Origin of the sequence: Bradyrhizobium sp. HKCCYLS3070, assembly GCF_051167575.1 — a bacterium.
GTDB lineage: Bacteria > Pseudomonadota > Alphaproteobacteria > Rhizobiales > Xanthobacteraceae > Bradyrhizobium.
In genome coordinates, this window is sequence record NZ_JBNPTI010000004.1 from 399340 (window position 1) to 514682 (window position 115343).

97 protein-coding genes (1 of these 97 running past the window's edge) are annotated in these 115343 nt (G+C 66.5%); 51 read left to right on the forward strand and 46 right to left on the reverse strand.

Translation table 11 applies throughout. The annotated features are described in order from the left end of the window. Positions 1-83: 83 nt before the first annotated feature. On the reverse strand, positions 84-842 hold the full coding sequence (locus ACQR03_RS16910; RefSeq protein WP_315825931.1) for an SDR family NAD(P)-dependent oxidoreductase: 759 nt from the start codon (positions 840-842) through the stop codon (positions 84-86). Positions 843-924: 82 nt separating this feature from the next. After that, complete coding sequence (locus ACQR03_RS16915) at positions 925-1584, reverse strand: TetR family transcriptional regulator (RefSeq protein WP_315825930.1); 660 nt, start codon at positions 1582-1584, stop codon at positions 925-927. 138 nt (positions 1585-1722) lie between these two features. Between ACQR03_RS16915 and ACQR03_RS16920 the strand changes: the two genes are divergently transcribed. The 4 genes from ACQR03_RS16920 to ACQR03_RS16935 all read left to right on the forward strand — a co-directional run bounded on the left by ACQR03_RS16920 (position 1723) and on the right by ACQR03_RS16935 (position 6408). Then, positions 1723-2895 (forward strand): acetyl-CoA C-acetyltransferase, encoded by a 1173-nt coding sequence (locus ACQR03_RS16920; protein WP_315825929.1) that lies wholly within the window; start codon positions 1723-1725, stop codon positions 2893-2895. 169 nt (positions 2896-3064) lie between these two features. Beyond that, positions 3065-4603, forward strand: a complete 1539-nt coding sequence (locus ACQR03_RS16925; protein ID WP_316172694.1) for an acyl-CoA synthetase — start codon at positions 3065-3067, stop codon at positions 4601-4603. Between the two features lie 252 nt (positions 4604-4855). Continuing rightward, on the forward strand, positions 4856-5926 hold the full coding sequence (locus ACQR03_RS16930; RefSeq protein WP_315714359.1) for an alpha/beta fold hydrolase: 1071 nt from the start codon (positions 4856-4858) through the stop codon (positions 5924-5926). A gap of 95 nt (positions 5927-6021) precedes the next feature. Continuing rightward, entirely contained in the window at positions 6022-6408 is a 387-nt protein-coding gene (locus tag ACQR03_RS16935; protein WP_434841746.1) for a hypothetical protein, read from the forward strand. 73 nt (positions 6409-6481) lie between these two features. On the opposite strand, the gene ACQR03_RS16940 is transcribed toward ACQR03_RS16935, so the two are convergent. Then, on the reverse strand, positions 6482-7204 hold the full coding sequence (locus ACQR03_RS16940; protein ID WP_315713730.1) for a hypothetical protein: 723 nt from the start codon (positions 7202-7204) through the stop codon (positions 6482-6484). Between the two features lie 202 nt (positions 7205-7406). On the opposite strand from ACQR03_RS16940, the gene mbfA reads away from it, so the two are divergent. The 3 genes from mbfA (at position 7407) to ACQR03_RS16955 (ending at position 10535) form a co-directional block, all read left to right on the forward strand. Next, positions 7407-8378, forward strand: coding sequence for an iron exporter MbfA (gene mbfA / locus ACQR03_RS16945; RefSeq protein ID WP_315713729.1), 972 nt, complete (start codon positions 7407-7409; stop codon positions 8376-8378). A 78-nt stretch (positions 8379-8456) separates the two neighbouring features. Beyond that, positions 8457-8987 carry a cytochrome b gene (locus tag ACQR03_RS16950; protein WP_316167340.1) on the forward strand — a complete coding sequence of 177 codons (531 nt, stop codon included), beginning with the start codon at positions 8457-8459 and terminating at the stop codon, positions 8985-8987. A 78-nt stretch (positions 8988-9065) separates the two neighbouring features. Then, positions 9066-10535: an amidase gene (locus ACQR03_RS16955; RefSeq protein ID WP_434841747.1), complete on the forward strand. Its 1470-nt coding sequence runs from the start codon at positions 9066-9068 to the stop codon at positions 10533-10535. Between the two features lie 188 nt (positions 10536-10723). On the opposite strand, the gene ACQR03_RS16960 is transcribed toward ACQR03_RS16955, so the two are convergent. Together ACQR03_RS16960 and ACQR03_RS16965 are read right to left on the reverse strand one after the other, a co-directional pair. Next, positions 10724-11812: a Zn-dependent alcohol dehydrogenase gene (locus tag ACQR03_RS16960; protein ID WP_316172696.1), complete on the reverse strand. Its 1089-nt coding sequence runs from the start codon at positions 11810-11812 to the stop codon at positions 10724-10726. Positions 11813-11853: 41 nt separating this feature from the next. Beyond that, complete coding sequence (locus ACQR03_RS16965; protein WP_316172697.1) at positions 11854-13638, reverse strand: acyl-CoA dehydrogenase family protein; 1785 nt, start codon at positions 13636-13638, stop codon at positions 11854-11856. Positions 13639-13748: 110 nt separating this feature from the next. Between ACQR03_RS16965 and ACQR03_RS16970 the strand changes: the two genes are divergently transcribed. Both ACQR03_RS16970 and ACQR03_RS16975 read left to right on the forward strand, forming a co-directional pair. Beyond that, positions 13749-14768, forward strand: a complete 1020-nt coding sequence (locus ACQR03_RS16970; protein WP_316172698.1) for a glutathione S-transferase family protein — start codon at positions 13749-13751, stop codon at positions 14766-14768. Between the two features lie 95 nt (positions 14769-14863). Then, on the forward strand, positions 14864-15565 hold the full coding sequence (locus tag ACQR03_RS16975) for an SDR family NAD(P)-dependent oxidoreductase (RefSeq protein WP_315713724.1): 702 nt from the start codon (positions 14864-14866) through the stop codon (positions 15563-15565). Positions 15566-15815: 250 nt separating this feature from the next. Here the strand turns inward: ACQR03_RS16975 and ACQR03_RS16980 are convergent, their stop codons facing one another. Further along, entirely contained in the window at positions 15816-16436 is a 621-nt protein-coding gene (locus ACQR03_RS16980) for a GNAT family N-acetyltransferase (RefSeq protein ID WP_316172699.1), read from the reverse strand. 77 nt (positions 16437-16513) lie between these two features. Continuing rightward, on the reverse strand, positions 16514-16717 hold the full coding sequence (locus tag ACQR03_RS16985; RefSeq protein ID WP_315713722.1) for a DUF1127 domain-containing protein: 204 nt from the start codon (positions 16715-16717) through the stop codon (positions 16514-16516). 114 nt (positions 16718-16831) lie between these two features. Here ACQR03_RS16985 and ACQR03_RS16990 point away from each other — a divergent pair, with 114 nt between their 5' ends. From ACQR03_RS16990 to ACQR03_RS17000, 3 genes are all read left to right on the forward strand, one after another. Continuing rightward, positions 16832-17752: a transcriptional regulator GcvA gene (locus tag ACQR03_RS16990; protein WP_316172700.1), complete on the forward strand. Its 921-nt coding sequence runs from the start codon at positions 16832-16834 to the stop codon at positions 17750-17752. A 120-nt stretch (positions 17753-17872) separates the two neighbouring features. Then, positions 17873-19183, forward strand: a complete 1311-nt coding sequence (locus ACQR03_RS16995; protein ID WP_315713720.1) for an MFS transporter — start codon at positions 17873-17875, stop codon at positions 19181-19183. Positions 19184-19292: 109 nt separating this feature from the next. Continuing rightward, complete coding sequence (locus ACQR03_RS17000) at positions 19293-19775, forward strand: CinA family protein (protein WP_315713719.1); 483 nt, start codon at positions 19293-19295, stop codon at positions 19773-19775. A 214-nt stretch (positions 19776-19989) separates the two neighbouring features. On the opposite strand, the gene ACQR03_RS17005 is transcribed toward ACQR03_RS17000, so the two are convergent. The 10 genes from ACQR03_RS17005 to ACQR03_RS17050 form a co-directional block, all read right to left on the reverse strand. Next, entirely contained in the window at positions 19990-21330 is a 1341-nt protein-coding gene (locus ACQR03_RS17005) for an HlyD family type I secretion periplasmic adaptor subunit (RefSeq protein WP_315825922.1), read from the reverse strand. Then, positions 21327-23069 (reverse strand): type I secretion system permease/ATPase, encoded by a 1743-nt coding sequence (locus ACQR03_RS17010; RefSeq protein WP_316172701.1) that lies wholly within the window; start codon positions 23067-23069, stop codon positions 21327-21329. The genes ACQR03_RS17005 and ACQR03_RS17010 overlap by 4 nt, the downstream gene beginning before the upstream one ends. A gap of 194 nt (positions 23070-23263) precedes the next feature. Then, positions 23264-23533, reverse strand: coding sequence for a GlsB/YeaQ/YmgE family stress response membrane protein (locus tag ACQR03_RS17015; RefSeq protein WP_315713716.1), 270 nt, complete (start codon positions 23531-23533; stop codon positions 23264-23266). Positions 23534-23657: 124 nt separating this feature from the next. Further along, positions 23658-24641, reverse strand: a complete 984-nt coding sequence (locus ACQR03_RS17020) for an ABC transporter ATP-binding protein (RefSeq protein WP_316172702.1) — start codon at positions 24639-24641, stop codon at positions 23658-23660. Between the two features lie 254 nt (positions 24642-24895). Then, positions 24896-26308, reverse strand: coding sequence for an amidase (locus ACQR03_RS17025; RefSeq protein ID WP_316172703.1), 1413 nt, complete (start codon positions 26306-26308; stop codon positions 24896-24898). Continuing rightward, complete coding sequence (locus ACQR03_RS17030; RefSeq protein WP_009026147.1) at positions 26305-26502, reverse strand: hypothetical protein; 198 nt, start codon at positions 26500-26502, stop codon at positions 26305-26307. Before ACQR03_RS17030 ends, ACQR03_RS17025 begins: the two co-directional genes overlap by 4 nt. A 28-nt stretch (positions 26503-26530) precedes the next feature. Then, on the reverse strand, positions 26531-27580 hold the full coding sequence (locus ACQR03_RS17035) for an ABC transporter ATP-binding protein (protein WP_315825918.1): 1050 nt from the start codon (positions 27578-27580) through the stop codon (positions 26531-26533). Positions 27581-27585: 5 nt separating this feature from the next. Further along, entirely contained in the window at positions 27586-28488 is a 903-nt protein-coding gene (locus ACQR03_RS17040; protein WP_316172704.1) for an ABC transporter permease, read from the reverse strand. 2 nt (positions 28489-28490) lie between these two features. Continuing rightward, positions 28491-29444: an ABC transporter permease gene (locus ACQR03_RS17045; protein WP_315713711.1), complete on the reverse strand. Its 954-nt coding sequence runs from the start codon at positions 29442-29444 to the stop codon at positions 28491-28493. A 230-nt stretch (positions 29445-29674) separates the two neighbouring features. Next, the gene (locus tag ACQR03_RS17050; RefSeq protein WP_409977920.1) at positions 29675-31321 is read right to left on the reverse strand and encodes an ABC transporter substrate-binding protein; all 1647 of its coding nucleotides are present in this window, start codon (positions 31319-31321) and stop codon (positions 29675-29677) included. A 218-nt stretch (positions 31322-31539) separates the two neighbouring features. Between ACQR03_RS17050 and ACQR03_RS17055 the strand changes: the two genes are divergently transcribed. Continuing rightward, positions 31540-33135: an ABC transporter substrate-binding protein gene (locus ACQR03_RS17055; RefSeq protein WP_315713710.1), complete on the forward strand. Its 1596-nt coding sequence runs from the start codon at positions 31540-31542 to the stop codon at positions 33133-33135. A gap of 85 nt (positions 33136-33220) precedes the next feature. On the opposite strand, the gene ACQR03_RS17060 is transcribed toward ACQR03_RS17055, so the two are convergent. From ACQR03_RS17060 to ACQR03_RS17070, 3 genes are all read right to left on the reverse strand, one after another. Further along, positions 33221-34252, reverse strand: coding sequence for a hypothetical protein (locus ACQR03_RS17060; RefSeq protein WP_316172706.1), 1032 nt, complete (start codon positions 34250-34252; stop codon positions 33221-33223). A 519-nt stretch (positions 34253-34771) separates the two neighbouring features. Continuing rightward, the gene (locus tag ACQR03_RS17065) at positions 34772-36997 is read right to left on the reverse strand and encodes a CHASE2 domain-containing protein (RefSeq protein ID WP_316172707.1); all 2226 of its coding nucleotides are present in this window, start codon (positions 36995-36997) and stop codon (positions 34772-34774) included. Between the two features lie 108 nt (positions 36998-37105). Next, complete coding sequence (locus ACQR03_RS17070) at positions 37106-43402, reverse strand: Npun_F0296 family exosortase-dependent surface protein (protein ID WP_434841748.1); 6297 nt, start codon at positions 43400-43402, stop codon at positions 37106-37108. 606 nt (positions 43403-44008) lie between these two features. On the opposite strand from ACQR03_RS17070, the gene ACQR03_RS17075 reads away from it, so the two are divergent. From ACQR03_RS17075 to ACQR03_RS17085, 3 genes are all read left to right on the forward strand, one after another. Continuing rightward, positions 44009-44770 carry a transglutaminase-like cysteine peptidase gene (locus tag ACQR03_RS17075; RefSeq protein WP_434841749.1) on the forward strand — a complete coding sequence of 254 codons (762 nt, stop codon included), beginning with the start codon at positions 44009-44011 and terminating at the stop codon, positions 44768-44770. Between the two features lie 196 nt (positions 44771-44966). Next, positions 44967-45716 carry an ABC transporter ATP-binding protein gene (locus ACQR03_RS17080; RefSeq protein ID WP_315812507.1) on the forward strand — a complete coding sequence of 250 codons (750 nt, stop codon included), beginning with the start codon at positions 44967-44969 and terminating at the stop codon, positions 45714-45716. Continuing rightward, positions 45713-47239, forward strand: a complete 1527-nt coding sequence (locus tag ACQR03_RS17085; protein WP_434841750.1) for a permease — start codon at positions 45713-45715, stop codon at positions 47237-47239. Before ACQR03_RS17080 ends, ACQR03_RS17085 begins: the two co-directional genes overlap by 4 nt. Positions 47240-47244: 5 nt before the next feature. Here ACQR03_RS17085 and ACQR03_RS17090 read toward each other — a convergent pair whose 3' ends face one another. Beyond that, on the reverse strand, positions 47245-48150 hold the full coding sequence (locus tag ACQR03_RS17090; RefSeq protein WP_316193489.1) for an alpha/beta fold hydrolase: 906 nt from the start codon (positions 48148-48150) through the stop codon (positions 47245-47247). 110 nt (positions 48151-48260) lie between these two features. Here ACQR03_RS17090 and ACQR03_RS17095 point away from each other — a divergent pair, with 110 nt between their 5' ends. Further along, on the forward strand, positions 48261-49079 hold the full coding sequence (locus tag ACQR03_RS17095) for an MBL fold metallo-hydrolase (RefSeq protein ID WP_315713702.1): 819 nt from the start codon (positions 48261-48263) through the stop codon (positions 49077-49079). On the opposite strand, the gene ACQR03_RS17100 is transcribed toward ACQR03_RS17095, so the two are convergent. Continuing rightward, positions 49076-49528 carry a cupin domain-containing protein gene (locus ACQR03_RS17100; RefSeq protein WP_434841751.1) on the reverse strand — a complete coding sequence of 151 codons (453 nt, stop codon included), beginning with the start codon at positions 49526-49528 and terminating at the stop codon, positions 49076-49078. The two genes, ACQR03_RS17095 and ACQR03_RS17100, sit on opposite strands and share 4 nt — an antisense overlap. 327 nt (positions 49529-49855) lie before the next feature. On the opposite strand from ACQR03_RS17100, the gene ACQR03_RS17105 reads away from it, so the two are divergent. After that, entirely contained in the window at positions 49856-50320 is a 465-nt protein-coding gene (locus tag ACQR03_RS17105) for a DUF4399 domain-containing protein (RefSeq protein ID WP_315754975.1), read from the forward strand. Between the two features lie 87 nt (positions 50321-50407). Here ACQR03_RS17105 and ACQR03_RS17110 read toward each other — a convergent pair whose 3' ends face one another. Beyond that, complete coding sequence (locus tag ACQR03_RS17110; protein ID WP_434841752.1) at positions 50408-51664, reverse strand: aminopeptidase; 1257 nt, start codon at positions 51662-51664, stop codon at positions 50408-50410. A 1082-nt stretch (positions 51665-52746) separates the two neighbouring features. Further along, positions 52747-53142, reverse strand: a complete 396-nt coding sequence (locus ACQR03_RS17115) for a GFA family protein (protein WP_434841753.1) — start codon at positions 53140-53142, stop codon at positions 52747-52749. A gap of 347 nt (positions 53143-53489) precedes the next feature. Between ACQR03_RS17115 and ACQR03_RS17120 the strand changes: the two genes are divergently transcribed. Beyond that, positions 53490-54056, forward strand: a complete 567-nt coding sequence (locus tag ACQR03_RS17120; protein ID WP_315825903.1) for a hypothetical protein — start codon at positions 53490-53492, stop codon at positions 54054-54056. 59 nt (positions 54057-54115) lie between these two features. On the opposite strand, the gene ACQR03_RS17125 is transcribed toward ACQR03_RS17120, so the two are convergent. Genes ACQR03_RS17125 through ACQR03_RS17145 form a run of 5 tightly spaced genes read right to left on the reverse strand, consistent with a single transcriptional unit; the run spans position 54116 to position 60617 of the window. Next, positions 54116-57289 carry an efflux RND transporter permease subunit gene (locus ACQR03_RS17125; protein WP_434841754.1) on the reverse strand — a complete coding sequence of 1058 codons (3174 nt, stop codon included), beginning with the start codon at positions 57287-57289 and terminating at the stop codon, positions 54116-54118. Continuing rightward, entirely contained in the window at positions 57282-58265 is a 984-nt protein-coding gene (gene ihpB / locus ACQR03_RS17130) for a divalent metal ion exporter adaptor subunit IhpB (RefSeq protein ID WP_434841755.1), read from the reverse strand. The genes ACQR03_RS17125 and ihpB overlap by 8 nt, the downstream gene beginning before the upstream one ends. Then, positions 58262-59530: a divalent metal ion exporter subunit IhpA gene (gene ihpA / locus ACQR03_RS17135; protein WP_434841756.1), complete on the reverse strand. Its 1269-nt coding sequence runs from the start codon at positions 59528-59530 to the stop codon at positions 58262-58264. The genes ihpB and ihpA overlap by 4 nt, the downstream gene beginning before the upstream one ends. A gap of 58 nt (positions 59531-59588) precedes the next feature. Beyond that, positions 59589-60008, reverse strand: coding sequence for a hypothetical protein (locus ACQR03_RS17140; RefSeq protein ID WP_434841757.1), 420 nt, complete (start codon positions 60006-60008; stop codon positions 59589-59591). 21 nt (positions 60009-60029) lie between these two features. Continuing rightward, the gene (locus ACQR03_RS17145) at positions 60030-60617 is read right to left on the reverse strand and encodes a LysE family transporter (RefSeq protein ID WP_434841758.1); all 588 of its coding nucleotides are present in this window, start codon (positions 60615-60617) and stop codon (positions 60030-60032) included. Positions 60618-60899: 282 nt separating this feature from the next. Between ACQR03_RS17145 and ACQR03_RS17150 the strand changes: the two genes are divergently transcribed. The 8 genes from ACQR03_RS17150 (at position 60900) to ACQR03_RS17185 (ending at position 68092) form a co-directional block, all read left to right on the forward strand. Then, on the forward strand, positions 60900-62375 hold the full coding sequence (locus ACQR03_RS17150) for an amidase (RefSeq protein ID WP_434841759.1): 1476 nt from the start codon (positions 60900-60902) through the stop codon (positions 62373-62375). Positions 62376-62580: 205 nt separating this feature from the next. Then, complete coding sequence (locus ACQR03_RS17155) at positions 62581-62760, forward strand: DUF2256 domain-containing protein (RefSeq protein ID WP_315713691.1); 180 nt, start codon at positions 62581-62583, stop codon at positions 62758-62760. A 4-nt stretch (positions 62761-62764) separates the two neighbouring features. After that, complete coding sequence (locus tag ACQR03_RS17160) at positions 62765-63217, forward strand: DUF3429 domain-containing protein (protein WP_434841760.1); 453 nt, start codon at positions 62765-62767, stop codon at positions 63215-63217. 65 nt (positions 63218-63282) lie between these two features. Then, complete coding sequence (locus ACQR03_RS17165; RefSeq protein WP_434841761.1) at positions 63283-64032, forward strand: aspartate/glutamate racemase family protein; 750 nt, start codon at positions 63283-63285, stop codon at positions 64030-64032. 216 nt (positions 64033-64248) lie between these two features. After that, on the forward strand, positions 64249-65334 hold the full coding sequence (locus ACQR03_RS17170; protein ID WP_315825895.1) for an ABC transporter ATP-binding protein: 1086 nt from the start codon (positions 64249-64251) through the stop codon (positions 65332-65334). A 25-nt stretch (positions 65335-65359) separates the two neighbouring features. After that, positions 65360-66406: an ABC transporter substrate-binding protein gene (locus ACQR03_RS17175; protein WP_316201532.1), complete on the forward strand. Its 1047-nt coding sequence runs from the start codon at positions 65360-65362 to the stop codon at positions 66404-66406. A gap of 4 nt (positions 66407-66410) precedes the next feature. After that, entirely contained in the window at positions 66411-67280 is an 870-nt protein-coding gene (locus tag ACQR03_RS17180; protein WP_315713686.1) for an ABC transporter permease, read from the forward strand. After that, positions 67277-68092 (forward strand): ABC transporter permease, encoded by an 816-nt coding sequence (locus ACQR03_RS17185; protein ID WP_315713685.1) that lies wholly within the window; start codon positions 67277-67279, stop codon positions 68090-68092. Before ACQR03_RS17180 ends, ACQR03_RS17185 begins: the two co-directional genes overlap by 4 nt. 198 nt (positions 68093-68290) lie before the next feature. On the opposite strand, the gene ACQR03_RS17190 is transcribed toward ACQR03_RS17185, so the two are convergent. Next, entirely contained in the window at positions 68291-68632 is a 342-nt protein-coding gene (locus ACQR03_RS17190) for a hydroxyisourate hydrolase (RefSeq protein ID WP_316172716.1), read from the reverse strand. Between the two features lie 29 nt (positions 68633-68661). On the opposite strand from ACQR03_RS17190, the gene ACQR03_RS17195 reads away from it, so the two are divergent. Both ACQR03_RS17195 and ACQR03_RS17200 read left to right on the forward strand, forming a co-directional pair. Further along, entirely contained in the window at positions 68662-69855 is a 1194-nt protein-coding gene (locus tag ACQR03_RS17195; protein ID WP_316172717.1) for an MFS transporter, read from the forward strand. Then, positions 69842-71194: an amidase gene (locus ACQR03_RS17200; protein WP_434841762.1), complete on the forward strand. Its 1353-nt coding sequence runs from the start codon at positions 69842-69844 to the stop codon at positions 71192-71194. Before ACQR03_RS17195 ends, ACQR03_RS17200 begins: the two co-directional genes overlap by 14 nt. On the opposite strand, the gene puuE is transcribed toward ACQR03_RS17200, so the two are convergent. From puuE to ACQR03_RS17215, 3 genes are all read right to left on the reverse strand, one after another. Then, a complete protein-coding gene (puuE, locus tag ACQR03_RS17205) occupies positions 71185-72612 on the reverse strand; it encodes an allantoinase PuuE (protein WP_316172719.1) in 1428 nt (475 codons plus the stop codon). The two genes, ACQR03_RS17200 and puuE, sit on opposite strands and share 10 nt — an antisense overlap. Before the next feature lie 5 nt (positions 72613-72617). Beyond that, positions 72618-72974, reverse strand: coding sequence for a hydroxyisourate hydrolase (gene uraH / locus ACQR03_RS17210; RefSeq protein ID WP_315713680.1), 357 nt, complete (start codon positions 72972-72974; stop codon positions 72618-72620). 81 nt (positions 72975-73055) lie between these two features. Continuing rightward, the gene (locus tag ACQR03_RS17215) at positions 73056-73961 is read right to left on the reverse strand and encodes a LysR family transcriptional regulator (protein ID WP_315752165.1); all 906 of its coding nucleotides are present in this window, start codon (positions 73959-73961) and stop codon (positions 73056-73058) included. A gap of 131 nt (positions 73962-74092) precedes the next feature. Between ACQR03_RS17215 and ACQR03_RS17220 the strand changes: the two genes are divergently transcribed. The 3 genes from ACQR03_RS17220 (at position 74093) to ACQR03_RS17230 (ending at position 76979) form a co-directional block, all read left to right on the forward strand. Continuing rightward, positions 74093-75031: a ring-cleaving dioxygenase gene (locus ACQR03_RS17220; protein ID WP_316172720.1), complete on the forward strand. Its 939-nt coding sequence runs from the start codon at positions 74093-74095 to the stop codon at positions 75029-75031. Beyond that, positions 75028-75660 (forward strand): alpha/beta hydrolase, encoded by a 633-nt coding sequence (locus tag ACQR03_RS17225; RefSeq protein ID WP_316172721.1) that lies wholly within the window; start codon positions 75028-75030, stop codon positions 75658-75660. Before ACQR03_RS17220 ends, ACQR03_RS17225 begins: the two co-directional genes overlap by 4 nt. Positions 75661-75773: 113 nt before the next feature. Next, entirely contained in the window at positions 75774-76979 is a 1206-nt protein-coding gene (locus ACQR03_RS17230) for an amidohydrolase family protein (protein ID WP_316172722.1), read from the forward strand. A 7-nt stretch (positions 76980-76986) separates the two neighbouring features. On the opposite strand, the gene ACQR03_RS17235 is transcribed toward ACQR03_RS17230, so the two are convergent. The 4 genes from ACQR03_RS17235 to ACQR03_RS17250 form a co-directional block, all read right to left on the reverse strand. Then, on the reverse strand, positions 76987-78219 hold the full coding sequence (locus tag ACQR03_RS17235; protein ID WP_316172723.1) for a carboxylate-amine ligase: 1233 nt from the start codon (positions 78217-78219) through the stop codon (positions 76987-76989). Between the two features lie 20 nt (positions 78220-78239). Next, positions 78240-80015, reverse strand: coding sequence for an N-acetylglutaminylglutamine amidotransferase (locus tag ACQR03_RS17240; RefSeq protein WP_316172724.1), 1776 nt, complete (start codon positions 80013-80015; stop codon positions 78240-78242). Positions 80016-80041: 26 nt separating this feature from the next. Beyond that, positions 80042-80869, reverse strand: a complete 828-nt coding sequence (locus ACQR03_RS17245) for a class II glutamine amidotransferase (protein WP_316195708.1) — start codon at positions 80867-80869, stop codon at positions 80042-80044. Between the two features lie 359 nt (positions 80870-81228). Beyond that, positions 81229-82110, reverse strand: a complete 882-nt coding sequence (locus ACQR03_RS17250; protein WP_315752172.1) for a LysR family transcriptional regulator — start codon at positions 82108-82110, stop codon at positions 81229-81231. A 110-nt stretch (positions 82111-82220) separates the two neighbouring features. Here ACQR03_RS17250 and ACQR03_RS17255 point away from each other — a divergent pair, with 110 nt between their 5' ends. Continuing rightward, positions 82221-82631 (forward strand): CidA/LrgA family protein, encoded by a 411-nt coding sequence (locus ACQR03_RS17255; RefSeq protein WP_434841763.1) that lies wholly within the window; start codon positions 82221-82223, stop codon positions 82629-82631. After that, positions 82606-83316: an LrgB family protein gene (locus ACQR03_RS17260; protein WP_315825887.1), complete on the forward strand. Its 711-nt coding sequence runs from the start codon at positions 82606-82608 to the stop codon at positions 83314-83316. Before ACQR03_RS17255 ends, ACQR03_RS17260 begins: the two co-directional genes overlap by 26 nt. Positions 83317-83321: 5 nt before the next feature. Here ACQR03_RS17260 and ACQR03_RS17265 read toward each other — a convergent pair whose 3' ends face one another. The 4 genes from ACQR03_RS17265 to ACQR03_RS17280 form a co-directional block, all read right to left on the reverse strand. After that, entirely contained in the window at positions 83322-84152 is an 831-nt protein-coding gene (locus tag ACQR03_RS17265) for a type 1 glutamine amidotransferase (RefSeq protein ID WP_434841764.1), read from the reverse strand. A 23-nt stretch (positions 84153-84175) separates the two neighbouring features. Then, complete coding sequence (locus ACQR03_RS17270; RefSeq protein WP_434841783.1) at positions 84176-85006, reverse strand: hypothetical protein; 831 nt, start codon at positions 85004-85006, stop codon at positions 84176-84178. 131 nt (positions 85007-85137) lie between these two features. Then, positions 85138-85602, reverse strand: coding sequence for a hypothetical protein (locus ACQR03_RS17275; protein ID WP_434841765.1), 465 nt, complete (start codon positions 85600-85602; stop codon positions 85138-85140). A 146-nt stretch (positions 85603-85748) separates the two neighbouring features. Then, on the reverse strand, positions 85749-86441 hold the full coding sequence (locus ACQR03_RS17280) for an HAD family hydrolase (RefSeq protein WP_316167295.1): 693 nt from the start codon (positions 86439-86441) through the stop codon (positions 85749-85751). A gap of 106 nt (positions 86442-86547) precedes the next feature. Here ACQR03_RS17280 and ACQR03_RS17285 point away from each other — a divergent pair, with 106 nt between their 5' ends. The 5 genes from ACQR03_RS17285 to ACQR03_RS17305 all read left to right on the forward strand — a co-directional run bounded on the left by ACQR03_RS17285 (position 86548) and on the right by ACQR03_RS17305 (position 94386). Further along, on the forward strand, positions 86548-87234 hold the full coding sequence (locus ACQR03_RS17285; RefSeq protein WP_434841766.1) for a hypothetical protein: 687 nt from the start codon (positions 86548-86550) through the stop codon (positions 87232-87234). A gap of 132 nt (positions 87235-87366) precedes the next feature. Continuing rightward, positions 87367-89391 carry a YgiQ family radical SAM protein gene (locus ACQR03_RS17290; RefSeq protein WP_434841767.1) on the forward strand — a complete coding sequence of 675 codons (2025 nt, stop codon included), beginning with the start codon at positions 87367-87369 and terminating at the stop codon, positions 89389-89391. A 1042-nt stretch (positions 89392-90433) separates the two neighbouring features. Continuing rightward, complete coding sequence (locus ACQR03_RS17295) at positions 90434-92500, forward strand: acyltransferase family protein (protein WP_434841768.1); 2067 nt, start codon at positions 90434-90436, stop codon at positions 92498-92500. Between the two features lie 444 nt (positions 92501-92944). After that, complete coding sequence (locus ACQR03_RS17300; protein ID WP_434841769.1) at positions 92945-94132, forward strand: TCR/Tet family MFS transporter; 1188 nt, start codon at positions 92945-92947, stop codon at positions 94130-94132. A gap of 38 nt (positions 94133-94170) precedes the next feature. Continuing rightward, positions 94171-94386: a hypothetical protein gene (locus ACQR03_RS17305; RefSeq protein WP_434841770.1), complete on the forward strand. Its 216-nt coding sequence runs from the start codon at positions 94171-94173 to the stop codon at positions 94384-94386. 246 nt (positions 94387-94632) lie between these two features. Here ACQR03_RS17305 and ACQR03_RS17310 read toward each other — a convergent pair whose 3' ends face one another. Together ACQR03_RS17310 and ACQR03_RS17315 are read right to left on the reverse strand one after the other, a co-directional pair. After that, the gene (locus ACQR03_RS17310; protein ID WP_434841771.1) at positions 94633-95073 is read right to left on the reverse strand and encodes a hypothetical protein; all 441 of its coding nucleotides are present in this window, start codon (positions 95071-95073) and stop codon (positions 94633-94635) included. 758 nt (positions 95074-95831) lie between these two features. After that, complete coding sequence (locus ACQR03_RS17315; RefSeq protein ID WP_316172735.1) at positions 95832-97073, reverse strand: NF038122 family metalloprotease; 1242 nt, start codon at positions 97071-97073, stop codon at positions 95832-95834. A 252-nt stretch (positions 97074-97325) separates the two neighbouring features. Between ACQR03_RS17315 and ACQR03_RS17320 the strand changes: the two genes are divergently transcribed. Together ACQR03_RS17320 and ACQR03_RS17325 are read left to right on the forward strand one after the other, a co-directional pair. Further along, complete coding sequence (locus ACQR03_RS17320; RefSeq protein WP_315715410.1) at positions 97326-98276, forward strand: aldo/keto reductase; 951 nt, start codon at positions 97326-97328, stop codon at positions 98274-98276. Positions 98277-98616: 340 nt separating this feature from the next. Next, a complete protein-coding gene (locus ACQR03_RS17325; protein ID WP_409999215.1) occupies positions 98617-99729 on the forward strand; it encodes a TAXI family TRAP transporter solute-binding subunit in 1113 nt (370 codons plus the stop codon). A 31-nt stretch (positions 99730-99760) separates the two neighbouring features. Here ACQR03_RS17325 and ACQR03_RS17330 read toward each other — a convergent pair whose 3' ends face one another. Together ACQR03_RS17330 and ACQR03_RS17335 are read right to left on the reverse strand one after the other, a co-directional pair. Next, on the reverse strand, positions 99761-101209 hold the full coding sequence (locus ACQR03_RS17330) for a sensor histidine kinase (protein ID WP_316172737.1): 1449 nt from the start codon (positions 101207-101209) through the stop codon (positions 99761-99763). Further along, positions 101206-101877 carry a response regulator transcription factor gene (locus ACQR03_RS17335; protein WP_315715407.1) on the reverse strand — a complete coding sequence of 224 codons (672 nt, stop codon included), beginning with the start codon at positions 101875-101877 and terminating at the stop codon, positions 101206-101208. Before ACQR03_RS17335 ends, ACQR03_RS17330 begins: the two co-directional genes overlap by 4 nt. 413 nt (positions 101878-102290) lie before the next feature. Here ACQR03_RS17335 and ACQR03_RS17340 point away from each other — a divergent pair, with 413 nt between their 5' ends. Beyond that, the gene (locus ACQR03_RS17340) at positions 102291-103844 is read left to right on the forward strand and encodes a glycosyltransferase family 39 protein (protein ID WP_434841772.1); all 1554 of its coding nucleotides are present in this window, start codon (positions 102291-102293) and stop codon (positions 103842-103844) included. Between the two features lie 102 nt (positions 103845-103946). Here ACQR03_RS17340 and ACQR03_RS17345 read toward each other — a convergent pair whose 3' ends face one another. Beyond that, positions 103947-104270, reverse strand: a complete 324-nt coding sequence (locus tag ACQR03_RS17345; protein ID WP_315715405.1) for a hypothetical protein — start codon at positions 104268-104270, stop codon at positions 103947-103949. Positions 104271-105155: 885 nt separating this feature from the next. Here ACQR03_RS17345 and ACQR03_RS17350 point away from each other — a divergent pair. The 9 genes from ACQR03_RS17350 to ACQR03_RS17390 form a co-directional block, all read left to right on the forward strand. Further along, on the forward strand, positions 105156-106586 hold the full coding sequence (locus ACQR03_RS17350) for an SWIM zinc finger family protein (RefSeq protein WP_434841773.1): 1431 nt from the start codon (positions 105156-105158) through the stop codon (positions 106584-106586). Positions 106587-106588: 2 nt separating this feature from the next. Continuing rightward, positions 106589-107983, forward strand: coding sequence for a DUF5691 domain-containing protein (locus ACQR03_RS17355; RefSeq protein WP_315825875.1), 1395 nt, complete (start codon positions 106589-106591; stop codon positions 107981-107983). Positions 107984-108012: 29 nt separating this feature from the next. Then, a complete protein-coding gene (locus tag ACQR03_RS17360) occupies positions 108013-109116 on the forward strand; it encodes an ATP-binding protein (RefSeq protein ID WP_315825874.1) in 1104 nt (367 codons plus the stop codon). Position 109117: 1 nt separating this feature from the next. Beyond that, positions 109118-111499 carry a DUF5682 family protein gene (locus tag ACQR03_RS17365; RefSeq protein ID WP_434841774.1) on the forward strand — a complete coding sequence of 794 codons (2382 nt, stop codon included), beginning with the start codon at positions 109118-109120 and terminating at the stop codon, positions 111497-111499. Continuing rightward, complete coding sequence (locus tag ACQR03_RS17370; protein WP_315752196.1) at positions 111496-112686, forward strand: vWA domain-containing protein; 1191 nt, start codon at positions 111496-111498, stop codon at positions 112684-112686. Before ACQR03_RS17365 ends, ACQR03_RS17370 begins: the two co-directional genes overlap by 4 nt. Beyond that, positions 112687-113769 (forward strand): M48 family metalloprotease, encoded by a 1083-nt coding sequence (locus ACQR03_RS17375; RefSeq protein WP_434841775.1) that lies wholly within the window; start codon positions 112687-112689, stop codon positions 113767-113769. A 93-nt stretch (positions 113770-113862) separates the two neighbouring features. Beyond that, the gene (locus tag ACQR03_RS17380) at positions 113863-114417 is read left to right on the forward strand and encodes a glycine-rich domain-containing protein (RefSeq protein WP_315752198.1); all 555 of its coding nucleotides are present in this window, start codon (positions 113863-113865) and stop codon (positions 114415-114417) included. A gap of 2 nt (positions 114418-114419) precedes the next feature. Next, positions 114420-115253 (forward strand): TIGR04222 domain-containing membrane protein, encoded by an 834-nt coding sequence (locus ACQR03_RS17385; RefSeq protein ID WP_434841776.1) that lies wholly within the window; start codon positions 114420-114422, stop codon positions 115251-115253. A gap of 64 nt (positions 115254-115317) precedes the next feature. Then, a protein-coding gene (locus ACQR03_RS17390) for an NAD(+)--dinitrogen-reductase ADP-D-ribosyltransferase (protein ID WP_316172746.1) crosses the window boundary here: on the forward strand, positions 115318-115343 show its start. Its footprint extends 799 nt past the window's final position; 26 of the gene's 825 nt are visible here — the first part of the coding sequence; its start codon is at positions 115318-115320; the stop codon falls past the right edge of the window.

Below are 115343 nucleotides of genomic sequence, written 5' to 3' on the forward strand. Positions count from 1 at the left end.
GTGCGGCGTCTGCCAGTCTGCCTATCACAGACGCCGCGGAGTATGGGTCCCCGCGTTCGCGGGGACGACGGCGGAGGTTGCCGTCAGCGCGGGGCCATGCGGATGGCGCCGTCGAGGCGGATGGTTTCGCCGTTCAGCATCGGGTTCTCGACGATGTGGACGGCGAGGTTACCGTACTCGGAGGCGTCGCCGAGCCGGGCCGGATGCGGCACCTGGGCGCCCAGGCTCTTGCGCGCTTCTTCGTTCAGTCCCATCAGCAGCGGTGTCAGGAACAGGCCGGGCGCGATGGTGTTGACGCGGATTTTCTGGCTGGCGAGATCGCGCGCAGCGGGCAGGGTCAGGCCGACGACGCCGCCCTTCGAGGCCGAATAGGCGATCTGGCCGATCTGGCCTTCATAGGCCGCGACGCTGGCGGTGTTGATGATGACGCCACGCTCCTCGCCGACCGGCTCGGCGGTGACGAGGCGCTCGGCAAACAGCCGCAGCACGTTGAAGGTGCCGATCAGGTTGACGTTGATGATGCGCGCGAACTTGGCGAGCGGATAGACGCCGTCCTTGCCGACGATGCGCTGCGAGCCGCCGATGCCGGCGCAATTCACCAGCACGCGGGCGATGCCGTGGGCCGCCTCGGCCTTGGCGAGGCCGGCCTTGACCTGATCCTCATTGGTGACGTCGGCATGCAGCGCGACGCCCTTGATCTCGGCGGCGATCTTCTCGGCGTTTTCCAGGCTCTGATCGAGCACGGCCACCTTGGCCCCCTTGGCCGCCATGGCGCGCGCCGTAGCTGCGCCGAGACCCGAGCCACCGCCGGTGATGAGAACGGCAACGTTGTTCAACTGCATGTCAGGTTTCCTCCCTAGACGTTTTTGCTTGCGAATAGCGAATAGGGAGTAGCGAATAGAGGCTTCCCCCATTCGCGACTCCCTATTCGCCACTCGCCCGTTTCAATATTCCACCGCAGATCAGCGCCTCCATATGGGCGATGTACTGACGGCAGACATCATCGGTGACCGGGCCGACGCCGATCGCGCGCGACATCGCGTGGCGGCCGAAGAACAGGTGATCGCAGGCGCCGATCAGGCTGGTGTAGAACAGCACCGGATCGACGGCGCGAAACTCGCCCCTGGCGACGCCCTCCTCGATGAGCCGGCGATGGAAATCGAGCAGCGGCGCCACGAAGAACTTCGACACTTCGTCGGCCGCCTCCGCGCTGCTCTCATGCAGCAGATAATGGATCAGCCGGTTCATGTAGGGAAACCGGTGATAGGCGCGGATGATGCCGCTGATGTGCAGCTTCAGCTTCGCCGTCGGCGGCAGCGGCTGCGCCAGGAGATATTCGAGATTGGCCACCTCGGTCGCCGCGTCGCGGGCGAGCAGCGCCAGCAGCAGGCCGTCCTTGTTGCCGAAATGATATTTCACCAGCGCTGCATTAGAGCCGGACTTCTGCGCGATGTCGCTGAGCGAGATTTCGATCGAGGACCTCGCGATCATCAGCTCGCTGGCGGCGTCCAGCAGCTTCTCCGCCGTCGCATTCCGCCCCGCGGGAAGTTTCTCTGGCACGCTGTTGTGAAGCTGAGGTCCCAAGACATGTCTCGCGCTTGATCGAGGCAGATAAGCCGAAGCCGGAGTTGATCTCAAGAGTTAATTGATCGATTGACTAACGCTCGATCGGGCATTTAAATCGCCGCCAATCACGAACACCAAGTCTAGGGAGGATACGTCATGGCGGAAGCCTACATCGTCGCGGCCGCACGCACGGCCGGCGGCCGCAAGGGAGGACGGCTGGCCGGCTGGCATCCGGCCGACCTCGCGGCGAAGGTGCTGGACGCGCTGGTCGATCGCTCCGGCGCCGCGCCGGACCAGGTCGAGGACGTGATCATGGGCTGCGTGATGCAAACCGGCGAGCAATCGAACAACATCGCGCGCAATGCGGTGATGGCCTCGAAGCTGCCGGAGAGCGTGCCGGGCACCTCGATCGACCGGCAGTGCGGCTCGTCGCAGCAGGCGCTGCATTTCGCCGCGCAGGCAGTGATGTCGGGCGCGATGGATGTCGTGATCGCCGCCGGCGTGGAGTCGATGACCCGGGTGCCGATGGGTCTCTCCTCCACGCTTCCGGCGAAGAACGGCTTCGGGCACTACAAGAGCCCTGGCATCGAGAGCCGCTATCCGAACATCCAGTTCAGCCAGTTCACCGGCGCGGAAATGATGGCGGAGAAGTACGGTCTCTCCAAGGATGAACTCGACGAATATGCCTATAACAGCCATCAGCGCGCGATTGCCGCCACGCAGGCAGGCCACTTCAAGGACGAGATCATCCCGCTCGAGATCACCCGTGCCGACGGCTCGACCGACACCCACCACATCGACGAGGGCATCCGCTTCGACGTCAGCCTCGACGGCATCAAGAGCGTCAAGCTGATCGCCGAGAACGGCAAGCTGACGGCGGCCACGGCCAGCCAGATCTGCGACGGCGCGTCCGGCGTCATGGTCGTCAACGAGCGCGGCCTGAAGTCGCTCGGCGTCAAGCCGCTGGCCCGCGTCCATCACATGACCATGATGGGCGGCGACCCCGTCATCATGCTGGAGGCGCCGCTCCCGGCGACGCAGCGCGCGCTGCAGAAGGCCGGCATGTCGATCGACGAGATCGATCTCTATGAGGTCAACGAGGCGTTCGCTTCCGTGCCGACCGCCTGGCTGAAGACCATCGGCGCCGATCCGAACCGCCTCAACGTCAATGGCGGCGCGATCGCGCTCGGCCATCCGCTCGGCGGCTCCGGCACCAAGCTGATGACCACGCTGCTGCATGCGCTGAAGGCCCGCAACAAGCGCTATGGGTTGCAGACGATGTGCGAAGGCGGCGGCATGGCGAATGTGACGATCGTGGAGCGGCTGTAGATCGCGCAACAACAACGGTGTCGTCCCCGCGAACGCGGGGACCCATAACCACCGCGCTACGTTTTGCGCGAGCTGTTGCGGCAGCTCGTTATCACCACAGGATCCTGTGGTTATGGGTCCCGGCGCGAGGCCGGGACGACACCTTGTTCCTGATCAGCGGTGAGCTCTCATGACCCACCCCTCCATTCACGCCCGCAGCCATCCCGACAAGATCGCCTATCAGATGGCCGGCACCGGCAAGGCCATCACCTATCGCGAGCTCGACGAGCTCTCGAACCAGGGCGCTCATCTATTCCGTGCGCTGGGGCTCAAGGCCGGCGACCATATCGCCTTCCTGATGGAGAATCGGCTGGCGTTCATGGAAATCGCCTGGGCGGCGCAGCGCTCCGGCCTGTACTACACCGCGATCAGCCGCTATCTCACCAAGGACGAGATCGCCTACATCATCAGGGATTGCGGCGCCAAGGTCTTCATCACCTCGCCGAAATGCGCCGAGCAGGTGCGCGATCTCGCGACGGCCAAGGACGGCCCGCTGTTCTTCATGATCGACGAGCCCGAGCCCGGCTTCCGCTCCTGGGACAAGGAGGCCGGCGCCCAGCCCAAGACGCCGATCGCCGATCAGGTCGCCGGCTACGACATGCTGTATTCGTCGGGCACCACCGGACGGCCGAAGGGCATCAAGAAGGATTTCGAAGGCAATCCGATCGATCAGCCGAACCAGTTCCTGCGCGTGCTGTGCGCCGACATGTGCGGCATGAATGCCGAGAGCACCTATCTGTCGCCGGCGCCGCTCTATCATGCAGCTCCCTTGCGCTTCAACATGATGGTATCAGTGCTCGGCGGCACCTCGATCATCATGGAGCATTTCGACGCCGAAGACTTCCTGAAGCTGGTCGAGAAGTACAAGGTCACGCAGTCGCAGCTTGTGCCGACCATGTTCGTGCGCATGCTGAAACTGCCGGAGGACGTGCGCAAGCGCTACGACGTGTCGACCCTGAAGGGCGCGATCCATGCCGCTGCGCCCTGCCCGGTCGACGTCAAGGCCAGGATGATCGAGTGGTGGGGTCCGATCCTGATCGAGTATTATGCCGGCTCCGAAGGCAACGGCGTCACCGTCTGCACCTCGAAGCAGTGGCTGGAGCATCGTGGCAGCGTCGGACGCGCCGTTGTCGGCAAGATCAAGATCCTCGGCGAGAATGACGAGGAGCTGCCGACCGGCGAGATCGGCACGGTGTATTTCGCCGACGCGCCGGTGTTCTCCTATCACAACGATCCGGAGAAGACGAAGCGGGCCTACAACGACAAGGGCTGGTCGACGCTCGGCGACGTCGGCTATCTCGATGCCGACGGCTTCCTCTATCTGACCGACCGCAAGTCCTACATGATCATCTCCGGCGGCGTGAACATCTACCCGCAGGAGACCGAGGACGTCCTCATCACGCATCCCGACGTCGCCGATGTCGCCGTGTTCGGCGTGCCGAACGAGGAGATGGGCGAGGAGGTCAAGGCGGTGGTGCAGCCGCACGACATGGCGCGCGCCGGCAAGGCGTTCGAGGAGCAATTGATCCTGTTCTGCCGCCAGCATCTGTCGCCGATCAAGTGCCCACGCTCGATCGATTTCGAGCCGGAGCTTCCGCGTACGCCGACCGGCAAGCTGGTCAAGCGCCACCTGCGCGAACGCTACTGGCCGAAGAAGGGCGCGGCCTAGCTCCAATAACGGTAGCTGTCGTCCCGGCCTTGCGCCGGGACCCATAGCCACCGCAGCCGATGATGCGAAGGGTATAAGCTCCAGCTTGGCGCCACATGAGCGCCTGTGGTTATGGATCCCGGCTCGCGCTCGCTTCGCTCGCTTGGCCGGGACGACGCGAGGAGAGTGCACGCCATGTCCCAGTCCTTTCCCCCGCTTCCCCTCCCACCCACGATCCGGTCCCGCTTCGTCGACGGCATCAACGGCCTGCGCATGCACGTGCTCGAAGCTGGCTTCGAGACGCCCGGCCGTCCCTGTGTGCTGCTGCTACACGGCTTTCCCGAGCTGGCCTATAGCTGGCGCAAGGTGATGCCGGCGCTGGCCGCCGCCGGCTACCACGTGCTGGCGCCGGACCAGCGCGGCTATGGCCGCACCACAGGGTGGAGCGCCGACTATGACGGTGATCTCGCGCCGTTTCGCTTCACCAATCTGGTGCGCGATGCGCTCGGCGTGGTCTATGCATTCGGCCATCGCCATGTCGCGTCTGTCGTCGGCCACGACTTCGGCAGCCCCGTCGCGGCGTGGTGCGCGGTGATCCGCCCCGATGTCTTTCGATCGGTCGTGATGATGAGCGCACCGTTCCCGGGGCCACCCGCAGCACCGTTCGACATCGCCAGCCATCCCCTCGCGGCGCAGGAGGATCCCGTGCATCGCGAACTGGCTGCGCTGCCGCGTCCGCGCAAGCACTATCAATGGTACTACGCGACGCGGCAGGCCAATGCGGACATGCATCATCCCCCGCAGGGGCTGCATGAATTCCTGCGCGCCTATTACCATCACAAGAGCGCAGACTGGGCGGCCAACGCCCCTTCTCCTCTGCAGGCCTGGGACGCGGCCGAACTCGCCAAGCTACCGACCTACTACGTCATGGACCTCGACAAGACGATGGCCGAGACCGTCGCCGAGGAGATGCCGGATGCGGCGGCGATCGCGGCGAATCGCTGGCTGCCGGACCATGAGCTCGCGGTCTATACCGCCGAATATGAACGAAACGGCTTCCAGGGCGGGCTGCAATGGTACCGCTGCGGCACGTCTGGTCTATTCGACGCTGAATTGCAGACCTGGTCGGATCTCACGATCGACGTTCCGTCCGCATTCATCTCCGGCCTGCAAGACTGGGGCATCTACCAACGGCCCGGTGTGTTCGAAGCGATGCAGTCCCGAGTGTGCACCAACATGATCCTGTGCGAGCTGATCGATCGCGCCGGACATTGGGTGCAGCAGGAGCAACATGAACGAGTCAATGAGCTCCTGTTCACGTTCCTGAACAAATCGACAGCCTGATTTCGGACGCCGTTCCGACGTATTAGGCGAATCGAGGAACGAACATTCGGGGTTGACGTTTTTGCATCCGGGCAATGCGCATCAGGAGAAGATTTATGGATAAGAAGATCGCAGGCTTGTTGGGCGCGGTCGCCGCTGTCGGCGCGCTCGGCACGGCGCAGACGTCAGCGGCTCCGGCCCCGAGCGACGTGCTGAAGGCCAACTCCTACGCCGATCTGCTCGAGCCGATCCCGAATGCGGCCAAGGTGCTGCAGGCGCTCGACGAGCAGGCGCCGCCGGAGGCCGAACCGAAGGTGCAGCTGGCGCAGTGGTACCATCACCACCACCATCATCACCACCATCACCATGGCTACTGGCGCGGCTATGGCTACGGTCCTGGCTATGGGTACGGCTACGGCCCCCGGGTCTATGTGGTGCCGCGCCGGTACTACCATCACCACCACCATCATCACCATCACCACTGGTACTACGATCGCTACTGATCGTTGAGAGGTGAAAGCTCAGGGGGCGCCGACCGTGAGGTCGGCGCTCTTTCGTTTGAGGAAGACGGAAGCGTCAGGACTTGCGCGCCTTGTCCTTCGCCGCGCGATGCAGGTGGCGGTAGGTGCCGTCGAACACCGTGTCGGTGCTCGACACCCATTCGGTCTCCTTGGCGAGCACCGGACGGCTGGCGTGGATGCGGCGCGACTGCAACTCGCGCTCGGCCGCCTCGTCCGGAGTCATGGGCTCGACCGTGAAGTTTGCCTCCTCCGGAATCACGATCACCTGAGCGAACGGCTCGCCCGGACGGAAGATATGCGTCCGCCCTTCCGCGGGCGCCTTGAACACGCAGAAGAACAGCATCGGCCAGAAATTGCGCACCAACGCCGGCACCGCGATCGGGCAGGTATCGCTGCGGTCGGTATAGAAGCGCGGATGCGGCTCGGTCCGGATCGCGAAGCCGTTGGGCACCTTGAGATCGAGCAGGATCTGGTAGGTGTAGAAGGCATCGCCAAAATTGCGGAACGGCGGCCATTGCAGGCTCGGGCTCGGCGGCTCGCCCCAGTCGCCGGACAGCTCCAGCTTGCCGTCGCGCGTGGTGACGTGCAGCTCGAAGTCGTACGGATAAAATAGCTCGATGCCATATTGCGCACCTTCCGAGAATGGTACGCAATGCCAGACCTGCTCATGCGAGCCATTCGCTCGTGGCTGGCGTTCGCCTGCCCAGCCCGGGATATCCATCCGGGTGCGGCGCGGCGCCAACCCTGGATCGTTGAGCCGATATTTGACGCTATCCATGAGAACTCCTTAGGTGGCTGAGCGGAACGCGAACGACGGACTATCCTCGCAGTTCCATGACTGGAGCTTGAATGCGCTGTCACCAAAGGGTTTCGCGACCAATCAGCGGCCGGAGTTTGACCGCGGTGCGGCAAATCCATATAGACTTTAGAAACGTTCTAAACACTCGAATGTTGAGAGCGAGAGATCCGGGGACCTTGGAATGAAGAACTTCGCCGACCTCACCGAGCGCGAGATCCTGGCAATCGCGATCTCGGCCGAAGAGGAAGACGGCCGTATCTATATGAGCTTCGCGGAGGATCTGGCGGAACGTTATCCGGATTCAGCCAAGCTGTTCGAGCAGATGGCCGAGGAGGAGAAGGGCCACCGCCACATGCTGCTCGAACTCTATGAGGAGCGCTTCGGCAAGAACCTGCCGCCGATCCGGCGCGAGAACGTCAAGGGCTTCATGCAGCGCCGGCCGATCTGGCTGACCAAGAACCTGTCGCTCGACGCCATCCGCCGCGAGGTCGGCACGATGGAGTTCGAGGCCGAGCGCTTCTACGCCAAGGCGGCCGAGCAGGCCAAGGACGTCGGCGTGCGCCGGCTGCTCGGCGATCTCGCCGAGGCCGAGAAGGGCCACGAGAAGGTTGCGGCGAAACTGACCGACAAGATCCTCAGTCCGGATGTCCGGCACAAGGAGGACGAGACGCGGCGGCGCGTGTTCGTGCTGCAATATGTCCAGCCCGGTCTCGCCGGCCTGATGGACGGCTCGGTCTCGACGCTGGCGCCGCTGTTCGCCGCCGCCTTCGCCACGCATCAGAATTTCCAGACTTTCCTGGTCGGTCTGGCCGCTTCGATCGGCGCCGGCATCAGCATGGGCTTCGCCGAGGCGCTGTCCGACGACGGCTCGCTGACGGGCCGCGGCTCGCCGTGGCTGCGCGGCGCCGTGTGCGGCGCGATGACGACGCTCGGCGGACTGGGGCACACGATGCCCTATCTCGTCCCCGACTCCTGGACCAACGCGTTCTGGATCGCGACCGCGATCGCGAGCCTCGTCGTGTTCTTCGAGCTGTGGGCGATCGCCTACATCCGCGCGCGCTATATGGACACGCCGTTCCTGCAGGCGGTGTTCCAGATCGTGCTCGGCGGCATCATCGTGCTCGGCGTCGGAATTCTCATAGGAGCGGCCTAGCATCCGCACCCCGGCGTCTTGCCAACCGCTCAGCCGCGAGGCTGATGGCGCCGGACCGATCACAACGGAAAACTCGTCATGACGCCACGCCTGCATTACGGCACGCCCGCGAAGATCCTGCACTGGCTGGTGGTGGCGCTGCTCGCCATCCAGTATCCGATCGGCTGGCTGATGCCGGACCTGCATGCCAATACCCCCCCCGGCGCGCCGATGATCCTGCACATTTCATTCGGCCTCACCATTCTGGCATTGATCGCCGTGCGCTTCGTCTGGCGGCTCACCCATCCGGTCGCACCGGAGAGCTCGCTGCCGCCCTGGCAGCGGCTGAGCTCGGAGGTCGTGCACTGGATGCTCTATGTGATGGTGCTGGCGAGCACCATCACCGGCTGGCTGTTCGCCTCCTTCCGCGGCTGGAGCGTATCGTTCTTCTACCTGTTTCCATTGCCGATGCTGGCCGCGCGCAACCCGGCCGGTAACCGCGCCATCGACGGGCTGCACCAGGCCTCCGAATGGCTGCTGCTGATCCTGATCGTCGTTCACGTCGCCGCCGCACTCGCGCACGTCTTCATCTATCGCGACCGTGTCATGCAGCGGATGCTGCCGGGCTAGAATCCGCAATTTTGGTCAAGCGATCGCCATCCGCATCGGTTAGGACTCCCGGCAAACATCTCACCGGGAGGATCGACCTTGGCCGCACCGCAATGGACGTTCGCAACCGCCGTCGACACGGCGAAGGCGTTGGCAGATCGTGAGATCTCGTCGGTCGAGCTGACCAAGCTCGCCATCGACCGCATCGAACGTCATGACCCCGAGATCAACGCCGTCTGCGTGCGCGATTTCGAGCGCGCGCTCGCTGCCGCCGACGCCGCCGACGCCGCGCTGGCGCGCGGCGAACGGCGGCCCCTGCTCGGCCTTCCGCTCACGGTGAAGGAATCCTACAACGTCGCCGGCCTGCCGACGACCTGGGGTTTTCCGCAGCACAGGGATTTCATCGCGGCCGAGGATGCGCTGACGGTGACGCGCGTGAAGGATGCCGGCGGCATCGTGCTCGGCAAGACCAACGTGCCGCTCGGGCTCGGCGACTGGCAGAGCTACAACGACATCTACGGCACCACCAACAATCCCTACGATCTCGGCCGCACGCCGGGCGGTTCGTCAGGCGGATCGGCCGCGGCCCTCGCGGCGGGCTACGGCTCGCTGTCGCTCGGCTCCGATATCGGCGGCTCGCTCCGGGTGCCGGCGTTTCATTGCGGCGTCACCGCGCACAAGCCGAGCTACGGCCTGGTGGCCTCGCGCGGCCATACGCCGCCGCCGTTTCAGCCGCTGCCGGGCGAGGCCGACCTCGCCGTCGTCGGCCCGATGGCGCGCTCGGCCGCCGATCTGTCGCTGCTGCTCGATGTGATCGCAGGCCCCGACCCGCTCGAGGCCGGCAAGGCATATCGCCTCGACCTGCCGCCGCCGCGCCACGGTCGCCTGCAGGATTTCCGCGTGCTGGTGGTCGCGAGCGATCCGCTGCTGCCGACCGACAGCGCCGTGCGCGGCGCGATCGAGCGGCTGACGGCCGACCTCGCACGGGTCGGCGTGAGCGTCACGACGGACAGCCCGCTGCTGCCGGACTTCGCCGCATCGAGCCGGCTCTACATGCGCATGCTGCTCGGCTTCATCGGCGCCACCATGCCGGCGGAGGTCCACGCCGGCGCCAGTCACGCGGCCGCGCAATTGCCGAAGGAGGCAGCGAGCCTCGCGGCCGAGCGGCTGCGCGGCATCGCGCTCAGCCATCGCGACTGGGTGCAGGCCGGCGGGGCGCGGGCGCGGCTGCGCGCGCAATGGCGAACGCTGTTCGAGCAATTCGATGCCGTGATCTGCCCGATCATGCCAACGCCGGCCTATCCGCACGACCATTCGCCCGACCAGGAGCAGCGCCGCATCAGCATCGACGGCGTCGAGCATTGCTACACCGATCAGCTCGCCTGGCCGGGCATCGCCACCTTGCCCGGACTGCCCGCCACCGCGATTCCGCTTGGACTCGCCGACGGCCTGCCGGTCGGGGTGCAGATCGTCGGCCCGTTCCTCGAGGACCGCACGCCGCTCAAGCTCGCCGACCTGATCGAGCGCGAATTCGGCGGCTTCGTCCCGCCGCCGCGGTTCGCGAACTAGTTCGCGATCGGGCTTATTCAACAACGCCTCGCCAAATTCCGCCGTCGTCCTACATCGTCATGGCCGGGCTTGACCCGGCCATCCATCTTGCAGAGAGGCTGGATGCCCGGGTCAGGCCCGGGCATGACGGGTAACTAATAGGCAGACCCGCCGAACCTCATCACCTGCCTCACACCCGACCACCCACCTCACGCATCGAACATGATCACGCTGCGCAGCGTCTTGCCTGCCTTCATGTTGGCAAAGCCCTCGTTGATCTCCGACAGCTTCAGCTTGGTGGAGATCCAGTCCTCCAGATGCAGCTTGCCGCGCAGATAGAACTCGACGAGGCGGGGCATGTCGACGCGGAAGTGGTTCGAGCCCATCGACGAGCCCTGGATGCGGCGCTCGCGCAGGAAGTCGAAGCCGTGCAGCTCGATCTTCTGGCCGAACGGGATCATGCCGACGATGGTCGCGGTGCCGCCCGGCGCCAGCATCGCGAACGCCTGCTCGGCGGTCTCCTTGCGCCCGAGCACCTCGAAGGCGTGGTGCACGCCGCCCTTGGTGAGCTCGCGCACCTGGGCCACGACGTCGCCCTCAGTGGGATTGATGATGTCAGTCGCGCCCAGTTTCGTCGCAAGCTGCAGCTTGGCCGGATTGGTGTCGATGGCGATGATGCGGCCCGCGCCCGCGATCTCGGCGCCGTTGATCGCAGCCATGCCGACGCCGCCGCAGCCGATCACGGCCACCGTCTCGCCGGCCTGCACCCGCGCCGTGTTGACGACCGCGCCATAGCCGGTGATGACGCCGCAGCCGATCAGCGCCGCGAGATCGAGCGGCATGTCCGGGCGGATCTTCACGATCGCGTTCTCGTGCACCAGCATCTGCTCGGCGAAGGACGAGAGGTTGAGGAACTGGTGCAGCTTCTCGCTTCGTCCCCATGACAGCCGGTTGGAGGCGCCGGGCGGCATCTTCACCGTCGTATCGGTGCACAACACCGGGCGGCCCGTGGTGCAGTTGTCGCAGGTGCCGCAGAACACGGACAAGCACGTGACGACGTGATCGCCCGGCTTCACATAGGTCACGTCGGCGCCGACCTGCTCGACGATCCCAGCCGATTCATGGCCGAGCACGGCGGGCAGCGGATGCGGATACAGGCCTTCGATGAAGTGCAGGTCGGAATGGCAGAGACCGGCAACCGCCGTGCGGATCAGCACTTCCCGCGGCCCCGGCTTGGGCACACTGATGTCCTCGATCACCAGCGGCTTGTTGACCTCCATCAGCACGGCGGCTTTCATTGGCGTTCTCCCGATCTTGTTTGTTGTTGGTCGCGGCAAGCCTACGCCGCTGACAGCAGTTCGCCAACCTCCTCCATGTCAGCGGTACGTTCGCCGAGCAGCAGTGTCGCGATGGCATCATCCATCCTATTTTCCGCGAGCCGGAACGGATCGGACGGCGTCAGCCGGTGCGCGACGATGAGCTTCGCCAGCAACAGCCTGCGCGCGTCGCCGCGCATCGCGTGGATGCGCCCGCTTTCCCAAGTCGTCGAGACGGCGCTTGCCACGTGATACAGCAGGCTGGTGGCGCGGCGCGCTTCGGACTCGTTGTCGGCGCGTCCCGCGACCTCGCGCGCAAAGCCCACGGCACGATCCACGAGTCGATGCAGCTGATCGCGCCAGGCCTGCGGCACGACGGCGCTGTCGTCGAGCCGCGCATGCAGGTCGGCTGCCAGCGCGGCCTCCGCACCGTGCCGGCCCACGGCGCGCTTCAGCGCATCGAGCGCGACGATGTTGCCGGTGCCTTCCCAGATCGAGCCGAGATGGGCGTCGCGCAGCAGCCGCGCGGTCACGAACTCCTCGACATAGCCGATCCCGCCGCGCATCTCCAACGCATCGCCGCAGACCTTGCGCGCGTCGCGCGTGGCGCGGAATTTCAATGTCGGCGTCAGAATGCGCAGCAGCGCCGCGGCATCCTGGCTGCCGGCCTCGGCACGGTCGAGCGCGTCGGCGGTGAGGAAGCTCAGCGACAGCGCCTGCTCGGTCGCGAGCAGGATCTTCAGCAGTTGCCGCCGGCCGAGCGGCAGGTCGACGATGCGTTTTCCGAACACCACGCGGTTGCGCGCGACCGTAATTGCGTCGTGCCAGGCCCGCCGCATCAGCGCCGTCGACTTGACGCCGTTGGAGAGACGCGACGAGTTGACCATCTCGGCCATCTGCACGAAGCCGCGATCGAGCCTCCCGACCGCATAGGCGACGGCGCCCTCCAGCTTGATCTCGCCCGAGGCCATCGAGCGCGTTCCGAGCTTGTCCTTCAGGCGCACGATCCGATAGTGGTTCTGGCTGCCGTCATCGAGGAAGCGCGGCATCAGGAACAGGCCGACGCCGCGCGTTCCCGCTTCGGCACCTTGCGGCCGCGCCAACAGCATCACGACTTTCGCATCGGCATTGGAGCAGAACCATTTCTCGCCATGCAGGCGCCAATGGTCGCCCTCCGGGACGGCGACCGTCGTCAACGTGCCGACATCGGAGCCGCCCTCCTTCTCGGTCATGAACTGGCCGCCCTGGGTCAGCTTTCTCATGTCGGTCTGCGTCAGGCCATCGAGGTACTTGGCCTTGAGCCCGTCGCTGCCGAAGCTCGCCAGCAGCTTGGCGCATCCGTCGGTGACGTTGATCGGACAGCCCAGCCCGAACTCCGCCTGGTTGAACAGGAAGGTGAAGGCGTGCTTGGCCGTGACCGGATACTTGGTCGGCCAGCCGAGAATGCCCTTCCGGATCGACATCGCGTGAATGCCGAACTCGCCAAAGGCGGCGCGCTCGAGCTCGCGATAGGCCGGATGGTACTCGACCCACTGCACGTCGCGGCCGAAGCGGTCGCGCTGGTGCAGCACAGGGCCATGGCGGTCAGCCAAGCGGGCGCATTCGTCGAGATAGGAGCCGGCGAGCTCGCCGAGACGGTCGAGATGCGGCACGAGGTGCCGAAACAGCGCTTCGGGCAGATGGATGCGCAGGAGATCGGCGAGCGCGGGGTCGGCGCGATAGAAGTTCAGCCCGGTGGTATCGGGCGCCAGCAGCTCCGGCCTTGCGCCGCCGGTCATCACGTCATCGCGCCTCAGGAACTGATGCATGATCGTTAAGCCCTCGTTCGTTTCCGCAAGTCTCTGATGGACTCTTCGACAGGTTGCGCCTGATCGGATACACAACAGGCAGCGGCGTGCGCCGAACCGGGAGCAGATCCATGACCAATCAGCCGACGGAGGTTTATCGCATCTTCGGGGCGGAGATGTCGCCCTATTCGGTCAAGGTGCGATCGTATCTGCGTTACAAGGGCATCCCGCATCACTGGATATTGCGCAATGCGGAAAGCGAGGCGGAGTTCGCGCGGCACGCCAAGCTGCCGATCATTCCGCTGGTGGTCGCCCCCGACGAGGTGCCGATGCAGGACTCGACGCCGATCATCGACGCACTGGAGCTCGACTTTCCGCAACCCACGATTCATCCCGGCGACGCGCTGACGAGCTTCATCTCGGCCTTGATCGAGGAGTTCGGGGACGAGTGGGGCAACAAGTGGATGTTCCATTATCGCTGGGCGCGCGATCTCGACCAGCGCGCCTCGGCCGGACGCATCGCCCGCATCCGCACCCCCAGGGCGGACGAGGCCGAGTTGGGCGAGCTGGCCGAGAAGATCCGCGCGCGCATGGTCGAGCGGCTGTGGTATGTCGGCTCCAACGAGATCAACGCGCCGCAGATCGAGCAGGGCTTTGCCGAAATGCTCGACCTGCTCGAACGGCATCTCTCGGTCAGGCCATATCTGTTCGGCCACCGTCCGGCCTACGGCGATTTCGGACTGTGGGGCCAGCTCTACGAGCTGTGGACCGATCCGACGGCCGGCGCCCTGATCGAAGGCCGCGCGCCGCATGTGCTGGCCTGGATCCACCGCATGCTATGGCCGCGCGCCGAAGGTGAGTTCGAGCTGTGGCCGGAACTATCACTGACCTTGATGCCGATCCTGACCCGCCAGGTCGGCGCGCTGTTCATGCCATGGACGCTCGCCAACGAGCAGGCGCTGGCCGAGAACCGCAGCGTCTTCCGCGTCCAGTTCGGCGACTTCACATGGATGCAGAAGCCGCAGAAATATCACGCGCGCTCGCTGGCGATGCTCCGCGGCAAATACGCTTTCCTGCACGATCGCAGCCGGCTCGATGTCGTGCTGGAGGAGATCGGCTGCCTCGCTGGATTGCAGCCGCGTCCCACCTGAGGACGCGCGGCAAAAATGTGGGGACGAGCCGTAGGAAGTCGGCCGCCGGTGCACTAGCTTGATGTCTGCGGACGCTTTGGCCCAAGGACATGCCCATGGACATCCCTGCCTACAAGATCGCCCTCATCGTCGGTGCCGGCGAGGGGCTCTCGGCCTCGCTGGCGAGGCTGTTCGCGCGCGAGAAGATCCGCGTGGCGCTTGCCGCCCGCAAGATCGAGAAGCTCGGCGCGCTCTGCAACGAAACCGGCGCCCGCGCCTACCCCTGCGATGCGACCAATCCGGAGGAGGTCGAGCGGCTGTTCGGCATCGTCGAGCGCGAGATCGGCGCGCCTGATCTCGTGGTCTACAATGCCAGCGCGCGGGCGCGCGGAGCGCTCACCGATCTCGTGCCGGCCGACGTGCAGCAGTCGATTGCCGTCAGCGCCTTCGGCGGCTTCCTGGTGGCGCAGCAGGCGGCACAGCGCATGCTGCCGAACAAGCACGGCGCCATCCTGTTCACCGGCGCCTCCGCCAGCGTGAAGGGCTACGCCCAGTCGGCGCCGTTCGCGATGGGCAAGTTCGCGCTGCGCGGCCTCGCCCAGAGCATGGCGCGCGAACTGTCGCCGCAGGGCATCCACGTCGCGCATTTCGTCATCGACGGCGCGATCAAGAGCGCAGAGCGTCAGGAAGCCGCGGAGCGCCCGAATTCGATGCTCGATCCGGATGCCATCGCCGCAAGTTATTGGAGCGTGCTGCAGCAGCCACGGAGTGCCTGGAGCTGGGAGATGGAGCTGCGGCCGTGGGTGGAGACGTTTTGAGAAGTTGATGTTCCGTATGACGTGGGCAAAGACGCACCACGATCACCGTCATTGCGAGCGAAGCGAAGAATCCAGGGCGGAGCAAGGACTCTGGATTGCTTCGCTTGCGCTCGCAATGACGCGGATCGGTGGTCGCCTCATAGCAACTGTGATCGCCCGGCTCGACCGGGCGATCCAGTACACGCAACTGACAGCTGGTGACACGGTGAGGCCGCGGCGTACGGGATGCCCCGCCTTCGCAGGCATGACGTCATTTGATCTCGGACGTGGCGACTTGCGGCGCGCGACCGACCACGCGCAAATCTGGCCCCACTGAATGAGTCACCACTCCGCTTAGACCCTTCTCGAACCGCACCAGGGTCCAATCGTCCGCATGCGGCTTGATCGTGAAACCGGCCTTGCGGGCCAATGCAATCATTACGTCGTTGGTACGCAGCGCATCGCCCGAGAGGGTCACGCCACCCAACGCGAGCGCGCGTCCTTCCAGATTCGCGATGAGCGCCGGGCCGATGCCGTGGCCTTGCCAGCGGTCATGGACCGACAGGCCAAACTCGACACGACCGACGCCGCGATCGAATGCGTAGCGCGCCTCGGCCACGATGGCTTCGACACCTTCATGGTCCATCGTCGCGATCAGGCTGTAGCGGTCGTTGCGGCCGAGCGCGACGAAATCCTCGAGCACCGCCTTTGGCAGCTCGTTGAGTGCGCCGAGGAAACGCTTGTGGCGCGAGCGTTGGCTCAAGGACCGGACATAGCTCTGCAGCGCCTCGGCGTCGTCAGATGTGACGAAGCGCAGGCGCACCTCCTCGCCACGCCGCGTGTGAATGATGTTGGAGCCGGCAGCGAGATCGGCAATGGCGGGCGTCGGCATGCGCGGCTCCAACCGGGAAGCTTGCCGGCGCCCTCCTTTGCGGAGCGGCACCGGCGCGGCGGGATGAGTAAGGGGGATCAACCCCGCCAGAACGGCTTGTCGATCTCGGCGGCGATATCGCTGCGGGACAGACCGAGGTCGTGCAGGTCGCGCTCCGACCATTGCGCCAGCTCGTGCCGCGTGCGGTAGCGGAAGCGCCAGGCGGCGAGCAGCTCCACGACGCCGGACCAGAACCCCGGGCCATGATGTTTCGTCATTGACGAGGAGACGTAGATGGACATGAAGGCCTCCTGAAAATTCCTTGAGGCTGCAATATCGAGCGCTTGCGCTTCATCCACAAACGACATTTACTACCGTTTCGGATGAAATAACGTCATGAACCGGGGAGGCCGTGAATGGCCCGACTGCCGTCGCTGAATGGATTGCGGGCGTTCGAGGCTGCGGCGCGGCATCTGAGCTTCACCCGCGCGGCCTCCGAGCTGAACGTGACGCAGACCGCAATCAGCCATCAGATCAAGCGCTTGGAGGACGAGCTCGGGCTGCGCCTCTTCGTCCGCCAGAACCGTAGCCTGGCGCTGACGCCGCAGGCCCGCGACTATCTCCCGCTGGTGCGCGCCGCGTTCGACGATCTCCGGCTGGCAACGGAACGGCTGGTCCGCAAGGACAACGCCAAGGTGCTGACGGTTTCCACCATCGCCTCGCTGGCCGCCAAATGGCTGCTGCCGCGGCTGACGGCCTTTCAGGAGGCCCATCCCGGCATCGACGTGCGGATCACGACGTCGACCGGCCTGGTCGATTTTCGCAAGGACGACGTCGACGCCGCGATCCGCTATGGCCGTGGCCATTGGCCGGGCGTGCGGGCGGAGTGGCTGATGGCCGACGAGCTGTTTCCGGTGTGCAGCCCGGCGCTGCTGCAGGGCGACAAGCCACTACGCTGTCCGGAGGACCTCGCACATCACACGCTGCTGCAGGTCAGCGGCGGCTATGACGACGACTGGCGGCTATGGCTGACCGCGGCGGGTCTGCCGGTGGAGATGTCGAGGCAGGGTCGGCTGAGCTTCGACCTGTCGCTGATGACCGTTCAGGCCGCGATCGACGGGCTCGGCGTCGCGATCGGGCGTACGGCCTACGTCCAGGACGACATCGCCAAGGGCCGGCTGGTGGTGCCGTTCAAGATGACGCTGCCGAGCGATGCCGGGTTCTATCTGGTGACGCCGGAGGGCCGGACCGATCCGCCGAAGCTGAAGGCGTTCCGGCAATGGCTGAAGGGTGCAATGCAGCAGAAGTCGGCCGCCGGCAATTCTGTTCAGGCCTAGGGCGCCTTGAGCGCAAAGCTATTGGCCGCCAGGGCTTGGCGTGGCAGATTGTCGCACCTTTCCCCTCGGCCGGCGTAGAAATCCTCCGCACGAGCCTCTCGACGGTAGGAGTTTCCCCGCGTGTCCTCAACGTCAATCCCGCAGCCGGCTACGATCCATTCGCGCATCGGCGCGATCCTGCGCGCCACCAGCGGCAATTTCCTCGAGCAGTTCGACTTCTTCCTGTTCGGCTTCTACGCCCCGATCATCGCCAAGGCGTTCTTCCCATCGGAGAACGAGACTGCATCTCTGCTCAATGCCTATGGCGTGTTCTGGCTCGGCGCCCTGATGCGACCGGTCGGCGCCATCGTGCTCGGCGCCTATGTCGACAAGATCGGCCGGCGCCAGGGCCTGATCGTGACGCTCGGCATCATGGCGATCGGCACGATCGTCATCGCATTCTGCCCGACCTATGCGACGATCGGCATCGCGGCCCCGATCATCGTGCTGCTCGGGCGGCTGTTGCAGGGCTTCTCGGCCGGTGTCGAGCTCGGCGGCGTGTCGGTCTATCTGTCCGAGATCTCCACGCCCGGCAATCGCGGCCTCTACACCTCGTTCCAGTCGTCCAGCCAGCAGGTCGCGATCTTCGTCGCGTCGGTCATCGGCTACGTGCTCAACCAGGCCATGCCGGCGGACATGGTGGCCGCCTGGGGCTGGCGCATTCCCTTCTTCATCGGCTGCCTGATCATTCCGCTGATCTTTTTCCTGCGCCGCACGCTGGAGGAGACGCCGGCCTTCCTCGCGATGAAGAAGCACCCGACCGCGCGCGAAGTATTCGCCTCGGCGCTGGAGAACTGGCGCATCGTGATCCTCGGCATGATGATCGCGGTGCTGACCACGACGATGTTCTACTTCATCACCGTCTACGGTCCCGGTTTCGGCAAGGAACTGAAGCTGTCGGCGGCGGATTCACTGCTCGTCACTTTGCTGGTCGCCGTGACCAACTTCTTATGGAATCCGGTCGGCGGCGCGGTGTCGGATCGGATCGGACGCAAGCCGGTGCTGGTGACCATCGCGGCTCTGGCGTTGCTGACCGCCTATCCCGCCTTGCACTGGCTCGCGGCGGCGCCGAGCTTCGGCAAGCTGCTCGCGGTCGAAATGCTGTTCTCCTTCTATTTCGGCGTCTATAGCGGCACCATGCTGGGCTGCCTGGTCGAGATCGTGCCTGCGCATGTCCGCACCACCTGCTTCTCGATCGCCTTTGCGCTGGCGGCTGGGCTGTTCGGCACCGCGACGCCGGCGGTATCGACCTGGCTCATCAACAAGACCGGCGACAAGGCCTCGCCCGGCTACTGGCTGATGTGCGCCGCCGTGCTCGGTATCATCGCAGCGATGACCGTCTATCGCGGCGGCCGCCAGGCCGTCGCGGCGCGCGAGCCGATCATTGCGTGATCGCTGCGAGGGGCAGCGCCTTCCTTGGCGCGCGCTTTCGGCGCATGATGGTGGGGAATGAACAGCAGCCGGCAGCGGCGGGTGTCGACGCTGCCGAAGGATGACCGCCATGCAGCACCTCATCGCTGTCGCCGAGAAGGTCGCGGCGCGGCTGATCGCCAAAAAGCAGACCATTGCCGTTGCGGAATCCTCCGCCGGCGGCCTGATCGCGGCGGCGCTGCTCGCGGTGCCCGGCGCATCCGCCTATTTCCTCGGCGGCGCCGTGGTCTATACGCGCGACGCCCGCCGCGTGCTGATGGACATTCCGGACGAGGCGATGAAGGGCATCCGCTCGGCGTCGGAGCCTTATGCGGAGCTGCTGGCGCGGCAGATCAGGACGCGCTTTGCGACTGATTGGGGAGTGTCGGAGACCGGTGCCGCGGGTCCTGCCGGCAATCGCTATGGCGACGCGGCGGGACATGCGTGCTTCGCTGTTGCGGGGCCCGCGACCGCAGTCGTCACTCTGGAGAGCGGCCACAGCGACCGTTTTGCCAACATGCAGCTGTTCGCGAAGAGCGCGCTGGAGCTGTTACTCAAGAAACTCGACGAATAAACCGCTGTCGTCCCGGGCAAGCCCGATGACGCGCAGCGTCGGCGGGCGCCGACCCGGGACCCAAACTCCGCAGCAGAAATGGGGCGCGACGCGAGACGTCACGAGCATCTCGCGCCACGACTGCTCCCTGTGGTTATGGATCCCCGCGTTCGCGGGGATGACAGCGAGATTGGAGCGCTGCCCGCGGTCTCCGCAGGGACGGCAGCCGGGCCCCTCACTTCTCCCGGAACGCACGCATCAGCTGGTCGTGCAGCGGCTTCATCAGGTAGGAAATGACAGTGCGGTCGCCGGTCTGCACGAATGCCTCGACCGGCATGCCCGGAATCAGCTTGACGTCGCCGAGCCTCGCGATCTCCTCGGGCGGCATCGAGACGCGGATGGTGTAATAGCTCTGGCCGGTGCGCTGGTCGGTGGTGACGTCGGGCGAGACGCGGCTGACGACGCCGTTCAGCTCCGGCGTGGTGCGCTGGTTGAAGGCGGACAGCCGCAGCAACGTCTTCTGGCCAACCTGCAGCTTGTCGATGTCCTGCGGATTGACCTTGGCCTCGACCTGGAGATCGTCGCTCTGCGGCACGATCAGCATGATGGTGTCGCCGGCGGTGATGACGCCGCCGACGGTATGGACGCTCGACTGCAGCACCATGCCGTCCTGCGGCGCGCGGATGTCGACGCGGCGAAGCTGGTCCTCGGCGGTGACCTTGCGCTCGACGAACTCGCCGATCTTGTCGGTGGTCTCGCGCAGATCCTTGGACACCTCGCTGACCATGTCCTTGTCGACCTGGATGATCTGCAGCTCGGTCTCGCTGATCTTGCCCTTGGCCTGGGCACGCGCGGCGATGAATTGCGCGCGCTCGCCGTTGAGGCGGGCGGCGTCGCGCTCCAAGGTGGTCAGGCGCGACAGCTGCACCAGATGCTGCTCATAGAGCTGGCGCACGCCGTCGAGCTCCTTCTGGACCAGCGCGATCTCCTGGTCCTTGGCGCTGACCTGCGCCGCGAGTCCCTCGATCTCCTCGTTCAGTTGGGTGACACGCTCGCGCAATTGCGCTTTCTGGCCGATCCGGCCGTTGACACGGACCTCGAACAGCTTGGTCTCGCTCGCCGTCAGGCTCTTGACCTCGGGATCGCTGATGCGCTGCAGTAACTGCGGCGGAAACAGGATCTTGGCCCAGCCGCGCTGCTCGGCCTCCAGCCGGGCGGCGCGCGCCTGCAGCGCATCGAGGTTCTTGGTGACGATGGCGAGACTTGCCTTGGTCACGGTGTCGTCGAGCCGCACCACGATGTCGCCGGACTTGACGACGTCGCCGTCGCGCGCCCGAAGCTCGCCGACCACGCCGCCGGTCGGATGCTGCACCTTCTTGACGTTGGATTCGACCACGATCTGGCCGGGCGCGATCAACGCGCCGGAAATCTGCTGCGTCGCGGCCCAGCCGCCAAGCCCGCCGGCGACCGCAACGACGACGCCCATGCCGATCAGCAGGTGGCGGCGGATCGACTCGCGCACGCTCTCCGTCTTGCGGCCGCCAGGAAGTGGACCGGCAACGACCTGACTGCTCATGGCTTTGCCACTCCGGCTTCCGAGACGATCTTGATCGGCGACGGCGCACGCGGCTGCAGCACCTGCGCCAGCACCGTCTCCTTCGGACCGAACGCCTGGGCACGGCCGTCCTTCATGACCAGCACCTGGTCGACCGCCTCGATGCCGATCGGCCGGTGCGCGACGACGACCACGATCGCGCCGCGCGCCCGCGCTGAGCGCACCGCGCGTGACAGCGCCTCGTCGCCTTCGGTATCGAGATTGGAGTTGGGCTCGTCGAGCACGATCAGGAACGGATTGCCATAGAGCGCGCGCGCCAGCGCCACGCGCTGCGCCTGGCCTGCCGACAGCGCGGCACCCTGCTCGCCGATCTCTGTGTCATAGCCGTCGCGCATCTTGATGATCATGTCGTGCACGCCGGCTTCCTTGGCGGCGGCGATGATGCCGTCGGCGGAGGCCTGCGGATCGAAACGGCAGATGTTCTGCGCGACGGAGCCTGCGAACAATTCGACATCCTGCGGCAGATAGCCGATGTGACGGCCGAGCTCGTCCGTCGACCATTGGTCGAGCGCCGCACCATCGAGCCGGACATGGCCGCGCACCGGACGCCAGACACCGACCAGCGCCCGCACCAGCGACGACTTGCCCGACGCGCTCGGACCGATGATGCCGAGGCCATTGCCGGCCGACAACGCGAAGCTCACGTCCTGCACGATCGCCTTCTGGTCCCCCGGCGCGACGATCGAGATGGCCTCGACCGAGAGCTTGCCGACCGGCGGCTGCAGCAGGGTCGGCGCCGGTCGCTGCGGCATCGTCTGCAACAGATGGCTGAGACGGCGCCAGCTCTGGCGCGCGGCAACGAAGCTCTTCCAATGTGCGATCGCGAGATCGACGGGCGCCAGCGCCCGCGCGCTCAGGATCGAGCCGGCGATGATGATGCCCGCGGTCGCCTCCTGATGGATCACGAGATAGGCGCCGACCGCGAGCACCGCGGACTGCAGCATCATGCGCAGCACCTTGGCGATGGCGCCGAGGCCGCCGGCGACGTCGCTGGCGCGCTGGTTGCCGGCGAGATATTTTTCGTTGGTCTCGCTCCAGCGCGACAGCATGCGCCCGGTCATGCCCATCGCGACCAGGACCTCGGCGTTGCGGCGACTTGAGGTGGCGAGATCGTTGCGGCGGGCGGCGAGCCCCATCGCCTCCTTGGCCGGCGTGCGGGTGAGGAATTCGGTGATCAGCGTCAGGGCGACGAGGATGATGGCGCCGGCCAGCGCGGTAACGCCGAGCATCACGTGAAAAGCGAAGCAGATCGCCAGATACAGCGGCAGCCACGGCAGATCGAAGAACGCGCCCGGCCCCTGGCTGCCGAGAAAGCTCCTGATGTTATCGAGGTCGCGCAGCGGCTGCAGGCCCTCGTTGCGGCCGCCGGCGGACAGCGGCAGCCGCACCACGGTGTCGAACACCCGCGCGTTCAGGCTCTCGTCCAGCGCGGTGCCGATCCGCCCGAGAATGCGGCTACGGATCATGTCGAGCGCGCCCTGGGCGGCGTAAAGCCCCGCGGCGATGATGATCAGGCCGATCAGCGTCGGCACGGACCGGCTCGGCAGCACCCGATCGTAGACCTCGAGCATGAAGATCGAGCCGGTGAGATACAGCAGGTTGATGATGCAGCTCATCACCCCGACGCCGATGAAGGCGCTACGGCAACCGCGCAAGGCATCGCTGAGCTCGGATTGCCTCACGTGAGGTGCAGCCGCCATCACCACCATCTCTTCAATTGATCAAATGAGCTACGTGGCCGCCGACCAAAAGCACAAACTGGCGGCAAACAAGGCGAAATATACTGATTCCCGCGGTGAGCGTCCAACGATGCTCACTTTAGCGTAAATTAGCTATGTGCTGGGGTATGTCGCGTGGCGCGGTGCAAACGTTCAGCCACGCCGGATCGCAAGTCCTAGAGCCGCCCGCCGGTCCGCACCAGCCGCACCACCAGCAGGAGAATGATGGCGCCGAGCGCGGAATAGACGATTTCCGACACGAGGCCGGTGCCGATCCGGACGCCAAGCCGCGGGAAGATCAGGCTTGCGACCAAGGCGCCGAGCACGCCGATCACGATGTCGCCGACCAGCCCGAAGCCGGTGCCGCGGACGATCTTGCCGGCCAGCCAGCCTGCAACCAGGCCAACGAACAGAATGACCAGGATACCTTCGTTCGATACGTGCATGGCGTGTCCTCATCCAGCGCGGACGATCGGTCCCACGCGTGGCAGCACCTTAGCGAGGCCGTTGCGACGCTTCGACACGCGATGGACGGTTTCGGCCGGTGAGGAGCGCGTTTCGGGCGAACCGTTACGTTGCCGCCACACTTGCCGGCGCCTCGGCCAGGACGCAGCGCGCCAGCCGCTGTGGTCCGAGCGCAATGTTCGGCGGCATCGCCTCCGAGCAGCGCGGCTGCGCCAGGCCGCAGCGCGGTGCGAACGAGCAGCTCCGCGGCGCCCGGTCGAGCGAGGGTGGCGTGCCCGGAATGGTCTGCAGCCGCTCGCCGCGCCTGGCACCATGGATCGTCGAAGCCAGCAGGCCGCGCGCATAGGGGTGCACGGGTTGGCGCACGATTTCGCGCAAGCTGCCCTGCTCCACGATCTCTCCGGCATACATCACGGCGAGGCGGTCGCAGATCTCGATCGCGACGCCGATGTCGTGGGTGACGAAGATGACGGACATGCCGAACTCGCGCTGCAGTTCGCGCAACAGCAGCAGGATCTGGATCTGGACGGTGGCGTCGAGTGCGGTGGTCGGCTCGTCGGCCAGCAGCACTTTCGGCCGGCACGCCAGCGCCAGCGCGATCATCGCGCGCTGGCGCATGCCGCCGGACATCTCGTGCGGATAGGACTCCAGGCGACGCTTCGCCGAGGGAATCCTGACGACGTCGAGCATCTCCAGCGCCCGCGCCTGCGCTTCCGCAAAACTCCTGCCCTCGTGCCGCATGACGGTCTCGGCGATCTGCCGGCCGATGGTGTAGACCGGATCGAGCGCAAGCCCCGGCTCCTGGAAGATCATCGACACGGAGCGGCCGCGAAACTGCGACAGCTCGTCGTCGTTCATCGCCAGCACGTCGCGGCCCAGCACCTTGACACTGCCGGAGATCTGCGTCCGCTTGTTCGGCAACAGCCGCATCAGCGCCCGCATGGTCACGCTCTTGCCCGAGCCGGACTCGCCGAGCAGGCCGAGCACCTCGCCATCGCCGAGCGACAGGCTGACATCGTTCACCGCATGCACGGTGCGCTCGCCGGTGAAGCGGATGGTGAGATTGTCGATCTCGACGAGGTTGGTCATGGGGAGGCTATCTCACCTTGCCGTCAGGAACACCGTGGCCAATTGCGAAGTGAGCTGCGACCCTCCCCTGGAGGGGGAGGGTCGGCTCGCATGAAGCGCAGCGGAATGCGAGACGGGGTGGGGTGACAGCCCCTCCATGGACTTGCTTCCAAGGGGAGAGACCGTCACCCCACCCCGATTGCGCATGAGATGCGCAATCGACCCTCCCCCTCCAGGGGAGGGTGAGACCGTCGGACGGTATGCACAGGTCTCCCTCATGGCAGCGTCGGCACCCTGGCGTGGAAATCAGTCGCGCGCTGGAAGGCGGCGCCGATGGTCAGAATCGTAGCCTCATCGAAGGAGCGGCCGATCAGTTGCATGCCGACAGGAAGCCCCGTCGACGTGAAGCCGGTCGGGATCGCCAGCGACGGCAGGCCGAGATAGTTCACCGGGCGGGTGAAGCGGGTGATGCGCTGGATCACAGCTTCCGCACCCGGCGCGCCGCCGACATCGCTCTCGGCGATCGAGGGCGTCACCAGCGGCGACACCGGCGCGATCACGGCATCGACGCCAGAGGTTGCCGCGACATGCGCCGCCAGCGCCGCACCGCGCCAACGCAGCGCTTCGAGATAGGCGACGCCGGAGACGGCCAGAGCGTTCTGCAGCCGCATCAGCACCTGCGGGCCATAGTCCTGCGGACGCTCGATCATCCAGCGCTTGTGGAAGGCGGCCGCCTCGACCGCTAGCACGAGCTGGCAGGCTGCGGTGAGCTGGCGCTGATCCGGCAGCTCGACCTGAACCACATCGGCGCCCTCGGTCTTCAGCACCGCGATCGTCGCATCGAGACAGCGCGCCACCTCAGGATCGAGGTCGTCGACATAGAACGCCTTGGGCACGCCGATCCTGAGACCCTTGATCGAGGCCTGGGTGGCGGCGACATAGTCCGGCACGGGTGCCGCGCTGGCGGTAGGATCCTCGGAATCGGGACCAGCCATCAGCCCAAGGATCAGCGCACAATCCTCCGCGGTCTGCGCCAGCGGCCCGACCGTGTCGAGCGACTGCGACAGCGGCATCGCACCGGCGCGGCTGACGCGGCCCCAGGTCACCTTCAGGCCGGTGACGCCGCAGAAATTCGCGGGCATGCGGATCGAGCCGCCGGTATCGGAGCCGAGTGCCGCGAAGGTCAGGCGCGCGCCGACCGCCGAGCCGGAGCCGGACGACGAGCCACCGGTGACGTAGCCGAGCTTCCAGGGATTGTGCACCGGACCGTAATGCGCGTTGTGCCCGGTCGGGCCGTAGGCGAATTCGGCCATCTGCAGGGTGCCGAGCCGGATCGAACCGGCATCCTTCAGCCGCTGCAGCGCGGTCGAGGTCGTCGTTGCGACGAAGTCGCGCCGAATCAGCGAGCCGCAGGTCGAGATGTGGCCGGCCTCGTAATACATGTCCTTGTGCGCAAGCGGAACGCCGTGCAGCGGGCCCTTGGGGCCGTCCTTGGCGAGCGCTTCATCGGCCTCGGCGGCGGCCTTCAGCGCCGGCTCGGATTCGATCGCCATGAAGGCGTTCAGCTTCGGCTGCCACTGCGCGATGCGATGCAGGCAGGAGCGCGTCACCTCGACCGAAGAGAGCTTCCTGTCCGCAATCGCCTTCGCGACGTCGGTCAGGGTCATCAAGGCAGGTTCGGTGCTCATCGGCCCACCTTCAGCGTCTGCGCCAGGACGTAGCTCGCCGGCTCCAGGTCGAATGGGAGTGTACCGGCAACCGCGGCGAAGTTGTCGAAGGCCGGTCCGATCGAGTCGGCGATGCGGGTGGCAACCTCCTTGTCGACCGGCAGGCCGGAGGCCTCCGCGATGGCACTGACTTGCTGGGGCGTGGGTCTGGTCATTCCGCTTCTCACTGCTGGTGTCTGCCCGTCAGGCGGCCGGCGCCCGGCTGTGTCCCGAGCCTGGGATCGCCATGTGGCAGGCGGCCTGATGGCCCATTGTATCCAGCTCCGTCAATCTTGGCGCGACATTCGCGCATGGCGCCTCGGCAAATGGACAGCGGGTGTGGAAGCGGCAGCCGGCGGGCGGATCGATCGGGTTGGGTGGATCCCCAGACAGCGGCGGCTCCTCCGTGCGCCTGTCGGGATCGGAGGACGGCATCGCCGCCAGCAGCGCCCGTGTATAGGGATGCGCCGGCCTGGCCCAGACCTCCTCGACCGGACCGAGCTCGACGACCTCGCCGAGATACATCACCAGCACGCGGTCGGAGATGTAGTTGATGACGTTGAGGTCGTGGCTGATGAATAGATACGTCAGGCCGAACTCGCGCTTCAGGTCCATCAGCAGGTTCAGCACCTGCGCCTCGACCGACTTGTCGAGTGCCGACACCGCCTCGTCGAGGATCACCAGCCGCGGCGACAGCGCGAGCGCGCGGGCGATGTTGACGCGCTGGCGCTGGCCACCGGAGATCTCGTGCGGATAACGGTTGGCGAAGGTTTCGGGCCTCAGGCCGACCTTGCCGAGCAGCTCGCGCGCCAGCGCACGCGCCGCAGTGTCGGTCATGCCGTGCACCTTCGGCCCGAATGCAATCGACTCCTCGATCGTCAGCCGCGGATTGAGCGAGGCATAGGAGTCCTGGAACACCATCTGCATGCCGCGCCTGAGCTCGCGCAACGACATCTCGTGGCCGACCTGCCGGCCGTCGAAGATGATCTCGCCGGCATCGCGGTCCATCAGATGCATCAGGAGCCGCGCCGTGGTGGACTTGCCGCAGCCGGACTCGCCGACGATGCCGACCGTCTCGCCCTTGCCGATGACGAACGAGACGTCGTCGACGGCGCGCACCGTCTTGCGCGCGCCGAACAGGCCGCCACGGACCGGGAAGTGTTTCGTCAGGCCATCGACCCGCAGCAGCGGCTGCGCCTTGCCGCCGAGGTCCTCGATCGGCTGCAGTCCGGTGACTTCCGATGCTTCATTCATGCCTCTCAGCTCCGGATGTCCATCGCGCTACGCAGGCCGTCGCTGAGCAGGTTGAAGCAGATGGAGACAGCGAAGATCATCACGCCCGGCAGCGCCGCCACCCAGGGACTGACGTAGATCGCCGTACGCAAGGTGTTCAGCATCAAGCCCCATTCCGGCTCCGGCGGCTTGGTGCCGAGACCAAGGAACGAAAGACCGGCCGCGAGGATCATCGATACCGAGATCAGGCCGGTGGCGTAGACGAAGATCGGCCCCAGCACGTTGCCAAGCATGTGCGCGCGCATGATCGTGAACGCGTTCGCGCCCGAGGCGCGCGCGGCCTCGACGAAATCGCGATTGCGCACGCCCGTCGTGACGCTCTCGGCGACGCGGGTGATCTGCGGCACGAACACGATGGTCAAGGAGACGATGGAGTTGGTGATCCCGGCGCCGAGCGCGCCCGAGATCGCGATCGCCAGCAGCACCGAGGGGAAGGCGTAGAACACGTCGATGGTGCGCATGATCGCGGTGTTGACCCAGCCGCCGACATAGCCGGCGACGAGGCCGAGCATCGTGCCGATGCCGAAGGCGAGGATCACGGGCGAGATGCCGATCAGCAGCGACAGCCGGCCGCCATAGATCAGCCGCGCCAGCATGTCGCGTCCCAGCTCGTCGGTGCCGAGCGGATAGTTCGGCGTGCCGATGTGGCGCAGGCGCCGAATCATCGAGCCCTGATAGGGATCCGCGAGATGCAGATAGGGCGCGAGCAGCGCGGAGAGAAAGATCAGCAGCAGGATCGCGACGCAGACCATGCTGAGCTTGTCGCGGACGATCCGGCGACCGACGGTCGCCCAATAGCCGCGTGCGTTCGCGATCGGCGCGGCCTGCGGCGAGGCGTCGTTGAGGGCGCCGGGGGTACTGACGCTCATCGTTAGCCTCGCTTGATGCGCGGATCGATCGCGGCCTGCGCGATGTCGACCACGAGATTGAGGATGACGAAGAACATCGCCAGCACCAGGATCGTGCCCTGCAAGAGCGGCAGGTCACGCTGGAAGATCGCCGAGTTCAACAGCAGACCCGAGCCGGGCCACGAGAACACAGTCTCGATCAGGATCGATCCGCCCAGCATGTAGCCGAGCTGCAGGCCCATGACCGCCAGGGCGGTCGGCGCGGCATTCTTCAGCACGTGGCGGAACACCTGGGTTTCGCGCAGGCCCTTCGCGCGCAGCGCCTCGACGAAATCCTGGCTGAGGATGTCGCCGGTCAGCGCGCGCACGGTGCGCGTGATGATGCCCATCGGAATCACCGAGGTGGTGATCGCGGGCAGGACCAGGAAGCGGATATGGGCCCAGTCCCACGACCATGCGCCCGAGCCGGACGGACCGGCGCCAACCGCAGGCAGCCAGTTCAGCTCGACCGAGAAGATGATGACGAGCACCATGCCGAGCCAATAGTGCGGCAGCGATACGCCGGCGATCGCAATGGACGTCGCCACCTTGTCGATCCAGCTGTCGCGGAAATAGCCGGCGACGAGGCCGAAGAACAGGCCGAGCGAGAATCCGATGATGGCGGCTGCGATCGCCAGGGTCACGGTGTTGGAGACTGCGCGCAGCACCTCGGCGAGCACGGGACGGCCGGTGGCGATCGAGCTGCCGAGATCGCCATTGACGGCGCGCCACAACCACAGCCCGAACTGCACCGGCAGCGGCTTGTCGAAGCCATAGGCCACGCGCAGCTGCTGTGCCAGCTCCTGCGACGCGTCGGCCGGCAGCACCGCAACGAGCGGATCACCCGGCGTGATGTGAACGAGCATGAAGCAGACGAGCGCGACGCCGATGATGATCGGGATCGCATAGACCATCCGCCTGGCAGCATAAGAGAGCACGAGTCACCTTCATAAGCCTCTCCTCATCGGCGGAGAGTCGCGAGATACAAGCGGCACCAAGAAAGCTCCCCTCCCCCTTGCGGGGAGGGGTGGGGGGTGGGGGTCCACACAAAAACTGCCGCCGGAGTACCCCCCTCCCCACCCCTCCCCCACAAGGGGGGAGGGAGCGCAGCGGGGCAAGCGGCGAGATCAGCCTGCGAACGTGGACAAATACTCCACCACGCGAACGGCTACTCCACCGAGATCGGCGAGAAGTCGATGAACCAGCTCTTCGGCTGCACCACGCCCTTCACCTTCGGGCTCATCGCGCGCGGGCCGACGTCGTGCGCCACGTAGAGGAACGCCGCGTCATCGACCGACGCCGCATGCAGCTCCGCCAGCGCCTTGTCGCGCTCGGCCGGATCGAAAGTCTGGCGCGCCTTCTTCACCAGCTCATCGAACTTCGGGTTGTTGATGAAACCCCAGTTGTTGGAGACCGGCGGCGCCATCGAGGACTGCAGGAAGCGCACCAGCGCAAAGAAGGGGTCCATCGCCGCGTAGGTGACGTTGGTGGCGTTGGCGCCGTTGGCGGACGGATCCTTGGCGCCGCGACGCCAGTTGGTGAACAGCGTGTTCCACTCGATGACGTCGAGCTTGACGTCGAAATAGCACTCGGCCAGTGCCTGCTGCAGATATTCGTTCATCGGCAGCGGCTGCATCTGGCCCGAGCCCGACGCCGACGTCTGCGTCTTGACCTCGAGCTTCTTGTTCGGGCCGTAGCCGGCCTCCTGCATCAGCTTCTGCGCGGCCGCCTTGTCGTACTTGATCTCGAAGGTGACGTTGCCGCGCCAGGGATGGCCCTTCTCGAAGGTTCCGGTCGCCGGCACCATCAGTCCGGCAAGCAGGCCGTCGCGCAGGCCCTCGCGATCGATGCAGAGATTGGCAGCCTTGCGAACGCGGATGTCGTTCCACGGCGAGCCTTCGACGCGCGAGAACTGCCAGGGCCAGACATGCGGCTGCTCGTTGGCGTAGAGCTTGAAGCCGCGCTGCTTGATCTCCGGCAGCGCATCCGGCGCCGGCGCCTCGACCCAGTCGACCTGTCCGGACAGCAGCGCCGCGGTGCGCGCGTTCGCCTCGGGCATCGGCAGCAGGATCATCTTGTCGGCCTTGGGCACACGCGCCTTGTCCCAATAGGCATCGTTCTTGACCAGCTCCAGCCGCTCGCGCGGCGTGAACTTCGCCATCTTCCACGGACCGGTGCCCGAGGCATCCTTGGCGAAGGCGGCCCAGGCGGCTTGCGACTTCGCCTTGTCGTCGGCGCCGGTCGCGGACTCATAGAGTTTCTGCCACTTCGTCGGGCTCGCCATGAACAGATTGGTGAGGTTGATCGGCAGGAAGCTGTCCGGCTCCTTCGTCGTCAGTTCGACGGTGAGATCGTCGATCTTGCGCGCCGATGCCAGCGTCGGCATGCGCGAGGCGGTGACGCCGACCTGGCTCGGATCGAACTGCGGCGCGTCCTGCTTCAGCACCTTCTCGACGTTCCACACCACGGCGTCGGCATTGAACGGCGCGCCGTCATGGAAGGTGACGCCGGGACGCAGCTTGAACGTCCACTTGGTCTTGTCGGCATCGTCGACCTTCCACTCGGTGGCGAGGCCGGGAATGACGACGCTCGGCTTGTCCGCCGACGACAGGTCCCACATCGTCAGCGCGTCGTACATCGTGAGGCCGGTGAAGCGGTTGCCCTCGAAGCCCTGATCGGGCTGGCCGAGCGTGCGCGGAATGTCTGCGGCAGTCATGCCGATGCGCAATACGGTTTCCGCGCCCGCCTGCGCCGGCAGCACGAGGATGGCAGCGCTGGTCATCATGGCGGCCGCAACGGCCACGCGCGTCGTCATTGACGTAGCAATACGCAAAAGCACGATCAAGGTCTCCGATCCGCTGGCTAAACTCTGGGCAGCATTATGCAACGCCTATGCCAGCGGTGCTCCCGATCTCGTGCCTGCGACGCGAGGTCACAACCGTTTGTGCTCGAACGATCCGGTCAGAGGCTTGGCACCCCGATTGCAGGTCTTGCGCGTCGAATTTGATCCGGTTTCAACGGAGCTTCATCTTCATGCGTATCCGATTCTCATTACTCGCCACTGCGCTCGCGCTCAGTCTTTCCGCGGTCGCGGCGCGGGCCGAAACGGTTCTGCGCTACGGCATCTCGATGGCGGACATTCCGCTGACGACGGGCCAGCCCGATCGCGGCGCCGGCGCCTATCAGTTTACCGGCTACACGATCTATGATCCGCTGGTGGCCTGGGACATGAGCATCGCCGACAGACCGGGCAAGCTCATTCCCGGCCTCGCCACCGAATGGAAGATCGACGAGGCCGACAAGACCAAATGGCGCTTCACCCTGCGCAAGGGGGTCAAGTTCCACGATGGCAGCGACTTCAATGCCGATGCGGTGATCTGGAATCTGGACAAGGTGCTCAACGATAAGGCACCGCAGTTCGACAAGCGGCAGAGCGCGCAGGTCAAAACACGCCTTCCCTCAGTCGCGAGCTACGCCAAGATCGACGACTCCACGATCGAGATCACCACCAAGACGGTCGACTCCTTCTTCCCCTATCAGATGCTGTGGTTCCTGATTTCGAGCCCGGCGCAGTACGAGAAGCTCGGCAAGGATTGGGACAAGTTCGCCAGTCAGCCCTCCGGCACGGGACCATTCAAGCTGACCAGACTGGTGCCGCGCGAGCTCGCGGAGCTCACCAAGAATTCCGAATATTGGAACAAGGACCGGCTGCCGAAGACGGACAAGCTCGTGCTCGTGCCGATGCCGGAAGCGCTGACCCGCACCAACGCGCTGCTCGCCGGCCAGGTCGATCTGATCGAGACGCCGGCGCCGGACGCCGTGCCGCAGCTCAAGGCGGCCGGCATGAAGCTCGTCGACAACGTCACACCGCATGTCTGGAACTATCATCTCAGCGTGCTGCCGGGCTCGCCCTGGACCGACATCCGCCTGCGCAAGGCGCTCAATCTCGCGATCAATCGCGACGAAGTGGTCGGGCTGATGAACGGCCTCGCCAAGCCCGCCAAGGGCCAGGTCGACCCGTCGAGCCCGTGGTTCGGCAAGCCGAGCTTCGAGCTGAAATACGATCTCGCCACCGCCAAGAAGCTGGTCGAGGAAGCCGGCTATTCGCCAGCCAAGCCGCTGAAGACGACCTTCATCATCGCGCAGGGCGGCACCGGCCAGATGCTGTCGCTGCCGATGAACGAATATCTGCAGCAGAGCTTCAAGGAGATCGGCATCGACATCGACTTCAAGGTCGTCGAGTTGGAGACGCTGTACACGCATTGGCGCAAGGGCGCCGCCGACGAGATGAACGCCGGCATCACCGCCAACAACATCGCCTATGTCACATCGGACCCGCTCTACGCGATCGTCCGCTTCTTCGCCTCCGACCAGATCGCGCCCGTTGGCGTCAACTGGGGCGGCTACAAGAATCCCAAGGTCGATGCGCTGATTGCTGAAGCCAAGCAGACGTTCGATCCGGCCAAGCAGGACGAGTTGATCGCGCAGGCGCATGCGGCTGTGGTCGACGATGCGGTGCTGGTCTGGGTCGTGCACGACACCAACCCGCACGCGCTATCGCCGAAGGTCAAGAAGTTCGTGCAGGCGCAACACTGGTTCCAGGACCTGACGACGATCGGGGCGGAATAACTGACCGGGCCGGCTGCCGTCGCGCTCGCAAAGAAAGAAGCCCGGCGTTTTGCCGGGCTTCCTCTTCAGCACGATAGCCAGTATTTCATTTCCCGAAGGCGCCCGAGTCAAACTTGTAGGAGGCCTGGAGAAAGCCGCCGTACCGCTCGTAGCTGAAGGTCGTGGGCGACCCCGGGACTCCAGGAAATTGGGTGGTCCCACTGGTCGTCCGGGCGTACCAATAGCGGCCACCGACGCCGACGCTGAAATTTCTCGTCACGTCGTATGACACAATGCCCTCGAGCTGGTAGCCCCAGCCATTTCCAGATTGCGGAAGCGGATTGATGTCGGGCCGCAGCCAGTGATTGTCGAATCCGCTCAGCCGGACATAGGGCAGAACGGCGCCATCGAGGGTGACGTTCCAGTTCTGGGCGAGCTTGAAGACACCGTTCAACCCCACGCGGAGCGAATCCCAGTTCTCGGTCTTGCTGAGCACCAGCACGCCCCCCGCAACAGGATCGAGACCACAGATAAACGGATTGGTCGCGACCTGGGTACATCCGTATGCGTTCACGGTTTCGTAGAAATGATTGTAGCCGACGAAGCCGCCGACCTTGAACGCCGTCCCCCTCCAGAAATTGTAGCCGGCGTCGATCGTGCCGTACCAAAGCCTGCCGCTGTTCACGCTGCTGTCCGTATTCGAGTACGGAATGACGGCCGGCGGGAAGTCTTCGTCGTTGAGCCTGCCGCTGAAGATGTTGCCACCGCCCGCAAAGCCCTTGGCGAAGAAACCCAGACTGTGATCGGCCCTGGCGAACCCCTCGCCGGCATGGCTGTTGAGATTCTTGTAGGTCAGCAGAGAATTGGTTTGGCCAGCGACGAAAGGATCGCCCAACGTGTAGCGGGTGCGGCCCGAACTGTAGAAATAGCGGGCGCCGACCTCGAACTCCCACAGCGAGACCGGCGGAGGCGGCGCCTTGACCGGGAGATCCGCGGCCGACACCGCGCCGGCCCCGAGCACACAAGCCACAGCAGCAATGAGGCTGCCCGCAACTGGTAGAGTGAAACGCTTGATCGCACCCCGTGCCGGCCTGCCTTGCGTCAAACCGGCCGCACTCCCGTCCTCAGAAGACTGCATCGATGCCCCCCATCTACAGCACTTTCTATCTTGAGTAGAAACATGCTACAAGCACGCGCAGTTTCGTGCAATCGGCGCCACATGACACAAGTTGCTTCTTATCCCGCTGTTGCAACCTCGCAACAAACGCGATGCGCTCGACGCCTGCTCGATTGCGCTATCCTTGTACCCGTCCCGCAGACTGGAGCGCGCTATCGTTCGGTCAAGCTCGTCATCCTGTCGCTCGCATTCATCGGCAAGCTCGCGGCGGTGGACGCCCAGACATCATCCAATGGGCCTGGAACCCCCTTCATCCCATCGTCATCGAAGCACGATGCGGGCAAGCTGCCGCGTGCCAAGCGAAGCCTCCCGCCACGGCACTCCACCCGCCCCGTCCCCGGCACGGAAGAGCGCAGCAAGCGTTGCCCGCCCTATTCGGCTTATGTGGTCTGCAAATGATGAGCATACTCATCGCGCGGGCACCGGACCTTGCCAACGAGGCCGCCGCGACATGATGCGACCTCGGGAACGGAGCACCGGCTACTTCGTCAGCAGTGCGTACGCCCCGTTCCAATCCTCGGGCGGCGGATTGACCTGGTAGTTGCGGATGCGTGCGTCGTAGAGATCATAAAGCTTGGCCAAGTCTTGTCCCTGGTCGCTCTTGCGGCCGCGCTCGATCGCGGCCAGCGCCCCTTCCCAATCGCGGCTGCGATAGCTCGCCAGCATCTCGATGGTGAGGTTGCGGAGCAACTGGAAGCGCTCGGAGTACATCACGTCCTCGCGGCCGGCGATGGCGTAGATCACCTCCGGTTCGGTCTTACCCTTGACCATGATGAAGTCGAGCTCGAGAATCGCGAGCCGGTCCTTCACGGCCATCGCAGTCGCCGAGCCGACGATGATCGGAAAGCCGTACTCCTTGGTCTGGCCCTCCAGGCGCGACGCGAGGTTGACGCTGTCGCCAAGCGCCGAATAGTTGAACTTCAGGTCGGAGCCCATGTTGCCGACCACGCCGATGCCGGTGTTGAGGCCGATGCCGACCTTGAGCGGAATGTAGACGTGGCCGCCATGCTCGGCCTCCTGCTCGCGTTCGCCGTTCACCTGATCGATCCGCTCGAGCATGTCGAGCGCCGCCTCGCAGGCATTGATCTGATGATCCTTGTCGGCGAGCGGCGCGTTCCAGAACGCCATGATGGCGTCGCCCATGTATTTGTCGACATAGCCCTTGCGGGCGATGATGGCGTTGGTCAGCGGCGTGAGGAAGCGGTTCATCAGCTGCGTCAAGCCCTGCGGATCGTGCTTGTAGCTCTCCGAGATCGTGGTGAAGCCGCGCACGTCCGAGAACATCACCGTGATCTCGCGCTCCTCGCCGCCCAGCGTCGGCGGCGATTGGGCAAGCTGCTCGACCAGCACCGGCGACAGATATTGCCCGAACACCGAGCGCATCTGCCGGCGCTGATTCTGCTCGCGGACGAAATTGGCGAAGATCAGCGTCAGATAGATCGCCGTCGTCGACAGCATCGGATAGGTGAAGTCGATCAGGAGCCGGTGCTGGGTGTAGAAGTACCAAGACAGGCCAAGCAGCGCGCTCGCGAACACCGCTCCCACGATCACCAGCGTAATGGCGCCGAGCTGCGGAGCGAAGACGATGACGAGCAGCCCTAGCAGGAGCGCGCCAAAGAACTCGACCACGACGCCCCAATAAGGCCGCGCCAGGATCGACCCGGTGAGCACCGACTCCAGCACCTGGGCGTGCACCTCGACGCCCGGCATCGCCGAATAGACAGGTGTTGTCTTGATGTCATTCAGGCCAATCGCGGATGGCCCGATCAGGATCAGCTTCCTCGCGATCTTCTCCGGTGGTACGCGGCCCTCGAGCACGTCGATGGCGGAGACATAGATGGATGGGTCATGATTGGCGTAATGGACCCAGATCTTGCCGTTGCCGTCAGTCGGAATGTGAACGCTGCCCAGCCCGATGCTGGTGATACCGCCTGGATCGGCCTTGACCAGAACAGTGCCGGACCCGGTCAGGACCCGCAGCATTTCGAAGCTCAGCGCCAGCATCTTGATGTCCTGGGCTCGCATGACCATGGGCACCCGGCGGACGATGCCGTCACGCTCCGGCTCGATCGTGAACAGGCCCCGGCCGGCCGCCGCATGCTCGATCAGCGGCACGTTGCGCAACAGCCCCGGGAACGGCTCCATGAAGGGGATGGGCTCCCCTACCATCGCAAATCCGGTCTCCGGCAGCGTCTTGTCGGGTTCGGCCCGCACGTCGCGGCTCGCCGTCTCGCCGAGGACGACGCGCGACCGGCGCAGGGAATCGGCGAGCACCTGATCGTTCGACGGCAGCGCCCTCAGCTTTTCGCGCGTCGCTTCGTCGAGGCTGGGAAAGGTCTCAGCTGCAATCGCGGGATTCAGCCGGTCCGGCTCGGCGAACACGACGTCGAAGGCGATGACAAGCGCGCCGAGCTGCGTCAGTTTGTCGACGATCTCGGCGATCCGCGTCCGCGGCCATGGCCACTGACCGAGCTTGGGGTCGGCGACACTCTTCTCATCGATGTCGACGATGGTGACCGGGCGCATCGTCTTGACCCGGGGGCTGAACGCCTGGAAGTTGTCGAAGGCGCGGAGGCGTAGCTCCTGCATCGGCGCGGGATCGGCAGCGCGCAGCGCCGCGAAGGCGACCAGCAGCAGCAGGCACATCAGGCGCGCAAAGCCGAACTTGCGTGCGAACCATCGAGGAACTGCTCTCAATCGCTTCATGCAGCATCCGATATCACGCCGAGGCGGGCGATCCGAGGCGTCTGATCGTCTCCAAAGAGCGCTCGGCTTGGCAACGCCGGCGCCCGCATCGCAGACGGACGTGCGGGCTCAGACGAGGTGGAAACCGTCGTGATGCGCCTTGAATTGATCCAACGTCACCCCCTTGAGCGTGAGCGTATCATGCACCGCATCGGTGATGACGGTGTCGTGGCCGCCATTGGCCGACTGCGCGGCAGCGACCACCGCTTCGACGCTGGCAAACAGCGAACGATCGAGCTCGACGATGTCCTTGTTGAGATCGAAATCGCCGATCGTGGCGCTGCCGAAATGCGGGTTGAAGACGAAGGTGTCGTTGCCGTCCTTGCCGAAGATCGTCACGCCGCCGCCGACATTGACGAAATTGTCGTTCTGGTCCGTGCCGTTGATCGTCGATGCGCCGTTGCCGGCCAACGTGACGGTCAGCGCCTTGGTCGCAGTTCCGCCTCGGCCGTCGCTGACGTCCGCCTGATAGGTCACGGTCAGCGTGTCACCGGGATTGAGAAAATCCAGGTTCACATCGGCCGGATGATATGTCCAGTGCAGCACCTCGGAGCCGCCATCGGATATCGCGCGGTCGAAGGTGATCGCGTGGGCATCGGCCAGCGCCTGGACATGGGCGTTCGAGGGCAGGCTCGGCAAGCCATTGTATTTGATCACGCCGTTCTGGACCACCGAAGCGGTCAGCGTGTCGCCGACATCCCTGTCGAGCACCGTCAAGGTGCCGGACATGCCGCTCGTCAATTTCACCGGCTGATCGGCGATGAAGCCGGCCGAAACATTGTCGAGCTCGAACGCATTCTGGCTGCTGGCGAGCACCACCTTGTTGAACGGCGACAGGCCGAGAAACTCGACATAGCCGTTCGAGGCCAGCGACGCCTGCCCGCCATTGGCGAGCAGCGGCGCGACGTCGCTGCCCGTGTAGGACGCCACCAGCTTGTTGCCGTTGTAGAAGGAGATGCTGTTGTAGCTGTCGACCGAGCCCCAATACAGCCCGAAGCTGTTCTTGACGCTGTCGAAGGTGATGGTCTCCTGCGCGTGGCTGCCGACGCTGAGATAGTTGGTCTTGTCGGCGCCGTCGGCCATGTAGGGCGCCGCCGACACCGGGGAGGAGCCGTGCACGATTCCCGCATTGCCGCTGGCCGTGAAGGTTGCGTGCAGCGCCTCGCTGTAGAAGCTGCCGTGACCGCGCCCGTTGTCGGAGATCGAGCCCTCCGACACGCGATCGAACGTCTCGGTCGGCATGCCCTCGGCATTGGTCTTGGCGGTGCTCGCCAGCACGGTCGCCCGCTCGGCCAGGACGACGGTCTGCACGGTCGGATTGGTCTCGCCGGTGATGACGGGCGCGTCCTCGGCGCCATTGACCGTGATGGTCACGGGCACGTTCTGAACGCCGCCGTGGCCGTCGGCGATCTCGATTGTGTAGGTCAGCGTCACGTGCTGGCCGGCTCCGAGATAGTCGAACGCCTTGTCGCTGGCAGCGAAGCTCCAGGCCTGCGATCCCGCACCGTTGCCGGACTCGGTGAGCGCACCGAGTGACAGCCAGCTCTTGAGCACGGTCATGTCCGACGGCAAGCCGCCGTCGTTGCCCGAGGTCGCGACGTCGCCGATCACCTTCAGGACATGCGTGTCGGTGACATCCGCGTCCGTGAAGGTGATGGTGCCGCTCGCGGTGTCGGGCAGATCCGAGCCGGACTTGGCCGCACGCTCGGCGACGTCGGCCGCCTGCGCATCGCTCGTCACGACCGGCAGATCGTTGGTGCCAGTGATGGTGATCACAATGTCCGAGGCCACCATACGGCCCTGGTGATCATCGACCTGAACCGTGGTGGTCACCATAACGGTCTGGCCGGCGCCGAGAAAATCCAGCTTCCCGTCCGCAATGGCATAGGTCCAGTCGATCTTGCCATTGTTGGCGTTGCCGCCCTGGCTGAGCTGCAGGGCGTGTTCGAGCGCAGCGATCTGATCCGAGTTCAGCTGATTCGACAGATCGGTCTGCTGGTCAGACGCAGTCCAGGTCACGCTTTGCGTACCGATCGATGCGGTCGGCCGATCGGTCAGGTCGACATCGGCGAAATGAATGCTTCCGCTGGCGCTCTGCGGATCGGACGCGCCCGTCTGCGCTGCCGCTTCCGTGATCGCACCCGGCCGGCCGGCATCTGTGATCACCGGCGCAGTGTCATCAGCGATCAGGGTGATCAGAGTGCCACCATTCGCGTCTTTGCTACCGGCGAAATGCAAGTCGCTGAAATCGCCGACAAGTGTGAGGGCGATGCTGTGCCCTTGGCCATCGACGACGGTAAGCACGCCCGTGTCCGAATCGTAGGTCGCCGTCGTCGCCGCGCTCCACTTGATCGTCTGCAGGTCGATCTTGTCGTCAACGCCGAGGCCCGCGAGTTTGGCGGAGAAGCTGGCGTCGTCGATGACGATCTCACTGCTTCCCTTGCCGCTGAAGTCGATCGTCTGTTCGATATGGCCGTCAATCTTCAGGATGGCGTCGGCATCGACCTTGATCTGGCCGGAGCCTTGGACATCGCCAGTGATCTCGAACGTACCGGCCGTGATCTCGATCGTGCCGTCGTTGTAGATCGTTCCGCTGAGGCCGCTCGTGCCGCTCGCCGTGATCGTGCCATGGACATGCAGCTCACCATCGCCGCTCACCTTGGTGTCGGCGAGATCGAGGTAGGCGCCGAGATCGACGGTGAAGACGTGGAGATTCTCGACGTCTACCCCGCTCAGCGTCACGTGACCGGCGATCTCCAGCGTGCCCGCGATCTGGATCTTCAAGGTGCCGCCGGTGAGCGTCGTGCTCCCGTCGAGCACCAGCGTCGACGGGACCGGCGTCTCACCATCCTCATCGATGATGATCTGACCGTCCGTGTTATCGATGGTGACATTGTCGAACGTGGTCGCCGCCGCGGTCTCGACATGCACGATGCCGTGGTTGACGAGATCGCCGCCGGTGATCGTGCTGCTCTCGATCACTAGCAGCGCGCCGTCGTCCACCTGGACTGTGCCGGAATTGTCGACGGTGACACCGGCCAGGGTCGCGGTCTCGTCTGCAGCAACCTCGAGCGTCGAGCCGTCGCCGATCGTGATGTCGACATCGGTCAACGACGCGCCGCCCTGAACGGTCAGGATCGCCGTCATTTCCGCAAGCGGACCGGTCTCGCCGATCAGCAGCTCTCCGCCAGCGACGGCGCTGCCGTCGATCGTGCTGTCGCCGTCGACGGAGATCGTCCCATCGCTGGTGATAGCGCCGCCGGCGATGCTCGTGCCGCTCAGAGAGAGAGCACCAGCCAGCGCAATGGTGATCGCGGCGGCGTTCGCATTCGTGATCGTCTCGTCCTCGAACGCATTGCCGCTGCCGGACACGGCGATCGTGTCGAAATTGTCGAGCGTCCCGCCGATCAGCGCGGCGTGGCCGATCAGGGCCACCGCTCCGCCGGACTCGTTGATCAGCGTGCCGCCGCTGACGCGCGCCTGTGACAGGGTCAGCGTTCCGGCGTCTTCGACCGTGATCGTACCGTCGGTATTGTCGATGCTGGTGTCGTTGGCGAGCGCAAGCGCGCCACCCGCCTTGATGTCGATCAGGCCGACGTTCGTGACGATCTCGTTCGAGATGGCATTTCCGGCGCCAGACACGTCGACCGCGCCGAAATTGGTCAGCTGGCCATTGCTGATGTCGGCTCCGCCTTTCAGGACGAGCAGACCGTTGGCCTGCGGCGGCGTTTGCCCGTCGTTCTCCAGCGTGCCAAAATTCTGAACGATCGGCATTCCCTGGATCAGGATGGTGCCGCCATCGATGCTGCCACCCTCCAGGGTCAGCGTCGCGCCCAGGTCGACCTGGATGAGGCCGGAGCTGTCCTCATCGGCGTTCGCAACGTCACCATGCACGGTCAGCGTACCGCCGGACAGCTCGATCGTTCCGGTGTTGAAGATGCCGGCGTTCGCCCCGAACACGCCGCCGCCAGCCAGCAGCACGGTGCCGGCATTGTGGAACTCGCTTTGTTCGAGGATCTGCGCGGAGCCGCCGACGGTGATCGTCGCACCCGAGAAGTTGTAGATGAGCGAGTCGGCCTTGGCCGTCAGCGCGCCGCTGATCGTCAGCGTGCCGTTATTGTCGAGCTCCGGAACGGCGCCGCCGCCGAAATCATTCAGCGTGACCGATTTGGCGTAGGCGTAGGCGTTGTCGTCGACCGTCACCGGAAAGGCCGGCGTCAGGCCGTGCAGCTGATCGGTGATGATGATGACGTCATCATCGGCGGTCGGAGCCAGACCGGTTGCCCAGTTCGCGCCGTCGCTCCACAGATGAACCTGCCCCCCGCTGCTCTCGCCAGGCTGCGTCGTGGCGATCCAGACCACCGCCGGATCGTCGGTGCCGGTGATCGTCACCGTGACCGTCTGCGTCGATGTCGCGCCTTGCGAGTCCGTCACGGTCACGGTGTAGGTGAGCGTCAGCGTCTGGCCTGCGGGAATGAAATCCGCGACATAGACCGGCAGGTTGGCGAAGCTCCAATTGATCTTGCCGGTGCCGCTTCCGGTGCTGTCGGAGGCCAGAGACGCAGTCAGGGCCTGTTCGAACAGCGCGAACGGGGCCGGCGGAATGCTGCCGCCGCCCTCCAAAACCGCGCTGGTCAGCTTCGCCGAGACGGTATGGCTGTCCGTGAGATCAACGTCCGTGAAGGTCAGCGTGCCTGAGGTCGGATCGTCCGATGTCAGCGGGCCGCCGGGCACGCTGGTGCCGCCCTCGAACGCGATGGTCTGGACGCTCGCGACGATCTCGGGCTTGTCGTTGGTCCCCGTCACGGTGATCGTGATCGGGACCAGAGCGAATTCGTTGGACGGCGCAAAGTTGTTGTCGACGCGGACGATGTAAGTCAGCGTCAGCGTTTCACCTGCCGCCAAAAAATCGAAATACTTGTCGGGAACGCTGTAGGTCAGCGTCGCCGTGCCGAAATTCTTGTTGTTCGGATCGGGCGTGACCGTGATCTTCACCGCGGTCGCCAGGACGTCCTGCAATTGTAGGGCATTCAACGAGGCCGTGACGTCGGCCTGCTGCGCGCTCTTATAGGCGTAGGAACTGAAACTGACGGACACCGTCGGCCGGTCGATGCCATTGACGTCGACGAAATTGACGCGACTGAGCACGGCGTCGAGATCGGCGCCGTTCCCGGTCTGACCGGCGCGCTCCATAATTCCGAAAGCCGTCATCAGCCGGCCGCCGGTATCGAGAATCCTGACTTCCGGCGGACCCGGGATGTGCGACAGCTGCTCGCCGGTCTGGCCAGTCCCGGTCGTCGCGCCGGTGTCGTCGACCACGCGGATGATCGGCGTCGCGCTGGTGCCATTGGGCAAGGTCAGCGGCGTCAGCGTCTGCGGCACCCCGATGTCGGTGAAATGGGTCGTCGACTTCGGATTGCTGTTGTCGGTGAACTTCAGCGTGAAGACGTCATTGATGAGCTTCTGGATGTCCGGCGTGAGCGGGACAGCGCTCTGATTCACGATTCCGTTGCTGATCTGGATCTGCTGTCCGGCCTGATTCACCACAGCGATCGGCTGCAGCGTCGTCTTGTCGAACAGGACGTAGGAGCCGGTGTGGCCATCGGGCTCGACCAGCACCTGGAACTTGGCATCGGGCAGACTGCCCTGCCCCGGCACCGTGAAGTCGATCTCGACCAGCACGGCCGTGCCGCGAATGCCCATGGTCGCCACGGGCGTGTCGACCTTCATGTCGCCGTGCTTGGCGGTCTCGCCGGCCACGAACGAGATCGTGCCGGCGACGAGGCTGATCAGCGAGGAATTGTTCGACCCGTTGGGGTCGTACACCATTTCATTCAGCACCATCCGCGCATTGGACGACAGGCCGAACACGGTGCCGTCGATGAAGGTGATGCCGAGCGTCGAATCCGAGCCGGACTGGACGACATCGCCCTTCTCGACGTTGTCGCCGTTGTGAAGGAGGATCGAAACGCCGTTGCGGATGACCGTCGCGGTGCCCTGCAGCTTGGTCACATGGCCGATGACCTTGCTCACGCTCGCGGCCGCCCCGGCCTGGCTGACCTGCACCGCGCCGGAGAGCGCGTTGACGAGGTCGCCGGTCAGATGCGCGCCGTCCGGCGAGGCCAGCGGCGCGCGTTTCTCGCCCTTGAAATAGTCCGGCAGCACCATCTCGCGTCCGTCGGACGACAGGATCAGGTCGAGACCAGACCGCTTGAAATCGGCATTGAACAGAAAATGCGCGTCCGGAACGACGATCGCGTCGGTCGGCGCATGGGCATGCGGCGTCTCCAGCCGCACGTGACCGTGCGAAGAGGCGCCCCGGCCTTCGGAGAAAAGCGCGGCGTCAGAATTGCCAGCGTAATTCAAGGGGCCACCGACTATGGTTAATGAATACATAAGAATGAGTGTTCAAGGCGTGCATATCACTGGCAAGTGTCTGGCGGAACCACCTTCAGCTTGTGCTTCAGATGGCCAAAAACAGCAGCTTCCGCGGGATCGCTACGATGTTGTCGAGTTTCTGCCCTCTTTAAAGCTAGCCCGGGCTGAGACTTGCTAAGTCAAAATTCACCTCTCTTCAGAAAACAAAAGTAATTCCAAGTATTCATAGGCCATCCAATACCTTTGCCGACATCAACATCCGCACCGGCTTACCCCTGACAACGGATTTCAAGTGGAGGACTGCGGGTAGGAGAACAAGAATCGACGAATTGCATCAATTTGGCAGGAGCTGCGGCTGAGGTCGAAGCACAACTTCACCGCGAACCCTCCAGACCTTCGCGACCATCGTTCAGCTTTCGCTAGGATTTGTCGCATCGGAGCAACACAACGTTCAGCGTAAATCCTGCGATTTGGTCGCCGGATTGCCGGTTTTAAGCAGAGGCCAAGCCTCCGCACCCATGCTGACCCCCAACAAGCATCCGGTTCCGTCAGGCGCTGCGTCGCGCCGGCCGAGATCCGGGCACGGGGCGTCACATGAACTTTCTCGCGTTGATGCGCGCATCGCTGGCGGCCGCGGCCGCCAGCGCCGCCATATGGATCGGCGGCCCAGCGGGCGCCGGTCCTGTCGCGCAGCCATTGGGGTTCGCAACCGCCATCGAGGATACGGCCGAGCCATTCGGCCTGCCGCGGGTCGGCCTGGAAGCAGGCCCGTTGCGCGACAAGTGGTTGGCGCTCGCGCGCAAGCTCGAAGACGAGCGCGTGCAGCTTGCGCTGTGCGATGGCGACCGCGAGCGCTGCGTCTCCCCTGCCGCCCTCAGCCTGCTGGCGATCGTCGATCAGGGCCGTCTCCGGGCGGGACGGGCAAGGCTCGGCGAGATCAATCGGGCGGTCAATCTGGCCATCCGGCCGGCCAGTGATCTCGCTCAATATGGCCAGGTGGACGTGTGGGCCTCCCCTCTCGCTACCTTCGAACGCCGTGCCGGCGATTGTGAGGACTACGCGATCGCCAAGCTCGTCGCGCTTCGGATGGCCGGCGTTGCCATCGACGATCTGCGGATCGTGATCCTGCACGATGTCGTCCGGGACGAGGATCACGCCGTCGCGGCGGCGCGCCTCGACGGGCATTGGCTGATGCTCGACAATCAGCGCATGGCGATGATCCAGGACAGCGATGCGCGGCAGGTGCGGCCGTTGTTCGTGATCGACGAGACCGGCATCTCCCGGTATCAGGCCTTGCCCCTGATGGCGGAGGTCCGGGCGCTGTCGCCTGAGGGGACGGCTTCCGTGAACTATTGACGATCGCGCATCGTTGCCGCGTGCCCACAACTTGAGACGTGGCCGGGAGTTCACGGGACGAGGACGGCAGGAATGCGGCCAGTGCGCCGACGGAACCGGCCGGCACCGAAGGACACGATGCGGCGGCTCGTTCACCGCGCCGCAACGAGTTGCATCCACATTGCAGACGCGAACCGAACGAGGCGATAGTGCCGTCATGACCCCAGGCAGCCCCGCCCTCGCCGTGCGAGGACTGACGAAATGTTTCGAGCGGCCGGCGGTCGATGCGCTCGACCTCGTGGTGCGCTCGGGTGAATTCTATGCACTGGTCGGCCCGAACGGCGCCGGCAAGACGACGACGCTGCGCATGGTCGCGGGCCTGCTGCGGCCGGATGCCGGGCGGATCGAGATCTTCGGCATCGATGCGCTGCGCGACCCGATCGCGGCCAAGCAGGTGATGGCCTGGGTCTCCGACGAGCCCATGATCTACGACAAGCTCACGCCGCTCGAATATCTCGAGTTCGTCGCCGGACTGTGGGGCATCGATCCGGCGACCTCGAGTAACGCGGCAACCGAACTTCTGGTCTCGCTCGGGCTGGAGCCGCATCTGCACGAGCGCTGCGAAGGCTTTTCCAAGGGCATGCGCCAGAAGGTCGCGCTCGCCGGCGCGCTGATCCACGACCCGCGGCTGATCATCCTGGACGAACCTCTGACGGGCCTGGACGCGGTGTCGGCGCGGCACGTCAAGGGCCTGCTCGCCGAGCGCGTCCGCCGCGGCGGCACGGTGATCATGACCACGCACATTCTCGAAGTCGCCGAGCGCATGGCCGACCGGATCGGCGTGATCGCCGCCGGGCGCGTCGTCGCCGAAGGCACTCTGGCCGAGCTGCGCCAGCAGAACGGACGCACCGACACCAGCCTGGAGGAGTTGTTCATCGCGCTGGTCGACGTCGAGTCCGCGGCATGACGCGGGCGACGACGCTCGCCTGGTTCGCCCGTCACGAGCTCCGGCTCGCCTGGCGGGAATGGCTCGGCATGATCACGGCCGGCAGGCGCCGCCGCACGCGGGCCGCCATCATCGGTCTCGTGCTGTTCGGCGCCCTCATGCATCTGCCGGCCTGGGTCGTGGTCGGTCGCTACGCCGATCTCGAGCTGCCGCTCGACAAGACCGCGCTGATCGTCATCACCGCGACCATCATGCTGTCCTGGGCGCTGATGCTGTCGCAGGCGATCGAATCCGTCACACGCGTGTTCTACGCCCGTGCCGACCTCGATCTCATCATGTCGTCGCCGGTGCGGCTGGCCGAGATCTTCTCCGTCCGGATCGCGGCGATCGCGCTCTCCGTGACCAGCATGGCGCTGCTGCTCGCGACCCCCTTCGTCGACGTGCTGCTGATCGAGGGCGGCACGCGCTGGCTCGCGGCGTTCGTCGTGGTCGCAGCCGTCGGCCTGTCGGCGGCCGCGGTCGCCATTGCCATCACGATCGTCCTGTTCCGCCTCATTGGTCCGGCGCGAACGCGGCTGGTCGCCCAGATCCTGGCTGCCGTGATCGGCGCCGGCTTCGTCATCGTGCTGCAGATCGCGGCGATCGTGTCCTATGGCACGCTGTCGCGCTTCGCCATCCTCACCTCGGATGCCGCGGCCGCCATCGCGCCCGATCCCGACAGTCTTGTTTGGCTGCCGGCTCGAGCGGCGCTCGGCGACGGCCAGGCGCTGCTGATCCTGCTGGCCGCGGGCCTGTTGTTGCTCGGCGTCGTCATGATGGTGTTCTCGCCGCGCTTCGCCGACACCGCGATCCGCGCCGCGGCCCAGGGCATCTCCAGCCGCGCCGGCGCACGCGTCAGGTCGTTTCGGGGCGGCTCGCGGCAGCAGTCGCTGCGGCGCAAGGAGTTCATGCTGCTGCGGCGCGATCCCTGGCTGATCTCGCAGACGCTGATGCAATTGCTCTATCTGGTGCCTCCGGCGCTGCTGCTGTGGCGCAGCTACTCCGACAGCTCGCAGGCGGTGTTCCTGATCACGCCGGTCGTCGTGATGGCGGCGGGCCAGCTCGCGGGCGGCCTCGCCTGGCTCACCATCTCCGGCGAGGACGCGCCCGAGCTGGTGGCGACGGCGCCACTGCCGGCGACGCGCATCGTGCGCGCCAAGGTCGAGGTCGTGCTGATCACGATCGCGATGATCTTCGCTCCGCTCGTGCTTGCGCTCGGTTGGGTCGCACCGGCGCAGGCGGTGGTCACGGCCGTTGCCGTGCTGGTCGCGACCGTCTCCTCGACGGCCATTCAGCTCTGGTTCCGGATCCAGGCGCGTCGCAGCCAGTTTCGCCGCCGCCAGACCTCGTCGCGGCTGGCGACCTTTGCCGAGGCGTTCTCCTCGATCGGCTGGGCGGCGACCGCGGCGCTGGCGCTCGCGCTGCCCGAGGCCGCCATCGTCTGCGGCCTGATGACCGCGGGCCTGTTGCTCGCGGCCTGGAAGCTGAGCCCGGCGCGGACCTGAAGCGTTCAGCGCAGCAGCTCCGTCACGGCGGCGGCGAACGCCGCCGGCTCTTCCTGCGGCAAATTGTGGCCGGCCCGCGCGATCACGCGATGGCCGATCCGGTTGCTGAACTTCGCAGCATGCGCCTGGCCGTCCGTTGCCGGGATCACGCCGTCGGCGTCGCCATCGAGCGTGATCGTGGGCACGGTGATGACGGGCAGGGTCGCCAATCGCCTCTCCAGCTCCTGATAGCGCGGATCCCCATCGGCCAGCCCGTAGCGATGCCGATAGCTGTGGATCACGACATCGACGTGATCGGGATTGTCGAACGCCTCCGCCGCGCGCGCGAAGGTCGCATCGTCGAAGCGCCAGTGCGGCGACCATTGCTGCCACAGCAGCCGTGCGATGTCGGCGCGGTGGGCGGCGAGCCCGGCGCGGCCGCGCTCGGTCTGGAAGTACCACTGATACCAGAACGCGAACTCGCGCGGCACCGGCGCCGGCTCCAATGCCCGCGCGATGTCCTGGATCAGATAGCCGTTCACGGAGACCAGGCCCGTGCAGCGCTCGGGCCACAGCGCCGCGCCGACGCAGGCGGCCCTGCCACCCCAATCATAGCCGGCGAACACGGCGCGCGGGATCGCCAGCGCATCCATCAGCGCGACCAGATCGGCGCCGACCGCGGCCTGCTGGCCCGAGCGCGGCGTCGATGCGTCGCGGAAACGGGTGGGTCCATAGCCGCGCAGATAGGGCACGATGACGCGGCAGCCCTGCGCGGCGAGACGCGGCGCGACCTCGACATAGGAGTGGATATCGTAGGGATAGCCGTGCAGCAAGATGACGACGGGGCCATCGGCCGGCCCGCTCTCGACATAGGCAATGCGGAGCACGCCTGCGTCGATTTCCCGCAACGGCTGCAACACCCGATCCGTCATGCCATCTCTCCACGTCGTCGCGCCGCGCTCTCGAGCCGCGCGTTGCGCCGAGGATAGTTCTGATCCGGATTCCCCGCTACACTCACACGCGCTGTTGAAGGGGAACTGCCATGCTGCGCTCGCTGGTCTCGCTGCTTGCCGTCCTGGTCGCGTTCGCATCGCCCGCTCTGGCGCAATCGGGGCCGCGCACCAGCGAGTGCCTGGCGATGGCCGGCAACCAACCGCGCGCGATGCCGGTCAGCCTGCGCCGGACGGCGGCTGCCGGCAACGAGGTGACGATCACCTATGCCGGCCACTCGACCTACTTCATCGACACGCCGATGGGCATCCGCATCGCGACCGACTACAGCGGCGCCTATCAGGTCGGACGGCTGCCCGACGTGATCACCATGAACCGCGCGCATTCGACGCACTACACGCTGGCCCCCGATCCGCGCATCCCGCATGTGCTGCGCGGCTGGGGCGACGACGGCAAGCCGGCCCAGATCTTCGAGCGAATCGGCGACGTGCTGATCCGCAACATCACCACCGACATCCGCCGCTATTTCGGAGATTCCATCGGCATCGACATGATCAAGGACGGCAACTCGATCTTCATCTTCGAAGTCGCCGGCCTGTGCATCGGCCATCTCGGCCACCTGCACGTCAAGCTCGACGAGACGCATTTCGCCGCGATCGGCCGGCTCGACGTGGTGATGGTGCCGATCGACGGCACCTACACGATGTCGCTCGACGGCATCTCTGAGATCACCAAGCGGCTGCGCGCCTCGGTGGTGCTGCCGATGCACCGCTTCGCGACGCCGCTCGACGAGTTCATGCGCAAGATCGGCCAGCAGTTCGAGATCGACCGCCGCGCCGAGCGCACCTTGAAGATGTCGCGCGAGCTGCTGCCACAGGTCCCGACCGTGATCATCCTCGACGGCGTCTAGGCGCCCGCAAGGCTGGTGCCGCGGCGGCCTTCCGGCGTCAGGAACATGCGCTTGAGCTTGTTGATGACCCGCACCGCGAGGCCGAGCACGTAAGGCTGCGTCTTCAGGCAGAAAGCGAGCTTCTTGACGTGGCCCTCGACATGCCATTTGGCATGCGCGCCGTCGCGGAAGAAGATCACGTCGCCCGGCCCGTAGCGCTTCGCCGGCATGCCCTCGCTCTCCAGCGTGATCGCGCCTTCGAGGATCAGGATGGTCTCGTCGAAATCGTAGTACCAGTTGAACTTGCCCTCGGTGCAATGCCAGACGATGGTCGAGCCCAGCCCGTCGCTGCTGCGCGCGATGGTGCAGGAGGTCGCGGTCGGACTGCCCTCGATGATCCAGGACGGCTCGATCGGAGCGGGCGCCAGGTCGACGGTGAGATTGGCGGTTTCGATCAAGGACGGAGACATCTTGGACCTCAAATGCATGGGACTGAAATGACCGGGCGAACGCCGGCATGAGCCTGCGACCGTAGCCGATTGCACCTAATGGCTGCTTTCCGCAGTCGTTAAGATTTGAACCAACCGCCGCGACCAGCCGTCGCATCACAAACACGCAAGCGCTATAAACTTCACGCGAACGCCGCAATTTGTTCGCGGCCTCGCCAAACCTGCTGATCTACTGTTTGCTCGCACTGCAAGATGCGGACAGGCGCCCCTCCGGTCGCCGTGCCCATCCTGCGCCGTGCCGTCACCTTTAAAGATTTGCCGCCTTCGCAGAGATAAGGATTTCCCAGGATGCGCCGACTGAGCCTCGCACTCGCCCTCACGCTGTCCGCCGCCGCCCTTGCAACCAGCAGTCTCGTCATGGCGGGCGAAACGCCCGCCCCCGAAAACGCCAAGGCCTACTTCATCAACCTGAAGGACGGCGACACCGTCTCCTCGCCGGTCCTGATCCGCTTCGGCCTGTCCGGCATGGGCGTCGCGCCGTCCGGCACCGAGGCTCCCAACACCGGGCACCACCATCTGCTGATCGACGCGCCCGCGCTCGAGGGCGACGCACTCAACGAGGCGATCCCGGTCGATGCCGGCCACGTGCATTTCGGCAAGGGCCAGACTGAAGCCTCGGTCAATCTCACGCCGGGCAAGCACACCTTGCAGCTCGTGCTCGGCGACTGGAGCCACATCCCCCACAACAAGCCGGTGATGTCGGAGCGGATCACGATCGACGTGCAGGCCACCACCGGCAGCGCCAAGCAGTAGGCAGGTTCGATCGACGACGACACCGCCGCGAGCATCGCTCGCGGCTCGCTTCGGGCCGGTGCACGCGTGGCGCCGGCCCGTCATGCGTCAGGCCCACTCGCCCTTGCGGAACACCGGGACGCGGCGGCCATCTTCATGGAGGCCGTCGATGTCGGTGTCGGCCGCGCCGATCATCCAGTCGATGTGGATCAGGCTCTGGTTGCCGCCCTGGGCGGCGATCTGCTGCGGCGACAGCGACGTACCGTTGACGAAGCATTTGGAGTAGCACTGGCCGAGCGCGATGTGCGAGGCCGCGTTCTCGTCGAACAGCGTGTTGTAGAACAACAGGCCGCTCTTGGAGATCGGCGAGGAGTGCGGCACCAGCGCGACTTCGCCGAGCCGGCGCGCGCCCTCGTCGGTGTCGAGCACTTTGTTCAGCACCTCTTCGCCCTTCGAAGCCCTCGCCTCGACGATGCGACCCTCCTCGAATCTGACCTGGATGTTGTCGATCAGCGTGCCCTGATAGGACAGCGGCTTGGAACTGACGACGTGACCCGACACACGGCGGCAATGCGGCGTCGTGAACACTTCCTCGGTCGGAATGTTGGCGTTGCAGGTGATGCCGTTCTTGGCAGTCGAGGCGCCGCCCTCCCATTCATGGCCGTCGGCGAGACCGATCGTCAGGTCCATGCCGGGTCCGGCGTAATGCAGCGCGCTGAAGCGCTGGCCGTTGAGCCACTCGGTGCGCTCGCGCAGCACCGCGTTGTGGCGCTCCCAGGCAGACACGGCATCCTCGCGGTCGACACGCGACGCTGCGAAGATCGCGTCCGCGAGCTTCGCCACCGCGACCTCCTCCGGCACGTCCGGGAAAACCAGCTTGGCCCAGGACGGGCTCGGATAGGCGATGATGTTCCAGTTGGTCTCGAAATTGGTGATCTTTTCCAGCGCCGGCTGATAGGCCTTGGAGTTGGCCTTGCTGGCGCGCGCCACCTTGGCCGGATCCTGGCCGGACAGCAGCATCGGATTGTCGCCGACGATGGCGAGCCGCGCGGTGTTCTCCGAGAACGCCTTGGCCATGCCCTGATAGAGCCAGTCGGCGGCGCGATCGAAGCTGTTGTCACGGCCAAAACGGTAGCGCGCCAGCGTCAGCTCCTCGTCGGAGAAGAACGAGGTCACGATCCCGGCGCCGGCCTTGTAGGCGTGCTCGGCGACCTTGCGCACCAGCGGCAGCGCCACCGACGGCGCGGTCAGCAGCAGATCCTGACCCGGCTGCAATTGCAGGCCAACCTTCACCGCCACCTCGGCCAGGCGGTCGAGCTTGACGGGATCGATGGCAGTATCGACGCTGCTGAAATGTGCGGTCATCAGGGGATCCAGTTCCGTTTCTTTGCGGTGTTGAAGAGATAGGCCAATCGATGGGGCGGTCAATGGCGAAGGGGAGACGGCTCCTGCATCGCCTCTCCGCCCTCGTCGCCGTGCAGGGCATGGCCCGGACAACTGCCGTGAAGGTGTTCGGAGACATAGCCGACACCTCAAAACGGGCCCTATGGATCCGCATCAGTCGCTCTCCAAAGCTAAGCCACGAGCTCGGTGCCCCCCTCCCCTGGAGGGGGAGGGTCGGCTCGCGGTGAGCGAAGCGAAACGTGAGGCGGGGTGGGGTGATCTCTCCACGTGCACAAGCGCTCGCGGAGAGATCACCCCACCCCGCTCGCCCGCTTCGCGTGCGACCGACCCTCCCCCTCCAGGGGAGGGTGGGCACCGAGCCATTGGCGCCGTCGTGATCAACAATTTTGAGGCATATGGGATGTGCATATGGGGATGTGCGTCCGTAGCCTCGCGGCGCCCCGGGCGTCCGAGTGATACAGTGGTCTCACCCTTTTCAAACGAGAGGGTGCAGGGAAGGCCGGACCTCGACTGAGGCCCGTGGCCCGCCTGCTCAAAAAATGCAGGCGGCAGGTACCACAGGTCCAGCCGGACGATCCGGCCCTCCCTGCGCGATGGCGCTACGGCTGCTTCGCGTTCTCCCCGGTGCGCCGGGCTTTTTGGTCACCGTCACCCACGCGGCGCCATTGGCGCCAGCGCAGGCTTGATACTGGCATCGGAGTATCAGGACCACGCGACTTGACCGTGCGAGCCGATGTTGTTCGTCCGCGCGAATGACCACGCTGCAAACCGGCCCGCCCATCACATCCCACCTCCACGCTTCGTGACGACCGCGCAGCGCCCCTCGTCGATGAGGCGGGACAGCGACAAACAATCATGATTTTCCGAAATTGCCAAGCAGGATATTTTTCCTGCCGGGACTGGACAGCCCAAATCAGCCTGAACTTGCTCGTGAAATCGGATTCCGGACGCAGCGGCGGTCGGGCGGATATGAAGCCTCGACAGGCTTGTCCGATCTCGGCGTGAGGGGCATGAGTCGCCCGACGAGCGGCATTCTGATTGCGTCAGTCCTCGACGCGCAACCCATCACCATCGACGTACCAGTCGGCACGTGACGCCCAATGCACGTGTCGATCGGGAGCGGCGCCGAGCGGCTCGTCGAAGCTCCCGGCGGGAATGATCACCTCGCGGCCGCTGCGCGTCAGATGCGGCATCGGGCTGCCGCAAGTGCTGCAGAAGGCGGTGGCGAAGCTGCGCGCCTGCGGCAGGTCGAACCGTGTGACGGTCGCCTTGCCCCGCATCCAGCGCAGCGCCGACGCCTTGACGATGACCTCACAGGAGTGCGCCGTGCCGCTGGCCTTGCGACAGCGCGAGCAATGGCAATTGAGGAAGTTGTCGAACGGCCCATCGACCTCGAAGCCGACCCGGCCACAGAGGCAACTGCCGCGGAACGTGGTCATGACCATCTCCTGTCGTGGTCTGGAACGGAATGCCCAAGAGCGCGGCACGCGTGGAGGATGTTACTTATCCTGATTGCATCTTTGTGGCTATTAGGACGACTGAAGGCCAGCCGCGGTCGCCGCGCTGTTAGTAGGTAGTCTGATCTTCCCAAGGCGGAACATTCATTTGTTGTGAGTCATCCTCGACGCAGAGAGTCAATCATTTCGAATGATTTGGAACCAGTCCGAGCGGGCAGCGCCGTCCCGCATTTGCATGGCTCGGGGGGCGATTCGGTCACTTTGAGGACATGTTTGGACGTTGATTGGCGCGCGGCAGGGGGATTTCACAGTGTACAGGAGTCCTCCGAATGTACCGCGTTGTAATTGTCGTCGCCGCATTGCTGGCTCTCTCCGTTCAAGCCGAGGCCCGTCCTCGTCACCATCATCATCACTACTCGTACCGTCACCATCACTCCTTCATGAACGCCATGGCCTCGATCCCCGGCGAGGGCCGCGTTGTCGGTGGCCGGCCGTCGGGATGCCCGCATGCCTTCTGCGGCTGCGAAGCGTCGCTCTACACGTTCGGCCGGGTCATTCCCGAGTTGAATCTCGCATCCAACTGGCGTCGCTTTCCACGCGCGGCTCCCGCACCGGGCATGGCGGCGGTCCGCTCCGGCCACGTCATGATCCTGCAGCAGCAGGTCGCCGGCAATGTCTGGTATGTGCATGACGGCAATTCCGGCGGTCACGTCACCCGCGAGCATCCGCGGTCGATCGCCGGCTACGCGATCGTGAACCCGAACGGCGGTTCCACGATGTTCGGCGCAGCGGCTCGTGTCACGCGCGAGGCCCGTGCGCCGAGATATCAGCGGTTCGCCCGCAATGCACGCTCCGACGGCTGGATGGCCAGCGCGGCGCCGATGGCCTTCAACTAGGTCCCGACGCCGTCGCGGGCGGGCGGCATGCAGCTATCAAGTCGGGAACTGCATGCCGCTTATGCCGACGCGGACCGCGCCTCGCGTCTGAACAGCACGTAGAGCGCCGGCAGCACCAGCAGCGTCAGCATCGTCGACGAGATGATGCCGCCGATGACGACGGTGGCGAGCGGGCGCTGGACCTCGGCGCCGGCGCCGGTCGCGATCGCCATCGGCACGAAGCCAAGCGAGGCGACCAGCGCCGTCATCAGCACCGGCCGCAATCGCGCCAGCGCGCCCTCCTCCACCGCGGCCCGCACCGAGCGTCCTTCCCGGCGTAGCCGTTCGATGAAAGCGATGATGACCAGGCCGTTGAGCACGGCGACGCCTGACAGCGCGATGAAGCCGACGCCGGCCGAGATCGACAGCGGCAGGCTGCGCAGCAGCAGCGCCGCGATGCCGCCGGTCAGCGCCAACGGCACGCCGGAGAACACCAGCGCGGCATCGGCGAACGACCCCATGCTCATGAACAGCAGCAGGAACACCAGCGCGAGAGCGATCGGCACCACGATCGTGAAACGCTTGGTCGCCGACACCAATTGCTCGAACTGTCCGCCCCAGCCGATCCAATAGCCTGGCGGCAGCTTGACCTTCTCCGCGACGGCGGCCTGCGCCTCGGTCACGAACGAGCCGAGGTCGCGGGCGCGAACATTGGCTGACACGACGATCCGCCGCTTGCCGTTCTCGCGGCTGACCTGGTTCGGCCCCGGCGCCGAAGCCACGGCCGCGACCGACGACAGCGGCACGTAGCGCGGCTGCGCGGCCGAGGAGAAGGCGGGGCGCAGCGGCGCGGCATTCGCCTCCTCCCCCGCCGGCAGTGGAATCGGGATCGCGCGGATCGCATCGAGATTGCCGCGCAGACGCTCGGGCAGGCGGACGACGATGTCGAAGCGGCGGTCGCCGTCGAACAGCTTTCCGGCCGCCTTGCCGCCGATCGCGATTTCGACCACGCTCTGCACCTCGGCAACGCTGAGGCCGTAGCGCGACAGCGCCTGGCGGTCGATCCTGACGGTCAGGATCGGCAGCCCCGCGACCTGCTCGGTCTTGACGTCGGTCGCGCCATTGACGCCGCGGATCGCGGCTTCGACCTGGCGCGCCGCGCCCTGCAGGATATCGAGATCGTCGCCAAAGATCTTGATGCCGACATCGCTGCGCACGCCGGAGATCAGCTCGTTGAAGCGCAACTGGATCGGCTGCGAGATCTCGTAGTTGCTGCCGGGGATGTCGTCGGCCGCCGCCTCGATCTCGGCGACGAGCTGCGCCTTCGGCTTCGCCGGGTCGGGCCACGCCTGGCGCGGCTTCAGCATGATGTAGCCGTCACCCTGCGACGGCGCCATCGGATCGGTCGCGACCTCGGCCGTGCCGATGCGGGTGAATACGTCCTTCACCTCCGGGATGCGTCGCAGCCGCGCGTCCAGCGCCTTCTGCAGGTCGACCGAGAGGGTGAGGCTCGTTCCGGGGATGCGCAGGGCCGCGAGCGCGACGTCACCCTCGTCAAGGCTCGGAATGAACTCGCCGCCCATGCGCGTCGCGGCAAAGCCGCTCGCCGCGACGATCACCACGGCCAGGGCTGCGACCATCAGGCGGTGCGCGATCACGCCGCGCAGCAGCGGCGCGTAGACCCGCCGCGCGCCGCGCATGATGAGGTTCTCCTGCTCGGATACCTTGCCGGTGACGAAGATCGCGACCGCTGCCGGCACGAAGGTGATCGAGAACAGCACGGCGGCACCGAGCGCCATCAGCACCGTCAGCGCCATCGGCGTGAACATCTTGCCCTCGACGCCGGTCAGCGTCAGCACCGGAAGATAGACCACGGCGATGATGCCGGTGCCGAACAGGCTCGGCCCGATCACCTCGCGCGCGCCGCTGACGATGGTCTGCAACCGCTCGGCGGTCGTGAGCAGTCCGCCCTTGCGATGCTGCGCCTGGGCGAGCAGCCGCAGGCAGTTCTCGACGATGATGACGGCGCCGTCGACGATGATGCCGAAATCGATCGCGCCGAGGCTCATCAGGTTGGCGCTCACCCTGCTCTCGACCATGCCGGTGATGGTCATCGCCATCGACAGCGGGATGATGCAGGCTGTGACCAGTGCGGCCCGGATGTTGCCGAGCAGGAGGAACAGCACCACGACGACCAGCGCGGCGCCTTCGAGCAGGTTCTTCTCCACGGTGCGGATCGTCGCTTCGACCAGATGGGTGCGGTCATAGAGCGTGCGCGTGACCACGCCCTCGGGCAGCGACTTCGCGATGTCGTCGAGCCGGGCGGCGACGCGGCGCGCAACGGCGCGACTGTTCTCGCCGATCAGGAGCATCGCCGTGCCCAGGATCGTCTCCTCGCCGTTGAGCGTCGCCGCCCCCGTGCGCAGGTCGCGTCCTTCGGTCACCTCGGCGACGTCTCCGATGCGCACCGGCGTGCCGCCGCGGGCGCCGATCACGATGTCCTTCAGCTCGGCTGCGCTGCCGACCTGGCCGGGCGCGCGCACCAGATATTGCTCGCCATTGCGCTCGATATAGCCGGCGCCGACATTGGCATTGTTGGACGCCAGCACCGCGATCACGTCACGGAAACTGATGCGATAGGCCATCAGGCGGCCGGGATCGGGCAGCACGTGGAACTGACGCTCGAAGCCGCCGATCGTGTTCACCTCGATCACGCCCGGCACGCCGCGCAGTTGCGGTCGGATGATCCAGTCCTGGATGGTGCGCAGATCGGTCGGCGAGTAGTCGGTGCCATCAGGCGTCTTGGCGCCGGGCTTGGCTTCGACCGCATACATGAAGATCTCGCCGAGCCCGGTCGAGAGCGGTCCCATCGCGACCTCGACGCCCGGGGGCAGCTGATCCTTGATCTGCTGGATGCGCTCGTTGACGAGCTGGCGCGCGAAATAGATGTCGGTGCCGTCCTGGAACACGACGGTGACCTGGCTCAACCCATAGCGCGACAGCGAGCGCGTGTAGTCCAGCTTCGGCAGGCCGCCCATCGCGGTCTCGACCGGGAAGGTGATGCGCTGTTCGGTCTCGAGCGGCGAGTAGCCGGGCGCCTTGGTGTTGATCTGCACCTGCACGTTGGTGATATCGGGCACGGCGTCGATCGGCAGCCGGGTGAAATTCCAGGCGCCGAAGCCGGCGGCGGCGAGCGCTGCGATCAGCACCAGCCAGCGCTGGCGCACGGCAAATCCGAGGATCGCGTCAATCATGCTCGGCCTCCCCCTTGCCCATCTCCGCCTTCACCACAAAGCTGTTCTCGGCAACGTAGTGTTCGCCGGCGGCGAGGCCATCGCGGATTTCGACATAGGTCGGGTCGGACTCGCCGGTGACCACGGGGCGCGCCTCGATCTTGTCGCCCTCCTCGCGCACGAACACGACGGTCTTGTTCTCCAGGGTCTGGATTGCGCTCGCGCGGACCGCCACGGCGACGCTGCGCTTGGCGAGAACCAGCCGCGCGGTGACGAACAGGCCCGGGCGCAACCGGCCGTCGGGATTGGCCAGCACGACGCGGGCAAGCGCGGTCTGCGTCTCGCTGGCGCCGACGGGGGCGATGTAGGACACGTGGCCGCGGATCGCGCCGCGTCCGTCATCGGGATCGATCAGCACCTCGTCGTCGAGCCGGACGCGCCGGAGATCCTGACGGTAGATCGACAGGTCGACCCAGATCGTGGAGAGATCCGCGACCACGAAGGCCGGCTTCTGCTCGGAGGCGTATTCGCCGAGCGAGATCTGGCGGTCGATGATGGTGCCGCCGATCGGCGCCTTGAGATCATACGAGGTCAGGCTCTGATTGCTCTCGATCGCGGCGAGCAGTTCGTCCTTCGCGACGGTGTCGCCGATGCGCTTTTTGATGGCACGGACGATGCCCGGAAAGCGCGGCGTCACCTGCACCAGCGCTTCCTGATTGGCGCGCAGCACGCCGTTGAACGCCAGCGTATCGGACAAGGTCGCAGGGCCGGCTTCGGCGAGCGCGACGCCGGCCGCGGCGAGCTTCACGTCGCTGATGCGGATGCGGTCGGCGCCATGCTCGTCCTGCTCGACATGGTCCTTCGGTGCCTTCTCGGCATGATCGGCATGGCCGCCGGTTGCCTCGGCATGCGGCTCCGCCTCGACCAGCAGGCGCGATGCGCCGGCGCCGGCGGCGGCCGCCAGGATGACAATGAGGATGACGGTGGATGGTCTCATCGCGCAGTCTCCCGTGCCAGGGTGAAGGGACGGCCGACCAGGCCTTCGATCGTCGCCACGGCGACATGGATGTTCTGCAGCGCCTCCTGCTCGCGCAGCCGCGCCTGCGCCACGCTCGCCTGTGCGTCCAGCACCTCGAGCAACGAGAAGCGGCCGGCGCTGTAGCCCTGCGCGATCTCGTCGGCGGCCTCCTGCGCCTTCGGAATTGCGATCTCGCGCAGCACGGACAATTCCCGCAGCGAGCCCTGCAGCGAGTCGTAGGCGCGACCGGCGATCACCAGCAGGGCGTTGCGGTTGGCCTTGCGCTCGGCTTCGGTCTTGGCGAGGCTTTCCTGCGCCGAGAGGATGTTGCCCTGGTTCTGGTCGAACACCGGGATCGGCACGGAGACGCTGAGCCTGACGGCGTCGTCCTGCGTGTCGTTGAAATGCCGCCAGCCGGCACCGATGCGGACGTCGGGGTACGGCTTCAGCCGCGCCAGCAGCAGCTCGGCATTGCGCTGCGCGTAGACCGCGGTCCAGCGGACGAGCTGCGGATTGGCATCGATCGCCGCGATCACGGTCTGGAACGCCGGCGGCTGGCCGGTCGCATCGAACCGGCCGGTGGCGGCCGGGAGCTTCGCCGAGCTGTCGCCGATCAGCACGGCGAGCTCGCGGCGTGCGCTCGAAAGCGTCGCCTTGACGCGCTCGCGATCGGCGCGCACCAGCGCCGAGGCGACCTCGGCGCGGCCGGTCTCCGCCGGCGACGACGCGCCCGCCTCGACGCGACGGCGCAGCAGCGGCGTCAGGCGATCGAGCGCTGCGACCTGATCGTCGAGGATCTGGATGCGCCGCTGCGTGGCGAGCACCGTCACGAAGGCGATCGCGGTCTCCGACAAAATCTCCAGCCGCACCGCCTGGCGCTGGATCTCGGCGACGCGCACGCCGGCCTGGCCGGCGGCGATGCGGGCGTCGCGCTTGCCGAACCATTCGAACGCCTGGCTGATCTGCAAGGTCGTCTCGGCCGACCGCGTGCCGCGATATTGACCCGTTCCGAAAGAATTGTCCTGCTCGTAGGACAGCTCCGGATTGAGCAGCGCGCCGGCCTGCAGCCGCTGGCCGGAGGCGATGCCGATGTCGCGGTCGGCGGCGGATAGCCGTGGATTGGCGGCGAGGGCGCGGGAGAGCGCCGCGCGGAGGGTCAGCGTCTGCGCCGCGGAGGCGTGCACGGACAGAGCGAGCAGGGCTGCGGCGCCGATGGCACGCGCAGCCATCCCGGGGAATGGCATGAGATGAACCTGTCTGGACGGGCAAGGATGGACGGCGTCGGCCGTCCGGCACGTTGCGTCAGCTCAGGCGTTTTGGCGGCGGAGACTCGGACTCGGGGAGGACGCCTGCACTGAGCAGGGGAACGGCCCAGCCGGTTGCGGCCGCGACCTCGGCCGGGACGGCGGCGAACTGCGGCTGCGGCACGGCCACCGAGAAGCAGCCATGGCAATGATGGTCGGCGATGCCGCGCTGATCGGTGTGGCCCGCTCGGTCGAGCAGCGACGCGATCTCCGGCTTGCCCGCGGAGGGATGGGCGACGTCGATGTCACAAGCGCCGTGCAGCGCGCCCGCGAGGACATAGGCGACCATCAGGCAGGCGGCCACGATCCGGCGCAGCATGCGCGGACGGCTCGTGATGTCTCGTTTGCCAATGCTGCGCACCGCGCCCCCTGTTCGGCGAGCGGATAGCACGTGGCCGGCGCGGTTGTCGATCAGCAACAATGTAACAAGCGGAACCGCTCACGGCGCGCCAAGGGCGGGCGCCAGGATCACGCAGGCGAGCAGCGCCAGGGCCGCAGCGCTGCAGCGATAGCCGAGCCACGCCGGCACGACATGTCCGAGACCGCAGCGCAGCGTCGCGCCGAGCACGATCCAGGCTCCCCCGATCGTCGCGGTCGAGAGCCCGAGCACGACCAGGAACGGCCATAGGCTCGCCGCATCGCCTTCCAGCGGCAGCAAGGTGAAAGCGAAGATGATGGCCTTTGGATTGAACAGCGTCGTGATGAACACGCCGCGCAGGGTGACCGGCGCCGCATCGCTTGCGCCGCTGCTGCTGCCGTGGCGCCAGAGCGCGGCCGCGAGGTGCAGCAGATAGAGGACGACCACGACACGGAGAGCATGTCCGACCAGCGGCGCGGTCGCAACGAGCGGACCGAGCGTGATGCGCAGCGTCGCGATCGCGAGCAGATAGCCGGCAAGCTCGGCGAGCAGCAGATGAACGGATGCGCGCACGCCACGGCTCGCACCGGCAGTGGCGAGCAGCGTGTTGGTTGGGCCGGGCGTGACGAGCAGCGCGGCGCCCGCCGCGCCAAAGGTCAGGATATCCATGACCGCATCAAGCACGCGCGCCATGCGCCGGCCTTGACGCGCGTCAACGTCCGGCGCCGCGGGCCGCAGTCCCGTTTTCCGGAACGGCTCGTATGTCGGCTTCATTGCGGACGATGGTCGGCCGCGCCGCATGATAGGATCGTATGGCAGCATGCAGGGCGATTGATTGACTTGGCTCTCGTGCAAACTAAGGTTCGCGGCGCCGGAAGTGGAACAGCGCCTGATCATCGCACCGTTCGGACGCGTAGCATCGATGGTCGGCGCGCAAGGATCGGAAGACAGATGACGTTGGCGATGAGCTGGGACGAGTGGGCCCGGCATGATGGCATGGCGCTGGCGGCGCGCGTTCGCAATGGCGAGCTGACGGCGGCGGAGCTGGCGCGGCAGGCCGCCGAGGCAATCGCAAAAGTCGATCCCGCGCTGTCCGGCGTGGTCGAAGTCTTCGCCGACGCCGTCGAAGATCCGGCGAAAGCCGGCGCCAATCTCGCAGGCCCCTTCGCCGGCCTGCCGTTCCTGATGAAGGATCTCGGGCCGACCATGGCCGGGCGCCTGCAGGAGCAGGGCTCGCTGTTCATGCGCGGCAACCGCCCCGCCGCCGACACGCACCTGACGGCGAAGATGCGCAAGGCCGGCCTCAACCTGATGGGCCGCACCACCACGCCGGAGTTCGGCGTCTGCAGCTCGGCCGAGAACCCGGCCGTCTATGTCACGCGCAATCCGTGGAATACCGACTACACGACCTGCGGCTCGTCGGCCGGCAGTGCCGCGATGGTCGCGGCGGGCGTGGTGCCGATCGCGCATGCCACCGATGGCGGCGGCTCGATCCGGATTCCCGCGGGCGTCAACGGCAATATCGGGCTGAAGGTCTCGCGCGGCGTGTTCTCGATCGCGCCGCATCTGTCGGATCTAAGCGGCCTGGTCTCGATCCAGGGCTGCCAGTCGCGCAGCGTCCGCGACACCGCGGCGTTCGTCGATCATTGCCGCGGCGGCGCGCCCGGCGAGTTCATGCCGTATTGGACCACGCCGGAGCCTTACGTCGAGCTGATCAAGCGCGATCCTGGCAAGCTCAGGATCGCGCTGTCGTATCAATGGGGCGACTATCGCGCCACGCCGCACATCGCTTCAGAGCTGGCGCGTGTCGGCAAGTTCCTCGAGGGCCTCGGCCACCACGTCGGCTACGCGCTGCCCGACGTGGATTATCGCGCCGCATTCGCGGCGCAGACCACCTGCTACATCTCCAACTTCGCGATCGTCATCAACAACCTGCTCGCGTCGCGCAAGCTCGAGCGGCCGCCGGCCGAGCTGATCGAGCCGATCAACATCCGGATCTGGGAGGCCGGCCGCGATACCAGCTTCGCCGAGCGCGCGGCGATGCAGGCGGTGTTCAACACCACCTCGCGCGCCTTCGGCGCCTTCTTCGAGGACTGGGACATCATCCTGACGCCGATCACGGCGCTGCCGACCCCGAAGATCGGCACCACCGAATATCTGACGATCAGCGACAATCCGGACGTGCTCGACTGGTTCGAGAATCTCTGGCGCAACTTCGCGTTCACGCCGCTCGCCAACCTCTGCGGCATTCCGGCGATCTCGCTGCCGCTCGCGACCAACGAGCACGGCCTGCCGCTCGGCATCCAGGCGATCGGCAAGCAGGCCGACGACGGCCTGCTGCTGCAGTTGGCCGCCCAGATCGAGCGCGCGATCGAGGGCAAGTGGAACGGCGGTACCACGCCCGCCGTCCACGTGACCAAAGCCTGAGCCGCAACCACGAGCGCCCCGCCGGCCACTGATCCGGCGGCGCCCATCGATCGTTGTTCAGCGTGGACGGTGCCGGCCGGAGCCGGCGCGTCGCACTGATCGGCGAGGGCGAACGTGACGGACGAGCGGACCGCGACGCGTTCCGGCAGGGAGGCGGCAGATGCCGCCCTGCCCCGGCGCGGCATGCGGGTCCCGTGGTGACGCCATGCCGAAGATGCGGCGCAAGGCCGACTTGCCGACCAGGATATGCGCTGCGTGCGGCCGCCCGTTTGCGTGGCGGCGCAAATGGGCACGCGACTGGAACGAGGTGAGATACTGCTCGGACCGCTGCCGATCCGACCGCGGCCGGACGCCCACTGCGATCGCCAGGAGCCGCGGAGGCTAGCGTCATGATGTCCGGCGTCCCCGCTCCGATGCGCATTCTCGGCCTCGCCGGGCTGATTCCGTTCGCGGGCCTCGCCGCATTGGTGATTGCAGGTGACGATCCGATCCGGCTGGCCGCGCTGCGCGCGCAGATCGGCTATGGCGCGGTCATCGTGAGCTTTCTCGGCGCGATCCATTGGGGCGTCGCCGTGCAGACGCCGGCGCTGGCAGTCTGGCCGCGCATGAGCTGGGGGGTGACGCCGTTCCTGCTCGGCTGGGTCGCGCTGTTGCTGCCGCCGCTGCCCGCGTTGGTGCTGCTCGAAGCCGCGCTGCTGACCGCGTTGGTCTACGATGAGTTCAGCTTCGGCGGCGACGATCGACGAGCCTGGTTCCTGAAGCTGCGGCGGCTGCTCAGCCTTGGTGCAATACTGTCTCTGCTCGCCACGCTGATAGGCATCGTGGTCAAGGGCGCGCTCTGACGGCCACCGTTGTGGACAATGCGGCAATCCCTCGGGCAAGCTCGCATATCCACTCGCGAGGCGCCATGAACATCCTGCTGCTCAATCCCAACATCCGCACCGACATCACCGACCTGATGCTGCAGGTCGGCCGGGAGGCTGCTGCGCCCGGCACCACCCTGATCCCCTGCACCGCGCCGCGCGGCGTGCCCTACATCGCCACCCGCGCCGAGGCGCAGATCGGCGGCGCCGTCGCACTGGAGATGCTGGCGGAGCGTCACGACACCTTCGACGCTGCGATCATCGCTGCGTTCGGCGATCCCGGCCTGTTCGCGGCGCGCGAGCTGTTCGACGTGCCGGTGATCGGGCTTGCGGAGGCCGCGATGCTGACGGCCTGCATGGCCGGACGGCGCTTCGCGATCGTCACCTTCGCGCAGGCGCTCGGCCCCTGGTACGAGGAGTGCGTGCGCATGCACGGGCTGATGGAGCGCTGCGCCGGCATCCGCATGCTCGACGGCAGCTTCAGGCAGATCTCCGACGTGCAGCACGAGAAGGAGGAGCTGCTGGTCGAGCTGGCGCTGCGCGCGGTCGAGGAGAACGAGGCCGACGTCCTGATCTTCGCCGGCGCACCGCTGTCCGGCCTCGCGGCCCGCGTCGCGCATCGTATCCCGGTGCCGGTGGTCGATCAGGTGATCGCGGCGGTGAAGCAGGCCGAAGCACTGCTCGCCTTGAAGATGCGCAAAGCCACCGCCGGCACCTTCCGCCGCCCGGCCGCGAAACCGACGACGGGCTTGCCCGCGGCGCTGGCCGCACGGCTGGAGCATCGCGACGGTTAGCTGGACGACACTGTTAGTGGGCTTGCTCGATCCTTGCCTCTCCCCGCTTGCGGGGAGAGGGAGCGCATCGCCGTCGGCGCACGCCCGTGCCTCCCAGCTGGAATGGCATCTTAATACTGGCGTACCTGTCATATCCTCTTTTGTACACAAGCAGCCGCCACTGCCTGAAAAGGCGGCACGCTTCTTGCTTTTTCAAACGAATAGAGCAGGAAGCCCATGGCCAGCGTATCGGAAGCCAAGTCGCTCGTTCTGGATCGGATCACGCACCGCTTCGCCAGCGGCACGATGGCCGTCTCCGACATCAATCTCGACGTGAAAGGCGGCGAGATCATCGCCCTGCTTGGGCCCTCGGGCTGCGGCAAGACCACGCTGCTTCGCATCATCGCCGGCTTCATCGGCCAGAGCGAGGGGCGCGTCATCATCGGCAACGACGTCGTCGACGCGCTGCCGCCCAACCGCCGCGCCGTCGGCATCGTGTTCCAGAACTACGCCCTGTTTCCGCATCTCTCGATCACCGAGAATGTCGGCTACGGCCTCGCCGCGCGCGGCGTCGACAAGGCGACGCGCAACAAGGAAGCGCAGCGGCTCCTCGACATGGTGCAGCTCGGCCCGTTCGGCGAGCGGCTGCCGCGGCAGTTGTCCGGCGGACAGCAGCAGCGCGTGGCGCTGGCGCGCGCACTGGCGATCAAGCCGTCGATCCTGCTGCTCGACGAGCCGTTCGCCGCGCTCGACAAGAATTTGCGGCTCGACATGCAGATCGAGGTCAAGCGGCTGCAGCGCATGGCGGGCACCACAACTTTGATCGTGACGCACGACCAGGAGGAGGCGCTGTCGATGGCCGACCGCGTCGCCGTGCTCAGCCATGGTCATCTCGAGCAGTTCGGCACGCCGTCCGAGATCTACGACCAACCGCAGACGCTGTTCGTGAACAGCTTCGTCGGCACGGCAAACAAGATGAAGGGGACCGTGATCGCGACCGACGCGGGCAGTGTCAAGGTTGGCCTGGAGGCCGGCGGCGAGATCATCGCGCGCGCACCGCATCCGGTCAGTGCCTCAGACAAGGTCACCGTCTGCCTGCGTCCCGAGCACCTCACCTTCGTCAGCGACGACACCGGCTTTGCGGGCGAGATCGGCATGGCGTTGCCGCTCGGCGCCACCGTCGTCCACGAGATCAAGGCCAAGGACGGATCCAGCATCAAGATCTCGCAGGCCCGCACCGGCGGCACGCCGCTGCGCGAGGCCGGCGCCCCGGTGCGGGTCGCACCGATCGCACCCGGCCTCGCCACCGTCTTCCCGCAATAGACCAACAGACACATCGGAGTGGAACATGATGCTTGATCGCCGCCGGCTCCTGACCAGCGCCTTGACGCTGGGAGCCATGCACGCCTTCCCGGGCTTGAGCCTCGCGCAGGCGCGGCCGCTGGTGTTCGCGACCTTCACCGGCAGCTGGGAAGAAGCACATAAAGCCGTGCTCGTCCCTGCCTTCCGCAAGGCCAACGCCGATGCGGCGATCGTGCTCGATCCGATGCTGTCGGTCGACCAGATCGCCAAGGTCAACGCCGCCAAGGCCAATCCGCCGATCGACGTCATGCTGCACGACCCGGGTCCGGCGCTGGTCGCGATCGGCCAGGATCTCGTCGAGCCGTTCCCGGCCGACAAGAGCGCGTACTTCAAGGACCTGATTCCGGAAGCGCAGGACGCGATGGGCCCGGCGCCGTTCTTCCAGGTCGTCGGCCTCACCTACAATCCGGAGACCGTGAAGACGCCGCCGACCTCCTGGGCCGACCTGTGGAAACCCGAGTTCAAGGGCAAGGTCGGCATCACCAACCTGAACTCCACGCTCGGCACCGGCTGGCTGGTCGAGATCGCGCGCATGCGCGGCGGCTCCGAGGCCAATGTCGACGAGGGCTTCAAGGCGCTGGAGGAGCTGAAGCCGAACCTCGCCGCCGTCGCCGCCAATCCCGGCGCGCTGGCGACCCTGTTCCAGCAGGGCCAGATCGACATCTCGCCCGGCAATTTCAACGCCATCCAGATCCTGAAAGCGCGCGGCGTGCCCGTCGAGTTCGTGGCGCCCAAGGAAGGCGCGATCGCCTTCAAGACCACGATCCACATCGTCAAGAACTCACCGAACAAGGAGCTTGCCTTCAAGCTGATCGAGGCGGCGCTGTCACCGGAGGTGCAGACTATCCTGATGAATTCGCCGTATCTGATCGTGCCGACCAACACCAAGGTCGCGATGTCCGGCGAGATCGCAAAGGTGCTGGCCAAGGACACCGCGGAGCTGAAGAAGAAGTTCGTGTTCCAGGATTGGAAGAAGATCAACGAGCAGCGCGCGTCCTGGATCGAGAAGTTCAACCGCGACATCAAGATCTGACGCGATGAAGAGCGCCACGACCGCACCTGGAGACGTGACCAGCTTCAGCCTAGGGCTTGCTCTGCCCTTGGGCCTGGTGTTCGCGATCTTCTTCGTGCTGCCGCTGGCGCAACTTCTTTTTCTCTCGCTGCACAACGACACCGCGGCGACGGTGTGGGGGCTCGGCCAGTACGTCAAATTCCTGACCGACCCCTTCAGCCTCGCCGTGCTCGGCTCGACGCTTCTGCTCGGCGCCGAGGTGACGCTCGCCTGTCTCGTGCTCGGCTATCCCATCGCCTGGCTGTACCAGCGCTCCGGCAGCCGGGTGCAGACCCTGATCATCATGATCGTGCTGCTGCCGTTACTCACCAGCGTCGTCGTCCGCACCTTCGCCTGGATCGTGATCCTGGGCCGGCAGGGCATCATCAACTCCGTGCTGCAATCGCTTGGGCTGATCGGCACGCCGCTGCGCATGATCTACACGCAAGGCGGACTGGTCGCGGCGCTCGCGCAGGTACAGATGCCGCTGATGGTGCTGCCACTGATCACCGCGATCGGCCGCATCGATCCCAATCTCTCCGACGCCTCGGCCTCGCTCGGCGCCGGTAGCTGGCGCACCTTCGTCAAGGTGATGCTGCCGCTGTCGATGCCCGGCATCATCGCCGGCTGCACCCTGACTTATGCCGCCGCGATCACCGCCTTCATCACGCAGTCCCTGGTCGGCGGCGGGCAGATGCTGTTCATGCCGATGTATCTCTACCAGCAAGCCTCGACCCTGCAGAACTGGCCGTTCGCCGCGGCGATCTCGATCATCTTCCTGTTCGCAGTGCTCGCCATCGTCGCGCTGTTCTCGACCCTCGGGCGGCGTGCCCGCGGCTATGGAGACGCCAGATGAGCCAGCGCCAGCGCAACTGGGAAGCGCTGAGCTTCCAGATCGTGATGACGGTGGTTGCCGTGCTGGCGCTGATCCTGATCGTGTCGCCGTCGCTGGTCGTGGTGATCGTCTCCTTCACGTCCGGCTTCTCGCTGAAATTCCCGCCGCCGGGCTATTCGACCCGCTGGTACGTCGAATTGTGGAACGCCTGGCAGCTGCAGTTCGCCGCACGCAACAGCGTCGTCGTCGCGCTATGGTCGACGGGTCTGTCGATCATGCTCGGCGTCGCCGCGGCGCTGGCGATCTCGCGCTCGAAGACGCTCACGGCGAAGCTCCTGGACTCGTTGTTCATGTCGCCGCTGGTACTGCCGGCACTCGCCTTCGGCTTGGCGGCGCTGATGTTCTTCTCGCTGATCGGCCTACCGGTGTCGCTGCTGACCCTGGTGATCGGCCACACCATCGTCTGCGTGCCCTATGTCGTCCGCAACACCGTCGCGGCACTGGCCCAGCTCGAGCCGACCCTGCTGGAAAGCTCGGCGATCCTCGGCGCCTCCAGGCTCTACACGTTCCGCCGCATCGTCTTGCCGCTGATCCGCCCCGGCATCATCTCCGGTGCCTTCATCGCCTTCATGTCATCGTTCGACAACGTGCCGGTGTCGCTGTTCCTGCGCGACGCCGCCACCGACATGCTCCCGATCCGCATGTGGCAGGACCTCGAAGGCAAGCTCGACGTCACCATCGCCGCGCTGTCGAGCGTGCTGATCATTGCCACGATCGCGCTGATGACGATCATGGAGCGCACCACCGGACTGTCGAAGCGGCTGACGGGTTGAGGCTGAGTGCCCGTTCCTGAAATTGGGAGTTCGTGCCCGTCCAACTCCAAGCCGTCATGGCCGGGCTTGTCCCGGCCATCCACGTCGGCCGGCGATCGTGGATGGACGTGGATGCCCGGGACAAGCCCGGGCATGACGAGTGTTTCCTTGGCAGGCAGGATCGTCCAACCATCAGCGTACGTCGGCGCGAGCTGTACCTCAGGCCCCACGGAAGATCGAATAGCCCCAGGGAGTGAATTTGAGCGGCAGGTGAAAGTGCTCCTCGACCTTGTCGATCGCGAAGCGAAACGGCACTGTGGTGAGGAATTTCGTCTGAGCGCCAGTCCCGAAGAACTCGCCGACATGAAACAGCACCTCATACTCGCCGGCGGTCACGCCGTCGCCCTCGACGACCGACGCCTGCAGAGTGCCATCGGCGCCGAGCTGTCCCTCCGCGAGCAGCGTGCGATCGGGCATCACGCGCCAGATCGCGACGCGCAGGCCACGCGCGGGGCGCCCGTTCGCTACATCAACCGCATGAACCGAGATTCCACCGGCCATTTCGTGCTCCGCCATCAGGTTGTCGCGGCATGATAGCCGCGAAGCAAGCATCAGCGCCAGCGCCGCCGCTGTGGCCTGCAGTCGCTGCGATGACCGCGCTGCAGGCCCTGGTGTCGCTGGCGCTGTTCGCGCCGGGCGTCGTGGCGCCGCGCGCTGGACTGAGCATCGAGCAACTGTCGCTGTTCTCCACGACAGCCTTCACCATCAGCCTCGTCTCCTCGTTCTGGGGCGGCACGCTGGTCCAGCGCGTCGGCTCGCTGCGCGTGGCGGCCCTGTGCGCGGTCGCCGTCTGCGCTGGCATGTCGCTGGCGCTGTTCGAGAGCGGATGGGCGCTGCTCGGGGCCGGGCTGATGCTCGGCCTTGCGGTCGGACCGGAGACGCCGGCAAGCTCGGCGCTGCTCGGACGGCTCGTGCCGGCCGAAAAGCGCGCGATGGTGTTTTCGATCCGGCAGACCGGCAACCAGATCGGCGCCGTCGTCGGCTCGCTACTGCTGCCGCCGATCGCCGTGCTGCTGGCGCCGAGCTCCGCCTATGCCGCCGTGATCGTCTGCGCCGCCATCGCCGTCGCCGGCTTCGAGCGTCTCAGACCGGCCTATGCCATGACGCCGCCAACCATGCCGCGGCTCGGCCTGTTCGATCGATTGCGACTGATCAGCGCCGACCGCCGCATGGCCGCGCTCGCCGTCGCCTCGATTCCGTTCAGTGGCATGCAGGTCATCCTCAACACCTGCTTCGTCAGCTTCGGCACGTCAGAGCTCGCGCTGAGCCATGTCGAGGCCGGCTGGGTGCTGGCGTCAGCGCAAGGCGCCGGCCTGATGGGACGGCTGGGCTGGGGCGTGGTCGCGACACGCCTGCGCTCGGCGCGCGCCGTGCTGGTGATGGCGGGCGTGGGCATGGCCGTCTGCGCGCTGCTGCTCGGTCTCTGCGGGCCGCTGCTGAGCCGATCGATCCTGATCCTGCTCACGATCGTGTTCGGGCTGACGGCGAGCGGCTGGAACGGCGTGTTCATCGCCGAGATCGCCAATCTCGCCAAGCCCGGACGCGTCGCCGAGGCGACAGGCGCAGTGCTCACCGCCTCGTTTCTGGGCCTCGTCGCCGCGCCGCTGCTCGTCGCGCTGCTGACTCCCCGCGTGGGACTCGGCGGCAGCTTCGTCGCGCTCGGATTGACGGCGGCCGCAGGCACAGCCGTACTGCTGATGGAGCGATCCCATGCGCGCGAGTGACATCGCAGGCGCCGTCATGGCACGGCGGAACACGGCCAGAGAGATCGCCGAGCAGGCGCTGGCGCGGATCGCGGCGGCCCATGACCTCAACGCCGTCGTCACCACAGATCCGGCGCGAACGAGCGCCGAGGCCGATGCCGTCGATGCGCGCGTGGCCGCCGGCGAAGCAATGCCGCTCGCCGGCGTGCCGATCGTGGTCAAGGACAACATCTGGGTCGAGGGCTGGCGCATCACGCAGGGCTCGCGGCTGTTCGCTGATTTCATCGCGCCCGAGGATGCGATCGCGATCGCGCGGTTGCGCCGCGCTGGCGCCGTGATCATTGGCATCGGCGCAACTTCCGAGTTCGCCTGCAAGGGCGTGACGACCTCGCGGCTGTTCGGACCGACCGTTCATCCGCAGGACCGGCAGCTCACGCCCGGAGGCTCGTCGGGCGGTCCCGCCGTTGCGGTGGCGGCTGGGCTCGTGCCGCTCGCGATCGGCACCGATGCCGGCGGCTCGAGCCGCCGGCCGCCGGCCCATGTCGGCGTGGTCGGCTTCAAGCCGTCGTTCGGCGCCATTCCCTACGGCCCGGGATTCCCCGAGCCATTCTGGCGCATCTCGGTGATTGCGCCGATTGCGGTCGATGTCGGCGATGCCAGACTTGCGTTCGAGATCATGGCCGGCGCCGATCCGCGCGATCCTGATACGTTCGATGTGGCCGCGGCGGATCATGCAACGCCGCCGCGCGTGGCGTTCTCGCCGCGGCTCGGGCTGGACGTCGCGGTCGATGGCGACATCAGCGCTGGCCTGCAGCGGGCGGTCGACCGCCTCCGCGCCGGCGGCATGCCGATCGTCCACAAGGATCCCGTCTGGCCGGCGGGCCTTGCCGAGGACGCGGTGATGCCGCTCCAGCATGCCGGGCTGGCCGCGCTCTACGGCGATGCCTTCCACAGTGATCCGGCGCAATTCGATCCAGATATCGCCAAGCAGATCGAGCGCGGGCTCGGCCTGAGCGGCGCCGACGTCGCGCGTGCGCTCGAGGCAAGCGCGCAGATCGCGCGGGCCTTCGCAAGCTTCTTCACGCAGGCCGACGTGCTGCTGGCGCCGACCGTGCCCTGCGTCGCCTGGCCATTCACGCAGCTCGGCCCATCCAAGATCGGCGGCAAGCCGGCGAGCCCGCGCGCGCATGCGGTGTTCACGCCTTACGCCAATCACGCCGGCGTGCCGGCGATCTCGATCCCCTGCGGCGCCAACGTTCACGGACTGCCATTCGGTCTGCAACTCATCGCGGCCCGCGGCCGCGACCGCCTGCTGCTCGATGTCGCTGCCGACGCCGAGCGGATCCTTGCTCAGTCCTGATCGAACTTCTTCGCCAGCCGGGCCCGGGTGATGTGACCGATCTGGTCGATGGCGTTGGCGATCTCGGTGTCCGGGTCGTTGCCGATGCGACGCTCCATCTCGGCGATGACCGAGGGGCGGTCGGCGTGCAGCGCCAGAGCGACGATCAGCGGCATGCCGAACTTGTCGCGATAGCGGCGGTTGATGTCGGCGACGCGCTCGAACTCGGCGCGCGACAGCGAGATGAAGCCGAGCCGACCCTGCTCGCCGATCGAGTCGTTCGTCATCTCACCCGCCAGTGCCTCGCGGCCGGCGAGCTCCGGATGGGCGCGGATCAGCTTCAGCTTCTCGTCGCGGCTCATGGCGCGGACGACGTTCATGAGCGTCGTATGCAGCGCATCCGCGGCGTCGTCGAATGCGGACAGGCCGGCGCGATAGGCGCGGTCGGCAATCTCCGGGGAGTGCTCGAAGATGTCGCCATAGCGCTCCACGAACAGCACGCGCGACATCTGCGAGGGCCGCCACGCGCCGGCCGGCGGATGCGTCCGGATCCAGTGCCGCGCGATGTCGAGCCGGGTCGCGACCCAGACCTTGTCATGACCCGTGATGTAGTCGAGGAAGCGCGCCAGCGCGGCCGCGCGCCCGGGGCGGCCGACCAGCCGGCAGTGCAACCCGACCGACATCATGCGCGGGCTCTCCGCGCCCTCCGCGTAGAGCGTATCAAAACTGTCCTTCAGATAGGCGAAGAACTGGTCGCCGGAATTGAAGCCCTGCGGGGTGGCGAAGCGCATGTCGTTGGCATCGAGCGTATAGGGCACGATCAGTTGCGGGCCGTGCGGCCCTGCGATCCAGTACGGCAATTCGTCCGCATAAGAATCGGCGCTGTAGACGAAGCCCTGCTCGTTCAACACGATGTCGAGCGTGCGCTCCGACGTGCGGCCCTGGTAGAAGCCGAGCGGCCGCTCGCCCGTCAGCTCGGTATGGAGCCGGATAGCCTCCTCGATATCGGCGCGCTCGTCGACCTCGGGGACATCGCGGTAGTCGATCCATTTCAGGCCGTGGGAGGCGATCTCCCAGCCGGCTTCCTTCATCGCAGCAACAGCATCCGGATTGCGCGCCATCGCGCTCGCGATGGCGAACACCGTCACCGGCAGCTTGCGCGCGGTGAACATCCGCCACAGCCGCCAGAAGCCGGCGCGCGAGCCGAATTCGTAGATCGATTCCATGTTCATGTGGCGCTGGCCCGGCCACGGCTGGGCGCCCACGATCTCGGAGAGGAAGGCTTCGGAGGCAGCGTCACCGTGCAGGATGTTGTTCTCGCCGCCCTCCTCGTAGTTGATCACGAACTGCACCGCGATGCGGGCATCGCCGGGCCAGCGCGGATGCGGCGGCGTGCGGCCGTAGCCGACCATGTCGCGCGGATAGACGTCAGCACTCATCCGGATCAGCTCCCGCGATAGGTCTGGTAGCTCCAGGGCGTCGCGAGCAGCGGCACATGATAGTGCGCGCCGGCGTCGGCGACGGAAAAGCGGAGCGGGATCAAGTCCAGAAACAGCGGGTCTTCAGAGGCGAGGCCATGGGCCTTGAAATAAGCTCCCATATGGAAGGTCAGCATGTAGGTGCCGGTGGTGAAGTCATCGGCCGCCAGCACCGGCTGGTCGGTGCGCCCGTCGGCATTGCTCCGGACCTGCTTGACGCGGCGCCAGGAGCCGTCCGGCTCGAGGACATCGAGATCGATCGCGACGCCGGCCGCGGGCTTGCCCCTGACCGTATCCAGAATATGCGTGCTCAGCCGCCCCATGCATCGTTCCCTCTGCTGCCGGTTCGGAACACTATCAGCGCCAGGTTAAAGGTTCGAGGCGATTTGCAGTTCAGTCTCAGCCTACGGGCTGGTCACGTCGCGCTCCTTGCCGAAGCGCTCGACCAGGAAGTCGATGAACAGCCGCACCTTCACCGAGAGGTGCCGCGTCGGCGGATAGATCGCATACAGCGCGAGCGGCGGCGCGGCGTAATCGGCGAGGATCGCGGTCAGCGCGCCGCTCTCGAGCGCGTCCGCCGCAATGAAGCGCGGGATCAGCGCAATGCCCTGTCCCCTGATGGCGACGTCGCGCAGCACCTCGGCATTGTTGACGCACAACGACCACGCCGGCTGGACCCAGTGGTCGCCGTCGCGGCCGGTGAGCTTCCACTGATTGCCGGTCAGCAGGAAACCGTAGGTGAGAGAGGTGTGACGACGCAGCTCCTCCGGGCTGCCAGGCGTGCCGTGCCGCGCGAGATAGGCCGGCGCGGCGCAGATCACGCGCTCCACCGGCATGATCCGCCGCGCCACCAGGCTCGACGATTCCAGCTCGGCGATCCGCAAGGTCACATCGAAACCGTCCTGGACCGGATCGAGCAGGTCGTCGCTCAGCACGATCTGCAACTGCAGCTCGGGATAGCGGGCCATGAAATCGGCGACGACGGGACCGAGCCGCATGGTGCCGAACGACATCGGCGCATTGACGCGCAAGAGCCCGCGCGGCGCGGCCTGCGACTGGCTGACGGCCTGATCGGCGGCGTCGAGCTCGGCGAGAATCGAGACTGCACGCTCGAAATAGAGCTGGCCGGTCTCGGTCGGGCTGGCATGGCGGGTGGTGCGGACGATCAACTGCACGCCGAGGCTCTGCTCAAGCTCGCCGATATATTTCGAGATCGCCGAGCGCGACAGCCGCAACTGCCGGCCGGCCTCGGCGAAGCTGCCGCTCTCGACCACCTTCACGAAGGCCCGCAGGCTGCTCAGCTTGTCCATAGGCCCGCCATTGTCGCCAAATCGTAGACAGAGACGTCACAAGAGCACGGATTGTCTCCAAATCAAAGCCGGCCAATATTGTGCCCAGGAAATCAACGGCCCTTTCGGCGGCCCATCGACAGGAGACCCACATGCCCGGACTGCACCACGTGACTGCGATTGCCGGCGATCCGATCCGCAATTTCGGCTTCTACACCCGCGACCTCGGGCTGCGCTTCGTCAAGAAGACGGTCAATTTCGACGATCCCGGCACCTATCATTTCTACTACGGCGATGAGACCGGCCGCCCCGGCACCATCCTGACCTTCTTCCCCTGGGCCGGCGTGCGGCCGGGCCGCCGCGGCGTCGGCGAGACCCACCAGACCGCGTTCCGGGTTCCGCAGCGCTCCCTTGGCTACTGGACGCAGCGCCTGACCGAGAAGGGCATCGCCTATGAGGCGCTGGAGAAGCGCTTCGGTGAATCCGTGCTGCCGTTCGCCGATCCGGACGGCATGGCGCTCGCGCTGGTCGGCGTCCCCGGCGCGGAGAACGAGCCCGGCTACAGCAATGGCGACATTCCGGCCGAGCACGCGATCCGCGGCTTCCACGGCGTGACCCTGCTGCTCGACTCCGCCGAGAAGACCGCCGCCGTGCTGACCGATGTGTTCGGCTTTGCAGAGCAAGGCCGCGAAGGCTCGGTCATCCGCTTCAAGGCGCCGGGCGACGCGCAGGGCAGCGTGGTCGACATCTACGAGGCCAAGGGCTTCCTGCGCGGCGCGCAGGGCGCCGGGTCGGTGCATCACATCGCCTTCCGCGCCGCCGATGACGCCGCACAGGGCGTGATGGCGCAGCGGCTGGTCGATCGCCACGGCCTGCATCCGACCGAGCAGAAGGACCGCAACTACTTTCGCTCGATCTACTTCCGTGAGCCTGGCGGGGTGCTGTTCGAGATCGCGACCGATATCCCGGGCTTCGCGGTCGACGAGCCGGTCGCCGAGCTCGGACGAAACCTGAAGCTGCCCGCTTTCCTCGAATCGCACCGCAAGCAGATCGAAGGCGCGCTGCCCAACCTCGAAGAGGCCGCATCATGACCGTGGCATTGTCCTTCACCCACCGCTTCCAGCCCGGACGCACACCGGGAGCAGCTCCACTGCTGCTCCTGCACGGCACCGGCGGCGACGAGAACGATCTGCTGCCGCTCGGCGCCACGCTGTCGCCCGGCGCCGCCCTGCTGTCGCCGCGCGGCCAGGTGCTCGAGCATGGCATGCCGCGCTTCTTCCGCCGGCTTGCCGAGGGCGTGTTCGACGAGGACGACGTCCGCCGACGCGCGCTGGAGCTCGGCGCCTTCATCGGCGAGGCGCGTCAGCACTACGGGATCGGAGCGCCGGTCGCGGTCGGCTATTCCAACGGCGCCAACATCGCCGCCGCGCTGCTGCTGCTGCAGCCGGAAGCGCTGACCGGTGCAGTGCTGTTCCGCGCCATGGTGCCGCTGGCGCATCCTCCGGCCGCCACGCTCGCGCGCCGGCCGGTGCTGATGCTGTCGGGGCTCGCCGATCCGATCGTACCCGCCAGCAATTCGGCGAAGCTGTGCACGCAGCTCACCGAGGCCGGTGCCGACGTGACCCACACGACGCTTCCGGCGGGGCACCAGTTGTCGCAGGCGGATGTGACGCTGGCGCGCGACTGGCTCGCCGGACTGCCGCAGGCGATCGCCGCCTGAAGACGCTTGCGGCTGTCGCGGCTCCTGGCCAAGAATGTGGTCTCATCGGCACCAGCATCGGACCGCCCTCCGGCGGCTCCGATGCTGGCGGATAGATGGGAAGGATGTTGCGCATGGCCGTCGACAAGCTGTTCATCAATGCGCGGCTCGACCGCGGCGCGCGCCATGCGATCACGGTCGACGGCGGCCGCATCAGCGGGCTTCTCGCTGAGACCGAGCGCCCTGAGGCGCGCGAGGTGATCGATCTCGGCGGCGCGCTGGTCGTGCCCGGCTTCGTCGAGGGCCACGTCCATCTCGACACCAGCTTCTACGGCGATGCCTGGAAGCCGCACAAGCCCTGCACCAACGGCTTCGACGTGCATGAGCGCGTCACGTTCCAGGCGCAGAACATGGCGGCGGCGGCGCCGATGGACGTGCGCGCCCGCAACCAGCTCGATCTCTGCATCGGCCACGGCACGACACGGATGCGCAGCCACGTCATGGTCGACGGCTCCGTCGGCCTCACATCGCTGGAAACGATCCTGCGCGTCCGCGACGAGTATCGCGAGCTGATCGAGATCCAGCTCGTCGCCTTTCCGCAGAGCGGCATCCTCAAGAGCCCGGGCACGCGCGAGCTGCTCGACGAGGCCATCAGGCTCGGCGCCAACCTCGTCGGCGGGCTCGATCCCGCGAGCTTCGACCGCGACGTCGAAAAGCACCTCGACGTCGTGTTCGGCACAGCCCACAAGCACGGCGTCGATGTCGATATCCATCTGCACGATCCGGGCATGCTCGGCCTGTTCGAGCTGGAGCAGATCGCGGCGCGCACGCGCGCCCTCGGCATGCAAGGTCGCGTCGCGGTCAGCCACGCCTACGCGCTCGGCGACCTGCCTGCTGACCCGCTGAAGAAGATTGCCGACGTCCTGGCGGCGTCTGGCGTCGCCATCATGACCAACGCTCCGGGCGCGCGGCCCTTCCCGCCGGTGGCGGTGCTGCGCGCGGCGGGGGTCACCGTGTTCAGCGGCAACGACAACATCCGCGATTCCTGGTGGCCCTATGGCGACGGCGATCTGTTGAACCGCGCCATGATGGTCGGCTATCGCTCCGGCTTCTATGTCGATGACGAGTTGCGGATGGCCTTTGACCTCGTCACCGAAGCCGGCGCCAAGGCCTTGAGGCTTGCGGACTACGGCCTGCGCGTCGGCGCGCGGGCCGACTTCGTCACCCTCGATGCCGAGCACGTGCCGGAGGCCGTCGTCGCCGTGCCAAAGGGCCGCTCAGTCTACAAGGACGGCCGCCTCATCGCGCGCGACGGCCGTGTGATCAGGCAGCCGACCTAGGCCCGCGTCATTGTGCCGGCTCGACCGGTGCCTGTGAGCGCGGCGGCTCGGCGCGCGACACCGTCGCGGCCTCGATCCAGCGCGTCACGGCCGACAACTGTCCGCCGGACTCGCGATAGGCCTGCAGCTGATAGTCGGCCGAGCTGCCGAACTGCATGATGATGCGGCAGTGCTCGACCTCGGCGAGACATCCCAGAGCCTCCGCATGCGGTGCGACATCCGCGATCATGCGGTTGAGGATCTCCTGGCCCGTCACGGGACCGTCCTCGGTCACGAACAGACAGTCGGTGCCATAGCGCTGCGCCCGCCACTTGTTCTCGACCGCGATCGCGCGCTCGACATTGCCGACGCTCTCCGCAAGATCGGGATTGAGATAGAGGTAGCGTGCCAAAGCACGATAGAGCGAGGCAATCGCCACGGCGTCATCCACCGACGTGCAGACGTCGGGCGCACGCAACTCCAAGGTCGGATGCCGCAGCGACGGCCGCATCGCCCACCAGACATGACTCTCGTCCGGCATCACGCCGGACTTCGTCAGCGCCGCGACATAGCGATCATATTGCTGCTTCGAGGTGAAAAGCTCGGGCAGGCCGCTGCGCGGCAGCTCGTCATAGGCGGCGAGCCGATAGCCCTTCAGGCCCGTCTCGCGCGAATTCCAGAACGGCGAGGACGCAGACAGCGCGACGAACACCGGGATGTGAGGGAGCATCGCCCGCATCACCGCGAAGCGCAGGTCTGGGTCCGGCAACTGGACATGCACGTGCATGCCGCACAGCATGTTGCGCTGGCCGACGATGCGGAGGTCCTCCATCATCTCCGCGTAGCGCGGCTTGGGACTCGGCTGTGAGCTGCGCCACGTCGCGGTCGGATGCGTGGAGCAGGCCAGGATCGTCAGGCCATACTGACTCGCCACGCCGGCAACCTCGCGCCGCAGGAATTTCAGCTCCTCGCGCGCATCGCCGACATCGACATGCACGTTGGTGGCGACCTCGAGCTGCGCCTGCAGCATCTCGCGCATGGCCTGTCCGCCGGTCGACCAGTTGGCGGCCTCGAACAGATCGTCCGGCGTGCGGATCGCGACATCGCGCGTCTGCGCATCGACGAGAAAGTACTCCTCCTCGATGCCGAACGAATATTCCGTGACTTCCTCGCTGCCGGTGGCCGAGCGGATCACCAGACGACGTTCGTCATCGCTCAGGCCGAGCCGCAGCTTCTCCAAGATGCGTGGATCCAATCCCATGTGATCAATCCTGTCAGACGTCAAATGCCGTGAGTCTGAAGCCATGCCTCGAGCAGGGCCGCCTGCCACAGCCGCGAATGTCCCTTGGGGCTCATCTCGGTTTCGGGGTTTTGCAACATGTGGTCGATAAGGTCGCGCTGGTAGAGACCGCGTGCGCGCGCCTTCTCGTCGTTGAGCACGTCGCGGACATAGTCGAGAAACGGGCCGCGCAGATAGCGCAGCGACGGCACCGGAAAGTATCCCTTGGGACGGTCGATCACCTCCGCCGGCACGCAGCGGCGGGCCGCCTCCTTGAGAATGTGCTTGCCGCCGTTCTTCACCTTCAGCTCGGCGGGCATGCGCGCGGCGAGCTCCACCACGTCGTGATCGAGGAACGGCACGCGGGCCTCCAGCCCGAACGCCATCGTCATGTTGTCGACCCGCTTCACCGGGTCGTCGACCAGCATGATCTCGGTGTCGATCTGCAGCACCTTGTCCACCGCCGAGGCGCCAGCGTGAGCTGCGAAGAAGCGCTCCACGAATGCCAGGCTCTCGTCGTCTTCGCCGAGCAACTCCGGCGCCAGCAGCCGCTGCAGATCCGAATGCGTCCAGTCGAAATAGGCATTTTGATATTGCTGAACGGGATCGTTGGCCGAGAGAAAGCCCGGATACCAGCTGTACCCGCCGAACACCTCGTCCGCACCCTGCCCGCTCTGCACCACCTTGACACGCTTGGCGACCTCGGACGACAGGAGATAGAATGCGACCGCGTCGTGGCTGACCATCGGCTCGGACATGGCGGCGATGGCATGGGGCAAGGCGTCGAGCGCGCAGGTGCCGCCTATCCTGATCTGCTCGTGGTTGGTGCCGAACGTCCGTGCAATGATGTCGGAGTAGTGGAATTCATCGCCGGCGTGCTTGCCCACAGCGTCAAAGCCGATCGAGAAGGTGCGGATGTCCTCGTGGCCCAGCTTGGACAGCAGCGCGACCAGCAGCGACGAATCCAGCCCGCCCGACAACAGCACACCGACGGGCACGTCGGCGACGCGGCGACGGTCCACCGCCGATGTCATCGCGTCCAGCAATGCATCCGACCATTCTTCCTGACTCATGGCACGATCGGTGGAGCGCGACGCGCCGACGCTGAACTGCCAGTACCTTTCGCGGCGCTGCGTTCCATCGGGCTCGATCGTCAGCAACGTCGCCGGCTCGAGCTTCTTCACGCCATTGAGGATCGTACGCGGCGCCGGAACGGCGGCGTGAAAACTGAAGAAATGATGCAGCGCCGTTCGGTCGATCGAGGTGTCGACATCACCACCGGCGAGCAGCGCCGGCAGGGACGAGGCAAAGCGGAGGAAGCCCGGCCCCTCGGTGTAGTACAGCGGCTTGATGCCGAGACGGTCGCGCGCGATCACGACGCGTCCGCTGTCGCGCTCCCACAGCGCGAAGGCGAACATGCCCTTGAAGCGCTGAACGCAGGTCTTGCCCCAGGCATGATAGGCCTTGAGGATCACCTCGGTATCGCCGTCGGAGAAGAAGCGATAGCCCTTCGCCTGCAGCTCGGCGCGCAGCTCGCGGAAATTATAGATGCACCCATTGAACACGATGCCGAGGCCGAGCGCGGCATCGATCATCGGCTGCTGCGCGGCGGCTGATAGATCGAGAATGCTGAGACGACGGTGGCCCAGCGCGATTCCGCCCTGCACGTAGAGGCCAGCGGCGTCGGGACCGCGCGCCTGCATCGCATCGTTGACGCGGCCGAGCGCCGCGAGCGCGGGCTGTCCGGAAATCCTGACTTCACCACAAATGCCGCACATCGCGGATCATCCAGTTCCTGTTGTTCTTAGGTGCCGCCGACAACCCTCTGTCTTCGTTTGTGTTCCGCGGCGAGACCGGCAGAGTCTGCGTCAAATAGCGGAACGATTTCAGCGCGTCTGGACGCGCGCGCGACCAGCACGTGATCGGGCGGAACCTCGATCCAGTCCGGCTCCTTGTCAAAAGGCTCGGAGACGGCGATGACCTGGTCACCATCTTCCCGGTAGTAAAGCGAGTTGGCGCGATCATTCGCAGCGAAGCGAAATGCGTAGAGATCGTGGCCGTTCGACAGGGCGGACGTGAAGCGCAGGTGCTCACGCAGACCGTCCTCGTTGACCAGCTGGTGGAGCGCGCGCAGCACGTTCGATGTCGCACCGATCGGGTCCTGATCGATGCCGGCGCCGACGATGGCGAGGAACACGGCTTCGGAATCGGTGGTGCCGAGCCGCGATGGATACAGCGCGTCCGGGATCATTGCCTCGACCTTGCGGCGAAGCCTGTTCCAGCTACCGACGAAGCCGTTGTGCATGAATAGCCAGCGGCCGCAGGCAAACGGATGGCAGTTCTGACGGGTCACGGCCGTGCCGGTCGCGGCGCGCACATGCGCGAAGAACAGATGTGAATGCAGGTGTCGGCAGAGATAGCGGAGGTTCTCATCGGACCACGCCGGGCGCGTCTCGCGATACAGGCCGGGCTCAGGATGATCCCCATACCAACCCAGACCGAAGCCATCGCCATTTGTGCCTGCGGTGGATTCCAGCGCGCGGATGCTCTGCGTCACCAGGGAATGTTCCGGCTCGGTCACATAGTGCTCGAAGGCGGTCGTCTCACCGCGGTACGCGATCCAGCGGCACATCCTGCCCCTCCGGTTCAATCAATGGGCTCGCGGCACGCCTGCGCGTGTCACGTTCTTTCGGAGCAGGCGGAAACGCGTCAAAGCACCCCTGGTTCCCGCGCACTCAGTCACGCACGGGACGTCAGCCTGTGGGAGCGCAGCTCAGCGAGTCATGCGCGAAGGCAACCTTCGTCAGCTCCTGCCGTTCCCGTCCGCACGTCCGAGGTCGCCTCTCCGGGCTCGCGCTTTCGCGGCGTTGCGACAGGTGTTCGATCGTTGCGAGTTGTGCGTAGAGCTCAGGTCCTTTCCAATCGCCATGGCGACACCGACCGTCTCGCCGCACGTTCCTCACAGATGAAGCGACATCGTCGCACTCATGTTCACGCCTCGCCGCGCTCGCGCACCAGCCGTAGCCACGCCGCCGCGGCCGGCGAGAGATAGGCGCCACGACGCCAGGCCATCGCCAGCGTCCATTCGGTGCCGGGCTCGTCGAGCAGGACGAGACTGATCGGCACCTGCGTGCGCTGGGTCGCAATCATGCGCGGCAGAAAGGCAACCCCGAGACCGGCGCCGGCGAGTTCGGCAATGAAATCGATCTGCGTGCTGCGCGCGGCCACAACCGGCTCGAAGCCGTTGCGGCGGCAGGCCTCGCGGAGGATGCGGTTGAGCGCGAAGCCGGCCTCGAACAGCACGAACGGCGTGTCGCGCAGCTCGGCGAGCGTGATCGTCTCGCGGCGGGCCAGCGGATGCTCGACAGAAACGAGCGCCATCAGCGGCTCGCGGCGCACGATCTGCGCGGCAAACTCATCGGCGATCGGCGGCAGCAGGCCGGCAAAATCGATGTCGCCTGCAGCCAGCAATTCGCTGAGCCGGTCGCTGCCGTGCTCCACCAGCCGGATCTCGATCTCCGGATGAAGCTGGCGGTAGAGCGCGAACAACGGCGCGAACAGCGTGCTCGATCCGATCGGCGGCAGGCCAAGGCGCAGCACGCCGCGCGTCAAGCCGCGCAGCTCGGCGAGCTCCGCCTGCAGATCATCGCGCTCCGTCAGCAGCCGGATCGCACGGCGATAGACGATCTCGCCAGCCGCTGTCATGCGGCTCTTGTGGCCGAGCCGGTCCAAGAGCGGCAATCCAAGCTCGTCCTCGAGCTGCTTGACGGCCTTGCTCACGGTCGACTGGGTCGCAAACACCACCTTGGCGGCCTGGGAGAAGCCGCCTTGCCGGACGACCTCGACGAAGGTCCTGAGGGTACGGAGTTCCATAATCGTGCCTTAGTATTCCATTTTGGACTTATTATCATTCAATCAATTCGCTTTCTACATGCTGCGATGCGACATACCTTGAAGGCGCAATCACTTCTCGGACGCGTCGCATGATGCATCGCAGCATTTCCATCGGGGTTCATCGCCTGCTCCGCCGCAACCGGCTGGTGCAGATCGGCCTGTTCTGGGCTGTCGGCGAGGCGCTGGCCCGGACGACCGGCCTGCCATTGCCCGGCGGCATCATCGGAATGGCACTCGCGCTCGCCCTGTTCCTGGCCGGCGGGCTGAAGGTCGCCAGCATGAAGCGCGGCGCGAACTGGATGCTCGCCGAGATGCTGCTGTTCTTCGTGCCGGCGGTGCTGGCGCTGCTCGACCATCGCGAGCTGTTCGGCCTGCTTGGCCTGAAGATCTTTGCCTTGATCGTCGTCAGCACCACCGCCGTGATGTGCGTGACCGCGCTCACGATCGACCTCTGCTACCGTTGGACCGAGCGTCATGACCCTCGCCGCGCTGTGGCGTGAGCCGCTGATCCAGGCAGCTGTCTGGTCGCTCGCGACGATCCTGCTCTATGTGCTCGCCAAGCGCATGCATCGGCGCTGGCCGCGCTGGTGGCTGATGCCGCTCGCGGTGGCGCCAGCACTGCTGATGATCGCAGCGCTCGCGCTCAACGTCTCCTATCGCGACTACATCCGCGGCACGCATTGGCTGGTGGCGCTGCTCGGCCCGGCCACCGTCGCCTTCGCCGTGCCGATCTACGAGCAGCGGGCGCTGATCCGCCGCCGCTGGCCGCTGCTGCTGGCCGGCATGGTCGCGGGGAGCCTCACCGCGGTGGCGACCAGTTGGGCACTGGCCTATGTCCTCGGCATCGATGGCGAGCTGCGTCTGAGCCTGTTGCCGCGCTCGATCAGCACGCCGTTCGCGATGGAAGTCTCCGGCGAGATCGGCGGCATCCCCGATCTCACCGCCGTGTTCGTCGTGCTTACCGGCATCATCGGAGCCGCGGTCGGCGACCTCGTGCTCGCGCGGCTGCCGCTGCGCTCGACGCTGGCCAAGGGCGCGCTGTTCGGCGTCGGCGCGCACGGCGCGGGCACCGCGCGCGCCAACCAGATCGGTCGCGAGGAGGGCGCGGTCGCCGGCCTCGTGATGGTGCTGGTCGGGCTGATGAACGTGGCGCTGGCGCCGCTCATCATTCAGTTCATGCGGTAGCGCGCTCAGCCCCGTGCGAGCGAGGCGATCCAGTTGCTGATCTCGGTCTGCCGCATCCCGTCATTCGCCACGTCCTGGTCGAGCCCCAGCCGCCACAGAATATCGCGCCGGGCACGGTCGTGGTGCAGGATCGCGAGATCGTCGGCGTAGCGCTCGAGCTCCGCCGGAGCGGCGAAGAAGCCCTCCTCGACCAGCGGCTGGCCGATGCGGCGGAGCACCCAGGCGACGTCCTGCAGGCTGAATTCGGGATGATACTGCACGCCCCAGAACCGGCCGCGGCCGCTGCGGATCTCCGCGGCCTGCACCTCGCTCATCGCGTTGCGTGCGGTGACCGTCGCATCCGGCGGCAGCCGGGTGACGATGTCGCTATGGATCGCCGGGGCATCGAACACGGCGCCCCGCGCCGCATGCATCGGATGATCGCGGCCCGCCTCCGTCAGCGCGATCTTGCGCGCGAACCCGACCTCGCGGCCGGCCGGATTGAGCGACACCTCGCCGCCGGCCGCGACGCAGGCGAGCTGAAGCCCCCAGCATGAGCCGAACATCGGCACGCCCTGCGTGAAGATCGCGCGCACCAGCTCGATCTGACGCAGGGATTCCGGCTCGCGCTGATAGATATTGAGCGCCGATCCCGTGATGACGATGCCCTGATAGGCCTCGATCGGCTGCGGCAGGCGCGCATCGGCATCGGCGGGCGTGGCGATGTCGATCGCTGCGTCCGGCGCGAGTGCGCGCAGCACGGCCGCGTAGCTCTCCGACGGCGTGGCGCCTGCGACCTCGGCCCAGCGGCGCCGGCCGTCCAGCGAGTTGCCTTCGAGCACGAGCAGTCTCAGCACTCGTCAAACCTCCGCCCGCCCGATCACGGATCCAACACGCCGCGCAGGAATCGCGCGCTCCGCTCGTGCACCTCCGGCCGGTTCAGGATCGTATGGACGTCGGCATCGATCACCATCACCTCCGCCTTCGCATCGTCCTTGAGCGCGACGGCGCAGGAGCCGGTGACGGCGCGGTCCTTGTTCCAGGGATTGGCGGCCGAGAAATAGGGATCGCGCGCCGAAATCGCGTTCAGCACCGGCTCGCTCGGGCCGATGCCGAGCCCGGGCGCGGTGACGAAGTAGTTGTCCTCGCACGACCACGAATAGATCAGCCGCGCCGCCACGTCCTTGCCGGCGTAGCGGCCGACCGCCACCGCGCCCTCGCTGGTGCCCGCCAGCACGATCCGCAGCCGGTCGACCCAGCTCCAGTCGCGCGACGCCTTCAGCGCGTTCTCCAGCTCGGCCAGCCGCAAGGCGTGGACGTGCTCATAGGTCGCGACGTCGACCGGCGAGGTGTAGGTCAGCCGGTCGGGAATCGCGAGGCTGTCGGGCGCCACCGATGCCACTCCGAGCTCGTCGGCGAGCCAGGCCTGGAACTCCTTCACCGCCGGCGCGACGCCGCTCGACCCGTGCATCACGATCACGAGCGGCGCGATCCCGATCACGTCGGGCGCGTCCTCCGCACGGCCCTCCCAGCGCCGTCCGCCGGCGAGTGTCGCCGGCAACACCAGGTTGGCCCGGCTCCAGGTCAGCGCAAGATTGGCCGGCGACGGCTCCAGCACCGTACCCCTGGTGTCGCCGGGCCTGTCGGCCGCGAGGGTGGCGGTCGCGCAGAGAAAGGCGGCGGCCATCGGCAGGAAACGCGCCACGAACATGATCGATCCGTCCTCCTGCGAGGCGAGCACAGCGAGCCTGGCGCGCACCGTCCGTTTCAATCACGGCATCGGGCTGCGGACAAGCAAGGTGCGACGGACGGTGCATGCAGGGCACCCATGCGGTGATGCGATCAGCAGGCGCGCAGCCGCCGGCGCTGGGCACGCGGCGTCTCCAACGACCGGACGTGATGGCGCGGCGTGGCCGCAGTGCAGACCATCGCATTGAGCGCGCCGGCCGGTACGGCGGCGACCTCGCGCGCTCTTCCGCAGCCGCTGACGGCGCGGAGCCGCGGCACAACCGGCGACATGTCCCGCAAGGCCTCCTGCCGTACGCTCACATCACTCCGGATCTCCACGGGAGAGAGCGCCAGCAGCGTCGCCCGCAAGCCGCGAAGGATGGCGGCCATTGCGCGCGACGGCTGCGCCCAGCGAAACGGCCGGGCCGAACGCTTGGCGCGGCCATCGGCGCGCTTGGCTCGCCCGGCTCCGCTGGCGCGACGGCCGCGCTGATTGGATGCTGATCCCTCGTCATCGACCTGCAACATCAGCCGGAACGGCTGTTCCGAGGGGCCGGCCGCGATCAACAACTTGCGCATGCGTCTCACCTTGATCTCGTCACGGCCAACCCGGCGGCCGCGTTCATCGACACCATGGCGCAAGCGCGGTGACCGCAAGCTGTTGCCCGATGTCAGCGACATGTCAGCTCCGCCGGCGGCATTGTCGCCGGATGGCGACGCGTCGCTCACAGTCTCCCTCCCAGCCGCGCCATCACCAGATCCAGCACGCCGGCGTCGTCGAACGCCGCCGCGGTCAGCGCCGCGCCGGCCGCGATCAGCTCGTCGTGACCGAGATTGGTGCGCATGCCGACGGTGGCGATGCCGGCCGCCGTCGCCGCCGCGATGCCGGCGCGCGAATCCTCGAAGGCGACCGACCGTTCCGGCACGGCATCGATCGCGCGCAGGCCTTCCAGATAGGGCAGCGGGTGCGGCTTGCCGTGCGGCAGCTCGTCGCCGATGACCACGGCGCGAAACCGGTCCATCAGGCCGAGCCCGTGCAGGATCAGCTCGGCATTGGCCCGCGGCGCGTTGGTCACGGCCACCACTGGAATCGCCGCCGCCGCGGCCCGATCGAGCAGCGCCATCAGGCCCGGCAGCGGCTGCACCGCGCCGGCGGCGAGGCTGCGAAACACCTCCTCCTTCTGCGCCATGACCGCCGCGCGCCGCTCGGGCGGCTGATCGGGCAGAAATTGGGCGGAGATCGACAAATTGGATCGGCCGAGCAGTTCGCGTGCCGCCCGCGCGCGGTCGAACACATGACCATATGGCCCGAACACCGCGTTGAAGGCCTGCAGATGCAGCGCATCGGTATCAGCGAGCGTGCCGTCGATGTCGAACAGCAAAGCCCGCCCCTTATTGATAACGCCTCGCATCAGCAAATTGACCTCAACTCATCCGGATGTTGACGCGATCTGATCCAACTCTCGACCAGACCAGCTGTCGTTATTCCTCAAACGGCGTGAAACCGCGACGGGGGAAATTGCGATGATCGGCCAGTTGAGCGCATTGCCTGTTTTGACATCGTCGAGGCTCGGAGCGGCCGCCGCGCTGGTCTCCGTCATCTGCATTGCCGCGCCCGGCGCCGCGCAGGCCGGCCCCGCCAACGGCGACATGGTCAACGGCCAGTACTGCAACGATCTCTGCAAGGCCTATATGGCCTGGTCCGACCGCATGCTGGCCGTCACCCAGCCCGCGTCCTATTCGCGGCCGCAGGTGCGGGTCGCGGTGCCGCAGAGCATGACGCCGAAGAAGATGGACAAGGCCGAGAAGCCGGACCGGATGGCGCAGCATGGGCCGAAGCCGCATCGGCCGGCGAACCTGAACTCATTTGCGCAGCTGCCCTCCGGCACCCAGGCCGCGCAGTCTTCGATGGAGCCGCCGCCGAGCGACCTCGCCGCGTCCGACGCGCCGGCGACAGGTCGGCTGTTCGCCGCCGACCCGCTGCCCCACTCCGCCATCGCCGACATGCGGCGCGCGACCGACGCCGCCGGCCTGCGGCTGGTGTCGATGACCGAGCCCGGCATGGCCCCCGTCACGGTCGGCGAGGCCGGCGGCAGCCCGCGCCCGAAGATGCCCTCGATGTGGATCATGCTTGCCGCAGCTGCGCTGCTGGCCTATTTCGGCCATGGCTGGCTCAAGCGCCGCAACGGCGCGTCGCATCACCTCAACTGAGACGGCAGGAACCGCGACGTCAGGTCGGCCGCGCAACGCCGCGGGAACCATTCCGGACAAATTGACCACCTGCCCTCGCCTGCGACCGGGGCTTCGGTTGAACTCGCAGCGCCGCGGCTCTATGCGTGGGCGATGAACATCGCCCTCACCGCCCCACCGCTGAGTTCCTGGCCGCGCCATCGCGCGGACCTCAAGCCTGCGCCGTTCCTGCCGATGAGCCGGAAGGAGATGGACGCGCTCGGCTGGGACGCCTGCGACATCGTGCTGGTGACCGGCGACGCCTATGTCGACCATCCTTCCTTCGGCATGGCGATCATCGGCCGGCTGCTCGAGGCCCAGGGCTTTCGCGTCGGCATCATCTCGCAGCCCGACTGGCACTCCGCCGAGCCGTTCAAGGCGCTCGGCAAACCGCGCGTGTTCTTCGGCGTCACCGGCGGCAACATGGATTCCATGGTCAACCGCTACACCGCCGATCGCCGCATCCGCAGCGACGACGCCTATACGCCCAATGGCGAAGGCGGCAGGCGGCCGGACCGCTGCACGCTGGTCTATGCGCAGCGCTGCCGCGAGGCGTTCAAGGACGTGCCGGTCGTACTCGGCGGCATCGAGGCGTCGCTGCGCCGCATCGCGCATTACGACTACTGGTCCGACAAGGTGCGCCGCTCGGTGCTGGCCGACGCCAAGGCCGACATCCTGATCTACGGCAATGCCGAGCGTGCGGTGATCGAGGTCGCGCATCGGATCGCCGGCGGCGAAGCGCCGAAGGACATCCAGTCGGTGCGCGGCACCGCGCTGTTCCGCAAAGTCCCTGAGGGCTACGTCGAGCTTCACGCCGACGATCTCGACTCCGCCGACGAAGGCGCTGCGCGCGAGAAGGGCGACGTGGTTATCCGGCTGCCGTCCTGCGAGCAGGTCGAGGCCGACAAGGAAGCCTATGCCCGCGCCTCGCGCGTGCTGCACCGGGAGAGCAATCCGGGCAATGCGCGTCCCCTGGTGCAGCGTCATGGCGACCGCGACCTCTGGCTCAACCCGCCGCCGATCCCGCTGACCATGGCGGAGATGGATAGCGTCTACGATCTGCCCTATGCCCGCGCGCCGCATCCGTCCTATGGCGACGCCAAGATCCCGGCCTGGGACATGATCAAGTTCTCGGTGACGATCATGCGCGGCTGCTTCGGCGGCTGCACCTTCTGCTCGATCACCGAGCATGAGGGCCGCATCATCCAGAGCCGCTCGGAAGGCTCGATTTTGCAGGAGATCGAGCGCATCCGCGACAAGACGCCGGGCTTCACCGGCGTGATCTCCGACATCGGCGGCCCGACCGCCAACATGTACCGGATGGCCTGCAAGGATCCGAAGGTCGAGGCTGCGTGCCGCCGGCCAAGCTGCGTGTTTCCGGAGATCTGCCCGAACCTCAACACCTCGCATGACGATCTCATCCGCCTCTATCGCAAGGTGCGCGAGGTCAAGGGCGTCAAGCGCGTGATGGTGGCCTCCGGCGTGCGCTACGACCTCGCGGTCGAGAGCCCGGCCTACATCAAGGAGCTCGTCACGCATCACGTCGGCGGCTATCTCAAGATCGCGCCGGAACATACCGAGCGCGGCCCGCTCGACAAGATGATGAAGCCGGGCATCGGCAGCTATGACCGCTTCAAGCAGATGTTCGACGCCGCCGCCAAGGAGGCCGGCAAGAAGTACTACCTGATCCCGTATTTCATCGCCGCCCATCCCGGCACGTCAGACGAGGACATGATGAACCTCGCGCTGTGGCTGAAGAAGAACCGCTACCGCGCCGATCAGGTCCAGACCTTCCTGCCCTCGCCGATGGCGACCGCAACGGCGATGTACCACACCGGTGTCAATCCGTTGCGCGGCGTGCGTCACGGCGGCAGTGACAAGGTCGAAGCCATCAAGGGCCTGCGGCAGCGAAGGCTGCACAAGGCATTCCTGCGCTATCACGATCCGGACAACTGGCCGGTGCTGCGCGACGCGCTGCGCGCGATGGGCCGCGCCGACCTGATCGGCTCGCGCCCGGATCAGCTGGTGCCCGCGCATCAGCCGCCCGGCACCGGCAAGGCCGCTGTCACGCGGCGGCCTGTGCGACCCGAGCCGAGGCCGCAACGGTTCACGACCAAGGGCGTGAAGATCAGGAAGTAGTCCGCGCTGGACGACCTCCGATCTCGGCGTCAAGGGCAAGCCCGCACCCCACACTCCCGCGTCGTCCCGGACGAGCGCGCATCGCGCGCGAAGATCCGGGACCCATAACCACAGGGAGACGTGTTGGGCACGCTCTGAGCCACCAGCCTGCCTCATACGACCGCCTATGGTTATGGGTCCCGGCTCAAGGCCGGGACGACATTGAGTTTGTAGGGCCGCCACTCCGTCTCACACGCATCGCAAGCGCCCGCGCGCATGACGCATCCGCGCCCCCTACCACCGCATCCACTCCACGATGTTTGCAAACAGCCCACCGCAGCCCCGCGACGCCATTCGCGCCCAGGTCATGCTGCCGACAACGCCCTCGACAAACGAGAGGGCGCGGGGAAGACCGGACCTCGACTGAGGCCCGTGGCCCGCCTGCAGAAAAAAATGCAGGCGGCAGGTACCACGAGTCCAGCCGGACGACCCGGCCTTCCCCGCGCGCTGGTTTTAACGGCTGCTTCGCGATCTCCCTGGGGACCGGGCTGTCTTGCCCCCATCACCGGCGAGACGCGTCTGACGCATCATCGACCGGCTTGACCTCAGCATCGGGAGGCCAGGACCACGCGACTTGACCGTACGCACCAGGCTCATTCGTCGGCCCGCTTGCGCGAAAGCCCCGAACCCGACACGTCCATCGCTCCCCGCTTGCTACGCTCCGTGACGATCGGCCGAAACGTCCCTCTTCATCGCGAGCGGGATGGCCGGAAACATCGTTCTGATTTGCCCGACGATGCAAGCCGAACAGCGTGCGACAAACTGGCTCGACGGGCAATCTGCGCATGACGGGGATGCGGGAATTGCCCGTCGGGCCGACAGAGAACTGATGAGCACGGACGGGCCGACGTTCGCCACCGATGGCGACCACCTCCTCACGACGCTCATTCATGATTGCGTTTGCCCCGCACTGTCCGCCATAATTGTACAACAGACATTTTCGCGGGTTTGATTGCAGCCAAGACGATTAGAAGCCGAACGTTCTTTTGGGGAGAGAGCGCACATGCACGCGCCAGTGGCCGGCTCGAAACCGGTTCCCGTGGTCGGCACGGCCTACAGGCCGGATATCGACGGACTGAGAGCTGTCGCAGTCATGTCCGTCGTCGTGTTCCACGCCTTTCCGCATGTGCTTCGCGGCGGCTTCATAGGAGTCGACATCTTCTTCGTCATATCCGGGTTCTTGATCACCTCGATCATCGTTGCGGATCTGGCGAACGGATCATTTCGTGTTCGGACCTTCTACGCTCGTCGCGTCAAGCGCATCTTCCCCGCCCTCATCGTGGTTCTTCTCGCCGCCCTCCTGCTCGGATGCTTTCTTCTGTACACCGACGAATACAAGGAGCTCGGCAAGCAAGTTGCGGCGAGCGCCGGATTTGCCGCGAACCTGCTGTTCTGGAAGGAGGCCAACTATTTCGACCTGGCCGCGGAAACGAAGCCGCTGCTTCACCTATGGTCGCTGGGCATCGAAGAGCAATATTACATCCTCTGGCCGCTGCTGCTGTGGCTGTGCTGGCGGACAAGGAAGCGCGCCCTGCCGTACCTCGTGGGGCTGCTGCTCGTCGGGTCATTTCTGCTGAACATCAAAGCCATGGGCACCAGCCCGACCGAGGCCTTCTACTCCCCGCTCACGCGCGCATGGGAGCTGTTTGCAGGCGGCCTGCTGGCGATCGCGTCGTCCCCATACACCAGGCCGCTCTTCGGCGCTGTCCCTGACGCGGGGCATCGATCACCCATTTCCGATCGGCTCGCGGCGTCGGGAATAGTCCTGTTGGCGGCGAGCCTGATCCTGATTTCGAGAAATACGCCATTTCCCGGGTGGGCAGCACTGCTGCCTGTCGCAGCGACCTGCATGCTCGTCGGCGCCGGGCCGTATAGCTGGGTCGCTCGACGCATTCTCTCGCATCCTTTCCTGGTTGGAATCGGGCTGATCAGCTACCCGCTCTATCTCTGGCATTGGCCTCTGCTCGTCCTGACTCGCGCCTGGATGGGCGAGGCAGGCTCCGCACCGCTTCGATCCGGCGTCATCGCGCTGAGCGCCGGTTTGGCCTGGATCACCTATCGATTTCTGGAACGTCCGATCCGGTTTGGGCAATCGCCCTTGCGGTCGGTCCCACTGCTCTGCGGTGCCTCGGCGACGCTCGCGGGAATCGGCGCCCTGACCATGACCTACGGCTGGACCTTCAAGCCGGGCGATCTGAACAGCTACGCAGCCTATTTCGATTCCTTCCGCACGGGCGTGCCGCCAGCTCGGGAAGAGCTGGTGGAAATCAATCAGAACCAATGCAACTTCTACAACTTCGAGAGTGCGCTTCCCACGCGCGTCCCTCGGGACGGCATCAGCCCGGACTGCTACACCAGCCACTCTCGCAGAGCGGTGCTGCTCTGGGGCGACTCTCATTCGGCGCATCTCTTCCATGGCTTACGGAAGACGCTTCCGTCCGATACGTCCCTGCTGCTCGTTTATGCGTCGGGGTGCCGTCCACACCCGATCGATCTGACCAGACTGACGACCGACTACTGCGAGATGTCCAACTCCTTTGCGCTGTCGACAATCAAAAAGGTCGTTCCTGATGTCGTGGTCATCTCATTCAACAATTCCTTCGATACGGAGTACCTGCGCGAGGTGTCTCGGGACATCAAACGGATCGGCGTGAAACGGGTGATCGTGCTCGGACTGGCGCCTCATTGGGAACCGTTCCTCTTCAAGGTGGTCATGCAGCACTATTGGCAGTTCACACCGGCACGAATCTCGACGCACCTCGACCAGCATGCGCTTGGCATCGACAAGGCATTTCGAGACGAGCTCCAGGCCAACGAACCGTTCGAGTACCAGAGCCTTCATGACTTCTTCTGCAATCGAGAAGGCTGCCTCATCTATCTCGATCGCAACCGGCGCGAGGGTCTCGTGAGCTTCGATAATGCGCACCTGCGACCGCTTGCGTCCCTCTACCTCGCCGAGCACCTGCTCACCCCGTTGATCCAACGCGACGTCCAGCCGAGGACGCGTGACGACGCGCAGCCGCACGGTGGCAGGACGGGGACTCTCGATGACCGGCCAGGAGTGCAGTGAAGATACGGCGCATTGCCGGGGGCGGATCACGAGACGTCCCGCGCAGCCCATCCACGTCCGCCTGCCATCGCCCGACCTGTCCGCTCAAAACCGCCCGCGGCTTGTTCACCGGCTCGATGCGATCGAGAATCTTGCCGAGATCGCGCCTCGCGGACGTCGTAGTCGGTCGGCAGATTGAGGCAGAGCTTCGGCGATGGATCGATGAATATGCATTGAATGCGCCGATCGTCGTTCGGAAAAAGCGGCTTGCGCCGGCCGTTCGTCACGTATAGACGGCGCCTGTCGCGAAAAGCGGCCGTTGCCTGCGGCCGAGTACAAGCCGTCCATCTGCCTTTCTGGCATGGACCGGCCCAGCGTCTCCCACACATCAATCGCCTGACGGATCGTCAGGCTCCAGCGAGCGGTCGCGCGTGTTTGCGCCATCGGCTCGCGTGGACCCGCGCCATGACCAGGGCTGTTGCCGTCATCTATCTCACCATCGTGCTCGATGCCGCCGGCATCGGGCTGATCTTTCCGATCCTGCCGGCGCTGCTGCACGACGTGACCCACACCGGCGACGTGGCGTTCCTTCTCGGCGTCATGACGGCGCTCTACGCCGCGATGCAGTTCATCTGCGCCCCGGTGCTGGGCTCGCTGAGCGATCGGCTCGGCCGGCGCCCGCTGCTGCTGGTCTCGCTGGCCGGCGCCATCGTCAACTACCTGTTCCTGGCCGCTGCGCCCGATCTCTGGATGCTCCTGCTCGGCCGCGCCATCGCCGGCGTCACCAGCGCCAACGTCTCGGTGGCCACGGCCTACATCACCGACGTCTCGCGCGAGGACGAGCGGGCCCGCCGCTTCGGCCTCCTCAATGCGATGTTCGGCATGGGATTCATCATCGGGCCCGTGCTCGGCGGCGCGCTCGGCGACCATTGGCTGCGGCTGCCGTTCGTCGTGGCGGCGGCCTTGAACGGATGCAACGTCCTGCTGGCGTTGCTGATGCTGCCGGAATCGCGACCACCGGACCCTGGCAAGATCGAGATCGCAGTTCTGAACCCGCTGCGGCCACTGCGCTGGGTGTTCGCCGTCAAGAGCCTGCTGCCGGTCGTTCTCCTCTTCTTCCTGTTCAGTGCGACCGGCGAGGCCTATGGCGTCTGCTGGGCGCTGTGGGGCGGCGACGCCTTCCACTGGAGCGGTCTTTGGATCGGCCTGTCGCTCGGCACCTTCGGGGTGTGCCAGATGCTGGCCCAAATATTCCTTCCCGGTCCGGCCGTGAGATTGCTGACCGAGCGCGGCGCCATCCTGACCGGAGTGACCTGTGTCTGCACGGCCCTCACCGCCATGGCGTTCGCCAACCAGAGCTGGATGGTGTTTGGCGCGATGCCGCTGTTCGCGCTCGGCGGCATGGGCATGCCGGCCCTGCAGTCGATCGCCACCCGGCAGGTGGACGCACATTTGCAGGGCCAGTTCCAGGGCGTGCTCGCCGCCACGGTCAGCCTCGCCTCGATCGTTGCGCCGCTCGGCTTCTCGAGCCTGTACTTCGCCGTCAGGGACGAATGGCCCGGGGCGATCTGGCTGTCGGTCGTCGCCATCTACGCGATCGCCATTCCCGTCGTCGTCACGCTGCGCCCGGCCAAGCCGGCGCCTGCGCCCTGATGCGTCGGAACCATCGCCATCGCCGCCCGTTGGCCCGGATGCCTGAGATCGAACTCGCAAAGCCGCTCGTTCGAGCGGTGCAGATCTATCGTCGCGTGGCCAGACACGATCTGGACCAGGGAGCGCGGCGCGCCCTGGCGCGGCATATCCGCGGACTGGCCGAACAAGGCGTGCATGATCCCGGCCGGCTGACCGTGTGCGGCCTCAGCTATCTGCGCAAGCTCGACCGACAACGCGGCTCCGACCAATCCTGATCTGCCGTGCCGGGACGCGGCGGGCGATCGGCCAGCTCGCCGCCCCGCGGTCACGGTGACAGTGCACGAAGCTTGAGATCCCCCTGCCCGCGGACGCGCCAAGCCTCCGGTCCTCAAGCCGCCCGGAATCTTGGCGAGAGCGCCCGCTCACATCTCGAGCGGAACCAGGAACTCCTCGCGCAGAACCTCTCCGGGATGCATCGGCTCGAGCTTCTTGGTCATTACGGCAGCTCTTGAAGCTCGGAGCTAGCAGCTCGAGTCCCCACCGGCCCAGCGGTAGATGCGGTCGCTCAGGGGGCCTGCTCCCATGGGGTTGCTGACCTTGATGGTGACGCGCGAGCCGGAGCCGGACTTTTCGATGCGCGCCGCGACGAAGTAGTTCATCCGGACCCCATAGCTGCCTGCGACCAGGCGAAACTCCGCAAAGCCGCGGTCGCGGTGTAGCTCGCCTTCAGATTCGATCTGTCCCCCGCCCGGGTTGCCCGGATTGCCAAAGACCCGGACGGGCGGATAACAGCGCTTGCCGGTCTCGCTCAAGCGGCGGAAGATCTCCTCGTAACTTTCGGAAAAGCTTTTGCTGTCGGCGACGTCGCGCGAATTCAGGCCCTCCGGCGACATCGCACATCCACCGAGCAGCGCAATGGCAGCCCCCGTCAGCGCCGCACGCAAAGCGAACTTCATTCCCATGAACGATCCCCCAGCGCCCAACGATCGCCTCGCCCCCGAGTAATCACCGTCGTATTCGCGCTACCTGAAAGATACGCGAGTTCCCGTGAACCGTGCAATATGCGACGCGTCGAGACTTGGTGCTTTTGCCCCGAAGATGTCTTGACATGGCGGTCGAAGACCGAGGTTGAGGTCAACCCGCCTGCGGCGATCGTCGTCTATCGGTAGGAGCCGAACGCGGGGACCATCCGCATCGTTTGCGGTGCGCGAAATCAGCGGCGCACCAGTTGGCTCCGATGATGGGCCGGCATACGGAACGATCGCCGCCATCTTCCGTTGACTTCGATGCCTCGGATCGAACTTGCCAAGCCGCTCTCGCGAGCGATGCAGATCTATCGCCGCATGGCCAGACACGATCTGGACCAGAGGACGCGCGGCGCGCGCTGGCGCGGCACATGCGCGGGATGGCCGATCAGGGCGTGCATGATCCCGGCCGGCTGACCGTCTGCGGCTTGAGCTATTTGCGTCAACTCGACCGACAACGCGACCGCGAGCGATCCTGACCTGTCGCGTCGGACACATGGCGATCGATCGTGAGCGGACCGCACCTCCGATCCGCCCGATCGCTTGGCTACATCACGCCTTTCAGTTCAGGCGACTGCGACGGAGATGGCCGGGGCAAGCCCGGCCATGACGACGATGAAATGGCGGGCATGACTTAGATCGACTACGCGATGGCCTTCTCGCGCCCAATCAATCCTCTGCTGGTAGCGACCGCCTCAGTTCGCACTGATCGCGTGCAGATGCATCGCGAGCATCATCGGATCGTGGTGCGGCTCGGCGGAATAGGACGCATGGGCCGTTGCTTGGTCATGGTTCGCGCCGGCATCGGCGCCATTCAGCGCAGCAGCGTCGGCCTGGACATTCGCCAGCACCTGCGCGGCGCCGGCGGCATCACCCAGCTTGGTGAGGCTGGCGGCCGTCTCGGCGGCCACCGCGGAGGCGATCGCGACGGCCTGCTGCGGCGTCTGCACCGGTGCGGCGACCCCGGCGGCGTGCGGGATCTGGGCGAGCAGGGCCTGCGTGTCGGGAGTCGAGATATTGTAGCCGAGCGTCTCCAGCACCACGAGATCGATCGGCGACAGCGTCTGCGACGTGGTCGGATTGTAGAATTCGTTCAAGGGATCGCGGGCGCCCTGGATGCCGGTGTTGAGGAAGTCGGCCGGGTCCGACATCTGGCCGTAATCGGCGATCTTGGTGAGCCCGCCGTCGAGCGAGAAATACGCGGGAGGCGCCGAGCTGATGCTGTTGTTGATCAGATGCTGCCCCGGCTTGGTGAAGTCGAACAGGTCGAAGATGTCGAGATTGCCCGGCGACGGCACCCGTCCCAGCGCATGCGACAGTTCGTGCAGCGCGACGCCGACCAGCGACTGCGTCGGGATGTCGGTGTTGAAGACGGCGAAGCCGTCCTCAGTCGTCGTGCTGTTTGGATCGATGAGCCCGAGCACCTTGGCCTGAGCATTGGCGACGAACACCTGGGAATGGCCCTGCACTGCCCGCCCCGTCGGCAGGTTGTCGAACACCGTGTCGCCGGCCGCCGCGTGGTCCTGCAGATCGGTTCGGAGCTGCGCGTAGCTGGTGAGCACGCCATTGGAGACATTGGCGCCGGCCCCGCCGCCGGTGCCGGCGAAATCGATCGCGAGGTTGACCGTGGCCTGATCGGTGATCGCCGAGGACAGGATCGCCGCCGCCTGCTCGACGCCGGCGCGGAAGCTTTCGGGCGCGGCCGCGGCGGCGGCATCGAAGGTGAGGTTGAAGGTGAGCCCGCCGGTGTGAACCGAGACGGTCTCGGAGCCGTCGGCGTGTACCACCGGATCCGACACCGCGCCGGGCGGCAGCAGCACGACAGGCGAGGCAGCCGCAGCCATATTGGTCGTCGTGTTCTTCGCCGCCGCGGCCGGATCGGGCATCATGAGGCCATCTGAGCTCAGCCCGAGCTGGTCATGGGTCAGCGTGTTCATCAGACGGACTCCTTGATCATGGCCCCCCGCGTCTCCAGCTGCGAGGCGTTCGCAGGCTGCGACCATCATCGGCAAGTGAGTGAAAAGTCTGACGCTGCCGGACCCACTTCGGGGCAGCCGTGCCACGGTTTGGATGCGGCCGGGCGGGCCCGCCATGCTCCTGCCGCGCTGGTCTCGCGCGACGAATGACGGCAATCTGCGGCAGGCGTCCGCGACGGATGCAGCCAACATCATTCAGATCGAGAGCCTCCCATGAAGATGCGCCCGCTCGGCCGTTCCGGCCTCAACGTTCCGCCCCTCTGCTTCGGCTGCAACGTGTTCGGCTGGACGGTGGACGAGGCGGCCTCGTTCCGCCTGCTCGACAAGGTGCTGGAGTCCGGCATCAACTTCCTCGACACGGCGGACGTCTATTCGCGCTGGGTGCCCGGCCACAGCGGCGGCGAGTCCGAGACCATCATCGGCAAATGGATGAAGCTGCGCGGCAATCGCGATCGTGTCATCCTCGCCACCAAGGTCGGCATGGACATGGGCGACGGCAAGGTCGGGCTGAAGGCCGACTACATCGCGCGCGCGGTGGAGGACAGCCTGCGCCGGCTGCAGACCGACGTGATCGATCTCTATCAATCGCACAAGGACGACGAGACGACGCCGCAGGAGGAGACGCTGGCGGCCTATGACAGGCTGATCAAGGCCGGCAAGGTGCGGGTCATCGGCGCCTCGAACTTCTCGGCGGAGCGGCTGCAGGCCGCGCTCGAGCTGTCGGCGAAGAGCGGCTTGCCGCGCTATGAGAGCCTGCAGCCGGAATACAGCCTCGCCGAGCGCGCATCCTACGAAGGCGCGCTGCAACGCGTCTGCGAGAACTACGGCGTCGGCGTCATCACCTTCTTCTCGCTGGCCGCCGGCTTCCTCACCGGCAAGTATCGCTCGGAGGCCGATTTCGGCAAGAGCCCGCGCGGACAGCGCGGCATCCCGAAATACATGAACGAACGCGGCATGCGCATCCTCGCCGCGCTGGACGCGGTCGCAAGGGAGACCGGAGCGCAGCAGGCCTCGATCGCGCTGGCGTGGCTGCTGGCCAAGCCCTCGGTGACGGCGCCGATCGCCAGCGCCACCAGGCCCGAGCACGTCGACACGCTGGTGGCGGCGACGGAGCTCGCGCTGACCGCGGACCAGGTCGCGCGGCTCGACGCGGCGAGCGCGTGAGCGCCGGCGCGCGGCGCCACCATTCAGCGCCAGGCGTGCGACGTTTCGACACGCACGCAGGACGGTCGTTCTCCACCGAACACGGCCTGTGATCGAGGATTCGGCGCGCTCAGCGCCGGTCCCCGATCGCAACACTCGATCACGCTCCTGCACCGCATTTTCAGCACAGCGGTGAAGCGGGCCGGGCGACTTTGCAGCATCTCGCGGATCGCCACCTCACGGCCAAACTTCGGCCGGGATCGAACTGCTAAGTCCACTGTCAATTTAGAATGTATCGAGGAAGCGTTCGGTGAATCGTGTCGCGCGCGTAACTGTTGGCGCATTCCTATTTGCATGTGTTCTGTCATCCCTCGTGGCGCTGTCTGGCAGCGCCCGAGCGCAGCAATTGCCGCAGCGCCCGCCGACCGGCGGCGCCGTCGGTACGCTGCCGGACCGCGAGGCGCTGAACTCCGGCACCGTCACCGTGATCACCGCGCCGATCGGCGGGCCGATGTCGGTCATGGGCTCCGACATGGCCGCGGTGCTCGACGAGGGCGAGAGCCTGCGCGTGCTGCCGATCCTCGGCAGGGGCTCAGCGCAGAACCTCATCGACATCATCATGTTGAAGAACATCGACATGGGCTTCGTCACCACCGACGCGCTGGAATTCGTGAAGACGGAATACAACATTCCAGACATTGCCCAGCGCGTGCGCTACATCGCGCAGCTCTTCCACAACGACGTCCACATCGTCGCGCGGCGCGAGATCCGCTCGCTGGAGGATCTCAATGGACGGCGGGTGTTCGCCGAGCGCTCGATCGGCCTGCCGGCGGCGCGCACGATCTTCCGCCGGCTCGGCATTCGCGCCGACATCGACTCCCAGACCGATCCGACCGGCGGACTGCAGAAGCTGATCGACGGCCAGGGCGACGCCTGGATCGCCTCGGTGTCGAAGGACGCGCCGATCATCAAGGGCATCAAGAACGAGGGCGGCCGGCTGCATCTCTTGACGATCCCCTATGACCACGCGCTGCAGGACATCTATCTGCCGTCGTCGTTCTCGTCCGAGGAATATCCGAACCTGGTGCCGCCGGGCACCAAGGTCGAGACCGTCGCCGCCTCGACCGTGCTGATGGTCTACAATTGGCCGGAGAACAGCGAGCGCTATCGCCGCACGGCGCGGTTCGTCGACGCGCTGTTCGGCAAGATCCAGGTGCTGCAATCGCCGCCGCGGCATCCGAAATGGCGCGATACCGTGCTGTCGGCGCCGGTGCAGGGCCTGGTCCGCTTCAAGGCGGCGCAGGAATGGCTCGATGGCGCTCGCGCCATGCAGTCGCCGGGCCAGGATGCCAACCCGGCCGAATTCCGCAAGTTTCTCGACGAGCGCAAGGCGCAGGCGAGGATGTCGCCGGACGAGGCCGCGCGACTCTACAGCGACTTCCTGAAGTGGCAGCGGAGCAGGGAGCCGCGCTGAGCGCCGAACCGCCGGAAGGAATGTCTCGACATCAGGAGCGCGGCGGCAATCCCGCCTGCTCGGCCGTGCGCCGGACGGCCGGCAATGTCGCATCCGCAGCGCCGCCTTGCGAAGGCGCGGCGCGCGCGAAGCTGAGCTCGACCGTGGTGCCGCCGCCCGGCGTCTCGCGCAGCGCGACGCCGCCCTGATGCGTCGCCATGACCTGCGAGACGATCGAAAGCCCGAGCCCCATGCCTTCGCCGCGAGCGTGGCCGCGCTCGAACGGCCGCAGCAGGCGTTCGGGCTGATCGGATTGCAGGCCGGGCCCCGAATCGATCACGCGCAGGCGCGCCGCGGCGTCGACCTCGACGAGGATCGGACCGCCCGCGCCGGCATGCGCGACCGCATTCCTGATCAGGTTGGAGAGCGCGACCGCGATCGCTGGCTCCGAGCCGCGGATCCGGACCGGCGCATCGCAGCCGGCGAAGCCGATCTCGAGCCCGGAGTGCAGCGCCATCGGCACGTGCTCGGCGGTGACGCGCCGCGCCAACGCGACCAGGTCGATCTCGCCCAGCTCGTCCGGCTCCAGCGAAATCCGCGCCAGTTGCAGCAGCATGGTGACGATCGACGACAGCTTCTGGTTCTCGCCGACCAGTTTCGCGCGCAGGCCGGCATCCGGCACCGCCTCCAGCATGGTGCGGGCGTTGGTCAGCGGGGTCCGCAGCTCGTGGGCGGCATTGGACAGGAAGTTGCGCTGCGCCTCGGCGGCGTGGTCGATGCGCGACAAGGCGCGGTTGAAGGCGGTGACCAGCGGCAGCAATTCGGCCGGCGCGTCCCGCTCGGGCAGCCTTCGGCCGTCGGGCACGCCGTCGATCATCTCGGCCGCGCGTGCGACCGCACGCACCGGGCGGGCGATCAGCGTCGGCACGAACAACAGCGCCGCCAGCACCGTCGCGACCAGGACCAGGATGATCGGAAGCGCGACGATGGTCGCGTCGGTCAAGGTGCCCGTCATCAGCTGCGTCGACGTGTAGGCGACGCCGCCGGTCTCGATCAAGACCTCGCCGACCGGCGTATTGCGGACCGCCATCATCCGTTTCAGGCGCCGGGTCTCGCCGTCGATCGCATAGGCCAGGAAGCTGGTGCCGTTCTGCGACGACGGACCCTTGTGCGGCCGCCATTTCGGAATCGGCCCGTAGCTCACCTCGCCGCTCTTGTCGGAGACGACGTACCAGAACGTCGGGAAGTCCTGCATGATCGTGTCGAGGCGGGGCGTCTGCTTCACGAGCAATTGGCCGCCAGCATCGCGAGCCACGGCCTCCTTCAGCGCGTCGGCAACGTCGGCCGCACCCCACGTGCCGTCATCGTCGCCGCCGAAGCGGATCAGCAAGGCAGCGGCGCAGATCAGCATGATGGTGGTAACGACCGCAATCAGCGTCGCGGAGAGCAGCGTGATGGAGCGGCGGATACGGCTGAGCTTCTGCCACCTCACCTGCGTCACTCGCCGCTCAGGAGATAGCCGAGGCCGCGCACCGGCCTGATCGTCGCCCTGCAATTGGCTTCGCGCAGGCGGCGGCGCAGCCGCGACACATGGGCCTCGATCGCGTTCGACTGGATCTCGTCCTCGAAGCCGTAGGCCGCGGTCTCCAACGTCTCGCGCAGCACCACCCGCCCGCTGCGGCGAACCAGCGCCTCGAGGATCGCCAGTTCGCGCCTGGGCACCACGATCGGCGCCTGGTCGACGCAGACCGCGCGATTGACGATGTCGAAGCCCAGATTGGCGATCGAGACCATCGCGCCGCGGTCGAGAAACAGCCGGCGCAGCACCGCCCTCGCTCGTGCCACCAGCTCGATCGGCTCGAACGGCTTGGCGACGTAGTCGTCCGCGCCCTCGTCGAGCGCACGCGCGATGTCGGCGGGATCGTCGAGCGCCGTCAGCACCACGGTCGCGGGGCTCGGCTTCTGCTGCCGCAGGTCCGGCAATAGCGCCAGCCCGTCGCCGTCCGGTAGTCCGCGGTCAATGACCACGAGCTCGAAATTGCGCACCGCGATCGCCGCCCGCGCCTCGTCGAGCGTCGTGACGATGTCCGACGAGCCGAACGCCGTCGCGAGTGCATCCCGCAGCCAGAGCCCGAGCTGGGGATCGTCCTCAACGACCAGAACGCGCACGCCATCCTCCCGCAACATCGACAATCGGCTGTTCCTATCATTACAGACGGATTACAATAGGATTACGTCGGCGGCATTTTGATACCGTTGTTTTTTCAGCGCTCAATCGAAGTCGACCCGATCTGCCAGGGCTGATCGAGCCTCCATCGCGATATCTCAGTTGCAAGCTGAACGACTTCTCGGCCGGCGCGATTGCGGTGGTATGACGTGCCATGCCGCGATGATACGATTTTCGACGTCAGCCTTTCGTAATCGTCTCGGCCTAGACTGGCATTCAAATACGCGCCGAGGATTCGCCCGCATGAAGCCTGCCGCATGATCGACCGGACATACCGGGCGATCCGCCATTCTTTGTCGGCCGCGGCTGCCGATCGCGCGTCACATCCGTCGCCTCATCATTGATCAACACCGACATGTTCCATGGCTTTGCGTTCTCGACCGTCGCCGAACGGTCGGACTGTCATCCGGCGGCCTGGCGCCGTCCGTTCCTGCGCTGGCTCGACGGCATCGAGGCCGGCTGGGCCGTGCCGCTGCTGCTGGTGTGCTTCGTGGCCGTGTGGACGGCCTATCTCTCGATCGCCTATGCCGGCGCCGGCCTGCATCCCGACGTGATCGAGACCTGGACATTCGGACGGCAGTTCGCCTGGGGCTACGACAAGCATCCGCCACTGATGGGCTGGATCGCCGGCGCCTGGACCGCCGTCTTCCCTCTTTCCGACTGGTCGTTCCACCTGATGGCGATGACCAATGCGGCGCTGGCGCTGTGGTTCGTCGACCTGATTTCGCGCCGCTTCGTCGTCGGGGACAAGCGGGTGATCGTGCTGCTGCTGCTGATGCTGACGCCGGCCTATCAGTTTCACGCGCAGCGCTTCAACGCGAACTCGGTGCAATTGGCGACGTGGCCGCTCGCCACCTACTGCTTCCTGCGCGCATTCGAAACGCGAACGATGCCCTGGGCGGCGGCCGCCGGCCTGACGGCCGCGCTCGCGCTGCTCGGCAAGTACTACTCGATCTTTCTGGTGATGAGCTTCGCATTCGCCGCCATGGCGCATCCGCAGCGACGCGCCTATTTCACCTCGGCGTCGCCATGGATCTCCACGGCCGCAGGCCTCGCCGCACTGTCGATGCATCTCGACTGGCTCGTCGGACACGACGCGCCCATCCAGCATGCGCTGATGCACGCGCGCTCCACCCTGGCGACGTCGTCGCGGGATTCCCTGTTCTTCCTGCTGGGGCTCGCGGCCGCGATGGCCGTGCCGGCTGCCACCTGGCTGATCGTCGCCGGCGCCAGGATCAGGTCTTTCACCACGGAGATGGCCGCGCTGAACGGCGGCCTCCGGCTGTTGTCCTATATCGCCATCGGCACGGTCGGTCTGCCCGTCATCAACGCGCTGATCATGGGTACCGACCTGCCATCGCTATGGGCACTGCAGGGACTGTTCCTGTTCGTCGTGGTGATCGTCTGCGGCGCAGGCTATCCGATCGCGCGCTTCCACACCGTCAACATCGCGGTGCTGACGGCCGGGATCGCCGTCCTGGCTGCGATCGTCGCGGCGCCGCTCCACGCCTTCTACCGCAACAGGCACGGCTATGAGGAAGGCCGCACCTTCTACCAGCAGACCGCGCGGGAAGCGACGCGCCAATGGCGGGAGTTGACGGGCAAGCCGCTCGAGCATGTCGGCGGCACCGAGAGCCTCGCGCTCGCAACTGCCTTCTACAGCGCTGATCATCCCGCTTACGGTCTACCCGTCTCGATCCACAAGACCGGTGCGGACTCTGGCAGCGAAGGCTGGATTTCGCTGTGCTTCCGCGACCAGGCGGATTGCATCGGCGCCGCGGAAGCGGCGGCCGCCCGATCCGGCACCTACGTCAAGCGCGAGTTCGCGGTGCAGGCGCGGCTGCTCGGCTGGACAGGATGCACACGAACGGTGGTGGCATTCCTGGTGACGCGGCCGAAGGAACCATAGGATTGAGGCAACGCCGGACGCGGCAGCCTCGTCAGCGGATCCGAACATTCGGACCAAGGACAAGGTCCCGTATTGGCGGGACCTTGTCCTCGGGCGGCGGTCTCAGTCGTTGTCCCAGGATCCGTCGGAATAGCCGTCCCGGTAGCCGGACAAATAGCCGTCGCCATAGTTGCCGTATTCCGCGTCGTACTCATAGACGCGGTGACGACGATAGACGACCCGCGGCGGCGGATAGTCGTCGTAGCTGTAGACATAGGTGGGCGCGGAACGGGCGGTTGCCGCCGAACCGATCAGGGCTCCGATCGCCAGACCTCCGACGACGCCAGCGGCGACCGCCGCTCCGCGATTCCCGCCAGCGTTGGCCGGCGTGGCGATCGTGCCAGCGATGGTCGAGGCCATGATCATAAGCGCGCAAATTCGTTTCATTGGGTTCTCCTTGCGATCGGCTCAGCCATCGCTGCGGGAGACTCGTGTCTGCGGCTTACCGCATCATTACAGACGGCGGATGGCAGATGCACAACGAACATGTGAGCGCGAGCACCGCCGCGAGGTCCATCATGGCAGGCCATTCGGACGTGTGGGGCTGGGACACAAACCGAACGGCCTGCTCACTGGACTCCGACGACGTTCGAAGCCATGCGGCGCCAGATCATGATGGAAGGTGCCGCAGGTGGGACGGAGCCGACCTGATCAGGCCGGGCTTTCGGGTCTGCGGCGGCGCTCCAATGTCCTTCCGATCGAACGCCACATCGAGAGACGGCGAGCAATGGCTCATCATGACACGCTGTCGATGGCAAACCGATGTGACCTCGATCAAGGACGCGTTGAAGCTAGCGTCACGGCCTTACCGCAGGATTACAGTACGACGCGGATGATCCGGGCATCTCACCAGTGCATGGCCGGGAAGAATTCCAAGGGCGGCCGTGCCGATGGCCTCCGCGCTGAACACAGCGCGCGCGAGGAGCGGGATTCGATGTGATGGACGACAACGGGCCCGACAGCGCGCTGATGTGCTTCACGTTCCGACCGCGCAACGGCGATGTAGTTCCGTATGAGCGGCGGCGATTCAGAGCGTCCGGTGCGCGCGCTCACCGCGGCGTCGGAGATATCGCACCCGCCTCATGCCCGCCCAGGAAACTCCGCAGTTCCGCCGGCGTGCGCGCGACGCGACGAGCGTTGCGCAGATCGCTCAGTTTCTTTCCCGCGCGACGCGAAGCGAAATCAGCAGGCATCGCGCTGGAATTGTTGTGCGGCTCCGCCGCCATCTGCTAGGGAGTGCGGCATCGCGCGATCAGCCGGTTGGGAGAGTGGGTGTCTCTGACACGCGAACGAATCGAAGGGCTCGCGCCTGATCAGGCCTCACTCGCCGCAGCGCTGAAGCTCGTGAAGCCTGCCAACTGGCCAATGCTGGCCGCGAGCAGCGATGCCGAGGTGCTGTGGGGCGAATGCCAGGGCTCCGGCGCGACGCCGTATCGCGTGGTCGCCGCGGCCGACGGCAGCGGCTACAAATGCACCTGCCCGAGCCGCAAGTTTCCCTGCAAGCACGTGCTGGCGGTGCTGTGGCAGCGGGTCGACAAGCCCGAGCGGTTCGAGACCACCAACCCGCCGCAATGGGTCGAGGATTGGAGCGCGCGGCGGCGCGGCTCGAGCGGCCGCGCGCCGGGCAAGCCCAAGCCGGAGGGCGACGATGCGGGCGCGCCACCGTCGCTCGATGCTGCCCTGGCAGAGGCCGCGACGATTGCTCCCGCCGACCCAAAGGCTGCCGCGCGCGCCGAGGCGCAGCGCGAGCGGATCAGGGCCGAGCGCGAGGCGGCGATCCTCGCCGGACTCGACGAGCTGGAGCGCTGGATCGCGGATCAGCTCACCCAGGGGCTTGCCGATTTCGCCGCCCGCGGCGCGTCCGCCGCGGGCACGCTGTCGACGCGACTGGTCGACGCCAAGGCCGGCGGCCTCGCTGCGCGGCTCGACCAGCTCTCATCCGAACTGTATCGCGTCGGAGAGGATCGCCGCGCCGATCTCGCCATCGAGCAGCTCGGCATCATGTCCCTGATCGCCTCAGCCTACCGGCATCAGGACCGGCTGCCGGCACCGCTGCGCGAGGATGTCCGACGCGCGGTCGGCTGGTCGCTGCGCCGCGAGGAGCTGCTGGCGGACGCCACGGCCCCGCGCGCGAGCAGCGTGTGGATCGTTGCCGCCAACCTGTCCGAAGTGCAGCCGGACAAGCTGCGCAGGCTGGAGACGTGGCTCGTCAACACGGGCGATGACCCCGGCCAGCCGCGCGCCGCGGTGCTGATCGATTTCGTGCCGGTGTCCGGCGGCGGCGCCGGATTTCCGTTCGCGCCGGGGGAGATCATCGACGGCGAGGTCGTGTTCTATCCGTCGGCCGCGCCGTTGCGCGGGCTGCTGGCGAGCCGCAAGACGGCGGCGACCGCGACCTGGCCGCGGCCATCGCCGGGGCTTGCCCCAGCGCTGCAGGACTACACGGCGCGGCTCGCCGCGCTGCCGTGGCTCGATCGCTGGCCGCTGCTGCTCGCGGGCGTCACGCTTCACACCGCGGGAAAGGGTGCGCTCGTCATCGCCGACAAGGCCGGAGCTGCGATCGCGGTGGAGCGCGGCCAGTTCGACCAACTGACGCCGCTGCTCGGCCTCGAGGACCTGTCGCTGCTGTGTCTGTGGGACGGCCGCATTGCGCAGGTGCTGGCCGCCGAAACGGCGCTCGGCCGCTGGCATCACGAGGGCTGACGATGGCGAGCGCGATCGATCCCCAGAGCCATGCCCGCCTGCGCCAATCCTTCCTGCTTGGCCTGGCGCGGCAGCCCTTGACGACGCCGCCGGCGCTGGCCGAACTGTTGCCACACGGACGCGAGCCTGCGCTGCCACTCCTTGCGCTGGCCGCGCAATGGCAGCGCTTCGCCGGCGCCGCGGCGCCTGTCGCCGATCCCGTCCCGGACGCCGCCCTGCGGCTGCACCAGGACGCGCGGCCCATCCTGCCCGAGGCGGCGCGGCGCGCGCTCAAGGCATTGGCGCGCAGCGTCGAGAAGTCGCTGGCGTCGAGCGCCTTGCCGCTCGCGCTGCGCCGTATCCAGGCCGCCGGCTGCCGGCTGCATCCGTTCGATCTGCCGGATTTCGTGCCGCACATCAAAGCCAATGCCGAGGACCAGGGCCTCGCCGAGCGCGCTTATCTGGCGCTGATCGCCTCCGACGCCGATGACGATGCCACCAAGGGCCTGTTCTTCGAACGCATCACCATGGAGAACTGGACCACCTTCCCGAAGACGCAGCGCCGCGCCTTCGTGGCGGAGCAGCGCCGCAACAATCCCGCCGACGGCCGCGCGCTGATCGAATCGGTCTGGAAGAGCGAGCCCGCGCCGGTCCGCGCTGCGCTGCTCGATGCACTGATGGTCGGCCTCGGCTCCGATGACCGGCCGTTTCTGGAGAGCCTGAGCGCCGATCGCGCCGACAGCGTCAAGCAGATCGCCGCACAGCTCCTGACCCGGATCGCCGAACGCACCGAGCACGGCGCCCGGCTGACCGAGGCCGCGCGGTGCTTCCAGCGCGCGGGCTCGTTGCTGGCCAAGATCGGCCTCGGCGCGGCGTCGACAGTGACCTTCAAGCTGCCGGCCGACGGCCTGAAATGGCAGGAGGCCGAGGCGTTGCGCGAGCGGCTGTTCGGCGGGCTGCGGCTCACCGCGCTCGCCACGGCGGTAAGCGCGCCGCCCGAGGCGCTGATCGCTTCACTGCCGCCGTCCGAGCACCGCGTGCTCACGCTGCTGATGGATGCCGCCGCGGCCGAGGGCGATGACGACACCGTGCTGCGCATCATCGGCGCGCGCCTCTGCGGCGGTGACGCACTGCACGGATATGCGCTGATGTCCTTGGCGGCGAAGGCCCGCCAGCCGCTCGCGCCGCAGGTCGCCGAACGCGTGCTCGCATCGCCGGCCTGGCAGAAGGCGATTCAGGACCTCGCCGACGCGACGACGCCGGCGGCGCAGAAGGACGACGGCCGGCTGGTGCTCATGGCTGCGCTGATGCCGCGCGCGACGATGCCCGCCTTCGTCGCCACGCTCACCCCGCTGTCCCCCGCGACCGCGCGCGCGGCCAAGGATTTCACCGACCTCGTTCTCGCGTTGCCGACGTAACGCACCATCAAACAGTCCGGAGCACGCCCATGACAAACGCTGATGCGAGCCCAAGCGACGGCCAGCTGCGCCGCTCCGCAGAAGCATTGCATGCCCACGAGCTCGAGGCGTTGGCGCAGGAGGACACGCGGGCGCGGCCGGCGCAATGGCGGCTGTCGCCACAGGCGGTCGTGACCTATCTGATGGGCGGCCGCACCAAATCGGGCGTCGAGATCACGCCGAAATATATCGGCAACCGCCGGCTGATCGAGACCGCGGTGGCGACGCTCGCGACCGACCGCGCGCTGTTGATCCTCGGCGTGCCCGGCACGGCGAAGTCGTGGGTCTCCGAACATCTCGCCGCCGCGATCTCCGGCTCGTCCGAGCTGATCGTGCAATGCACGGCCGGCACCGACGAGAACCAGATCCGCTACGGCTGGAACTACGCGCTGCTACTAGCCAAGGGCCCCTCGCGCGAGGCCATGGTGGCGACGCCCTTGATGCGCGCGATGGAAGCGGGGCGGATCGTACGCTTCGAGGAGCTGACCCGCATGCCGTCGGACGTGCAGGACACGCTGATCACGGTGCTGTCGGAGAAGCTGATGCCGATCGCGGAGATCAACGACGCCGTTCACGCCCGGCGCGGCTTCAACATGATCGCGACGGCGAATGCGCGCGACAAGGGCGTCAACGAATTGTCCTCGGCGCTGAAGCGGCGCTTCAACGTCGTGGTGCTGCCGCTGCCGGCCGACCTCGATGAGGAGGTGAGGATCGTCACCAAGCGCGTCGGCGAAATCGGCGGCGGCCTCGAGCTGCCGAAGATCGCGCCGGCCGACCAGGAGATCATGCGCATCGTCACGGTGTTCCGCGAGCTGCGCGACGGCCAGACGCTCGACGGCCGGCTCAAGCTGAAGTCGCCGTCGGGCTCGCTGTCGACGGCGGAGGCCATCGCGGTGACCATCGGCGCCTGGGCGGAAGCCGGCCATTTCGGCTCCGGCGTGATCGATGCGCAGAGCATGGCGGCGAACCTCGTCGGCGCCATCGTCAAGGATCCGGTGCAGGACAAGGTCGTGCTGCAGGAATATCTCGAAACGGTGGTGCGCGAGCGCAAGCCGTGGGCCGATCTGTACGGCGCGATCCGCGACGTGATCTGACATGGCCGCGCCGCAGCACGATCGCCTGCATCTGCTCGGCATCCGGCATCACGGGCCGGGATCGGCGCGCGCCGTGCTATCAGCGCTGGACGCGGCCGATCCGGCCGTGGTGCTGATCGAAGGGCCGCCGGATGCCGATGAGCTGATCGCGTTCGCCGCCTCGCCCGCGATGGCGCCGCCGATCGCGCTGCTGGTCCACGCCCAGGACGATGCCGCCAATGCGAGCTTCTTTCCGTTCGCGCTGTTCTCGCCCGAATGGCAGGCGATCCGCTGGGCGCTGGCGAGGGGACGGCCGGTCCGCTTCATCGACCTGCCGGCGTCCTACCGCCTCGCCGAACGGGCCAAGCCGAAGCAGCCGGAGGGCAATGAAAGCGAGGCCGCGCCGGAGGACGCCGATGCGCCTGCGCCAGATGAGCCGGACACGGTCGATCCTGAGCTGGCGCAGATCCGGCGCGATCCGCTGGCCTATCTCGCCACCCTTGCCGGCTATGACGACAGCGAGTCCTGGTGGAATGCGATCGTCGAACAGGGGGCGCATGGTCCGGAGATTTTTGCCGCGCTGGAAGCCGCGATCGCGGCGTTGCGCGAGAAGATCGATCCGCTGCGCTACCAGCCTGCCGATGAAGCCCGGCGCGAGCTGCGCCGCGAAGCGCATATGCGCTTGGAAATCGCGGCGGCGCTCGGCGAGCAGGACGGGGCCGTTGCCGTCATCTGCGGCGCCTGGCACGTGCCGGCACTGCGGCGGAAAGTGGCGCTGAAGGATGATCGCGCGCTGCTGAAGGGGCTGCCGCAGGTCAAGGTCACCGCCACCTGGGTGCCGTGGACGGAGACGCGCCTCGCGGCCGCGTCCGGCTATGGCGCCGGCGTAATTTCGCCGGGCTGGTACGCGCATCTGTGGCAGGGACTGCAGCACGGCCAGGCCGCCGCGCTCGACGCCACCGGCTTCACGACCCGCTGGCAGGCCCGTGTTGCGGAGCTGCTGCGGCGGCACGGGCGGCCGGCATCGACGGCATCTGTCATCGAGGCGTCCCGGCTCGCGATCACGCTGGCCGCGTTGCGCGACGTCGCTTTGCCGGGATTGGCCGAGATGCGCGAGGCGAGCCTTGCAACGCTCTGCGAGGGCGAGACGGCGCCGTTCCGCCTGATCGAGCAGCAGCTCATCATCGGGCAACGTGTCGGCGAGATCGACGACAGCGTGCCGCAGATGCCGCTCGCCGCCGATCTCGCGCGCTGGCAGCGCAAGCTGAAGCTGAAGCCCGAGGCGCTCGACACCGACATCGCGCTCGACCTGCGCAGCGAGGCCGGGCTTGCCAAGTCGCAGCTCCTGCACCGGCTGGGCCTGATCCAGGTGCCGTGGGGACGGTTGCAGGGATCGGGACAGAGCCGCGGCACCTTTCGCGAGAACTGGCGCCTGCGCTGGGAGCCGGAATTCTCAGTGCGTCTCGTCGAGGCGCTGGTGCACGGCACCACCGTCGCGCAGGCTGCGGGCAATGCCGCCGTCACCCACGCACAGGCGGCGACCTCGTTGAACACCGTCGCGGCCATCGTGCGCGGCTGTCTCGAAGCGGGTCTGAGCGAGGCGGCCGAGACGACGATCGCGCTGCTGCAGCAGCGCTCGGCCGCGACAAGCGATGTTGCCGATCTCACCGAGGCCGTGCCGCCGCTCGCCGAAATCCTGCGCTACGGCACCGCACGGGCGCTGCCGACCGAGGCGCTGCGCCTGCTGGTGACCAGCCTCGTCGAGGCGATCTGTGCCGGCCTCGTCTATGCCTGCCGCAGCCTGCAGGCCGACGTCGCCGCCGATCTCCGCGGCAGGCTGGCGCGGCTCGACGTCGCGATCGGACTGATCGAGGATCGCGGCCTGCGCGACGGCTGGAGCCGCGCGCTGCTGCACGTCGCCGCCGATGCGGCGGCGCATCCGCTGTTGAAGGGCCTGGCGAACCGCGTGCTGTACGATCAGGGCATCGTGTCACCGGAGCAGACCGCGCTGGCACTGTCGCGCGCGCTGTCCCACAGCGTGCCGACGCTGGAGGCCGGCGACTGGCTCGACGGGTTTCTCGGCCAGAGCGGCCAGGTGCTGCTGCACGACCAGATGCTGCGCCGGATCATCGACGGCTGGCTGGCTGCGATCGACGACGAGGCGTTCAACAACCTGCTGCCGGTGATGCGCCGTGCCTTCGCGAGCTTCGACCGCAACGAGCGGCGGCGCCTGCTGGACGAACTGGCCAGGCAGCGGCCGCTGGCCGTCGGCTCCACCTCCGACGCCAGCCCGCTGCTGCCGCCCGCGCCGCTGCCGGCCACCGCCGCCGGCTTCGACGCGGCCCTGCCCTTGCTGCTGACCATCCTCGGCGCCGACCGGCCGATCAAGGAGGCCAATCGATGAGCGACGACGCTGATGCCGAGCGCAACCGCCGCTGGCGCCTCGTGCTTGGCGGCGACGACCAGGCCGGCCTGTCCGATCGCGATCGGCGCCTCGATGCGGCACTGGCCGGACTCTATGACGCCGGCTCCGGCGGCAAGCGCGGCGGCGGCCGACGCGGCGGTCTCGGCGGCTCGGCGCCGCGCGTCGCGAGCTGGCTCGGCGACATCAGGGAGTTCTTTCCGGCACCGGTCGTGCAGGTGATCCAGAAGGACGCGTTCGAGCGGCTCGGCCTGAAGGAGATGCTGCTGCAGCCTGAGTTTCTCGCAGCCCTCGAAGCCGACGTGCATCTCGTCGCCGACCTCATGGCGCTGCGCTCGGTGATGCCGGAGAAGACCAAGTCGACGGCGCGCCAAGTCGTCGCCAAGGTCGTCAAGGAGCTGATGGAAAAGCTCGATGCCCGCACCACCGAGACGATCCGCGGTGCGGTCGACCGCCGCCGCCGCACCCGCCGACCGCGCGCCGGCGACATCGACTGGCCGCGCACGATCGGCAAGAACCTGCGCCACTGGCAGGCCGAGCATCGCACCATCGTACCGGAGACATTGATCGGGCACGCGCGCGCCGCGCGCCGGACCAATCTTGAGGAGGTGATCCTGTGCGTCGACCAGTCGGGCTCGATGGGCACCTCCGTCGTCTACTCCTCGATCTTCGCCGCGGTGCTGGCCTCGATCCCGGCGATCGCGATGAAGCTCGTGGTGTTCGACACCAACATCATCGACCTCACCGAGGAGCTGGCCGATCCGGTCGAGGTGCTGTTCTCGGTGCAGCTCGGCGGCGGCACCGACATCAACCAGGCGCTGGCCTACTGCGAGCGCCTGGTGCGCGAGCCGGCGCGCACGCACATGGTGCTGATCAGCGACCTCATCGAGGGCGGCATCGCCGAGCAGATGCTGGCCCGCGCCAAGGCGCTGGTCTCGTCGGGCGTCAACCTGATCGTGCTGCTCGCGCTCAACGACGACGGCCGCCCGGCCTACGACGCCAAGCACGCCGCGATCCTGGCCGCGCTCGGCTGTCCGGTGTTCGCCTGCACGCCGCATCAGTTTCCGGAGTTGATGGCAACCGCGCTGAAGCGCCAGGACATCTGGTCGTGGGCCGCAGCACAGGACATCAAGCTGGTGCGGCCCGAGGACGGCGTACCGGGCGTGTAAATGAAGCGTCTCGTTCTGTCATGCATCCTGCTGCTCGGGCGCTACGCTGTTCTGCCGGTCGTCGCGCTGGCCGCCGGATTGCTGTTCATCTGGCTGATCGCGCTGGACGACTACACGAGAGTTGCGCTCATCACCGCCCCCATCATGTTCTGCGTGGTCGCGGCCGCCGTCGCGCTGGCGCTCGGAATTCTTTTCGTGCCGGCCCGGCGCGAGCGGAGCAACGTCCTGGACGAAGCAATGGCGCCCGCGCTCTGGCGGATCTGGCAGGAGCTCGATCCAGCCTTCGCCAAGCCGACGCGCACGCTGCGGTTCGACGCCGAGTTCAATGCGTCGATCAGCGAAGCGCGCGGCTATGCCGGCATCTTCCGCCAGCACGTCACGATGACCGTCGGACTGCCGCTGCTGATGATCCTCGACGAGCGGGCAATCCGCGCCACCATCGCCCACGAGGTTGCCCATGCCGAGCTGCGTCACATCACCGGGGCCGGCAATCTGTTCGACTTTCTGCGCGCCTGCGAGAACGTTCTGCATTATGCGAACCCCGATCGCACCATCACCGGCCGGATTGCAGCACGGCTGCTGCGTGCCGTGCTTGGATGGGTCAACAGGGAGTATCTCGCACTCTCACGTCAGAATGAGCTGGCCGCCGACCGGCGCGCGGCCGCGCTTATGGGACCATCCGAGATGGCGCGATCGCTCGTGCTGATCGCCGGTGGCGTGGCACGACTGCGCGAGCTGGTGTTCTCTCCCTTGGAGACCGACATGCTCGGCGCCATCAGCCTGCCGGCGACGCCGCTGCAGCGCATGTCGACCCATCTCGTCGACATCCGCGACCATGATGCGCTCACCGCTGCTGCGGCCAAGACGATCGAGGAGGAGTCCATGGAGGACCCGAACTCGACCCACCCGCCGCTCCGTGCGAGCCTTGCCAATCTGGGCTGTGCCACGCTCCCCGCGGTCGATCCGATCGAGGCCCCGGCCATCGCGCGACTGCTCTCACCGGATGCGGCGCGCGACCTTTCGGCCCAACTCGACGCCGAGTGGCGCAAATTGGCACAGACCAGGGTCCGTCTTGGAGGCTGATATTCAGCATACCTGCCGGCGACGCCTGCCCCCGTGGAACTCGGCGCGCATCTATGCTAAGGTGCTGCCGTGCACGATCTCCGGGAGCCTTCGGTGCGACGCGCGCAGGTCAAGGTCGATGTCCAGGCCGACGAGCCGGACTGGGCACCTGCGCGACAGGACTTATGGCAGCGCATTGCCGCGCATGATTTCGAGCCGGATACGCCGTTCAACTTCACCCAGCGGTTGGCGCGCGACCATGGCTGGAGCCTCGATGAGGCCCGGGCCGCGATCGAGGCCTATCGCCGCTTCTGCTTTCTCGCGATGGTTTCGCCGACGCCGGTGACGCCCAGCGAGGTGGTTGACGAGGTCTGGCACCAGCATCTGATCTATTCGCGCGACTATTGGGTGATCTGGTGCGGCGAACGGCTCCAGGCCCCGCTGCATCATGATCCGACGCCCGGCGGACCGCAGGCGCAGATGACCTACCGCCGGCAATATGCCGAGACGCTGGCACTGCATGAACGCTTCTTCGGTCCGCCCAGCCCCGATCTGTGGCCTGCGACACACATCCGCTTCGCCGGACCGCGCTATCACGTCACCGACCTCACCCATTGGCTCATTCTGCCCCGGCCCCGCGCATGGCTGCGGCGGCTGTTCAGGAGATGAATATGGCGCTCAATCCGTTCGACTGGACGGCCGGCCCATTCCTACTCGTCTACATCGTTCTCGGCGCCATCATTTTCCTCAAGGCCTTCGCCCTACGCGGCACGATCGGCCCGGCCGCGGCCAAGCCCCAGCCGCCTTTGAACGAGCTCGAGCTGGCCTATCTCGCCGGCGGCGCGCCACGTTTCGGCGATACCGTGCTGCTCGGCTTCGCTGCGAACGGCGCAGCAACCTTCACCGCCCGCGATCACAAGATAACAGTGACTGATCAGATGTCGCTGGCGGCGCTGATGGACCGTCCGCCGCGGCTTGCACTCCGCCCGGAGATGACACGGCAGGAATTCCAGCAGGCGCTTGCGCCGCTTGCGGCGCGCATTCAGGCGCGGCTGGAGGCTCTCGGCTATGCACCGACCGACAGCCAGATGGTGGCATTCCGCAAGACCGTGTTGCCATTCGTCGGCGCGCTCATCCTGTTCGGACTGATCAAGGTCCTCGTCGGCGCTTCGCGGCAACACGACGTAGGCTTTCTAATACTACTACTCGGTCTTACGGCGCTGGGCGCGGCGATGATCGCAAAGGCGCCCTCCCGCACATACGCCGGCAACGAGGTGCTGCGGAGCTATCAGGCGACGCATGCGCGCGCAGCCCGCGCCCCGCGCGAGCATGAATTGCTACTGGCCGTCGCACTGACCGGCGCGGCGGTGCTGTCCGGCACCGCCTACGCTTCGGTGCTGGCAACATCCAAGGCGCTGAGCAGCAGTGGCGGTGGTTGCGGCGGTGGCGGTTGCGGAGGTGGTGGTGGAGGCGGTGGTGGCGGCGGCTGCGGCGGCTGCAGCTGACAATCAATCGCTCCTCGCCGGTGTCACCGCCGTAGACTTTCCTGTTCGCATCCGACGCGGCATCATGCGCGTCATGAACGACGAAGCACG

Bases quoted from the DNA above. Each gene is read 5' to 3' on its own strand.
- ACQR03_RS16910 (WP_315825931.1), bottom strand. From the start codon at position 842: ATGCAGTTGAACAACGTTGCCGTTCTCATCACCGGCGGTGGCTCGGGT.
- ACQR03_RS16920 (WP_315825929.1), top strand. From the start codon at position 1,723: ATGGCGGAAGCCTACATCGTCGCGGCCGCACGCACGGCCGGCGGCCGC.
- ACQR03_RS16925 (WP_316172694.1), top strand. From the start codon at position 3,065: ATGACCCACCCCTCCATTCACGCCCGCAGCCATCCCGACAAGATCGCC.
- ACQR03_RS16930 (WP_315714359.1), top strand. From the start codon at position 4,856: ATGCACGTGCTCGAAGCTGGCTTCGAGACGCCCGGCCGTCCCTGTGTG.
- ACQR03_RS16935 (WP_434841746.1), top strand. From the start codon at position 6,022: ATGGATAAGAAGATCGCAGGCTTGTTGGGCGCGGTCGCCGCTGTCGGC.
- ACQR03_RS16940 (WP_315713730.1), bottom strand. From the start codon at position 7,204: ATGGATAGCGTCAAATATCGGCTCAACGATCCAGGGTTGGCGCCGCGC.
- mbfA (WP_315713729.1), top strand. From the start codon at position 7,407: ATGAAGAACTTCGCCGACCTCACCGAGCGCGAGATCCTGGCAATCGCG.
- ACQR03_RS16950 (WP_316167340.1), top strand. From the start codon at position 8,457: ATGACGCCACGCCTGCATTACGGCACGCCCGCGAAGATCCTGCACTGG.
- ACQR03_RS16960 (WP_316172696.1), bottom strand. From the start codon at position 11,812: ATGAAAGCCGCCGTGCTGATGGAGGTCAACAAGCCGCTGGTGATCGAG.
- ACQR03_RS16965 (WP_316172697.1), bottom strand. From the start codon at position 13,638: ATGCATCAGTTCCTGAGGCGCGATGACGTGATGACCGGCGGCGCAAGG.
- ACQR03_RS16970 (WP_316172698.1), top strand. From the start codon at position 13,749: ATGACCAATCAGCCGACGGAGGTTTATCGCATCTTCGGGGCGGAGATG.
- ACQR03_RS16975 (WP_315713724.1), top strand. From the start codon at position 14,864: ATGGACATCCCTGCCTACAAGATCGCCCTCATCGTCGGTGCCGGCGAG.
- ACQR03_RS16980 (WP_316172699.1), bottom strand. From the start codon at position 16,436: ATGCCGACGCCCGCCATTGCCGATCTCGCTGCCGGCTCCAACATCATT.
- ACQR03_RS16985 (WP_315713722.1), bottom strand. From the start codon at position 16,717: ATGTCCATCTACGTCTCCTCGTCAATGACGAAACATCATGGCCCGGGG.
- ACQR03_RS16990 (WP_316172700.1), top strand. From the start codon at position 16,832: ATGGCCCGACTGCCGTCGCTGAATGGATTGCGGGCGTTCGAGGCTGCG.
- ACQR03_RS17000 (WP_315713719.1), top strand. From the start codon at position 19,293: ATGCAGCACCTCATCGCTGTCGCCGAGAAGGTCGCGGCGCGGCTGATC.
- ACQR03_RS17005 (WP_315825922.1), bottom strand. From the start codon at position 21,330: ATGAGCAGTCAGGTCGTTGCCGGTCCACTTCCTGGCGGCCGCAAGACG.
- ACQR03_RS17010 (WP_316172701.1), bottom strand. From the start codon at position 23,069: ATGGCGGCTGCACCTCACGTGAGGCAATCCGAGCTCAGCGATGCCTTG.
- ACQR03_RS17015 (WP_315713716.1), bottom strand. From the start codon at position 23,533: ATGCACGTATCGAACGAAGGTATCCTGGTCATTCTGTTCGTTGGCCTG.
- ACQR03_RS17020 (WP_316172702.1), bottom strand. From the start codon at position 24,641: ATGACCAACCTCGTCGAGATCGACAATCTCACCATCCGCTTCACCGGC.
- ACQR03_RS17025 (WP_316172703.1), bottom strand. From the start codon at position 26,308: ATGAGCACCGAACCTGCCTTGATGACCCTGACCGACGTCGCGAAGGCG.
- ACQR03_RS17030 (WP_009026147.1), bottom strand. From the start codon at position 26,502: ATGACCAGACCCACGCCCCAGCAAGTCAGTGCCATCGCGGAGGCCTCC.
- ACQR03_RS17035 (WP_315825918.1), bottom strand. From the start codon at position 27,580: ATGAATGAAGCATCGGAAGTCACCGGACTGCAGCCGATCGAGGACCTC.
- ACQR03_RS17040 (WP_316172704.1), bottom strand. From the start codon at position 28,488: ATGAGCGTCAGTACCCCCGGCGCCCTCAACGACGCCTCGCCGCAGGCC.
- ACQR03_RS17050 (WP_409977920.1), bottom strand. From the start codon at position 31,321: ATGACGACGCGCGTGGCCGTTGCGGCCGCCATGATGACCAGCGCTGCC.
- ACQR03_RS17055 (WP_315713710.1), top strand. From the start codon at position 31,540: ATGCGTATCCGATTCTCATTACTCGCCACTGCGCTCGCGCTCAGTCTT.
- ACQR03_RS17060 (WP_316172706.1), bottom strand. From the start codon at position 34,252: ATGCAGTCTTCTGAGGACGGGAGTGCGGCCGGTTTGACGCAAGGCAGG.
- ACQR03_RS17065 (WP_316172707.1), bottom strand. From the start codon at position 36,997: ATGAAGCGATTGAGAGCAGTTCCTCGATGGTTCGCACGCAAGTTCGGC.
- ACQR03_RS17075 (WP_434841749.1), top strand. From the start codon at position 44,009: ATGAACTTTCTCGCGTTGATGCGCGCATCGCTGGCGGCCGCGGCCGCC.
- ACQR03_RS17080 (WP_315812507.1), top strand. From the start codon at position 44,967: ATGACCCCAGGCAGCCCCGCCCTCGCCGTGCGAGGACTGACGAAATGT.
- ACQR03_RS17085 (WP_434841750.1), top strand. From the start codon at position 45,713: ATGACGCGGGCGACGACGCTCGCCTGGTTCGCCCGTCACGAGCTCCGG.
- ACQR03_RS17090 (WP_316193489.1), bottom strand. From the start codon at position 48,150: ATGACGGATCGGGTGTTGCAGCCGTTGCGGGAAATCGACGCAGGCGTG.
- ACQR03_RS17095 (WP_315713702.1), top strand. From the start codon at position 48,261: ATGCTGCGCTCGCTGGTCTCGCTGCTTGCCGTCCTGGTCGCGTTCGCA.
- ACQR03_RS17100 (WP_434841751.1), bottom strand. From the start codon at position 49,528: ATGTCTCCGTCCTTGATCGAAACCGCCAATCTCACCGTCGACCTGGCG.
- ACQR03_RS17105 (WP_315754975.1), top strand. From the start codon at position 49,856: ATGCGCCGACTGAGCCTCGCACTCGCCCTCACGCTGTCCGCCGCCGCC.
- ACQR03_RS17110 (WP_434841752.1), bottom strand. From the start codon at position 51,664: ATGACCGCACATTTCAGCAGCGTCGATACTGCCATCGATCCCGTCAAG.
- ACQR03_RS17115 (WP_434841753.1), bottom strand. From the start codon at position 53,142: ATGACCACGTTCCGCGGCAGTTGCCTCTGTGGCCGGGTCGGCTTCGAG.
- ACQR03_RS17120 (WP_315825903.1), top strand. From the start codon at position 53,490: ATGTACCGCGTTGTAATTGTCGTCGCCGCATTGCTGGCTCTCTCCGTT.
- ACQR03_RS17125 (WP_434841754.1), bottom strand. From the start codon at position 57,289: ATGATTGACGCGATCCTCGGATTTGCCGTGCGCCAGCGCTGGCTGGTG.
- ihpB (WP_434841755.1), bottom strand. From the start codon at position 58,265: ATGAGACCATCCACCGTCATCCTCATTGTCATCCTGGCGGCCGCCGCC.
- ihpA (WP_434841756.1), bottom strand. From the start codon at position 59,530: ATGCCATTCCCCGGGATGGCTGCGCGTGCCATCGGCGCCGCAGCCCTG.
- ACQR03_RS17145 (WP_434841758.1), bottom strand. From the start codon at position 60,617: ATGGATATCCTGACCTTTGGCGCGGCGGGCGCCGCGCTGCTCGTCACG.
- ACQR03_RS17150 (WP_434841759.1), top strand. From the start codon at position 60,900: ATGACGTTGGCGATGAGCTGGGACGAGTGGGCCCGGCATGATGGCATG.
- ACQR03_RS17155 (WP_315713691.1), top strand. From the start codon at position 62,581: ATGCCGAAGATGCGGCGCAAGGCCGACTTGCCGACCAGGATATGCGCT.
- ACQR03_RS17160 (WP_434841760.1), top strand. From the start codon at position 62,765: ATGATGTCCGGCGTCCCCGCTCCGATGCGCATTCTCGGCCTCGCCGGG.
- ACQR03_RS17165 (WP_434841761.1), top strand. From the start codon at position 63,283: ATGAACATCCTGCTGCTCAATCCCAACATCCGCACCGACATCACCGAC.
- ACQR03_RS17170 (WP_315825895.1), top strand. From the start codon at position 64,249: ATGGCCAGCGTATCGGAAGCCAAGTCGCTCGTTCTGGATCGGATCACG.
- ACQR03_RS17175 (WP_316201532.1), top strand. From the start codon at position 65,360: ATGATGCTTGATCGCCGCCGGCTCCTGACCAGCGCCTTGACGCTGGGA.
- ACQR03_RS17180 (WP_315713686.1), top strand. From the start codon at position 66,411: ATGAAGAGCGCCACGACCGCACCTGGAGACGTGACCAGCTTCAGCCTA.
- ACQR03_RS17185 (WP_315713685.1), top strand. From the start codon at position 67,277: ATGAGCCAGCGCCAGCGCAACTGGGAAGCGCTGAGCTTCCAGATCGTG.
- ACQR03_RS17190 (WP_316172716.1), bottom strand. From the start codon at position 68,632: ATGGCCGGTGGAATCTCGGTTCATGCGGTTGATGTAGCGAACGGGCGC.
- ACQR03_RS17195 (WP_316172717.1), top strand. From the start codon at position 68,662: ATGATAGCCGCGAAGCAAGCATCAGCGCCAGCGCCGCCGCTGTGGCCT.
- ACQR03_RS17200 (WP_434841762.1), top strand. From the start codon at position 69,842: ATGCGCGCGAGTGACATCGCAGGCGCCGTCATGGCACGGCGGAACACG.
- puuE (WP_316172719.1), bottom strand. From the start codon at position 72,612: ATGAGTGCTGACGTCTATCCGCGCGACATGGTCGGCTACGGCCGCACG.
- uraH (WP_315713680.1), bottom strand. From the start codon at position 72,974: ATGGGGCGGCTGAGCACGCATATTCTGGATACGGTCAGGGGCAAGCCC.
- ACQR03_RS17215 (WP_315752165.1), bottom strand. From the start codon at position 73,961: ATGGACAAGCTGAGCAGCCTGCGGGCCTTCGTGAAGGTGGTCGAGAGC.
- ACQR03_RS17220 (WP_316172720.1), top strand. From the start codon at position 74,093: ATGCCCGGACTGCACCACGTGACTGCGATTGCCGGCGATCCGATCCGC.
- ACQR03_RS17225 (WP_316172721.1), top strand. From the start codon at position 75,028: ATGACCGTGGCATTGTCCTTCACCCACCGCTTCCAGCCCGGACGCACA.
- ACQR03_RS17230 (WP_316172722.1), top strand. From the start codon at position 75,774: ATGGCCGTCGACAAGCTGTTCATCAATGCGCGGCTCGACCGCGGCGCG.
- ACQR03_RS17235 (WP_316172723.1), bottom strand. From the start codon at position 78,219: ATGGGATTGGATCCACGCATCTTGGAGAAGCTGCGGCTCGGCCTGAGC.
- ACQR03_RS17240 (WP_316172724.1), bottom strand. From the start codon at position 80,015: ATGTGCGGCATTTGTGGTGAAGTCAGGATTTCCGGACAGCCCGCGCTC.
- ACQR03_RS17245 (WP_316195708.1), bottom strand. From the start codon at position 80,869: ATGTGCCGCTGGATCGCGTACCGCGGTGAGACGACCGCCTTCGAGCAC.
- ACQR03_RS17250 (WP_315752172.1), bottom strand. From the start codon at position 82,110: ATGGAACTCCGTACCCTCAGGACCTTCGTCGAGGTCGTCCGGCAAGGC.
- ACQR03_RS17255 (WP_434841763.1), top strand. From the start codon at position 82,221: ATGATGCATCGCAGCATTTCCATCGGGGTTCATCGCCTGCTCCGCCGC.
- ACQR03_RS17260 (WP_315825887.1), top strand. From the start codon at position 82,606: ATGACCCTCGCCGCGCTGTGGCGTGAGCCGCTGATCCAGGCAGCTGTC.
- ACQR03_RS17270 (WP_434841783.1), bottom strand. From the start codon at position 85,006: ATGTTCGTGGCGCGTTTCCTGCCGATGGCCGCCGCCTTTCTCTGCGCG.
- ACQR03_RS17275 (WP_434841765.1), bottom strand. From the start codon at position 85,602: ATGCGCAAGTTGTTGATCGCGGCCGGCCCCTCGGAACAGCCGTTCCGG.
- ACQR03_RS17285 (WP_434841766.1), top strand. From the start codon at position 86,548: ATGATCGGCCAGTTGAGCGCATTGCCTGTTTTGACATCGTCGAGGCTC.
- ACQR03_RS17290 (WP_434841767.1), top strand. From the start codon at position 87,367: ATGAACATCGCCCTCACCGCCCCACCGCTGAGTTCCTGGCCGCGCCAT.
- ACQR03_RS17295 (WP_434841768.1), top strand. From the start codon at position 90,434: ATGCACGCGCCAGTGGCCGGCTCGAAACCGGTTCCCGTGGTCGGCACG.
- ACQR03_RS17300 (WP_434841769.1), top strand. From the start codon at position 92,945: ATGACCAGGGCTGTTGCCGTCATCTATCTCACCATCGTGCTCGATGCC.
- ACQR03_RS17305 (WP_434841770.1), top strand. From the start codon at position 94,171: ATGCCTGAGATCGAACTCGCAAAGCCGCTCGTTCGAGCGGTGCAGATC.
- ACQR03_RS17310 (WP_434841771.1), bottom strand. From the start codon at position 95,073: ATGGGAATGAAGTTCGCTTTGCGTGCGGCGCTGACGGGGGCTGCCATT.
- ACQR03_RS17315 (WP_316172735.1), bottom strand. From the start codon at position 97,073: ATGAACACGCTGACCCATGACCAGCTCGGGCTGAGCTCAGATGGCCTC.
- ACQR03_RS17320 (WP_315715410.1), top strand. From the start codon at position 97,326: ATGAAGATGCGCCCGCTCGGCCGTTCCGGCCTCAACGTTCCGCCCCTC.
- ACQR03_RS17340 (WP_434841772.1), top strand. From the start codon at position 102,291: ATGTTCCATGGCTTTGCGTTCTCGACCGTCGCCGAACGGTCGGACTGT.
- ACQR03_RS17345 (WP_315715405.1), bottom strand. From the start codon at position 104,270: ATGAAACGAATTTGCGCGCTTATGATCATGGCCTCGACCATCGCTGGC.
- ACQR03_RS17355 (WP_315825875.1), top strand. From the start codon at position 106,589: ATGGCGAGCGCGATCGATCCCCAGAGCCATGCCCGCCTGCGCCAATCC.
- ACQR03_RS17360 (WP_315825874.1), top strand. From the start codon at position 108,013: ATGACAAACGCTGATGCGAGCCCAAGCGACGGCCAGCTGCGCCGCTCC.
- ACQR03_RS17365 (WP_434841774.1), top strand. From the start codon at position 109,118: ATGGCCGCGCCGCAGCACGATCGCCTGCATCTGCTCGGCATCCGGCAT.
- ACQR03_RS17370 (WP_315752196.1), top strand. From the start codon at position 111,496: ATGAGCGACGACGCTGATGCCGAGCGCAACCGCCGCTGGCGCCTCGTG.
- ACQR03_RS17375 (WP_434841775.1), top strand. From the start codon at position 112,687: ATGAAGCGTCTCGTTCTGTCATGCATCCTGCTGCTCGGGCGCTACGCT.
- ACQR03_RS17385 (WP_434841776.1), top strand. From the start codon at position 114,420: ATGGCGCTCAATCCGTTCGACTGGACGGCCGGCCCATTCCTACTCGTC.